Annotated in this window: 111 protein-coding genes, 1 tRNA gene, 2 other RNA genes and 2 riboswitches (1 of these 116 only partly in view); of the genes, 62 read left to right on the top strand and 52 right to left on the bottom strand. The window is 65.2% G+C overall.

Going from position 1 to position 111,874, the window contains the following annotated elements; translation table 11 throughout:
* Positions 1-78 precede the first annotated feature (78 nt).
* The 4 genes from CFK21_RS14770 to CFK21_RS14755 are packed head-to-tail and all read right to left on the bottom strand — an operon-like array spanning position 79 to position 2,551.
* Positions 79-372, bottom strand: a complete 294-nt coding sequence (locus CFK21_RS14770) for a DUF167 family protein (protein WP_096367370.1) — start codon at positions 370-372, stop codon at positions 79-81.
* A 1-nt stretch (position 373) separates the two neighbouring features.
* Positions 374-946: a YggT family protein gene (locus CFK21_RS14765; protein ID WP_096367369.1), complete on the bottom strand. Its 573-nt coding sequence runs from the start codon at positions 944-946 to the stop codon at positions 374-376.
* The gene (gene proC / locus CFK21_RS14760; protein ID WP_096367368.1) at positions 943-1,773 is read right to left on the bottom strand and encodes a pyrroline-5-carboxylate reductase; all 831 of its coding nucleotides are present in this window, start codon (positions 1,771-1,773) and stop codon (positions 943-945) included. The genes CFK21_RS14765 and proC overlap by 4 nt, the downstream gene beginning before the upstream one ends.
* Positions 1,774-1,831: 58 nt before the next feature.
* A complete protein-coding gene (locus CFK21_RS14755; RefSeq protein ID WP_369801216.1) occupies positions 1,832-2,551 on the bottom strand; it encodes a YggS family pyridoxal phosphate-dependent enzyme in 720 nt (239 codons plus the stop codon).
* Between the two features lie 157 nt (positions 2,552-2,708).
* On the opposite strand from CFK21_RS14755, the gene CFK21_RS14750 reads away from it, so the two are divergent.
* Together CFK21_RS14750 and CFK21_RS14745 are read left to right on the top strand one after the other, a co-directional pair.
* Positions 2,709-3,746 (top strand): type IV pilus twitching motility protein PilT, encoded by a 1,038-nt coding sequence (locus CFK21_RS14750; protein WP_096367367.1) that lies wholly within the window; start codon positions 2,709-2,711, stop codon positions 3,744-3,746.
* Positions 3,747-3,938: 192 nt separating this feature from the next.
* A complete protein-coding gene (locus CFK21_RS14745) occupies positions 3,939-5,108 on the top strand; it encodes a PilT/PilU family type 4a pilus ATPase (RefSeq protein ID WP_096367366.1) in 1,170 nt (389 codons plus the stop codon).
* Between the two features lie 15 nt (positions 5,109-5,123).
* Here the strand turns inward: CFK21_RS14745 and CFK21_RS14740 are convergent, their stop codons facing one another.
* From CFK21_RS14740 to gshA, 13 genes are all read right to left on the bottom strand, one after another.
* Positions 5,124-5,405 (bottom strand): SelT/SelW/SelH family protein, encoded by a 282-nt coding sequence (locus CFK21_RS14740; protein WP_096367365.1) that lies wholly within the window; start codon positions 5,403-5,405, stop codon positions 5,124-5,126.
* A gap of 65 nt (positions 5,406-5,470) precedes the next feature.
* Positions 5,471-6,349 carry a dihydroorotate dehydrogenase electron transfer subunit gene (locus CFK21_RS14735; RefSeq protein WP_096367364.1) on the bottom strand — a complete coding sequence of 293 codons (879 nt, stop codon included), beginning with the start codon at positions 6,347-6,349 and terminating at the stop codon, positions 5,471-5,473.
* A 239-nt stretch (positions 6,350-6,588) separates the two neighbouring features.
* Entirely contained in the window at positions 6,589-7,890 is a 1,302-nt protein-coding gene (locus CFK21_RS14730) for a dihydroorotase (RefSeq protein ID WP_096367363.1), read from the bottom strand.
* The gene (locus tag CFK21_RS14725; protein WP_096367362.1) at positions 7,890-8,876 is read right to left on the bottom strand and encodes an aspartate carbamoyltransferase catalytic subunit; all 987 of its coding nucleotides are present in this window, start codon (positions 8,874-8,876) and stop codon (positions 7,890-7,892) included. Before CFK21_RS14725 ends, CFK21_RS14730 begins: the two co-directional genes overlap by 1 nt.
* Positions 8,873-9,376 (bottom strand): bifunctional pyr operon transcriptional regulator/uracil phosphoribosyltransferase PyrR, encoded by a 504-nt coding sequence (gene pyrR, locus CFK21_RS14720; RefSeq protein ID WP_096367361.1) that lies wholly within the window; start codon positions 9,374-9,376, stop codon positions 8,873-8,875. Before pyrR ends, CFK21_RS14725 begins: the two co-directional genes overlap by 4 nt.
* Complete coding sequence (ruvX, locus tag CFK21_RS14715; RefSeq protein WP_096367360.1) at positions 9,376-9,789, bottom strand: Holliday junction resolvase RuvX; 414 nt, start codon at positions 9,787-9,789, stop codon at positions 9,376-9,378. Before ruvX ends, pyrR begins: the two co-directional genes overlap by 1 nt.
* Complete coding sequence (locus tag CFK21_RS14710) at positions 9,782-10,345, bottom strand: YqgE/AlgH family protein (RefSeq protein ID WP_096367359.1); 564 nt, start codon at positions 10,343-10,345, stop codon at positions 9,782-9,784. Before CFK21_RS14710 ends, ruvX begins: the two co-directional genes overlap by 8 nt.
* A gap of 155 nt (positions 10,346-10,500) precedes the next feature.
* Positions 10,501-11,349 (bottom strand): energy transducer TonB, encoded by an 849-nt coding sequence (locus CFK21_RS14705; protein ID WP_096367358.1) that lies wholly within the window; start codon positions 11,347-11,349, stop codon positions 10,501-10,503.
* A complete protein-coding gene (locus CFK21_RS14700) occupies positions 11,346-11,894 on the bottom strand; it encodes a Gx transporter family protein (protein ID WP_096367357.1) in 549 nt (182 codons plus the stop codon). Before CFK21_RS14700 ends, CFK21_RS14705 begins: the two co-directional genes overlap by 4 nt.
* A 3-nt stretch (positions 11,895-11,897) precedes the next feature.
* Complete coding sequence (locus tag CFK21_RS14695) at positions 11,898-12,263, bottom strand: NusG domain II-containing protein (protein ID WP_096367356.1); 366 nt, start codon at positions 12,261-12,263, stop codon at positions 11,898-11,900.
* Positions 12,263-13,312, bottom strand: coding sequence for an FAD:protein FMN transferase (locus CFK21_RS14690; protein WP_096367355.1), 1,050 nt, complete (start codon positions 13,310-13,312; stop codon positions 12,263-12,265). Before CFK21_RS14690 ends, CFK21_RS14695 begins: the two co-directional genes overlap by 1 nt.
* Positions 13,302-14,252: a glutathione synthase gene (gene gshB, locus CFK21_RS14685; RefSeq protein WP_096367354.1), complete on the bottom strand. Its 951-nt coding sequence runs from the start codon at positions 14,250-14,252 to the stop codon at positions 13,302-13,304. Before gshB ends, CFK21_RS14690 begins: the two co-directional genes overlap by 11 nt.
* Positions 14,249-15,577 carry a glutamate--cysteine ligase gene (gene gshA, locus CFK21_RS14680; RefSeq protein WP_096367353.1) on the bottom strand — a complete coding sequence of 443 codons (1,329 nt, stop codon included), beginning with the start codon at positions 15,575-15,577 and terminating at the stop codon, positions 14,249-14,251. Before gshA ends, gshB begins: the two co-directional genes overlap by 4 nt.
* Positions 15,578-15,891: 314 nt before the next feature.
* On the opposite strand from gshA, the gene CFK21_RS14675 reads away from it, so the two are divergent.
* The 9 genes from CFK21_RS14675 to CFK21_RS14635 all read left to right on the top strand — a co-directional run bounded on the left by CFK21_RS14675 (position 15,892) and on the right by CFK21_RS14635 (position 29,383).
* Complete coding sequence (locus CFK21_RS14675) at positions 15,892-16,248, top strand: response regulator (protein ID WP_096367643.1); 357 nt, start codon at positions 15,892-15,894, stop codon at positions 16,246-16,248.
* A gap of 164 nt (positions 16,249-16,412) precedes the next feature.
* The gene (pilH, locus tag CFK21_RS14670; RefSeq protein ID WP_096367352.1) at positions 16,413-16,778 is read left to right on the top strand and encodes a twitching motility response regulator PilH; all 366 of its coding nucleotides are present in this window, start codon (positions 16,413-16,415) and stop codon (positions 16,776-16,778) included.
* A 26-nt stretch (positions 16,779-16,804) separates the two neighbouring features.
* Complete coding sequence (locus CFK21_RS14665; protein ID WP_096367351.1) at positions 16,805-17,353, top strand: chemotaxis protein CheW; 549 nt, start codon at positions 16,805-16,807, stop codon at positions 17,351-17,353.
* Positions 17,354-17,442: 89 nt separating this feature from the next.
* Positions 17,443-19,464: a methyl-accepting chemotaxis protein gene (locus tag CFK21_RS14660; protein WP_096367350.1), complete on the top strand. Its 2,022-nt coding sequence runs from the start codon at positions 17,443-17,445 to the stop codon at positions 19,462-19,464.
* A gap of 42 nt (positions 19,465-19,506) precedes the next feature.
* Positions 19,507-20,388: a CheR family methyltransferase gene (locus CFK21_RS14655; protein ID WP_096367642.1), complete on the top strand. Its 882-nt coding sequence runs from the start codon at positions 19,507-19,509 to the stop codon at positions 20,386-20,388.
* The gene (locus tag CFK21_RS14650; RefSeq protein WP_096367349.1) at positions 20,389-26,016 is read left to right on the top strand and encodes a hybrid sensor histidine kinase/response regulator; all 5,628 of its coding nucleotides are present in this window, start codon (positions 20,389-20,391) and stop codon (positions 26,014-26,016) included.
* Positions 26,009-27,046, top strand: coding sequence for a chemotaxis protein CheB (locus CFK21_RS14645; protein WP_096367348.1), 1,038 nt, complete (start codon positions 26,009-26,011; stop codon positions 27,044-27,046). The genes CFK21_RS14650 and CFK21_RS14645 overlap by 8 nt, the downstream gene beginning before the upstream one ends.
* Before the next feature lie 17 nt (positions 27,047-27,063).
* Positions 27,064-27,537: a chemotaxis protein CheW gene (locus CFK21_RS14640; protein WP_096367347.1), complete on the top strand. Its 474-nt coding sequence runs from the start codon at positions 27,064-27,066 to the stop codon at positions 27,535-27,537.
* Positions 27,538-27,931: 394 nt separating this feature from the next.
* Positions 27,932-29,383 carry an SLC13 family permease gene (locus CFK21_RS14635; RefSeq protein ID WP_096367346.1) on the top strand — a complete coding sequence of 484 codons (1,452 nt, stop codon included), beginning with the start codon at positions 27,932-27,934 and terminating at the stop codon, positions 29,381-29,383.
* A 41-nt stretch (positions 29,384-29,424) separates the two neighbouring features.
* Here the strand turns inward: CFK21_RS14635 and CFK21_RS14630 are convergent, their stop codons facing one another.
* Positions 29,425-29,802 (bottom strand): hypothetical protein, encoded by a 378-nt coding sequence (locus CFK21_RS14630; protein WP_096367345.1) that lies wholly within the window; start codon positions 29,800-29,802, stop codon positions 29,425-29,427.
* A 238-nt stretch (positions 29,803-30,040) separates the two neighbouring features.
* Between CFK21_RS14630 and CFK21_RS14625 the strand changes: the two genes are divergently transcribed.
* The 3 genes from CFK21_RS14625 to CFK21_RS14615 all read left to right on the top strand — a co-directional run bounded on the left by CFK21_RS14625 (position 30,041) and on the right by CFK21_RS14615 (position 33,554).
* The gene (locus CFK21_RS14625; RefSeq protein WP_096367344.1) at positions 30,041-31,504 is read left to right on the top strand and encodes a sensor histidine kinase; all 1,464 of its coding nucleotides are present in this window, start codon (positions 30,041-30,043) and stop codon (positions 31,502-31,504) included.
* On the top strand, positions 31,501-32,904 hold the full coding sequence (locus CFK21_RS14620; protein WP_096367343.1) for a sigma-54-dependent transcriptional regulator: 1,404 nt from the start codon (positions 31,501-31,503) through the stop codon (positions 32,902-32,904). Before CFK21_RS14625 ends, CFK21_RS14620 begins: the two co-directional genes overlap by 4 nt.
* Positions 32,905-33,137: 233 nt before the next feature.
* The gene (locus CFK21_RS14615) at positions 33,138-33,554 is read left to right on the top strand and encodes a DUF4168 domain-containing protein (protein WP_096367342.1); all 417 of its coding nucleotides are present in this window, start codon (positions 33,138-33,140) and stop codon (positions 33,552-33,554) included.
* 112 nt (positions 33,555-33,666) lie between these two features.
* On the opposite strand, the gene CFK21_RS14610 is transcribed toward CFK21_RS14615, so the two are convergent.
* The 4 genes from CFK21_RS14610 to metK all read right to left on the bottom strand — a co-directional run bounded on the left by CFK21_RS14610 (position 33,667) and on the right by metK (position 38,376).
* Positions 33,667-34,398, bottom strand: coding sequence for a 16S rRNA (uracil(1498)-N(3))-methyltransferase (locus tag CFK21_RS14610; RefSeq protein WP_096367341.1), 732 nt, complete (start codon positions 34,396-34,398; stop codon positions 33,667-33,669).
* Positions 34,399-34,545: 147 nt separating this feature from the next.
* A complete protein-coding gene (gene metF / locus CFK21_RS14605) occupies positions 34,546-35,403 on the bottom strand; it encodes a methylenetetrahydrofolate reductase [NAD(P)H] (RefSeq protein WP_096367340.1) in 858 nt (285 codons plus the stop codon).
* Positions 35,404-35,503: 100 nt separating this feature from the next.
* Positions 35,504-36,916 (bottom strand): adenosylhomocysteinase, encoded by a 1,413-nt coding sequence (ahcY, locus tag CFK21_RS14600; RefSeq protein WP_096367641.1) that lies wholly within the window; start codon positions 36,914-36,916, stop codon positions 35,504-35,506.
* Between the two features lie 15 nt (positions 36,917-36,931).
* Positions 36,932-37,061, bottom strand: a riboswitch (S-adenosyl-L-homocysteine riboswitch).
* A gap of 145 nt (positions 37,062-37,206) precedes the next feature.
* Positions 37,207-38,376: a methionine adenosyltransferase gene (gene metK / locus CFK21_RS14595; RefSeq protein WP_096367339.1), complete on the bottom strand. Its 1,170-nt coding sequence runs from the start codon at positions 38,374-38,376 to the stop codon at positions 37,207-37,209.
* 151 nt (positions 38,377-38,527) lie between these two features.
* Here metK and CFK21_RS14590 point away from each other — a divergent pair, with 151 nt between their 5' ends.
* The 8 genes from CFK21_RS14590 (at position 38,528) to CFK21_RS14555 (ending at position 47,762) form a co-directional block, all read left to right on the top strand.
* A complete protein-coding gene (locus CFK21_RS14590; protein ID WP_096367338.1) occupies positions 38,528-39,091 on the top strand; it encodes a thioredoxin family protein in 564 nt (187 codons plus the stop codon).
* A 281-nt stretch (positions 39,092-39,372) separates the two neighbouring features.
* Positions 39,373-39,807 (top strand): hypothetical protein, encoded by a 435-nt coding sequence (locus CFK21_RS14585; RefSeq protein ID WP_096367337.1) that lies wholly within the window; start codon positions 39,373-39,375, stop codon positions 39,805-39,807.
* 331 nt (positions 39,808-40,138) lie between these two features.
* Complete coding sequence (tkt, locus tag CFK21_RS14580) at positions 40,139-42,127, top strand: transketolase (RefSeq protein WP_096367336.1); 1,989 nt, start codon at positions 40,139-40,141, stop codon at positions 42,125-42,127.
* Positions 42,128-42,282: 155 nt separating this feature from the next.
* Positions 42,283-43,284 carry a type I glyceraldehyde-3-phosphate dehydrogenase gene (gene gap, locus CFK21_RS14575; RefSeq protein ID WP_096367335.1) on the top strand — a complete coding sequence of 334 codons (1,002 nt, stop codon included), beginning with the start codon at positions 42,283-42,285 and terminating at the stop codon, positions 43,282-43,284.
* 263 nt (positions 43,285-43,547) lie between these two features.
* Complete coding sequence (locus CFK21_RS14570; RefSeq protein ID WP_096367334.1) at positions 43,548-44,732, top strand: phosphoglycerate kinase; 1,185 nt, start codon at positions 43,548-43,550, stop codon at positions 44,730-44,732.
* A 98-nt stretch (positions 44,733-44,830) separates the two neighbouring features.
* Entirely contained in the window at positions 44,831-46,276 is a 1,446-nt protein-coding gene (gene pyk, locus CFK21_RS14565) for a pyruvate kinase (protein WP_096367333.1), read from the top strand.
* 151 nt (positions 46,277-46,427) lie between these two features.
* Positions 46,428-47,492, top strand: a complete 1,065-nt coding sequence (fba, locus tag CFK21_RS14560) for a class II fructose-bisphosphate aldolase (protein ID WP_096367332.1) — start codon at positions 46,428-46,430, stop codon at positions 47,490-47,492.
* Positions 47,493-47,564: 72 nt separating this feature from the next.
* A complete protein-coding gene (locus tag CFK21_RS14555; protein ID WP_197702966.1) occupies positions 47,565-47,762 on the top strand; it encodes a hypothetical protein in 198 nt (65 codons plus the stop codon).
* A 75-nt stretch (positions 47,763-47,837) separates the two neighbouring features.
* Here the strand turns inward: CFK21_RS14555 and CFK21_RS14550 are convergent, their stop codons facing one another.
* Positions 47,838-48,176 (bottom strand): hypothetical protein, encoded by a 339-nt coding sequence (locus tag CFK21_RS14550; RefSeq protein WP_096367331.1) that lies wholly within the window; start codon positions 48,174-48,176, stop codon positions 47,838-47,840.
* 29 nt (positions 48,177-48,205) lie between these two features.
* Here CFK21_RS14550 and CFK21_RS14545 point away from each other — a divergent pair, with 29 nt between their 5' ends.
* A complete protein-coding gene (locus CFK21_RS14545; RefSeq protein WP_096367330.1) occupies positions 48,206-49,390 on the top strand; it encodes a cation:proton antiporter in 1,185 nt (394 codons plus the stop codon).
* A gap of 114 nt (positions 49,391-49,504) precedes the next feature.
* The gene (locus CFK21_RS14540; RefSeq protein ID WP_096367639.1) at positions 49,505-49,798 is read left to right on the top strand and encodes a GIY-YIG nuclease family protein; all 294 of its coding nucleotides are present in this window, start codon (positions 49,505-49,507) and stop codon (positions 49,796-49,798) included.
* Positions 49,799-49,924: 126 nt separating this feature from the next.
* Here the strand turns inward: CFK21_RS14540 and CFK21_RS14535 are convergent, their stop codons facing one another.
* From CFK21_RS14535 to modA, 4 genes are read right to left on the bottom strand one after another with little or no spacing between them, the layout of a single operon-like run.
* Positions 49,925-50,911, bottom strand: coding sequence for a serine/threonine protein kinase (locus tag CFK21_RS14535; protein WP_096367329.1), 987 nt, complete (start codon positions 50,909-50,911; stop codon positions 49,925-49,927).
* Between the two features lie 6 nt (positions 50,912-50,917).
* Positions 50,918-51,997 carry a molybdenum ABC transporter ATP-binding protein gene (gene modC / locus CFK21_RS14530; protein WP_096367328.1) on the bottom strand — a complete coding sequence of 360 codons (1,080 nt, stop codon included), beginning with the start codon at positions 51,995-51,997 and terminating at the stop codon, positions 50,918-50,920.
* Complete coding sequence (gene modB, locus CFK21_RS14525) at positions 51,994-52,674, bottom strand: molybdate ABC transporter permease subunit (RefSeq protein WP_096367327.1); 681 nt, start codon at positions 52,672-52,674, stop codon at positions 51,994-51,996. The genes modC and modB overlap by 4 nt, the downstream gene beginning before the upstream one ends.
* A gap of 6 nt (positions 52,675-52,680) precedes the next feature.
* Positions 52,681-53,436 carry a molybdate ABC transporter substrate-binding protein gene (modA, locus tag CFK21_RS14520; RefSeq protein ID WP_096367326.1) on the bottom strand — a complete coding sequence of 252 codons (756 nt, stop codon included), beginning with the start codon at positions 53,434-53,436 and terminating at the stop codon, positions 52,681-52,683.
* A 157-nt stretch (positions 53,437-53,593) separates the two neighbouring features.
* Here modA and CFK21_RS14515 point away from each other — a divergent pair, with 157 nt between their 5' ends.
* The gene (locus CFK21_RS14515; protein WP_369801214.1) at positions 53,594-53,842 is read left to right on the top strand and encodes a hypothetical protein; all 249 of its coding nucleotides are present in this window, start codon (positions 53,594-53,596) and stop codon (positions 53,840-53,842) included.
* 36 nt (positions 53,843-53,878) lie between these two features.
* On the opposite strand, the gene CFK21_RS14510 is transcribed toward CFK21_RS14515, so the two are convergent.
* On the bottom strand, positions 53,879-55,720 hold the full coding sequence (locus CFK21_RS14510) for a SulP family inorganic anion transporter (RefSeq protein WP_096367325.1): 1,842 nt from the start codon (positions 55,718-55,720) through the stop codon (positions 53,879-53,881).
* Positions 55,721-55,994: 274 nt separating this feature from the next.
* Here CFK21_RS14510 and CFK21_RS14505 point away from each other — a divergent pair, with 274 nt between their 5' ends.
* Positions 55,995-56,342 (top strand): hypothetical protein, encoded by a 348-nt coding sequence (locus CFK21_RS14505; protein WP_096367324.1) that lies wholly within the window; start codon positions 55,995-55,997, stop codon positions 56,340-56,342.
* A 6-nt stretch (positions 56,343-56,348) separates the two neighbouring features.
* Here the strand turns inward: CFK21_RS14505 and CFK21_RS14500 are convergent, their stop codons facing one another.
* From CFK21_RS14500 to CFK21_RS14465, 8 genes are all read right to left on the bottom strand, one after another.
* The gene (locus tag CFK21_RS14500) at positions 56,349-57,410 is read right to left on the bottom strand and encodes an HD-GYP domain-containing protein (RefSeq protein WP_096367323.1); all 1,062 of its coding nucleotides are present in this window, start codon (positions 57,408-57,410) and stop codon (positions 56,349-56,351) included.
* A gap of 157 nt (positions 57,411-57,567) precedes the next feature.
* The gene (locus tag CFK21_RS14495) at positions 57,568-58,158 is read right to left on the bottom strand and encodes an MlaC/ttg2D family ABC transporter substrate-binding protein (RefSeq protein WP_096367322.1); all 591 of its coding nucleotides are present in this window, start codon (positions 58,156-58,158) and stop codon (positions 57,568-57,570) included.
* A gap of 54 nt (positions 58,159-58,212) precedes the next feature.
* Positions 58,213-58,899 (bottom strand): hypothetical protein, encoded by a 687-nt coding sequence (locus tag CFK21_RS14490; RefSeq protein ID WP_096367321.1) that lies wholly within the window; start codon positions 58,897-58,899, stop codon positions 58,213-58,215.
* Positions 58,900-59,020: 121 nt separating this feature from the next.
* The gene (locus CFK21_RS14485) at positions 59,021-59,473 is read right to left on the bottom strand and encodes a ligand-binding protein SH3 (RefSeq protein WP_096367320.1); all 453 of its coding nucleotides are present in this window, start codon (positions 59,471-59,473) and stop codon (positions 59,021-59,023) included.
* 267 nt (positions 59,474-59,740) lie between these two features.
* Entirely contained in the window at positions 59,741-60,241 is a 501-nt protein-coding gene (locus CFK21_RS14480) for an Hsp20/alpha crystallin family protein (protein WP_096367319.1), read from the bottom strand.
* A gap of 31 nt (positions 60,242-60,272) precedes the next feature.
* Positions 60,273-60,596 (bottom strand): chaperone modulator CbpM, encoded by a 324-nt coding sequence (locus tag CFK21_RS14475; RefSeq protein WP_096367318.1) that lies wholly within the window; start codon positions 60,594-60,596, stop codon positions 60,273-60,275.
* The gene (locus CFK21_RS14470; protein ID WP_096367317.1) at positions 60,586-61,554 is read right to left on the bottom strand and encodes a DnaJ C-terminal domain-containing protein; all 969 of its coding nucleotides are present in this window, start codon (positions 61,552-61,554) and stop codon (positions 60,586-60,588) included. The genes CFK21_RS14475 and CFK21_RS14470 overlap by 11 nt, the downstream gene beginning before the upstream one ends.
* A 90-nt stretch (positions 61,555-61,644) precedes the next feature.
* Positions 61,645-62,091 carry an Hsp20/alpha crystallin family protein gene (locus CFK21_RS14465; RefSeq protein ID WP_096367316.1) on the bottom strand — a complete coding sequence of 149 codons (447 nt, stop codon included), beginning with the start codon at positions 62,089-62,091 and terminating at the stop codon, positions 61,645-61,647.
* Positions 62,092-62,642: 551 nt separating this feature from the next.
* Here CFK21_RS14465 and CFK21_RS14460 point away from each other — a divergent pair.
* The 4 genes from CFK21_RS14460 to CFK21_RS14445 all read left to right on the top strand — a co-directional run bounded on the left by CFK21_RS14460 (position 62,643) and on the right by CFK21_RS14445 (position 66,594).
* Entirely contained in the window at positions 62,643-64,796 is a 2,154-nt protein-coding gene (locus tag CFK21_RS14460; RefSeq protein ID WP_096367315.1) for an adenosylcobalamin-dependent ribonucleoside-diphosphate reductase, read from the top strand.
* Between the two features lie 116 nt (positions 64,797-64,912).
* The gene (locus CFK21_RS14455; protein ID WP_096367314.1) at positions 64,913-65,605 is read left to right on the top strand and encodes a TSCPD domain-containing protein; all 693 of its coding nucleotides are present in this window, start codon (positions 64,913-64,915) and stop codon (positions 65,603-65,605) included.
* Between the two features lie 60 nt (positions 65,606-65,665).
* On the top strand, positions 65,666-65,890 hold the full coding sequence (locus tag CFK21_RS14450) for a hypothetical protein (RefSeq protein ID WP_096367313.1): 225 nt from the start codon (positions 65,666-65,668) through the stop codon (positions 65,888-65,890).
* Positions 65,891-65,976: 86 nt separating this feature from the next.
* On the top strand, positions 65,977-66,594 hold the full coding sequence (locus tag CFK21_RS14445) for an alpha/beta hydrolase (RefSeq protein WP_157745714.1): 618 nt from the start codon (positions 65,977-65,979) through the stop codon (positions 66,592-66,594).
* Positions 66,595-66,611: 17 nt separating this feature from the next.
* Here the strand turns inward: CFK21_RS14445 and CFK21_RS14440 are convergent, their stop codons facing one another.
* Positions 66,612-66,791 (bottom strand): hypothetical protein, encoded by a 180-nt coding sequence (locus tag CFK21_RS14440; protein WP_096367311.1) that lies wholly within the window; start codon positions 66,789-66,791, stop codon positions 66,612-66,614.
* Positions 66,792-67,040: 249 nt separating this feature from the next.
* Between CFK21_RS14440 and CFK21_RS14435 the strand changes: the two genes are divergently transcribed.
* From CFK21_RS14435 to CFK21_RS14425, 3 genes are read left to right on the top strand one after another with little or no spacing between them, the layout of a single operon-like run.
* Positions 67,041-68,777 carry an AAA family ATPase gene (locus CFK21_RS14435; RefSeq protein WP_096367310.1) on the top strand — a complete coding sequence of 579 codons (1,737 nt, stop codon included), beginning with the start codon at positions 67,041-67,043 and terminating at the stop codon, positions 68,775-68,777.
* A 5-nt stretch (positions 68,778-68,782) separates the two neighbouring features.
* Positions 68,783-69,490 carry a general secretion pathway protein GspB gene (locus CFK21_RS14430; RefSeq protein ID WP_096367309.1) on the top strand — a complete coding sequence of 236 codons (708 nt, stop codon included), beginning with the start codon at positions 68,783-68,785 and terminating at the stop codon, positions 69,488-69,490.
* Between the two features lie 49 nt (positions 69,491-69,539).
* Positions 69,540-70,016, top strand: a complete 477-nt coding sequence (locus CFK21_RS14425; RefSeq protein WP_096367308.1) for a TerB family tellurite resistance protein — start codon at positions 69,540-69,542, stop codon at positions 70,014-70,016.
* Between the two features lie 122 nt (positions 70,017-70,138).
* Here CFK21_RS14425 and CFK21_RS14420 read toward each other — a convergent pair whose 3' ends face one another.
* A complete protein-coding gene (locus CFK21_RS14420; RefSeq protein ID WP_096367307.1) occupies positions 70,139-70,492 on the bottom strand; it encodes an HU family DNA-binding protein in 354 nt (117 codons plus the stop codon).
* Positions 70,493-70,903: 411 nt separating this feature from the next.
* Here CFK21_RS14420 and CFK21_RS14415 point away from each other — a divergent pair, with 411 nt between their 5' ends.
* The 3 genes from CFK21_RS14415 to CFK21_RS14405 all read left to right on the top strand — a co-directional run bounded on the left by CFK21_RS14415 (position 70,904) and on the right by CFK21_RS14405 (position 76,333).
* Positions 70,904-74,995, top strand: a complete 4,092-nt coding sequence (locus tag CFK21_RS14415) for a cyclic nucleotide-binding domain-containing protein (RefSeq protein WP_096367306.1) — start codon at positions 70,904-70,906, stop codon at positions 74,993-74,995.
* A 123-nt stretch (positions 74,996-75,118) separates the two neighbouring features.
* Positions 75,119-75,994: a PfkB family carbohydrate kinase gene (locus CFK21_RS14410; RefSeq protein ID WP_096367305.1), complete on the top strand. Its 876-nt coding sequence runs from the start codon at positions 75,119-75,121 to the stop codon at positions 75,992-75,994.
* A gap of 108 nt (positions 75,995-76,102) precedes the next feature.
* On the top strand, positions 76,103-76,333 hold the full coding sequence (locus CFK21_RS14405) for a Rieske (2Fe-2S) protein (RefSeq protein ID WP_197702965.1): 231 nt from the start codon (positions 76,103-76,105) through the stop codon (positions 76,331-76,333).
* Between the two features lie 117 nt (positions 76,334-76,450).
* Here the strand turns inward: CFK21_RS14405 and CFK21_RS14400 are convergent, their stop codons facing one another.
* From CFK21_RS14400 to CFK21_RS14390, 3 genes are all read right to left on the bottom strand, one after another.
* Positions 76,451-76,633 carry a hypothetical protein gene (locus CFK21_RS14400; protein WP_096367304.1) on the bottom strand — a complete coding sequence of 61 codons (183 nt, stop codon included), beginning with the start codon at positions 76,631-76,633 and terminating at the stop codon, positions 76,451-76,453.
* 223 nt (positions 76,634-76,856) lie between these two features.
* Positions 76,857-77,543: a deoxyribonuclease V gene (nfi, locus tag CFK21_RS14395; protein ID WP_096367303.1), complete on the bottom strand. Its 687-nt coding sequence runs from the start codon at positions 77,541-77,543 to the stop codon at positions 76,857-76,859.
* A complete protein-coding gene (locus CFK21_RS14390) occupies positions 77,540-77,830 on the bottom strand; it encodes a DUF6763 family protein (protein WP_096367302.1) in 291 nt (96 codons plus the stop codon). Before CFK21_RS14390 ends, nfi begins: the two co-directional genes overlap by 4 nt.
* A gap of 330 nt (positions 77,831-78,160) precedes the next feature.
* Between CFK21_RS14390 and djlA the strand changes: the two genes are divergently transcribed.
* On the top strand, positions 78,161-78,979 hold the full coding sequence (gene djlA, locus CFK21_RS14385; protein ID WP_096367301.1) for a co-chaperone DjlA: 819 nt from the start codon (positions 78,161-78,163) through the stop codon (positions 78,977-78,979).
* Between the two features lie 143 nt (positions 78,980-79,122).
* Here djlA and CFK21_RS14380 read toward each other — a convergent pair whose 3' ends face one another.
* On the bottom strand, positions 79,123-79,587 hold the full coding sequence (locus CFK21_RS14380; protein WP_369801212.1) for a CopD family protein: 465 nt from the start codon (positions 79,585-79,587) through the stop codon (positions 79,123-79,125).
* 10 nt (positions 79,588-79,597) lie between these two features.
* Complete coding sequence (locus CFK21_RS14375) at positions 79,598-80,401, bottom strand: alpha/beta fold hydrolase (protein WP_096367299.1); 804 nt, start codon at positions 80,399-80,401, stop codon at positions 79,598-79,600.
* 141 nt (positions 80,402-80,542) lie between these two features.
* Here CFK21_RS14375 and rpe point away from each other — a divergent pair, with 141 nt between their 5' ends.
* From rpe to trpC, 7 genes are all read left to right on the top strand, one after another.
* Positions 80,543-81,229, top strand: a complete 687-nt coding sequence (gene rpe, locus CFK21_RS14370) for a ribulose-phosphate 3-epimerase (protein ID WP_096367298.1) — start codon at positions 80,543-80,545, stop codon at positions 81,227-81,229.
* Positions 81,230-81,413: 184 nt separating this feature from the next.
* On the top strand, positions 81,414-82,091 hold the full coding sequence (locus CFK21_RS14365) for a phosphoglycolate phosphatase (protein WP_096367297.1): 678 nt from the start codon (positions 81,414-81,416) through the stop codon (positions 82,089-82,091).
* A gap of 123 nt (positions 82,092-82,214) precedes the next feature.
* Positions 82,215-83,699, top strand: coding sequence for an anthranilate synthase component I (trpE, locus tag CFK21_RS14360; protein ID WP_096367296.1), 1,485 nt, complete (start codon positions 82,215-82,217; stop codon positions 83,697-83,699).
* A gap of 51 nt (positions 83,700-83,750) precedes the next feature.
* A complete protein-coding gene (locus CFK21_RS14355) occupies positions 83,751-84,128 on the top strand; it encodes a GxxExxY protein (RefSeq protein ID WP_096367295.1) in 378 nt (125 codons plus the stop codon).
* A 36-nt stretch (positions 84,129-84,164) separates the two neighbouring features.
* Positions 84,165-84,746: an anthranilate synthase component II gene (locus CFK21_RS14350; protein WP_096367294.1), complete on the top strand. Its 582-nt coding sequence runs from the start codon at positions 84,165-84,167 to the stop codon at positions 84,744-84,746.
* 162 nt (positions 84,747-84,908) lie between these two features.
* Positions 84,909-85,940, top strand: a complete 1,032-nt coding sequence (gene trpD, locus CFK21_RS14345; protein WP_096367293.1) for an anthranilate phosphoribosyltransferase — start codon at positions 84,909-84,911, stop codon at positions 85,938-85,940.
* Positions 85,937-86,737, top strand: coding sequence for an indole-3-glycerol phosphate synthase TrpC (gene trpC, locus CFK21_RS14340; protein WP_096367292.1), 801 nt, complete (start codon positions 85,937-85,939; stop codon positions 86,735-86,737). Before trpD ends, trpC begins: the two co-directional genes overlap by 4 nt.
* 365 nt (positions 86,738-87,102) lie before the next feature.
* On the opposite strand, the gene crp is transcribed toward trpC, so the two are convergent.
* Positions 87,103-87,741 carry a cAMP-activated global transcriptional regulator CRP gene (gene crp / locus CFK21_RS14335; RefSeq protein ID WP_197702964.1) on the bottom strand — a complete coding sequence of 213 codons (639 nt, stop codon included), beginning with the start codon at positions 87,739-87,741 and terminating at the stop codon, positions 87,103-87,105.
* 398 nt (positions 87,742-88,139) lie between these two features.
* Between crp and CFK21_RS14330 the strand changes: the two genes are divergently transcribed.
* From CFK21_RS14330 to speD, 3 genes are all read left to right on the top strand, one after another.
* Positions 88,140-88,580, top strand: a complete 441-nt coding sequence (locus CFK21_RS14330) for an OsmC family protein (RefSeq protein WP_096367290.1) — start codon at positions 88,140-88,142, stop codon at positions 88,578-88,580.
* 157 nt (positions 88,581-88,737) lie between these two features.
* A complete protein-coding gene (locus tag CFK21_RS14325; RefSeq protein WP_096367289.1) occupies positions 88,738-89,142 on the top strand; it encodes a VOC family protein in 405 nt (134 codons plus the stop codon).
* A gap of 64 nt (positions 89,143-89,206) precedes the next feature.
* Entirely contained in the window at positions 89,207-90,004 is a 798-nt protein-coding gene (speD, locus tag CFK21_RS14320; RefSeq protein ID WP_096367288.1) for an adenosylmethionine decarboxylase, read from the top strand.
* A gap of 158 nt (positions 90,005-90,162) precedes the next feature.
* Here speD and coq7 read toward each other — a convergent pair whose 3' ends face one another.
* A complete protein-coding gene (gene coq7 / locus CFK21_RS14315; protein ID WP_096367287.1) occupies positions 90,163-90,810 on the bottom strand; it encodes a 2-polyprenyl-3-methyl-6-methoxy-1,4-benzoquinone monooxygenase in 648 nt (215 codons plus the stop codon).
* Between the two features lie 138 nt (positions 90,811-90,948).
* Between coq7 and CFK21_RS14310 the strand changes: the two genes are divergently transcribed.
* The 8 genes from CFK21_RS14310 to CFK21_RS14275 all read left to right on the top strand — a co-directional run bounded on the left by CFK21_RS14310 (position 90,949) and on the right by CFK21_RS14275 (position 99,494).
* A complete protein-coding gene (locus CFK21_RS14310; protein ID WP_096367286.1) occupies positions 90,949-91,257 on the top strand; it encodes a (2Fe-2S) ferredoxin domain-containing protein in 309 nt (102 codons plus the stop codon).
* A gap of 528 nt (positions 91,258-91,785) precedes the next feature.
* A complete protein-coding gene (gene rplM / locus CFK21_RS14305) occupies positions 91,786-92,214 on the top strand; it encodes a 50S ribosomal protein L13 (protein ID WP_096367285.1) in 429 nt (142 codons plus the stop codon).
* A gap of 14 nt (positions 92,215-92,228) precedes the next feature.
* Positions 92,229-92,621, top strand: coding sequence for a 30S ribosomal protein S9 (gene rpsI / locus CFK21_RS14300; RefSeq protein WP_096367284.1), 393 nt, complete (start codon positions 92,229-92,231; stop codon positions 92,619-92,621).
* Positions 92,622-92,659: 38 nt separating this feature from the next.
* Positions 92,660-92,733, top strand: a tRNA-Gln gene (locus CFK21_RS14295).
* A gap of 32 nt (positions 92,734-92,765) precedes the next feature.
* Positions 92,766-92,907, top strand: a non-coding RNA gene (locus CFK21_RS14290) — RtT sRNA.
* A 387-nt stretch (positions 92,908-93,294) separates the two neighbouring features.
* Complete coding sequence (locus tag CFK21_RS14285) at positions 93,295-93,933, top strand: OmpW/AlkL family protein (RefSeq protein ID WP_096367283.1); 639 nt, start codon at positions 93,295-93,297, stop codon at positions 93,931-93,933.
* 342 nt (positions 93,934-94,275) lie between these two features.
* On the top strand, positions 94,276-95,298 hold the full coding sequence (locus tag CFK21_RS14280; protein WP_157745713.1) for a porin: 1,023 nt from the start codon (positions 94,276-94,278) through the stop codon (positions 95,296-95,298).
* A 344-nt stretch (positions 95,299-95,642) separates the two neighbouring features.
* Positions 95,643-99,494 carry a DUF3683 domain-containing protein gene (locus CFK21_RS14275; protein ID WP_096367281.1) on the top strand — a complete coding sequence of 1,284 codons (3,852 nt, stop codon included), beginning with the start codon at positions 95,643-95,645 and terminating at the stop codon, positions 99,492-99,494.
* Between the two features lie 249 nt (positions 99,495-99,743).
* On the opposite strand, the gene rpiA is transcribed toward CFK21_RS14275, so the two are convergent.
* Complete coding sequence (gene rpiA / locus CFK21_RS14270) at positions 99,744-100,406, bottom strand: ribose-5-phosphate isomerase RpiA (protein ID WP_096367280.1); 663 nt, start codon at positions 100,404-100,406, stop codon at positions 99,744-99,746.
* Between the two features lie 363 nt (positions 100,407-100,769).
* On the opposite strand from rpiA, the gene ilvA reads away from it, so the two are divergent.
* The gene (gene ilvA / locus CFK21_RS14265) at positions 100,770-102,284 is read left to right on the top strand and encodes a threonine ammonia-lyase, biosynthetic (RefSeq protein ID WP_096367279.1); all 1,515 of its coding nucleotides are present in this window, start codon (positions 100,770-100,772) and stop codon (positions 102,282-102,284) included.
* A 185-nt stretch (positions 102,285-102,469) separates the two neighbouring features.
* Here the strand turns inward: ilvA and CFK21_RS14260 are convergent, their stop codons facing one another.
* The 6 genes from CFK21_RS14260 to CFK21_RS14235 all read right to left on the bottom strand — a co-directional run bounded on the left by CFK21_RS14260 (position 102,470) and on the right by CFK21_RS14235 (position 105,170).
* Positions 102,470-102,694 (bottom strand): hypothetical protein, encoded by a 225-nt coding sequence (locus tag CFK21_RS14260; RefSeq protein ID WP_096367278.1) that lies wholly within the window; start codon positions 102,692-102,694, stop codon positions 102,470-102,472.
* Positions 102,695-102,852: 158 nt separating this feature from the next.
* Positions 102,853-103,311: an EVE domain-containing protein gene (locus CFK21_RS14255; RefSeq protein ID WP_096367277.1), complete on the bottom strand. Its 459-nt coding sequence runs from the start codon at positions 103,309-103,311 to the stop codon at positions 102,853-102,855.
* A gap of 132 nt (positions 103,312-103,443) precedes the next feature.
* Complete coding sequence (locus CFK21_RS14250; RefSeq protein WP_096367276.1) at positions 103,444-104,064, bottom strand: 5-formyltetrahydrofolate cyclo-ligase; 621 nt, start codon at positions 104,062-104,064, stop codon at positions 103,444-103,446.
* A 192-nt stretch (positions 104,065-104,256) separates the two neighbouring features.
* Positions 104,257-104,442: non-coding RNA, 6S RNA (gene ssrS / locus CFK21_RS14245), on the bottom strand.
* Positions 104,443-104,643: 201 nt separating this feature from the next.
* Positions 104,644-104,964, bottom strand: coding sequence for a cell division protein ZapA (locus CFK21_RS14240; protein ID WP_096367275.1), 321 nt, complete (start codon positions 104,962-104,964; stop codon positions 104,644-104,646).
* Positions 104,961-105,170 (bottom strand): TIGR02449 family protein, encoded by a 210-nt coding sequence (locus CFK21_RS14235; protein WP_096367274.1) that lies wholly within the window; start codon positions 105,168-105,170, stop codon positions 104,961-104,963. Before CFK21_RS14235 ends, CFK21_RS14240 begins: the two co-directional genes overlap by 4 nt.
* A 156-nt stretch (positions 105,171-105,326) precedes the next feature.
* Here CFK21_RS14235 and CFK21_RS14230 point away from each other — a divergent pair, with 156 nt between their 5' ends.
* The 6 genes from CFK21_RS14230 to gcvT all read left to right on the top strand — a co-directional run.
* Positions 105,327-105,890 (top strand): UPF0149 family protein, encoded by a 564-nt coding sequence (locus CFK21_RS14230; RefSeq protein ID WP_096367273.1) that lies wholly within the window; start codon positions 105,327-105,329, stop codon positions 105,888-105,890.
* 143 nt (positions 105,891-106,033) lie between these two features.
* Complete coding sequence (gene pepP, locus CFK21_RS14225) at positions 106,034-107,341, top strand: Xaa-Pro aminopeptidase (protein WP_096367272.1); 1,308 nt, start codon at positions 106,034-106,036, stop codon at positions 107,339-107,341.
* Positions 107,334-108,566, top strand: coding sequence for a 2-octaprenyl-6-methoxyphenyl hydroxylase (gene ubiH / locus CFK21_RS14220; protein ID WP_096367271.1), 1,233 nt, complete (start codon positions 107,334-107,336; stop codon positions 108,564-108,566). The genes pepP and ubiH overlap by 8 nt, the downstream gene beginning before the upstream one ends.
* Positions 108,567-108,667: 101 nt before the next feature.
* Positions 108,668-109,891 (top strand): UbiH/UbiF/VisC/COQ6 family ubiquinone biosynthesis hydroxylase, encoded by a 1,224-nt coding sequence (locus tag CFK21_RS14215; protein ID WP_096367270.1) that lies wholly within the window; start codon positions 108,668-108,670, stop codon positions 109,889-109,891.
* Between the two features lie 159 nt (positions 109,892-110,050).
* On the top strand, positions 110,051-111,157 hold the full coding sequence (locus CFK21_RS14210; protein ID WP_096367269.1) for a hypothetical protein: 1,107 nt from the start codon (positions 110,051-110,053) through the stop codon (positions 111,155-111,157).
* 61 nt (positions 111,158-111,218) lie between these two features.
* Positions 111,219-111,316: riboswitch (glycine riboswitch) on the top strand.
* A 186-nt stretch (positions 111,317-111,502) separates the two neighbouring features.
* On the top strand, positions 111,503-111,874 hold the 5' portion of the coding sequence (gene gcvT, locus CFK21_RS14205; protein WP_096367268.1) for a glycine cleavage system aminomethyltransferase GcvT. The gene runs 723 nt beyond the window's last position; only the first 372 of its 1,095 coding nucleotides appear in the window; its start codon is at positions 111,503-111,505; its stop codon lies beyond the right edge, outside the window.

Here is a 111,874-nt window from a genome sequence, read left to right as displayed (position 1 = left end):
CCCGGCAGTCCGGCCAGGATGTGAACCCCGTCACGGGTCTGAGGCGAATGGCGGTACAGCGCAGGTCGGCTGCTGGAATCAGGGGCGGGTGACCTCCGGCGGCAATCGCGCCGGGCGGGGGATGCGCAGGCGCTTGTCCCGGCCGGTTTCGCCCCGCAACAGTTGGATATCGCGCGGGGCGACGCCGAACAGATCGGCCAGGAACCTGATCAGGCCGCGGTTGGCCTTGCCTTCGATCGGTGCAGCCTTGATCCGTACCTTGAGCCGCCCGCCATGCTCTCCGGCCAGTTCCTCCCGGCGGGCACCGGGCTGGACGTGCAGGTCGAGGATCAGATCCTCGCCGTCCCAGCGGTACCAGGCGGGGGTACTCACCTCAGGCAAACAGGAGGGCGGTGAGCAGCCCCAGCACCAGGCGCCGGGCAACCTCCAGGATGAGAATGGCGAACAGCGGGCTGAGATCGATCCCCGAAATGGGCGGGATCAGACCGCGCAGCGGCCGCAACACCGGTTCGGTGAGGGAATGCAGGATCGCGAGCGCCGGATTGTAGCCGCCCGGGTTGACCCAGCTGAGGATGGCCTGGATCAGGATGGCGAAGATGAATACTGAAAAACCCAGTGAAATCAACTCAATCAGGCTGTGCGCCAGCAGCGGGTAGGGGTGTACCGGCCGGCCGGAGACCAGCATCACCAGCGCCACGCCCAGCATCTGCACGACGAGCATCACCACCACGGTGGCGGTGTCGAGGCGCCCGAGGGGCGGCAGGAGGCGCCGCAGCGGAATCACCGGCGGGTTGGTCACCTTGACGATGAACTGGCTTAAGGGGTTGTAGAAATCCGCCCGCAGCCAGCCCAGCAGCAGGCGCAGCATCAGTACCAGCACGTACAGGCCCACCAGCACCTGGATGACGAAGCCCAGGGTGTCGCCCAGCAGATTGCCGCCGTTCATGCGTCCGCTCCCAGTTGTTCGGCCAGTTCCCGCGAGCGCGCCTGCGCGGCCTGCATGGCCCGCGCGACGAGTGCGCGGAAGCCGCCGTCCTCCAGGGCCGCCAGGGCCCGTTCGGTGGTGCCGCCGGGGGAGGTGACGCGCTCACGCAGCCGCCCCGGCGGGTCCTCGGATTCCAGCGCCATCCTGGCCGCGCCGAAGGCGGTCTGCAGTGCCAGCAGCCGGGCGGTGTCGGCCGGCAGCCCCAGGTCCGTTCCGGCCTGCTGCATGGCCTCGATCATAAGAAAGAAGTAGGCGGGACCGCTGCCGGACAGGGCGGTGACCGCATCCATCTGGGTCTCATCCTCGACCCACAGGGTCAGGCCCACGGCGCGCAGAATGGACTCGGCCAGGTTGCGCTGGGCGTCGTTGACCGCGGCGGTGGCATACAGCGCAGTGGCCCCGCTCTGCACCAGGGCCGGGGTGTTGGGCATGCAGCGCACCAGCGGGCGGTTGCCGCCCAGCCAGCGGTCCAGGTCGGAGGCGCGGATGCCTGCGGCCACGGAGATCAGCAGGGGATTGGCCGCATCCAGCTGCGGCGCCAGTTCCCGGGCCAGTGCAGCCAGCCCCTGGGGTTTGACCGCCAGGATCAGCACATGGGCACCGGCCAGCGCTTCGGCGTTATCGGCGAAGACCTGAACGCCGAAGCGTTGGGCGACCGCCTCGCGCTGCCCGGCATCCGGGTCGCTGGCGCGGATGCGGTCGGCGGGAAAGCCGTCGGCCAGCAGCCCGCCGATCAGGCTGCGAGCCATGTTGCCGGCGCCGATGAAGCAGAGCTGGGATTCGTTCATGTCAGGGCCTGTTGCTCGGATTGTTGATGCCGATTGTCGCCGTTCAGTGCCGGTGTCATCAAGGCGGCACGCCATCAGGGGGTGGACGCTGGCCGAACAGGGCCGTTCCGACCCGCACCAGGGTGCTGCCCTCGGCGATGGCCGCCTCCAGGTCGTTGCTCATGCCCATGGACAGGGTGTCCAGCGCATGGCCGGCCGCGGTCAGGTCCTCGAAGAGTTCCCGCAGCCGGGCGAAGCCCCGGCGCTGTTCGCCGAACTGGATGGTCGGCGCCGGTATGGCCATCAGGCCGCGCAGGCGCAGCCGCGGCAGTTCACTCACGGCGGCGGCCAGTTCCGCTGCGGCGGCGGGCTCCACACCGGACTTGCTGGTCTCACCGCTGATGTTGACCTGCAGGCAGATGTTGAGCGGCGGCAGATCGGCCGGGCGCTGCTCGGCCAGGCGCTGGGCGATCTTCAGCCGGTCCAGGCTCTGCACCCAGGCAAAGCGTTCGGCGACGCGCCGGGTCTTGTTCGACTGCATGGGCCCGATGAAGTGCCACTCCAGATGCAGTCCGGCGAGGGCATCGAGCTTGTCGACCGCCTCCTTGAGGTAGGACTCGCCGAAGGCGAGTTGGCCGCAGCCGGCCAGGGTCTGGATGTCACCGGCGGGGAAGTGCTTGGAGACGGCCAGCAGCCGCACACAGTCACGCGCACGTCCATACTGGTCGCACCACTCGCCGATACGGTCGAGCAGTTCCTGCCGGCGCTGACACAGTTGCTGGTCGTGTGGGAGCGTCACATCGAGCCTTGCGGGCTGACCCGTTCGGTAAACCGGGGACTACTATACCCCGGGTGGGGGGGCGGGTGCCATGCGCGCGGCCGGATTCCCCTGTATCAAGGCTTGGGGTAAAGTGACGCTATAACAGGGACCGGAAATAATCGTTCAGGGGAAACGAATGGATATCGCAGAACTGCTCGCCTTCGGGGTCAAGAACAACGCCTCCGACCTGCATCTCTCCGCCGGGCTGCCGCCCATGATCCGCGTCGACGGCGACATCCGCCGCATCAATGTGCCGGCGTTGGAGCACAAGGAAGTCCACGCGCTGGTCTACGACATCATGAACGACAAGCAGCGCAAGGACTTCGAGGAATTCCTCGAGACCGACTTCTCGTTCGAGATCCCGAACCTGGCGCGCTTCCGTGTCAACGCCTTCAACCACAATCGCGGCGCCGGCGCGGTGTTCCGTACCATCCCCTCCAAGATACTGAGCCTGGAGGACCTCGGCTGCCCGCCGGTGTTCAAGGATATCGCCGATCAGCCGCGCGGCATCGTGCTGGTCACCGGCCCGACCGGTTCCGGCAAGTCCACCACCCTGGCGGCGATGATGAACCACGTCAACGAGACCCGCTACGAACACATCCTCACCATCGAGGACCCGATCGAGTTCGTACACGAATCCAAGAAATGCCTGGTCAACCAGCGCGAGGTGCACCGCGACACCCTGGGCTTCGCCGAGGCGCTGCGTTCCGCCCTGCGCGAGGATCCGGACATCGTGCTGGTGGGCGAGATGCGCGACCTGGAGACCATCCGCCTGGCGCTGACCGCGGCCGAGACCGGCCACCTGGTGTTCGGCACCCTGCATACCAGTTCCGCGGCCAAGACCATCGACCGCATCATCGACGTCTTCCCCGCGGCGGAGAAATCCATGGTCCGGTCCATGCTCTCCGAGTCGCTGCGCGCGGTCATTTCCCAGACGCTGCTCAAGAAGACCGGCGGCGGGCGTGTCGCCGCGCACGAGATCATGATCGGCACCCCGGCCATCCGCAACCTGATCCGCGAGGACAAGGTGGCCCAGATGTACTCGGCCATCCAGACCGGTCAGGCTGCCGGCATGCAGACCCTGGATCAGAACCTGCAGGAGATCGTGCAGAAAGGACTCGTCAGCCGGCAGGATGCCCGCGCCAAGGCGGCCAACAAGGAGTTGTTCCGTTAGGCGCTGTTGGAATGTTTTCTGGCGGTATATAAACAGCTCCCTCTCCCTCCCGCTTGCGGGGGGAGAGGGTCAGGGTGAGGGGGGGTCAGGCGTTTGCCCCCCCCCTCGCCTCTGCCCCTTTTATGCCCCCTGGGTGCTGCCTCAAGGGAGAGGGGATGATGGAACCGCTGGTGCAACGCAAAGGGAAACGACATGGCACAGGACCTCAAGACACTGCTCATGCTGGTGGTCAGGAAGAAGGCCTCCGATCTGTTCATCACCGCCGGTGTGCCGCCCAGCATCAAGGTCGACGGCAAGATCGTGGCTGCGGCCAGGGAGCCGCTGGCCCCGGCCGAGGCCCGGGACATGGTCATGGCGACGGTGCCCGAGCATCTGCGCGATGAGTTCAACCGTACCCATGAATGCAACTTCGCCCTGAGCGAGACCGGCCTCGGACGCTTCCGTGTCAGCGCCTTCTACCAGCGCAACCACGTCGGCATGGTGCTGCGTCGGATCGAGACCCGGATCCCCGACTTCGAGGGGCTGAACCTGCCGCCCGTGCTCGAGAAGCTGGCCATGACCAAGCGCGGCCTGGTGCTGTTCGTGGGCGCGACCGGCACCGGCAAGTCCACCTCGCTGGCCGCCATGCTCGGCTATCGCAACCATCACGGCAACGGCCACATCGTCACCCTGGAAGACCCCATCGAGTTCATCCACCAGCATGACGGCTGCATCGTCACCCAGCGGGAGGTCGGGCTGGACACCGATTCCTACGAGATCGGCCTGCGCAACACCCTGCGTCAGGCCCCGGATGTGATCCTGATCGGCGAGATCCGCAGCCGCGAGACCATGGACTACGCCATCGCCTTCGCCGAGACCGGCCACCTGTGTCTGTCCACGCTGCACGCCAACAACGCCAACCAGGCACTGGACCGCATCATCAACTTCTTCCCCGAGGACCGCCGCGACCAGCTGCTGATGGACCTGTCGCTCAACCTCAAGGCCATGATCGCCCAGCAGCTGATTCCCACCGTTGACGGCAAGGGCCGTCGTGCCGCCGTCGAGGTGCTGATCAACAGTCCACTGGCCTCGGAATACATCCGCAATGGCGAGATCCATCGTCTGAAGGACCTGATGAAGCGCTCCCGCGAGCAGGGCATGCAGACCTTTGATCAGGCCCTGTTCGAACTCTACAAGGCCGGCGACATCAGCTATGACAACGCCCTGCACTACGCCGACTCGCCCAACGAGGTGCGGTTGATGATCAAGCTGGACGAAGAGGATGTGGACAAGCTCGGCGATGCCATCGCCGACCTGGAGATCGACAACTCGGATCAGTACGCCCTGTCCGGCCACAAGCGCGGGGAGAAGAAGCGGACTTGATGTTGGCGGGTGCCTTTAATCCTTTTTCTTGTCGGAATGCCCCAGCCCCTTGTCCGGCGCGACCTCGTCGCGCACCCGCTGCTTCAACTCCGTGATCTCCGGAAAGCGGCCGGCTTCCTTGCGTGACCATACCTGCTTGCCGTTGACGCTGACCTCGAATACGCCGCCCGTGCCCGGACGCAGCGTGAGTTCGGTGATCTCGTCCGCGAACGTCGTCAGCAGTTCCTGTGCCATCCAGGCCGAGCGCAGCAGCCACCGGCATTGATTGCAGTAATGGATTTCGATGTGATTGTCCATGGGAGTCACCATTACGCTCTTTGCTGTTCCCTGCGTCCTGGCGTCTTTGCGTTGAGCTGTTCAGCTCAGGGAAACACCGCCCGCGCATCGAACACCGGCCCGTCCACGCACACGCGTTTCATCGCCGGGCCCTGCTCGGTTGCCACCTGCACGGTGCAGCCGGCGCAGCCGCCGACGGCGCAGGCCATGAATTCCTCCAGCGAGACCTGGCAGGGCAGATCGTACTCGCGTGCCAGTCCGGCGACGGCCTCCAGCATGGCGTGGGGGCCGCAGGCGAAGATCTCCACCTCATGCAGATGCTGCGTATTGAGTGCGGCCAGCCAGTCACGGGCGAGATCCGTGATATAGCCCTGGAAGCAGCCGGGGAAGTCCTGCTGACTGCACAGGCGGCTGGGCACGCCCCAGTCCTCCAGCAGCGGCATGGCGGCGATCACCCCGTCGGGAATGCCGGGCACCAGGATCTGCGACGGCCGGCGGGTGAAGGGGAAGGGGACTTCGGATCCCATCAGCACCAGCGGCTTGTACGCCGGTTGCCGGCGCAGGGCGTCGGCCAGAAACACCATGGGCGGGATGCCGACGCCGCCGCCCAGCAGCAGGGTGCGCGGGCGTTCAGGGCGCGGCCGGAACGGCTGGCCGATGGGACCCAGCACACTCAGCGATTCACCCACCTGGCGGCGGCTGAGCAGTCGGGTGCCCGCGCCGACCACCTTGTACAGGAACTCCACCCAGCCGGCCTCCGGATCGGTGCGCATGATCGACAGCGGCCGGCGCATGGGCAGCAGCGGGTCGCAGGTCAGATGGGCGAAGCTGCCCGGTTCGGCGCGGCGGGCGCACTCGGGGCTGCGGACGCGCAGGATGTACTGCTCGCCCGGATGCGCCTCGTGGTCCAGGATCTCGGCGTCTTCCAGCTGGATGGTGCCGCGGTGGGGTTTGGCAGTGGTCATGGGGTCAATTATGAACCACAGGGAACACGAAGAACACTTGGAAAACGGTTATCCACCGCTTTCGGAAGCCGATGATCCGTCATTGCGATGCCCAGACCCGAAGGGTGGGGTGCCCATGATGAAACCCGGAGGGCTTCTATGGGTGCGAAGGGGTGGGCGTAGCGAATAATCCCTACAGGTTGGTGCTGCATTACGAGATTGCCGCGCTGCGCTCGCAATGACGCGTAAAAAAGTGGTCGCTAGCGCTCGAACACCCGCCGTCCGCCCAGCAGGGTGTGCATGACCCGCCCCTTCACTTCCCAGCCCATGAAGGGCGTGTTGTGGCCCTGGCTGAGCAGGCTGGCGGGCGCGATGCGCCAGGTTGCCTCGGGGTCGAACAGGGTGATGTCGGCCGCCGCCCCCGGGTTCAGGGTGCCGGTGCCCTGTTCGAACAGCCCCAGGATACGGGCCGGGCCGGCAGTCAGGCGCTCGATGACCTCGGGCAGGGTCAGCAGCTTGTCCTCGACCAGCCGCAGTGCCAGCGGCAGCAGGGTGTCGAGGCCGGAGATGCCGGGCTCGGTGGCCGGGAAGGGGTTGAGCTTGGCATCGGCCTCGTGCGGCTGGTGGTCGCTGCACAGGGCCGACAGGGTGCCGCGGGCCAGGCCGGCGCGCAGGCCCTCACGGTCGCGCTGGGTGCGCAGCGGCGGGTAGACATGGAACTGGCTGTCGAAGTCGGCGATGTCCAGCTCGGTGAAATACAGATACGGGATGGCCGCGTCGGCCGTGACCGGCACGCCGTCGTACTGGGCACGGGCGATCATCTGCACCGAGCGGCTGTGGGTCAGGCGACAGAAGTGCGCCCGCACCCCGGTGTGTTCGATCAGGGCCAGGTCCCGGGCCACGGCGGCGGTCTCGGCCGCGGCCGGGATGCCGGGCAGACCCAGGCGGGTGGCGACGGCGCCCTCATGGGCGACGCCGCCGTTGGCCAGCCAGTACTCCTCCGGATGGATGAATACGGTCAGGTCGAAGGTGGCGGCGTATTCGAACGCCCGCCGCACCACGGCGGTATGCAGGATCGGCGACTGGGCGTTGCTCACACCGCGGCAGCCGGCCTCCTTGAGGGCGGCCATCTCGGTCAGATGCTCGCCGGCCAGCCCCTGGGTCAGCGCCCCCAGGGTGACGACGCGGGCATGGCCGGCGCGTTCGGCGCGCTGGCGGATGAGTTCCACCACGGCCGGGGTGTCGATGATGGGGTCGGTGGTCGGCGGACAGCACAGGGTGGTGATGCCGCCGGCGGCCGCCGCGCGGGTCTCCGAGGCGATAGTGGCCTTGTTCTCGTGGCCCGGCTCACGCAGGTGCGCGGCCAGTTCCACCAGACCGGGGCAGACGACCAGGCCGCGGGCGTCGATCTCCAGTTCCGGCTTGAAGTCGTCGGGTACGGCTTCGCCCACGCCGGTGATGCGCCCGGCGGCGACGGCGACGTCGACCTCGGCGTCGAGGTGGTTGGCCGGGTCGATGACGCGGCCGCCGCGGATCAGTATGCGGGGTTTCCTGGCCGCCATCAGTGCCTGTCCCCGGCCTCGGCTTCGCCGTGGGCGCGCATGGTCATGGACATGACCGCCATGCGCACGGCAATGCCGTGGGTGACCTGCTCCAGGATCACCGAACGCGGGCCGTCGGCGACCTGGGAGTCCATCTCCACCCCGCGGTTGATCGGCCCCGGATGCATCACGGTGACGTCCGGATCGGCCACCGCCAGGCGCTGCTCGGTCAGACCGAACAGCCGGAAGTATTCGTGTTCGCTCGGCAGCATCGCGCCCTGCATGCGTTCGCGCTGCAGCCGCAGCATGATGATCACATCCACGTCGCGGATGCCGGCTTCCAGGTCGTGATAGACCTGTACCCCGAGGGCTTCGGCATCCACCGGGATCAGCGTCTTGGGTGCGACGATGCGCACCTCGCCGGTGTTGAGCGTGTTCAGCGCATGGATCTGCGAGCGGGCCACGCGCGAGTGCATGACATCGCCGACGATGGCCACCCGCAGCCGGCCGAAATCCGGACCCTTCACCCGACGGATGGTGAACATGTCCAGCATCGCCTGGGTGGGGTGGGCGTGACGGCCGTCACCGGCGTTGAGCACGCTGATGTGCGGGGCCACATGGCGGGCGAAGAAGTGGGCCGCGCCGCTGTCGGCGTGGCGCACCACGAACATGTCCACGTGCATGGCCTCCAGGTTGCGCAGGGTGTCGAGCAGGGTCTCGCCCTTCACCGCGCTGGAGGCGTCGATGTTGATGTTGAGCACGTCCGCCGACAGGCGCTTGGCCGCCAGTTCGAAGGTGGTGCGGGTGCGGGTGCTGGCCTCGAAGAACAGGTTGACGATGGTCTTGCCGCGCAGCAGCGGTACCTTCTTCACCTGCTGGGCGGTCACGCCGGCGAAGGATTCGGCGGTGTCCAGTATCTCGGTGAGAATGGAATGCGAAAGCCCCTCGATGGTGAGGAAGTGGCGCAGCCGGCCCTGATCGTCGACTTGCAGGTTGGTGCCGCTCATGCCGCCTCGTGAATCTCCAGTATCAGGGGCTCGGGCCCGGTGAGCTTGACGTGTTCGCCCAGGTTGAGCTTGAGCCGGGTGCCGACCACGTCGGCCTCGATCGGCAGCTCGCGCCCGCCGCGCTCGACCAGCACCGCCAGGATCACCGAGGCCGGGCGGCCATAGTCGAAGATCTCGTTCATGGCCGCGCGGATGGTGCGCCCCGTGTGCAGCACATCATCGACCAGGATGATGTGGCGGTCGTCGACCTGGAACGGGATGTCCGACGGCTTGACCTGGGGGTGCAGGCCGATGCGGGTGAAATCGTCGCGGTAGAAGGTGATGTCCAGGCTGCCCAGCGGCTGTTCCAGCCCCAGCGCACGATGCAGCTCGCTTGCCACCCAGACCCCGCCGGTATGGATGCCGACCATGGCCGGATCCTCCACGCCGCGGCGCTGGAGCAGGGCGCTGAGATCCCCGGCCATCTGGGCCAGCAGGGGTTCGACAGGGGTCTGGGTCATCAGTGTTCCTTATGTTCGTCCAGCCAGTCCTGCAGGATGATGCGTGCCGACTGGGCATCGATGTCTGCGTCATTGCCGGTCTCGAGCCGACGCGCCGCCTGCGAGCTCAGGCGCTCGTCCATCAGGTGCACCGGCAGCCCGAAGCGCCCGTGCAGCCGGCGGGCGAAACGCTCGGCCGCGGCCGTGGTCGCGCTGGTATCGCCGGTGAGATACAGCGGCCGGCCCACCACCAGGGCCTGGGGCCGCCACTCGTCCAGCAGGGCGGCGACCCGGCCCCAGTCCGGCTGACCGTCGCGGGCGGGGAGCGATTGTAACGCACGCGCCGTCCCTGTCACCGTCTGGCCGACGGCGACACCGATTTTTTTCCTGCCGTGATCGAAGCCGAGCAGGGTGGCCGCTGCGGCCTCAGGCATGCCCGGCGTCGCCCGAGAGCAGCTTGACGTCCACCCCGATCAGGGCCGCCGCCGCCTCCCAGCGTTTCTCCACCGGGGTATCGAAGATCACCCGCGGGTCGGCCGGGCCGCTGAGCCAGGCGTTTTCCGCCATCTCGTGCTCGAGCTGGCCGGCGCCCCAGCCGGCGTAGCCCAGGGCGACCAGCGCCCGGCTCGGCCCCCGGCCTTCGGCCATGGCGGCCAGGATGTCCTGGGAGGCGGTCACGCCGGTGTCCTCGGTCACCTGCATGGTCGCCTCCCACTGGCCCAGCGGCTGGTGCAGGATGAAGCCGCGCTCGGGCTGGACCGGCCCGCCCTGGTAGACCGGCAGGTCGGCGATGAAGGGGTCGCTGGCTTCCAGCTGCATGTGCTCGAACACGTCGTCCAGGCGCATGTCCAGCGGCCGGTTGATCACCAGGCCCATGGCGCCGTCGGCGTCGTGCTCGCAGATATAGGTGACGGTATGGAAAAAGTTCGGGTCCGCCAGGCCGGGCATGGCGATGAGGAAGTGGTTGGCCAGGTAGGGGGATTCCGCCATGGGCCCTAGTATCGGCGAGCCCGCCGGGCGGTGCAAGGGATCGCGCGGCAGGAACGCAGAGGACGCAGAGGACGCAGAGGCGCAGAGGCATAAGACCATAAAAATCTCTGCGTCTCCGAGCCTTTGCGTCCTCTGCGTTATCGCCGCCGCGGCTGCTACCTCCCCTGCGTCTGCAGGCCGCTGCTGAGGAATTCCCAGGTGCGGGTGATGTAGAGCAGATCGGTGTCCTTTCTGATGTCGTCCGGCAGCGGCGGGAAGGGCGCGGCCAGTTCCACGATGCGGATGGCGGCGTCATCGAGCACCTGATGGCCGGAGGACTTGAGCAGAGTGATGCCGTGGATGCTGCCGTCGGGCTTGAGTGCGACCTGCAGCAGCAGCTTGCCCGACACGCCCTGGCGCCGGGCGGCGTCGGGGTAGTTGAGGTTGCCCACCCGCTCGACCTTGCGCACCCAGTCGCTCATGTAGCTGGCGTACTTGTACTCGCGGGTGCTGGCCGAGACGAAGGTCTTGCGCGGGCGCTCCGAATAGGCCTGCAGCGACTGCCTGATCTGCTGGTCCAGGTTGGCCAGTTCCATGCTGTGCTCGATCAGTTCGCTGGCGCTGGGCCGGGGCGCCTCGGGCCTGGGCTCGGCCTCGCTGGGGGCGACCCGGGTCGGGGATTCGGCCTGGGTCATGACCTGCGGCTGCTCGGGGGCCGGCTCCGGCGGCGGGGCGCTGGCCTGCTGCGCCGGCTGCGGCGGCGTGGGTTCGACCCGCTCATCCACGTTGCCGGTGCCGGTCTGGCTGTGTTCGGCCAGGTAGTCGGCCTCTTCGGGCGTTTCGGTGTTCTGACGCGGCAGCAGGGCGATATCCAGCGGCGGCGGGGCCTCGCGGACGGCGTCGGGCTCGAAGGTGAAGGACACGCCCAGCAGCAGCAGGGCGTGCAGCGCGCCGGCCAGCAGCAGGGCGACGATCAGTGGATCGCCCTGGTACTGCGGCCGGTTGCCGAGGATGTTCTGGCTCATGTCCTTGATGCGGTTTCCTGCTGGGGCGCGTGAGCCCGGTCCATACCCTGTAGTGCCAGGCTGGCGATTATACCGTTGAGGATGCCGAAGATCAGGGCGGCTGTCAGCAGGGGCGGATACAGGTGCCACAGGCCCGGGTGCGGAATGAACAGGGCATAGGCCAGGGCGAACTGGCCGCTGATGTGTCCGAGGGAGGCGAGCAGGCTCAGGCCGAGCGGGCCCAGCCAGCGCCGCGCCAGACCCCGGCCCAGACCGAGCGCGAGCAGACTGGCCAGCGCCCCGGCCAGGCTGAGCATGAAGGTGGGGGTGAGGAAGGTCCCCAGCAGCAGGCTGCCGACCAGCACCCGCAGCAGGCTGACCCAGACCGCCGCGCCCCAGCCGAAGACCAGCAGCGCCAGCAGAGTGACCAGGTTGGCCAGCCCCGGCTTGAGCCCCGGTACCGGACTGGGGATGGCCGCCTCGAGGACATGGATGGCGATGGCCAGCGCGGCCAGCCAGGCGATGCGATGATCCTCGGGGCGGGTGATGACGGTCTCGACGGGCATGGGTCAGAGATTGATCGCGTCATAGCGCCGGTCGCGGCCCTGCAGGTGCAGGCTGATCCGGTTGGGCAGGCAGGCGGCGACCATGCCGCCCTGATCGATCCAGCCGGTATGCACGCAGCGTTTGCTCTCGCAGGGCGAGTCCAGGAAGCGGGCGCGGCCGGGGGCCAGCGCGATCCGGCTGGTCCCGATACTGCCCTCGACCTCCAGGGTCCGCGCCTCGATCAGCGGCAGGCTGGCCTGGTGGCGGCCGTCGACCCAGATCTCCAGGCTGGCGGCCTGTTCGGTCTGCCAGAAATGGATATAGCTCCAGCCGACCAGGCCGACGGCCAGCACCAGCACCAGCAGATCGGCGGGGCGGACTGCGCGCATCAGGGCAACTCCTGCAGCACAACGACCGGCTCGACCTCGGTTTCGAAACGGATGCGTTCGGCCATGGCCGGTGTCATTTCCACCGTCCCATCCGCACGCACCCGCAACACCCGCTCGATGCCCATGTCCGCGGCGGTTCGTGGCCAGGCATCGCCGGCCACGAACAGGGCGGTGGCGGCGGCATCGGCCGTGGCGGCCTCGCTGTGGATGACCGTGAGCGATGCGGTGTCGCGCGCCGGGTAGCCGCTGCGTGGATCGATAATATGATGATAGCGCTTGCCCTCGAACTCGAAATAGCGCTCATAGTCCCCCGAGGTAAAGATGCTCTCGTCGTTCCGGGTCGCGATCGAGGCCAGCACGCCCGGCGCGCGCGGGTGGCGAATGCCGATGCGCCAGGGCCGATCGCGCGCGCCGATGGCGCGCAGGTCGCCGCCGGCGTTGACGATGGCGTTGTCGATGCCGGCCGCGCGCAAGGCGGCGATGGCACGGTCGACGGCCACTCCCTTGGCGAAGGCGCCGAGATCGAGTTGCAGGCGCGGGTTGTCGCTGTGGGCCTGGCCGTTTTCCAGTGCCAGATCGGTCATGCGCGGGCGCCCGGCGAGCCAGGCCGCGATGGTGTCGTTGTCCGGAACGCTGTCGGGCAGATCGTTGCTGTGAAAGCCCCACAGGGCCATAAGACCGCCAATGGCGGGTTCGAACAGGCCGTTGCTGCTGCGGTTCAGCGCGCGGGCCTGCTTGAGCACCGCCATCAGTTCGGCGGGAACCGGGGCGTGTTCCCCCCGCTGCAGGGCGGTGTTGAGCGCGGTCAGCCGGCTGTCCTCCCAGGCGTGCCAGTCGTGGTGCAGGCGATGAAAGTCGCGCTCGATCGCCGCCAGCACCGGATCGGCCTGTTCAGCTTCCGCGCCGTAAAGGGTGATGTCGATGATGGTGCCCAGGGCGATGAAGCGGCGCTCGAGCAGGGGCGATTCGGCCGGCTGGCAGCCGGTCAGCAGCAGCGTGGCCAGCAGCAGGCCCAGGACGGCAATCCGTTTGTGCAGTTCAGCGGTCATGGAGTTTACCTTGCAGACAGTCCATCAGTTCGCCAGCGATATCCAGACCGTATTCCCGGTCCAGCTCGCGGATGCAGGTCGGGCTGGTGACATTGACCTCGGTGAGGTAGTCGCCGATCACGTCCAGGCCGACGAAATACAGGCCCTTCTCGCGCAGCGCCGGCGCGACCTGGGCGCAGATCCAGCGGTCGCGCTCGGTCAGTTCCACCCCGACCCCGCGTCCGCCCACGGCCAGGTTGCCGCGGGTCTCGCCCGCGGGCGGGATACGGGCCAGGGCATAGGGTACCGGCTCGCCGTCGATGAGCAGGATGCGCTTGTCGCCGTCGCGGATTTCGGGGATGAAGCGCTGCGCCATGACCGACGTGCGGCCCAGATCGGTGAGGGATTCGAGGATGACGCTGGTGTTGGGGTCGTCCAGGCGCACCCGGAAGATGGAGCTGCCGCCCATCGAGTACAGGGGTTTGAGGATGGCGTCCTGCTGCTCGACGATGAACTCGCGCAGCCGGACCGGGTCGCGGCTGACCAGCGTCGGCACGCAGCACTGTGGGAACCAGGCGGTGTAGAGCTTTTCATTGACATCGCGCAGGCTGGCCGGGCGGTTGGCCACCAGCACGCCGGCCGCCTCGGCGCGTTCCAGGATATAGGTGGTGGCGAAGTACTCCAGATCGACCGGCGGGTCCTTGCGCATCAGCAGGATGTCGAGTTCCTCCAGCGGCCGGGTCTGCGGCGGCGCCAGGTCGAACCAGTCGTCGGGGTCGTCCCGGACCTCGAGCCCGCGCATCCGGGCCCAGGGGCGGCCGTCGCGCAGGAACAGGTCGGCCTGTTCGAAATAGAGGACCTCCCAGTGCCGCGCCCGGGCGGCGAGCAGCATGGTGAAGGTGCTGTCCTTTTTGATGTTGATGGAGCCGATGGGATCCATCAGCACGCCCAGGCGGGTCATGCCTGGGCCTCGGCCGCGCCCTCGGCCAGTTCCTCGCGGTGGTCGGCCAGCTCGCGGGCGGCGGCCAGCAGGGCCAGCCGGGCGATCACGCCGTAGGCATAGAAGCGGTTGGGTTCGGCGTCCGGGGCCTGGTTGGTGTCAGGATTGATGCAGGACTCGACGAAGGCCAGCGGCTCGAACTGCATCCCCGGCGCATTGAGGTTCTCGTGTACCCCGCGGCCCTTGTGCACCCGGTAGAAACCGCCGACCACGAAGTGATCGATCATGTAGACCACCGGTTCGGCCACGGCCTCCTCCGCGCCCCAGGTCTCGAAGGTGTAGACCCCTTCCTGGAGCAGGAACTTGCTCACGCTCGCGCCGCCTTTCATCGATCCCATCTTGTTGCGCTGCTTGCGGTTGAGACTGCGCAGTTCATCGACGCTGGTGACCGACATGATGGCCATGCCGTAGGTGCCGGCATCGGCCTTGATCACCACGAAGGGCTCGCGGTCGATGTCGTATTCGTCGTATTTCCTCTGGATATCCTCCAGCAGCCTGCCGGCGTTGATGAGCAGGCATTCCTCGCCCTCGCGCTTCTGGAAGTTCAGCTCGCCGCAGTTGCGGAACATGGGATTGATCAGCCAGGGGTCGATGTCGAGCATCCTGGCGAATTCGGTGGCCACCTCGTGGTAGTGGGTGAAATGGCCGGATTTCAGGCGTACGGTCCAGCCCAGGTCCGGCGGCGGGATCACCATCTGCTCCAGGTCGCGCAGCTTCTCCGGGTGGCCGCCGATCAGGTCGTTGTTCAGCAGCACCATGCAGGGGTCGAAGCCCTCCAGGTACACCCGGTTGCCGCGGCGCTGGATCGGCTCCAGGGTCAGCTGGCCGCCGGAGGGCAGGTCCAGGGTCAGCGGCGCGTCCAGATCCTCGCGGGTGGAGCCGATGCGCACCTGGTAGCCGGCCTTGAGGATGATGTCGCGCAGGGTGGCCACGCTTTCCAGGTAGAAGAGGTTGCGGGTGTGCTCCTCCGGCACCAGCAGGATGTTGCTGGCGGTCTCGCAGATGTGCTCCATCTTGGTCTGAAAAGCCTGGATGCATAGCGGCAGGAAGGCGGGGTTGAGGTTGTTGAACCCGGCCGGGAACAGGTTGGTGTCCACCGGGGCCAGCTTGAAGCCGGCGTTGCGCAGATCCACCGAGGCGTACAGGGGTGCGGGGGTCTCGCGCCACTGGGCCCGCAGCCACGCCTCGATGCGCGACTGCTGCTCCAGCAGATGGCTCTCGATCTGCTGCAGGGGGCCGGTCAGGGCCGTGGTCAGGTGCGGCACGTGGGGATGGTCTGAGGTCATAAAGTTTGCTGCCGGGTGGACGCTACAGGAGACAGGTAACGGCGTAATAGTAATGGAATTCAGCGTTCCGACGCCAATACCGGCGTCGGAGGGATGACCCGATATGCCGTTGGACTGCACTGTCCGGTGCGGGTTCAGTCCCCCGCTGCAGGGGTGGGGCGAACACGCAACTAATGGAAAGTCGTAGATTTTTGTGCTAACTGTATGGGGCGCGGCCGGTTCGCGCCCATAACACTACAAGGAACCAGTCAGTGGGGGGATACGCTGTGGAGAGTGCAGCCCAACAGATCGATACGCTCGAAGGCCTGCGGGTGATGGTGATTGACGACAGCAAGACCATCCGCCGCACCGCCGAGACCCTTCTCAAGAAAGCCGGTTGCGAGGTCATCACGGCCACCGACGGCTTCGAGGCCCTTTCCAAGATCGCCGATCACAAGCCCGATATCATTTTCGTCGACATCATGATGCCGCGCCTTGACGGCTATCAGACCTGTGCCCTGATCAAGCACAACCAGGCCTTCAAGGGCACGCCCGTGATCATGCTTTCCAGCAAGGACGGCCTGTTCGACCGGGCACGGGGCCGGATCGTGGGATCGGAGCAGTATGTCACCAAGCCCTTTTCCAAGGAGGAACTGCTGGGTGCGATCCGGGACCACGTCGTCCGCGATTGATCCTGCCTCTCCCGCGGTCTGCCGGGGGAGCGCCGTTCCCCAACCATCCGCCACGGGTCGCCGAGGGTCTGACCTAAACCTTCCGTGTCCGCGGGCGATAACAGGTACCAGGACGTGCCGGAAATAAAACAGCGCGCCAACCAGTTGATGAAAGGAGACGTTACATGGCTCGTATTCTGATTGTGGATGATTCTCCCACGGAAATGCATGTGCTCAAGAGCATGGTGGAGAAGAATGGCCACGAGACCCTGACCGCCGGTTCCGGCGAGGAAGGCATCGAGGTCGCCAAGGCGGAGAAGCCCGATCTGGTGCTGATGGATGTGGTGATGCCCGGACTGAACGGTTTCCAGGCCACCCGTCAGCTGACCAAGGGCGCGGAGACGGCGGATATCCCGGTGATCATCTGCACTACCAAGGATCAGGAAACCGACCGCGTCTGGGGCATGCGCCAGGGCGCGAAGGACTACATCACCAAGCCGGTGACCGAGGCCGATCTGGTCAGCAAGATCAATACCGTGCTCGGCGCCTGACAGGGACGTACGGACAGGGAGGTGTCATGAGCCAGACCCCTGATAACAAGGACCCGGTCCACATTCTCTTCGATCTGGAACGGCGGCTGCGCCGCGCGGCCCGGCCGCTGCCCAGTGAAGTCGAACTGCGCGAGGATTGGGTCGGCATCGGTTTCCGCCTCGGCGGACATCGTTTCGTCTCGCCGCTGGGCGAGGTGACCGAGATACTCACCCCCACCGATTATTCCAAGGTGCCTGGCGCCAAGAACTGGGTGCAGGGCATCGCCAATGTGCGCGGCAATCTGCTGCCGATCATGGATCTGCAGGGATTTCTGCACGGCCACAGAGCCGCCGCCACCCGCCGCAGCCGCGTGCTGGTGATCAACCATGCCGGCGTACACTCCGGGCTGGTGGTCGACGAGGTGCTGGGGCTGAAGCATTTCATGCCGGAAGACCAGACTCCCGAGCCGCCGACCGACGATGCCGCCATCCAACCCTACCTGGACGGCGGTTTCCGTATCGGCGATGAACACTGGGGCGTATTCAGCATGCGGCGGCTGGCGGAAACTCCGCAGTTCCTGCAGGCGGCACTGTGAACAAAGGGATTTAACAACAACGCGGCTTTGCGCAACCAAAGACCAACCATCAACCAGGATACTGGTTTATCGAGGGCAGGAGAGGAACCATGAGTACTCAAACTTCAACGGACCGGCAGGGGCAGGGAAAGATGGTACGCAATCTTATCCTGCTGTTGCTCGCCTCGGTGCTGGCCATGGCGGCGATCTTCGTCTACACCGCCCGTCAGGCGGCATTCGACAAGGAACGTATCGGTTATACCAGTGAACAGCAGGTGCTGTCGCAGCAGATCGCCAAGTACGCCCTGGAGGCGGCTTCGGGCGGCGAGGAGGCCTTCGATCAGGTGGTGATGAACCGGGATCGCTTCGATCAGACCCTGAAGGTGCTGCGCAACGGCAACGTCAATTCCGGGCTGCCGCCGACCGCTGAGGAATCCGTCGCCCACGAGGAACTGGTGGCGGTGGAGCGCAAGTGGAACGAGTTCCGCGGCACCGTCAATACGGTGCTCGAGGGCGAGGAACTGGTGCTGGCGGTCAAGGAGACGGCGGCGGTGATCAACGAGTTCATGCCGCAGCTGCTGGCCCACTACGAGGACGTGGTGCGGGTGCTGGTCGATCGCAACGCCGGCCAGGAGGCCGTGCGCGTGGCCAGCCGCCAGCTGATGCTGTCCCAGCGCATCGTCAACAATCTGAACAAGGTGCTGGCCGGTGAGGATGCCGAGGCCGCCACCGAACAGTTCGCCCAGGATACCGAGGAATTCGGCATGGTGCTGGAAGACCAGATCCGCGGCGGCGAGAACGCTCCGCAGATCCAGGACCCCGAGGCCCAGGCCAAGCTGCGTGAGATCGCCATGCTGTTCAGCTCGGTCAGCGACTATGTCGGCGAGATGCTGGACAACGCCGACGCCCTGATGGGGGTGCAGGCCGCGGCCAGCGCCGCTTCGGATCAGTCCGATCAGCTGTTCGCCGCCTCCGCCAATCTGCAGTCGGCCTACTCGCTGGCACCGACCCAGCGACCGATCAAGGTGCATCATGCCTACATGTTCGGCGGTCTGGCCCTGATCTTCCTGATCTGGCTGGGCTGGTCGCTCAAGCGTGACGCCGACCGCCGCAGTCAGGCTGCCGAGGAGACCAACAAGAAGAACCAGGAGGCCATCCTGCGGCTGCTCGACGAAATGGGCAACCTGGCCGACGGCGATCTGAGCAGCTACGCCACGGTGACCGAGGACTTCACCGGCGCCATCGCCGACTCCATCAACTTCACCATCGACGCCCTGCGCGAGGTGGTCACCACCATCAACAGTGCATCGGGTCAGGTGACCTCGGCGGCCGAGCAGACCAAGACCACCGCCATGAACCTGTCCGAGGCCAGTGAGCACCAGGCCCAGGAGATCACCTCGGCGGTAACCGCCATCAACGAGATGGCCGTGTCCATCGACGAGGTGTCCAGGAACGCCAAGGAATCGTCCGAGGTGTCGCAGAAATCGGTGGAGATCGCCAACAAGGGCGGCAAGGCCGTGCGCCGTACCATCGAGGGTATGGACCAGATCCGCGAGCACATCCAGGAGACCTCCAAGCGCATCAAGCGCCTGGGCGAGTCCTCCCAGGAGATCGGCGACATCGTGGAACTGATCAACGACATCGCCGAACAGACCAACATCCTCGCGCTCAATGCCGCCATCCAGGCCGCCATGGCCGGCGAGGCCGGCCGTGGTTTCGCGGTGGTGGCCGACGAGGTGCAGCGTCTGGCCGAGCGTTCCTCCAACGCCACCAAGCAGATCGAGGCGCTGGTGAAGACCATCCAGACCGACACCAACGAGGCCGTGATCTCCATGGAGCAGAGCACCTCGGGTGTGGTCACGGGTGCCCACCTGGCCGAGGACGCCGGCGACGCACTGGAGGAGATCGTCAGCGTGTCCGAGAGCCTGGCCGGTCTGATCGAGAACATATCGAACTCCGCGGCCCAGCAGTCCAAGGCGGCCAGCAACATCACCGAGACGATGAACGTCATCCAGGAGATCACCACCCAGACCAACACCGGCACCAACGAGACGGCGGCCTCCATCGGCAACCTGACCGAACTGGCGTCGGATCTGCAGCGGTCGGTGTCCGGCTTCAAGCTGCCGGAATAAGTCCGGCCCGATGCCGACGGATGGGGGACGATGACGGTGCAGATGCCGAGCCAGAAACTGCCGCTCCAGGCGCGGCGCGGGTGGCTGCCGGATCTCAGCGATGCCGAGTTCGGCCGGTGGCGTGAGCTGCTGGAGGCGCGGGCCGGCATCCGCCTGAGTCCGCAGCGCAAGCCGCTGTTCCTGTCCGGGCTGCGCGCCCGGATGCGCGAGGTCGGCTGCGAGGACTACCAGGCCTACTACGAACAGCTGAGCCAACGCGACAGCGTGCCGGAGTGGGCCATCCTCATCGACCGGCTGACGGTGCACGAGACGCGGTTTTTCCGCGATCCCGATGCGCTGCGCCTGATCGAGACACGGCTGCTGCCCGGGTTCGTGCAGGACGCCAGCCGCAGCCTGCAGGCCTGGAGCCTGGGCTGTGCCAGCGGCGAGGAGGCCTATTCCCTGGCTATGCTGCTGGATCAGGCGCTGCCCGCCGGCTCCGCGCCCCGCTTCGGCATCACCGCCACCGACATCAGCCGTCCGGCGCTGGCCGCGGCCCGGCAGGGCGAGTATGCCCGGCGTCGCCTGGACGGCATCCCGCAGACCTACCGTCAGCATTACTGTGAGACCGTCTCGGAACAGCGGTTCCGCATTACACCGCGGCTGCGCCGACGGATCTGCTTCTCGCCGCTCGGCATCGCCGACCTGGAGCGCTTCCCGCTGGACGGTTTCGATCTTGTCTATTGCCAGAACGTGCTGATCTATTTCGACCGCAGCGAGCGTCACGGCATCCTCGACCGCCTGGCCGACCGGCTGGCACCGGGCGGCATGCTGGTGCTCGCGCCGGGGGATGTACTGCACTGGTCGCATCCGCAGCTGGAACGGGTCCGCTGCGAAGGCACGCTGGCTTATCAACGCCGGGTTGACCCGGAGGTAAGGGATTAAATGAGTGGAGCCATGGATTTCAGTACGCTCAAGTGGGTGAAATCGGAACTGGACGAAACCCTCAGGCAGGCCCGGCAGGCGCTGGAGGCCTTCGTCGAGGACCCGGAGGACGACTCCCAGCTGCGCTTCTGTTCGGCCCACCTGCATCAGGTCTCCGGCACCCTGCAGATGGTCGAGCTCTACGGCGCCAGCATGCTGGCCGAGGAAATGGAGCAGCTGCTGCTGGCCCTGCAGAAAGGCAACATCGCGCAGAAGGACGAGGCCCTGGAGCTGCTGATGCGCGGCATCCTGCAGCTGCCCGATTATCTCGACCGGTTGATTGCCGGCTACCAGGACATCCCGCTGGTGCTGCTGCCCCTGCTCAACGACCTGCGGGCCGTGCAGGGCGAGAGCCTGGTGTCCGAGAATGCCCTGTTCTCCCCCGACATCGATGCCGTGCTGCCGCAATCGGCCCTGGCCGAGACCGAGGACGCGGCCCTGGACGAACTGGCCCGCGGCCAGCGGCATGCCTACCAGGTTGCCCTGCTGGGCTGGTTCCGCGGCCGTGACGTGGCCGCCAGCCTGGAGCAGATGGAAACCGTGCTGGCCCGCCTGCAGGCGGCCAGCACCGGCCCGCAGGCCCGCCGCCTGTGGTGGATCGCCCGCGGCCTGGTCCAGTCGCTGCGCGCGGACCGGCTCGAGACCAGCATGGCGACCAAGCTGCTGCTGGGTCAGGTCGACCGCCAGATCAAGCGGGTGATCGACGGCGGCGAGGCCGTGCTGCAGCAGGAACCGCCGGTGGAACTGCTGAAGAACCTGCTGTTCTACGTTGCCCGCGCCGAGGAGGCCGCCGGCATGGCAGCCGAGATCCAGGCGACCTACCGCCTGGCAGACCTGCTGCCGGACGAGGAGCAGATGGAGCAGGCGCGCCAGAGCCTGAGCGGTCATAACATGGAGTTGATGGCCACGGTCACCGCCGCCATCAAGGAGGACCTGGCCCGGATCAAGGACGCACTGGATGTCTGTCTGCGCAGCAGCGAGCGTGATCCGGCCGCCCTGGTCCCGGCCGCCGAAACCCTCGACCGGGTCGGCGACACCCTGGGTATGCTCGGCATGGGCGCGCTGCGCAAGCAGATCGTCGAGCAGGCCGGCATGATGCATGCCATGGTCGACGGTAGTCGCGAGATCGAAGACGACCTGCTGATGCAGGCGGCCAGCGCCGTGCTCTACGTGGAGTCATCGCTCGACGGGCTGCTCCACGGTGATGTGCGTCAGGCGGATTTCGCCGACGAGTCCCGGCAGATCGAAGCCATGGTGCCGGAGAGCGAGTTCAATCAGGTGCGCGGGGTGGTGGCCGAGGAGGCCATTCGAGATGTCGCGCGGGCCAAGGACAGCATCCTGCAGTACATCGAGACCCCGGACAATTTCGCCCTGCTCGAACCCGTGCCGGCGCTGTTCAACCAGATCAAGGGCAGCCTGCTGCTGCTCAATGAAAGCCATGCGGCCGGGCTGCTGGCGCAGGTGGCGGATTTCGTGGATGAGCAGATGCTGGCGCAGCAGCGCCGGCTGTCCGAGACCGAACTGGATCAGCTGGCCGATGCCATCTCCAGCATCGAGTATTTCCTCGAAAACCTGCAGGAACGCAAGGTCTTCAGCGCTTCCATCCTGGACGTGGCCCGCGACAGCCTGAGGCAGCTGACCGGTGCCGGGCCGGCTGCAGACAGCCCGGTCCCGGCCGCCGATGTTGGCTCCGAACCCGAGTCGATGGCCGCCCCCGGCTTCTCCGGGGATGACGCCACGCTTCAGAGCGAAGACGAAGATGTAATCGAGATCGCCGCGCCGGAAGCGACAGCGCAGGACGAGTTGCCGGCTGCGACTGCGGACGATTTCGAGGTGATCGAACTGGAATCCTCGGAAACCAGCGAGGTCGAGGCCTTCGATGCCGACCTGATGGATAGCGATGCACTCGAGACCATCGAAATCGAGCTGCCCGCCGAGACGCCCGAAGCCGAGCCCGTCACGCTCGCTGGCGATGACGCGCAGACCGCTGTCGAGCCGCCGGCGGAAGCAGTACCCGCGCCGCAGGCGCAGGAACTGCCCTATCCCGTGCTCGAAGGCGGTGAGATCGACGACGAGATCCTCGAGATCTTCATCGAGGAGGCGACCGAGGAGGTCGCCGCCATCGGCGAGCGGCTGCCGCGCTGGCTGGACAACCCCGAGGAGCAGGAGGCCCTGACCGAGATCCGCCGCTCCTTCCATACCCTCAAGGGCAGCGGCCGGCTGGTCGGCGCCATGCTGATCGGCGAGTTCGCCTGGGCCTTCGAGAACATGCTCAACCGTCTGATCGACGGCACCATCGAACGCAGCGACGCGATGTGCCGGCTGCTCGCCGCCGCCGGCCGGACCCTGCCCGAACTGGTGGCCCAGATCCAGGGCGAGGGCGGCCCGAGTCTCGACATCAATGCCATGATGCAGGCCGCCGAGGCCCTGTCCCGGGGCGAAACACCGGCGCCCGAGGACTTTGAGGCGCCGGCGGCATCGGCGGCGCCTGCCGTCGAGGCGGCAGAGTCGGAGCCGGCCGTGGAGCCGGGTGTCGCCATCGAGTCCGAATCCGGGATCGAAGTGACGCTCGAGGCCGAACCGACGGCGCCCGCCATCGACCCGGTGCTGTTCGAGATCTTCGACAACGAGGCCCGGGATCATCTCGCCAGCATTCGCGCCTTCCTCGAGTCGGCCGCGGCGAACGGCGACAGCAGTGTCACCGACGAGTTGATCCGTGCCGTGCACACCCTGCATGGCAGTGCCCACATGGCCGGTGCGACCCGCGTCGCCGCCATCGCCGCCGAGATGGAGCGCTATACCAAGGCGCTGATGCAGGCGGGGATGCAGATTCCCGAACCCGGCCGCGCGTCCCTGGCCCATGCGGTGGATAGGGTCGAGAGCCTGATTCCGCTGCTGCAGCAGACCGGGGCCGCACTGCCCGAGACGGACGAACTGATCGCGAGCCTGCGTGCCCTGCCGCGCGAGGCGGAGCAGCTGCAGGCGCAGGGTGTGCCGGTGGCCACTCCGGGCAGCAGCCATCCCTGGACGCCCGAGGAGGAAGCCGCCGTCCCGGCCGCGGAGACGGAGGCGGATACGGTCATCGAAATCGAGGCCGGCGCGCCCGAGCCCGAAGTGGAACTCGAACCCGCACCCGCACCCGCGCCCGAAGCCGCCGAGGCCGAACCCGAAGTGGAAATCGCCGGCGAATCCGAGACCGAGACCGAAGCAGACCAGGAACTGATCGATATCTTCCTCGAGGAGGGTGACGAGATCCTGGACAACGCCGAGCAGGTGCTGCAGCAGTGGATCCGTCAGCCCGAGGATGCCGAACTGATGGCCGCCATGCAGCGCGATCTGCACACCCTCAAGGGCGGTGCCCGGATGGCGAACCTCGCGCCCATCGGTGACCTGACCCATCATCTGGAATCCCTGATGATCGCCGCCGGCGATGGCCAGGTCGCGCCCTCGCAGGATCTGTTCGATCTGATGCAGCTGTCACAGGATCGGCTGGTGCAGATGCTGGAAGCGGTCAAGGCCGGCAACCCGGTGCCCGCCGGCGAGGACCTGATCGACCGCATCGAGCGTATCCGCAAGGGTGAGGCCGGGGCCGGGATCGAGACGACGGCATCGCCCGAGCCGGCATCCGCACCGGCGGACGTTCCGGCGCCCGCCGCCGAGGCCGAGGGCGTGGAGGTCGTGCCGATCCCGCCGGTCGAGGAACTGCCCCGGGCTCAGCCCGAGCGCCAGGAGCGCACCCAGCAGGAACTGGTGCGCATCCGTGCCGACCTGCTCGACGACATGGTCAACCATGCCGGTGAGATCAGCATCTACCGCTCGCGCCTGGAGCAGCAGGTCGGCGCCTTCCGGTTCAACCTGTTTGAGTTGAGCCAGACGGTCGACCGCATGCGCGAGCAGCTGCGCAAGATGGAGATCGAGACCGAGGCCCAGGTGCTGTCGCGCTACGAGCGCGAGTATGCCGAGAGTGAGGAGTACGACGCGGACTTCGATCCGCTGGAGATGGACCGATACTCCACCCTGCAGACCCTGTCGCGTTCGATGATGGAATCGATCAGCGACATGGTCAGCCTGCAGAGCCTGCTGGACAACATCACCCGCGAATCCGAGACCCTGCTGCTGCAGCAGTCGCGCGTGAACACCGATCTGTCCGAGGGGCTGATGCGCACCCGCATGGTGCCCTTCTCCGGCCTGGCCCCGCGTCTGCGGCGTATCGTGCGCCAGGTATGCCAGGAGGTGGGCAAGCGCGCCGAGCTGGAGATCGAGGGGGCCGAGAGCGAGATGGACCGCACCGTCATCGACCGCATCGTCGCCCCGCTCGAGCACATGCTGCGCAACGCCATTGCCCACGGCATCGAGGCGCCGGAGCAGCGGCGCGAGCAGGGCAAGCCCGAGGCCGGCAGCATCCGCCTGACGCTGCGCCGCGAAGGCTCCGAGGTGGTCATCCGCCTGTCCGATGACGGCGCCGGCATGAACATCGAGGCCATCCGCGCCAAGGCGCTGGAGCGCGGCTTCATCACACCCGATACCGATTTCACCGACAACGAGATCATGCAGTTCGTGCTGGAGACCGGCTTTTCCACTGCCAGCGAGGTCACTCAGGTGGCCGGGCGCGGCGTGGGGATGGACGTGGTCAACAGCGAGGTCAAGCAGCTGGGCGGCTCGCTGCACATCGATTCGGCCGCCGGTCAGGGCACCAGTTTCACTGTCCGGCTGCCCTTCACCCTGGCCATGAGCCAGGCGCTGCTGGTGCAGGTGCATGAGGAAACCTACGCCATTCCGCTGACCGGCATCGAAGGCATCGTGCGCATGCCGCAGGAGCAGCTGGAAGCGCATTACGCCGATCCGGAGAAGAAGTTCAGCTATGCCGGCTACGACTATGATGTGCGCTACCTGGGCAGCATGCTGGGGACCGGCGAGCCGACGCTCGGCGTCGCCGGCCAGCCCAGGCGCCTGCCGGTGCTGCTGGTGCGCACGGGCGATCACCACATGGCGTTGCAGGTCGACGCCCTGCTGGGCAGCCGCGAAACGGTGGTCAAGTCGGTCGGCCCCCAGATCAGCACGGTGCGCGGCATTTCCGGTGCCACCATTCTCGGCGACGGCCGGGTGGTGTTGATCCTGGATCTGGGCGGGCTGCTGCGCGCCGGCGAGATCACCACCCATCTGGGCGGCGAGACAGCGGCACCGGCGCCGGCGGCAGAGGTCGATCGCGCCCTGCATGTGATGGTGGTCGATGACTCCATCACCGTGCGCAAGGTCACCACCCGCCTGCTGGAGCGCAACGAGATGGAGGTGAGCACGGCCAAGGACGGGGTCGATGCCGTCGCCAGGCTGCAGGAACACATCCCGGACGTCATGCTGCTGGATATCGAGATGCCGCGCATGGACGGTTTCGAACTGGCCACCCACATCCGCAACGAGCCGCGGCTGCAGCACATCCCGATCATCATGATCACCTCGCGCACCGGCGAGAAGCACCGCCAGCGCGCCATGGACATCGGGGTCGACTTCTACCTGGGCAAGCCCTATCAGGAGCAGCAGCTGCTCGATACCATCCGCCAGGTGATACAGGACCGGCAGGCGCATGCCTGACCAGGGGGAGACCGAACTGCGGGTCGGGCTGATCACCGGGCAGGAGAGGCAGGAGCGCTACCTGCGCGAACTGCTCGAGGCCAACGGCCTCAACGTGGTGACGGGCTTTCAGACCGGCGCGATCGATATCGAAGCGGTCCGCGCCAGTCCGGCCGATGCCCTGGTCATCCTGATCAACGGCGAGGCCGAACAGGCCATTGACGAACTCGAACTGCTGATCGAGGAAGTCGAGGTGCCGTTGCTGTTTCATGAGGGGGCGGTGCCGCGCGACCCGGGCTGGGGCGGCAAGCTGCGCGCCAAGCTGGAACGACTGGTGCGGCGCGAACCGCGTCAGGTGTCTGCCGAACCCGTGCTCAAACCGGTTGCCGGTGATGCCGGGACCACGGCCGATGCCACGCCGGCACCCCTGCAGATCGTCGCCTCGCAGGAACAGCGGCGTCCCCGGGCCGTTGCGGTCTGGGTGCTGGGCGCCTCGCTGGGCGGCCCCCAGGCGGTGCGGTCCTTCCTCGCCGCCCTGGACGGCAAACCGCCGTCGGTGGGACTGGTGCTGGCGCAGCACATCGGCGATGCCTTCGTGCCGCTGCTGGCTGAGCAGCTGCAGCGCATGACCGGCATCCCGGTGGCCGTGGCTCGCGAAGGCAGCCCGATCCTGACCGGCCAGGTCACGCTGGTACCGGTCGACCGGCGCTTCACCCTGACCGATCAGGGTCTGATCGCCCTGACCGGGGAGGTCATTCCCGGCACTTACCGCCCCTGCATCGATGACGTCATGGAACAGGTGGTGGGGTATTACAAGCACAGTACCTGCGCCGTCGTCTTCAGCGGTATGGGCGATGACGGCAGCCGCGGCGCGGGTGCCATCGTCCGTGCCGGCGGTACAGTTTTCGCCCAGTCCGCCGACACTTGTGTCATAAGCAGCATGCCGGATGCCGTGCGCCGCAGCACCACGGTGGGCGAATCCGCTGCGCCCGAGGCGCTGACGCGGCGCATGCTGGACTGGATCGCCGATCGCAGGCAGTCCGACAACTAGGCCCTGGAGGTCACGCCATGGACGTCGTACAGGACAAGGTTCGCAGTCTTCTGGTCCCGTTGCGGGACCGTACCCTGCTGGTCCCCAATATCGCCATCGCCGAACTGATCCCCTGGCAGGACCTGGCGCCGGTCGATAGCGCCCCCGACTGGCTGATGGGGATTCTGAACTGGCGCGGGTACGAACTGCCGGTGATCTCCTTCGAGGCCGTGCGCGGCGATGCCCGGCCCGCGACCGATGACCAGACGCATATCGCAGTGATGAATTCGGTCAGGGGCGAGCAGGGTGTGCCCTTCTATGCGCTGGTCACCGCCGGCATCCCCCACCTGGCGCGCCTGGGCGAGGGCGAGTTGCAGCATACCGGCGCCTTCGACGGTGTTGCGGCCAGCGGCGAACTGGCGCGGGTGCAGTTCGACAACCAGCGCGCCATCATCCCCGACCTGGATGCGCTGGAGGCGCTGGCGGCGGACTACGTCCGCCAGGTCGCCTGATCCGGCCGTCTACGCGGCAAAAAGGGGTCGGTGACAAAAGAGAGTAATTCGTATCATTATTTGTCACCGACCCCTTTTCTCGGACCCCTTTTCTCGCTTTTCTCGCCGACCCCTTTTCTCGGCCTTTTCTCCCTTTTCTCCGTCATTGCGAGGAACGAAGTGACGTGGCAATCTCCTGCTGCAGGATCAACCGGTTGGAGATTGCCACGCTCCTCCCTTAGAATCCCTTCGGGCTTCATTATGGGTACCCCATCCTTCGGGTCCGGGCACCGCAATGACGCTCAAGTAAGTGCCATTCGTCGCCCTGTTTTCCGTCTTTTCCTTTTGCTGCATTGCTGACCGGCTGACATCCGCGTAGATTGCCCCGGATCGTGATCGGGCTCCGGATTTCTCTATGACGCCTTCTCCACAACCCTGGCGCCAGCGCCTGGGCCTGTTTCTGGGGCCGGGGCTGTTCCTGTTCATGGCATTGATGGAAACGCCGGCCGGGATCTCTGCAGTTGCCTGGCAGGTGGCCGCGCTCACTGCCCTGATGGCGGTCTGGTGGGTGACAGAGGCCGTGCCCATCCCGGTGACGGCGTTGCTGCCGGTGGCGCTGTTGCCCCTGCTGGGCATGATGGATATCGCCGATGCCGCCGCGCCCTATGCCAATCCGCTGATCTTCCTGTTCCTGGGCGGGTTCATGATCGCGGCCGCCCTGCAGCGCTGGAACCTGCACCGGCGCATCGCCCTGCACATCCTGGGGCTGACCGGCCATGGCCTGGACCGGCTGGTGGCCGGTTTCATGACCGCCACCGCGGCACTCAGCATGTGGGTGAGCAATACCGCCACGGCGGCGCTGATGCTGCCGATCGGGGTTTCGGTGCTGGTGTTGCTGGAGGAGCAGGAGGTGGCCCCGGAGCACGGCCGCAACTTCGCCCGCGCCCTGCTGCTGGGCATCGCTTTCGGCGCCAACATCGGCGGCATGGCCACCCTCATCGGCACTCCGCCCAACGCCCTGCTGGCCGGTTATCTGGCCGAACAGTACGGGGTGCAGGTCGGCTTCGTGCAGTGGATGGCGGTGGGGCTGCCCGCCGCCCTGATCCTGCTGCTGGCCTGCTGGTGGGTGCTGTGTCGCCGGGTCTTTCCCCTGCCGTCGCGGCGTATCGAGGGGATCGAGGATCTGATCGCCCGCCAGCAAGCCGCGCTGGGTGGGATGACCGTGCCCGAACGCCGGGTGGCGCTGGTATTCGCCGCCGTCGCCCTGGCCTGGCTCGGCCGGCCCCTGCTGGAGACGGCACTGCCGGGTGCCGGGTTGAGCGACCCGGGGATCGCCGTACTGGGAGCGCTGCTGTTGTTCCTGATTCCCGCCGGCGGCGGGTTCAGGGGCGGGCTGCTGCAGTGGGAGGCGACCGCCCAACTGCCCTGGGGCGTGCTGGTACTGGTCGGCGGCGGGCTCAGTCTGGGCACGGCGATCAGCAGCAGCGGCCTGTCCGGCGCGGTGGTGGTCGGTCTGGGCGATCTGGGGGGCTGGCCGGTATGGGCGGTGATCGGTCTGGTGGCCCTGGTGGCCATGCTGCTCAGTCATGTCACCAGCAACACTGCCACCGCTGCCACCCTGCTACCTCTGGCCGCGGCACTGGCGTTGAGCCTCGGCCAATCCCCCCTGCTGCTGACCGTCCCCGTGGCGCTGGCGGCCTCCTGCGCCTTCATGCTCCCGGTGGCCACGCCGCCCAATGCCATCGTGTTCGGCAGTGGGCGGCTCGAGGTGCCCGACATGGTGCGGGCCGGCTGGCAGCTGAGCCTGCTGGCGCTGGCGGTGGTGACCCTGGTGGTGCTGACGCTGGTGGAAGCTGTGCTGAGTTGAGCGTTTGCAGGGAGCGCCGCAAGGGAGGCTTGAGATGCAACTCAGGGCAGGGCCTGGCCGCCGATTCTCAGGCGGGTGCCGGTATAGCGTTCGGCCTGCTCCTCGTCGAGCATGGCCAGTTTGCTGATGACCACGGCCGGGCCGGGATCGATGACGGAGCGGGTCTGGGAATCGTGCAGGCTTTCGCCTTCGGCATCCAGGAATTGCAGGGTCAGGGTGGCGTAATGGGATTGGTCGCAGCGGTTTCTGACCCTGGCCTGCCACTCGATTTCCACGATGCCGTAACCCTCGTCCGGTTCGCCCACGCTGTATTCGATCAGCTCGATGCAGTCCTCGGTCGGTGTCTCCCCGGCCAGGCTGAGGCCCGGGACGGCAGCGCTGGCAATCATGCCCAGCACCAGCAGCAGATCGGCTTTCATAATCACTCCATCCTTTCGTCTGGCCCGTTGATTGCAGCTTCCATGCCACGGGCTGTCCGGCGGACGCCGGTCTTGTCCCGGGCTGGGTGTGATATTCAGTTCATATTGAGAATAGACGAGAATTCAATAAATTGAATTCAATACCCGGGGTCATGCCGGGGTTGTCGAGAGGCCGCCGGGCTACGCCATGAGCGCCCATGTGCCAGAATGGCGCATGCATGAATCAATGGAGAACAGAATGGGACTCCAACACTACAACCTGCGCGCTGCCTTGCTGGTTTTCGTCCTGTTGCCCGTGCTGGCCCTGGCGGGATTGGCCGGCTGGTATACGCTGCAGCTGCTGGAGAGGCAGGGCGAGAAACGCATGCGGGACGAAATCGACCTGATCGCCCGCGCCATCCGTCAGCCCCTGGGCTATGCCATTGAACAGGGGCGCGAGGGCAGCCTGGCCCAGGCCCTGGACTCGGCCAGCCGCATCGGACGGGTCTACGGGGTCTATGTCTATGATTCCGACGGCAACCGCATCGGCACCAGTGGCCCGACGGCGCCCGCGGCCGGCAGTCGCCGCGCTGCGGAACTGGTGTCCGAGGGAGACCGCCGGGACGAATTTCAGCGAGTGGAGGGGGGCGAGGACGTCTATTCCTATTTTCTGCCCCTGGCCGACAGCGGGGGGCGCATCAGCGGTCTGCTCCAGGTCACGCGGCGGACCAGCGAGTTCCGGGACTATATCGCCCGTCTGCGCACCCAGGGGCTGGCGGCGTTGGTGCTGACCTCTCTGCTGCTGACCGTTGTCATCTATATCGGTCATCACAAGGCGGTGGGCTCGCATGTTCGCGCCATGCTGACGGCGATGCGCCAGGTCAGTCGCGGGCAGCGTGACCGGCGTCTGCCCATGCACGGCCCGCGCGAATTGAATCAGCTGGCGGTGGGCATCAATCGGATGCTGGAGAGCCTGACCACCCAGCGCGAGGTATTGGATGAACACCGGCGCGAGCAGGCCAGGCTGGAGGATCGACTGCACCAGTCCGAGCGCATGGCGGCCATCGGCCGTCTGGCTGCAGGGGTGGCGCACGAACTGGGCGCACCGCTCAACGTGGTCGACGGAAAGGCCCAACGCGCTCTGCGCCAGCCGGGGCTGGATCCCCATCTGGTCCGGGGATTGGAGGATATTCGCGCTGAGGTCAGACGGATGAATTTCATTGTCCGCCAGTTGATGGATTTCGGCCGCAATAATCCGCTGCAATGCCAGCCGGAGCGCGCCGACCGGCTGATACGCACGGTCCAGGCCCAGTGCGGCGACGCGGCGGCAGGTCGCGATGTCGTCCTGGAGATGGTTGGGCAGCCGCCGGCGCCGGTGTTGCCACTGGACCGGCTGCGGATGGAGCAGGCGCTGTCGAATCTGTTGCGCAATGCCCTGCAGGCGGCGACCGCACGGGTGCGTCTGGGATGGTTTGTCGAAGGCGATCAGGCGGGTTTCAGCATCGAGGACGACGGCCCGGGCATTCCGGCATCGGAGCGGGAGAAGATCTTCGAACCTTTTTACACCACCAAGGGGGTGGCCGAGGGGACCGGCCTGGGACTGGCCGTTGCCGCGGCTGCGGTCAAGGACCACGGTGGCCGGATCGAGGTCGATCCGGGTTCCATGGGTGGGGCGCGGTTCCGGATCCTGTTGCCCCTGGCCGATGCCGAGGTGCAGTCATGAGTTCAGCGCAGACAACAGCCGCCGCCCCGCAACGGGCCTTGGTGGTGGAGGACGATGCCGCCCTGCGCACGCTGCTGGTGGAGGAACTGGAGGATGCCGGTTATGCCGCCGAGGCGGTACCGGATGCCGAACAGGCCTGGCAGCGCCTGCAGGCCCGGGAACAGGACCTGGTGATCAGCGACCTGCGCCTGCCCGGCGCCGATGCCATGACTCTGCTGGGCCAGGTGCGGCAGTTGCCGGCCGCGCCCGGCTTCATCATCATCACCGCCTTCGGCACTGTCCCCCAGGCGGTGGAGGCGCTCAGAGAGGGGGCGGATGATTTCCTGACCAAGCCGGTGGACCTGGAGCACCTGCTGATGAGCGTGCGCCGGGTGAGCGAGACCCGGCGTCTGCGGCTGGAGTTGGCACGGTATCGGGCGCTGCTCGGCGAGGCGGACTTTCACGGCATGGTCGGCCGCAGTGCGCCCATGCAGCGCCTCTATGGCCAGATCCGTCAGATCGCCCGTGCCGCGGGTCCGGTGCTGATCGAGGGCGAGAGTGGCACCGGAAAGGAACTGGTCGCCCGCGCCCTGCATCGGGAGAGCGAACGCGCGGATGGCCCCTTTGTTGCCATCAACTGCGCCGCCATTCCCGCCGAATTGCTGGAGAGCGAACTGTTCGGGCATGCCGCCGGTGCCTTCTCCGGAGCGCAGAAGGCCCGGCGTGGCCTGTTCCTGGAGGCCAGTGGCGGCAGCCTGCTGCTGGACGAGATCGGCGAGATGCCGCTGGCGATGCAGGCCAAGCTGCTGCGGGTGCTGCAGGAGCAGACGCTGCGGCCGGTTGGCAGCGACCGCGAGGAAGGGGTCGATGTGCGCATCCTGGCCGCGACCAACAGCGATCTGGCCAGTGAGGTGAATGAGGGCGGCTTCCGTGAGGACCTCTACTACCGGCTCAACACCTTTGCCCTGCAGGTCCCGCCGCTGCGGGAACGGGGTGAGGACCTGGAACTGCTCACGGCGCGTTTCATCGATCAGTTCAGCGCCCGCCAGGATCATTCAGTGCAGGGCATCACTCAGGCCGCGCTGCGCCGGCTCCAGGCCTACAGCTACCCCGGGAATGTGCGCGAACTGGCCAATGTCATCGAATGGGCGGTGACCTTCTGCCATGAGAGCCAGATCGATCTGGTGCATCTGCCGGAGCGGCTGTCCGGGGCGGTGACGCTGGAGTCCGCGCCGGCAGCCGACGCGCCCCCGCCCTGGCGGGGAGAGGATGAACCCCTGCCTACACTGGCCCAGGTTGAACGGCGCTACATCGACCATGTGCTCGAACAAGTCGATGGCAACAAGCGCCAGGCTGCCCAGATTCTGGGCATCGGGCGCCGTACCCTGTACCGCCGCCTGGGCGAGAGTGACACCGACTGATCCGGGCGTCCGGCACATGTGCCGCTTTGCCACAGCCCTGATGCGATAAAGCGGCTGCCCGCAGTTCACGGGCGCGCAGCCCGAATGGCCCTTCACGCGTTCTGTCCTGTCTGCAACTTCTTGATGTTTGTTTTGTATTCCTGTTGTCCACCGGAGGGATCAGCGCTGCAGAAAGCAACTGGCATGGTGGTTGCTCCTGTCCCGTGTGCCATTCAATGAACACGGAGTAGACCATGATCAAATCTGTACTCGCACCCGTTGCAATCGCCCTCTGCGGACTGGGGCTGTCCTTCAGCGCGCAGGCTCAGGAATATGGCCAGGGTCAGGGGGGCGGCTACCCGCAACAGGGACAGCCGCCCGCTGCCCAGCAGCCCGGAGGTGCCACTGCGCCCCAGGTGGATCTCAGCGATCAAGAGATCAGCCAGTTCAAGGCGGCGTTCGACGAGATCAGCACCATCCGTCAGGCCTATGCCGGCGAACTGCAGAATGCCGAGGATCCGAACAAGGCGCGCGAACTGCAGCAGCGGGCGCAGTCCGAGATGGTGGAGGCCGTCGAGGATTCCGGGCTGTCCGTGCAGGACTATAACCGCATTGCCGGTGCCATCCAGCAGGACCCCGAACTGCGCAGCCAGGTACTGGGTACCAACTGAACCTGACGGTTCTGCCTCCTCCTTCATGATTGCCCCGCTTGGCGGGGCTTTTTTTGTTTTGGAGCGAGGAGTGAGGCAGGTCGGGTTAGCGTAGTCTAACCTGACCTGCGCGCTAGCGCAGATCCCCGTACAGGCACTGCAGGGCAGCCAGGGCGGCCAGCCCGGCGGTCTCGGTACGCAGGATGCGCGGGCCCAGGCGTACCCCCTGAAAGCCGGCGGCGCGGGCCTGGTCCCGCTCGGCCGGGGCCAGTCCGCCCTCGGGGCCGATGAGCAGGCTGAGGGCTGGCGTCTGCGCCAGGTCGTGCGGGCCGCGCTCAGCGGTCGGGTCCAGCAGCAGCCCGAGCCGGTCCGGGGCATGCGCGGCCAGCGCCGTATCCAGCGTCTGCATGCCGGCCAGTTCCGGCAGGCGGTTGCGGCCGCACTGCTCGCAGGCGTGGATGATGATGCCCCGCCAGTGCTGCATGCGCTTGTCCAGGCGCTCGCCGCTGAGCTTGACCTGGCTGCGTTCGGTGGCCAGCGGCACGATGCGGTTCACCCCCAGTTCCACCGCCTTCTGCAGGATCAGGTCCATCTTCTCGCCGCGCGCCACGCCCTGCAGCAGTTCGATGTCCAGCGGGGATTCGCGTTCCTGTGCGATATGTTCGCCGACCCTGACCTGAGCGCCTTCCCGGCGGGTGTCCTCGAGCGTGGCATGGTATTCGCCGCCATCGCCGTTGAACAGGATCAGGGCAGCGCCCGGTTTCAGTCGCAATACCTTCACGGCGTGACGCTGGGCGCGTTCGTCGAGCTGGGTGGTGGTGCCGCTGGCGAGCGGCTGGGGCAGGTAGATGCGGGGCGTGGGCATTACGCCAGCGCACGGGGTTGGGGGCAGTGACGGGAAACGCAGAGGACGCGGAGACGCCGAGACGCAGAGAATTCAATCCTGTTCATCTTTGCGCCTCTGCGTCTCTGCGGCCTTTGCGTTAATGTCGCCGAGGTATGGAAGGATCCGTCAGTCCCTGACCGGCAGACCCAGGTTCTTCCAGATGGCGATGGTCGGTGCCGAACGATTCATCACATAGAAATGGATGCCGGGCACACCGGCGTCCAGCAGGCGCTGGCACAGCGCGGAGACGACCTCTTCGCCGAATTTGCCCAGCGACTCCATATCGTCGCCGTAGGCGATCAGGCGCTGGCGGATCCAGCGCGGGATCTCGGCGCCGCAGGCGTCGGAGAAGCGGGCCAGCTGCTTGTAGTTGGTGATGGGCATGATGCCCGGCACGATCGGCAGGTCGATCCCCATCCTCTCGCAATCATCGACGAAACGGAAATAGGCGTCGGCATTGAAGAAGTACTGGGTGATCGCGGTATTGGCGCCCGCGTCGACCTTGCGCTTGAAGTTTTCCAGATCCTCGAAGGCGGTCGGTGCCTGGGGATGGAACTCCGGATAGGCCGCAACCTCCAGCTTGAAGGTATCGCCGGTCTCGGCGCGGATGAACTCCACCAGTTCATTGGCATAGCGGAATTCGCCGGTGTCGCGCATGCCGGAGGGCATGTCGCCCCTGAGGGTGACGATACGGCGCACGCCCGCGTCCTTGTAGCGCTGCAGCAGTTCACGGATGTTGTCCCGGGTCGAGCCGATGCAGGACAGGTGCGGCGCGGCGTCGCCACCGGACTTGATGATCTCGGCGACGGTCTCGTAGGTGCCTTCCTGGGTGCTGCCGCCGGCACCGAAGGTCACGGAATAGAAATTGGGATTGAGCTTGTCCAGCCGCGAACGGGCCAGGCGCAGTTTCTTGGCGCCTTCCTCCGTTTTGGGCGGGAAGAACTCAAAGCTGTAGGATTTCTCGTACTTTTGCTGAGTTTTCATAGGTAGGCTTCTGATCTGTTGGCAGGTGGTTGAAGACAGTAGGCGATGGCGGGGCGACGGCGTCTGCCGTCGCCCCTCGCCGGTGTTTCAAACTGCCTGATCAGTAGCGGTAGTGCTCGGGCTTGTACGGACCCTCGACCGGCACGCCGATGTAGTCGGCCTGTTCCTTGCTCAGCTTGGTCAGCTTCGCACCGATCTTCTCCAGGTGCAGGCGGGCGACTTCTTCATCCAGGTGCTTGGGCAGGATGTAGACATCGTTGTCGTACTGGTCACCCTTGGTGAACAGCTCGATCTGTGCCAGCACCTGGTTGGTGAAGGAGTTGGACATCACGAAGCTCGGGTGGCCGGTGCCGCAGCCCAGATTCACCAGGCGGCCTTCGGCCAGCATGGTCACGCGGTGACCGTCGGGGAAGACGATCTGGTCGACCTGCGGCTTGATGTTGATCCACTCGTGCTTGCGGGTCTGCTCGATCTGGATCTCGTTGTCGAAGTGACCGATGTTGCAGACGATGGCCTGATCCTTCATGGCGGCCATGTGGTCATAGGTGATGATGTCCTTGTTGCCGGTGGTGGTCACGAAGATGTCGCCCAGCGGTGCGGCCTCTTCCATGGTCACCACGCGGTAGCCTTCCATCGCGGCCTGCAGGGCGCAGATCGGATCGATCTCGGTCACCCACACGGTCGCACCCAGGCCACGCAGCGACTGAGCCGAGCCCTTGCCGACGTCGCCGTAGCCGCAGACCACGCCGATCTTGCCGGCGATCATGGTGTCGGTGGCGCGCTTGATGCCGTCGACCAGAGACTCACGGCAGCCGTACAGGTTGTCGAATTTGGACTTGGTCACCGAGTCGTTGACGTTGATGGCGGGGAAGGCCAGTTCGCCCTTCTTGGCCATGTCATACAGACGGTGCACGCCGGTGGTGGTCTCCTCGGTCACGCCCTGGATGTTCTTCTTGATGTTGGAGTACCAGTTCGGGGACTCCTTGAGCTTGGCCTTGATGGCGTTGAACAGGGCCACTTCCTCTTCGCTGCTCGGGTTGTCCAGCACGGAGAGGTCGGACTCGGCCTTGGTGCCCAGCATGATCAGCATGGTGGCGTCGCCGCCGTCGTCCAGGATCATGTTCGGGGTCTCGTCGCCGAACTCCATCAGCTTGTGGGTGAAGTCCCAGTACTCTTCCAGACTCTCGCCCTTGTAGGCGTAGACCGGCACGCCGCTGGCGGCGATGGCGGCGGCGGCGTGATCCTGGGTGGAGAAGATGTTGCAGGACACCCAGCGCACTTCGGCGCCGAGCGCGACCAGCGTCTCGATCAGCACGGCGGTCTGGATGGTCATGTGCAGGCTGCCGGCGATGCGCGCGCCCTTGAGCGGCTGCTCGTCACGGTATTTCTCGCGCGTGGCGATCAGACCGGGCATTTCGGTCTCGGCGATATCGATTTCCTTGCGACCCCAATCGGCGAGATTGATGTCGGCAACCTTGAAGTCAGTGAAGTTCTTGTCCATCACGGCGTTCATGTAGTTGGTCTCCCAAGTTACCGAGCGCAGTTGTTCATCCTGAACCCGCTTTCTCCGAGCCTGGCAGGAGGCGGCGGAGTTTATGGGTCGGGGCGGGCCCTGATCCCATAAACTCCGCGCTCCTGTTGCAACGCTCCTCGAAGCGCGGTTGACTGTTCTCTAACAGTCGTTACATAAAAAACCTGTTAAGGAATTTCTGATCATTCCTTTTCCCGTCATTCCCGCGAAGGCGGGAATCCATGGTTTTCAGAAACCTGGATGCCCGTCTGCACGGGCATGACGGATTGAATTCAATGCAGGCCGGCGCCGTCGCGCAGCAGTTCGGCCTTGTCGGTGCGTTCCCACGGCAGGTCGATGTCGTCCCGACCCAGGTGACCGTAGGCAGCGGTCTGCTGATAGATCGGCTGCAGCAGATCCAGCATGGTGATGATGCCCCAGGGGCGCAGGTCGAAGTGCTCGCGCACCAGGGCGGTGATTCTGTTTTCCTCGATGTGGTGGGTGCCGAAGGTCTCCACCGTGATCGAGGTCGGCTCGGCCACGCCGATGGCGTAGGACACCTGCAGTTCGCAGCGGTCGGCCAGCCCCGCGGCGACGATGTTCTTGGCCACGTAGCGGCAGGCGTAGGCCGCGCTCCGGTCCACCTTGGACGGATCCTTGCCGGAGAAGGCGCCGCCGCCGTGGCGGGACATGCCGCCGTAGGTGTCGACGATGATCTTGCGTCCGGTCAGGCCGCAGTCGCCCATCGGTCCGCCGATCACGAAGGTGCCGGTCGGATTGATGTGGATCCGGTTCGGGTCGCACCCCGTCAGCCAGCCTTCCGGGATCACCGGTTTGATGATCATTTCGTAGACGGCTTCCTTGAGTTGCGGCAGCGAAATCTCCGGCGAGTGCTGGGTGGAGAGCACGATGGCCTCCACCCCCACGGGCTTGAGATCCTTGTAGCGGAAGGTGACCTGACTCTTGGCGTCGGGGCGCAGCCAGGGCAGTTCGCCATTCTTGCGCAGTTCGGCCTGGCGCCGCACCAGCCGGTGGGCATAGGTGATCGGCGCCGGCATCAGCACTTCGGTTTCGTTGCTGGCGTAGCCGAACATCAGGCCCTGATCGCCCGCGCCCTGCTGCTCGCGCGTCGCCCGGTCCACGCCCTGGCGGATGTCGGGTGACTGCTCGCCGAGGGCGTTGAGTACGGCGCAGGTATGGCCGTCGAAGCCGATGTCGGAGCTGGTGTAGCCGATGCCGTTGACGGTGTTGCGTACCAGTTCCTCGTACTTGAGACTGGCGCTGGTGGTGATCTCGCCGGCCAGGACCACCATGCCGGTCTTGACCAGGGTCTCGCAGGCCACGCGGGCGTGCGGGTCCTGGGCGATGATGGCGTCCAGGACGGCATCCGAGATCTGGTCGCACATCTTGTCCGGATGCCCCTCCGAGACGGACTCGGAGGTGAACAGGAAGTCGTTTGACATGTATTTTGCGTTGCAGCCTCAAAGAGCCCGCTATAGTAACAAATATTTGTGCAAATATATAGCCGGGTCCTTACGTCACCGGTCACGGACGTTATAATGTCCATCAGGTGCGAATTGACTGAAACCCTAATGAAAGCGAGGAATTAGCGATATGGTGTCGTTGGAAACCCCCGTATGCGACTTCGGCCGGCCGGCGGTCGATTTCTCCCTGCCCGGCGTGGACGGCAGGACCTGGACCCTGCAGGACTGCCGCGGCGAGAAGGGGCTGCTGGTGATGTTCATCTGCAACCACTGCCCCTATGTGAAGGCCGTGCGCGATCGCATCGTGCGCGACGCCCGGGAACTGAAGGAGAAATACGGCATCAACAGCGTGGCCATCATGTCCAATGACCCGAGCGACTATCCCGAGGACAGCTTTGACAACATGAAGCAGGTGGCCGAGGAGTTCGATTTCCCCTTCCCCTACCTGCTGGACGAGACCCAGGAGGTGGCCAAGGCCTATGGCGCGGTCTGCACCCCGGATTTCTTCGGCTACAACGCCGACCTGGAACTGCAGTACCGGGGCCGGCTGGATGAAAGCCGCAAGGAGGCCGCCGCGCCCGATGTGAAGCGCGACCTGTTCGAGGCCATGGTCCAGGTGGCCGAGACCGGGCAGGGCCCGGCCGAGCAGATCCCCAGCATGGGCTGCTCCATCAAATGGAAGGAAGAGGCCTGAGGGTCAGGACTCCCCCGTCATTGCGAGGCGCGAAGCGCCGTGGCAATCCCGGCCGGCGGCTATGCCGTTACGAGATTGCCACGCTTCTCCCACAGAATCCCTGCGGGCTTCATTGTGGGTACCCCACCCTTCGGGTCTGGGCATCGCAATGACGGGGTGTCTTTTACTAATTGTTTTTAAGGTTAAATTTTCCATCTCTGCGCCCCTGCGCCTCTGCGTTGAAGGGTTTTTTGCAAAACGTGCTTGCCACTCGTGCCCGAATGGCGCCCATAATAAGGTATATGAACGGGTTCGAGACCTTCTTTCGGGATGAGCCGATCGAGGCCCGGGAGCTGACTCTCCCGGCCCGTACCTACAATCTGGCCCACGTTGCCCTCCAGCGCTCGGGCCGGGACTGCGTCTTCGTACCCATCCGCAGCATGCAGTTCATGGCGGTGATCGACGCCGAGGAGATCATCTTCGTCGACATCGAGGCCAAGCACCTGGTCGAGGTGGCCTGGAGCCACTTCCGTCCCCAGGCCCGCGCCGCCCTGGATCAGCCCGTGCCCTACCGGCTGGAGATCTACCTGGACAAGGGCCGGGAGAGCGCCAGGCGGCTCCAGGGCGAATTCGCCAAGGCGCTGGAAGAAATGGAAAAACGCCATCTGAGCCGGCAGCAGTCCGAGCACGCCGGCGAAGTCCTTCCCCTGCCGGGCAGACCGCCTTCCCGTTCCTGAGCCGGCACCGGGCTAATGCCCGTATAAAATCGGCCTCCGCCCCCCGCTATTGCGACACCGCACCAACTAGGGGAAAATACGCCGCTCTCCCGGGCCCGGGTGATGCCACTTCCAGCGCGCCCCCGAGGTTGTTGAGGCCGTAGACGGCCCGGTCCCCGCGCGGACCGGATGCGTGACAGTCCATGCGCCCTGCGAGCCGGTACGGCTGTCGAGGGTGCATTTTCGTTTTACCGGGAAGAAAAATTTACCAGGAATTACGGCGGCGACGCCCGGCAGGGGCGGTGCTGCGACTTCACAAGATTTCTTAATAAAGCGTTTACAGGAGAGAGCTATGCCTTCTCGCAGAGAGCTTGCCAATGCCGTTCGTGCACTGAGCATGGACGCCGTCCAGAAGGCCAAGTCCGGCCATCCCGGCGCCCCCATGGGCATGGCGGACATCGCCGAGGTGCTGTGGAACGACTTCATGAAGCACAATCCGGCGAACCCGGGCTGGTATGACCGCGACCGCTTCGTCCTGTCCAACGGCCACGGCTCCATGCTGATCTACTCCCTGCTGCACCTGACCGGCTATGAGCTGCCGATGGAAGAGCTGAAGAACTTCCGGCAGCTGCACTCCAAGACCCCGGGCCATCCCGAGTACGGCTACACCCCCGGCGTCGAGACCACCACCGGCCCGCTGGGTCAGGGCATCAGCAACGCCGTGGGCATGGCCCTGGCCGAGCGCACCCTGGCCGCGCAGTTCAACCGCGACGGCCATCACATCGTCGACCACTACACCTACGTGTTCATGGGCGACGGCTGCATGATGGAAGGCATCTCCCACGAATCCTGCGCCCTCGCCGGCACCCTGGGCCTGGGCAAGCTGATCGCCTTCTGGGATGACAACGGCATCTCCATCGACGGCCACGTCGACACCTGGTTCACCGACGACACCCCCAAGCGCTTCGAGGCCTATGGCTGGCACGTGGTGCGCGGCGTGGACGGCCACGACCCGGAAGCCGTGGCCAAGGCCATCCACGAGGCCAAGTCGGTCAACGACAAGCCCACCCTGATCTGCACCAAGACCGTGATCGGCTATGGCGCGCCCAACCTGTGCGGCAGCCACGACTGCCACGGCGCCCCGCTGGGCGAGGACGAGATCAAGGCCACCCGCGAGAACCTGGACTGGAAGCACGATGCCTTCGTGATCCCGGACGAGATCTATGCCGGCTGGGACGCCAAGGACAAGGGTTCGAAGGCCGAGGCCGAGTGGAACGAGAAGTTCGCCGCCTACAAGGCCGCCTTCCCCGATATGGCCGCCGAGTTCGAGCGCCGCATGAAGGGTGAGCTGCCGGCGAACTGGAACGAGACCGCCGAGGCCTTCATCAAGAGCTGCGACGAGGCCGGCGCCTCCGACCCGACCCGCAAGGCCTCGGGCAACGCCATCAAGGCCTTCGCCAAGGTGCTGCCCGAGTTCGTCGGCGGCTCGGCTGACCTGACGCCGTCCAACAACACCTCCTGGCCGGAGTGCAGGCAGATCACCAACACAGTGGCCGACGGCAATTACATCTCCTACGGTGTGCGCGAGTTCGGCATGTCCGCCATCATGAACGGCATGGCGCTGCACGGCGGCGTGAAGCCCTTCGGCGGCACCTTCCTGATGTTCTCCGAATATGCCCGCAACGCCCTGCGCATGGCCGCCCTGATGAAGGTGCCGACCCTGTTCGTCTACACCCACGACTCCATCGGTCTGGGCGAGGACGGTCCCACGCACCAGCCGGTCGAGCAGATCTCCACCCTGCGCCTGATGCCCAACATGTCGCTGTGGCGTCCCTGTGACACGGTCGAGACCGCCGTGGCCTGGAAGGCCGGCATCGAGCGCAACGACGGCCCGACCTCGCTGATCTTCTCGCGCCAGAACCTGGCCCACATGTCGCGCAGCGCCGACCAGATCGCCAACATCGCCAAGGGTGGCTACGTGCTGCGCGACTGCGACGGCGAGCCGGAGGCCATCATCATCGCCACCGGCTCCGAGGTCGAGATCGCCATGCAGGCCGCCGACAGCCTGAGCGGTCGGAAGATCCGCGTGGTGTCCATGCCCTCGACCGACGTCTTCGACGCCCAGGATGCCGCCTACAAGGAATCCGTGCTGCCGAAGAGTTGCACCAAGCGGGTGGCGGTCGAAGCCGGTGTCACCGATTACTGGCGCAAGTACGTGGGCCTGGACGGCGCCGTGATCGGCCTGGACCGCTTCGGCGAGTCCGCGCCTGCCGGACAGCTGTTCAAGGAGTTCGGCTTCACCGCGGAGAACGTCGCCAAGACGGTGGAAGGCATTCTGTAAGGACTTCTACCCAACAACCGTCATTGCGAGCGAAGCGTGGCAATCTCGTAATGCGGCAGGAGCGGTAAGAGATTGCTTCGTCACTTCGTTCCTCGCAATGACGGCCAAGACAAAGATTTCGTGACTAAGTAGATACTCAGAAATGGAGACAGACAATGGCAATTAAGATCGGTATCAATGGTTTCGGCCGCATCGGCCGCATGGTCTTCCGCGCCGTGGCGAAGGATTTCCCGGAGATCGAGATCGTCGGCATCAACGACCTGCTGGAGCCGGACTACCTGGCCTACATGCTGAAGTACGACTCCGTGCACGGCCGTTTCGACGGTGACATCTCCGTCGAGGGCAACAACCTGGTCGTCAACGGCAAGAAGATCCGCCTGACCGCCGAGCGTGACCCGGCCGCCCTGAAGTGGGGCGATGTCGGCGCCGAGATCGTGGTCGAGTCCACCGGTCTGTTCCTGACCGAAGAGACCGCGCAGAAGCACATCGACGCCGGCGCCAAGAAGGTCGTGATGTCCGCCCCGTCCAAGGACGCCACTCCGATGTTCGTCTACGGCGTCAACCAGGACGCCTACAAGGGCGAGACCATCGTCTCCGCCGCTTCCTGCACCACCAACTGCCTGGCCCCGGTGGCCAAGGTGCTGCATGACAAGTACGGCATCAAGCGCGGCCTGATGACCACCGTCCACGCCGCCACCGCCACCCAGAAGACGGTCGACGGTCCTTCCCAGAAGGACTGGCGCGGCGGCCGCGGCATCCTGGAGAACATCATCCCGTCCTCCACCGGTGCCGCCAAGGCCGTGGGCAAGGTCCTGCCTGATCTCAACGGCAAGCTGACCGGTATGGCCTTCCGCGTCCCGACTTCCGATGTCTCCGTGGTCGACCTGACCGTCGAGCTGGACAAGGAAGCCAAGTACGACGACATCTGCGCCGCCATGAAGGCCGCCTCCGAGGGCGAGCTGAAGGGCGTGATGGGCTACACCGAGGAGAAGGTGGTGTCCACCGACTTCCGCGGCAACAGCGCCCCGTCGACCTTCGATGCCGAGGCCGGCATCGCCCTGGACGGTACCTTCGTCAAGGTCGTGTCCTGGTACGACAACGAGTACGGCTACACCTGCAACATGATGCGCTTCGTGGAGCACGTCGCGAAGAACTGATGCCGCAGGTATCAGGGGCCAGGGGCAAGGGATCAGCGACAAGCTGTCCCCGGCCCCTGTAACCTGAGCCTTCTGCGGTTTCAGGATGAACGATGGTTGATTTATGCCGTCATCCCGGCGAAGGCCGGGATCCAGAAGCCGCAGTCGGTTTTCAAACCGCTGGATTCCGGCCTTCGCCGGAATGACGTGGTGGCTGGAAAACGATTCGTCATGCCCGTGGGCATCGCAAATCGCTTTCAACAAATTAAACACAGGAGTTGTGCATGACTTCCTTTACCAAGCTCACTGACCTCGACCTGTCCGGCAAGCGGGTGCTGATCCGCGCCGATCTGAACGTCCCGGTGAAAAACGGCAAGGTGACCTCCGATGCCCGCATCACCGCCTCCATGCCGACCATCGAGCACTGCATGAAGGCCGGGGCCAAGGTCATGGTGATGTCGCATCGCGGCCGTCCCGAGGAGGGCGTGGCCGACGAGGAGAACTCCATGCAGCCCATCGCCGAGGACATGGCGGCCAAGCTGGGCAAAGACGTGCGCCTGGTCAGGGATTACCTGGACAAGGCCCCCGAGGTCGCCGGCGGCGAAGTGGTCCTGCTGGAGAACGTGCGCTTCAACAAGGGCGAGAAGAAGGACGACGAGACCCTGGCCAAGAAGTACGCCAGCCTGTGCGACGTCTACGTGATGGATGCCTTCGGCACCGCGCACCGCGCCCAGGCCTCGACCCATGGTGCCGGCAAGTTCGCCCCGGCCGCCTGCGCCGGTCTGCTGCTGGCCGAGGAACTGGAGGCCCTGCAGAAGGCCCTGGCCAATCCCAACCGGCCCATGGTCGCCATCGTCGGCGGCTCCAAGGTCTCCACCAAGCTGACCGTGCTCGAATCCCTGTCCACCAAGGTGGACCAGCTCATCGTCGGCGGCGGCATCGCCAACACCTTCATCAAGGCCGCCGGCCACAATGTCGGCAAGTCCCTCTACGAGCAGGACCTGGTGGCCGAGGCCAAGCGTCTGATGGAGGCGGCTGCCGCCAAGGGCGGCGAGATCCCGGTGCCGGTGGACGTGGTGGTCGGCAAGGAGTTTTCCGAGAATGCCGAGGCCGTCACCAAGAAGGTGGACGAGGTCGCCGACGACGACATGATCTTCGACGTCGGTCCCGAGACGGCCGGCCGCTACGCCGAAATGCTCAAGAATGCCGGCACCATCGTCTGGAACGGCCCGGTCGGTGTGTTCGAATTCGACCAGTTCGGCGCGGGCACGAAGGCGCTGGGTCTGGCCATCGCCGAGTCCAACGGTTTCTCCATCGCCGGCGGCGGCGACACCATCGCCGCCATCCAGAAGTACGACATCTACGACAAGGTGTCCTACATCTCCACCGCCGGCGGTGCCTTCCTGGAGTTCCTGGAAGGCAAGACCCTGCCGGCCGTGGCCATGCTGGAGGAGCGCGCGAAGGGGTGATTTTCAGTGAGGTGTGAGGGGGTGAGGAGTAAAACCGGTCACGGTCGTCTCACGCCTCACGCCTCACTCCTTACTCCTTACTTCCAACAGGAAAACACATGCTGCGACGCACCAAGATAATCGCCACGCTCGGTCCGGCGACCGACGACCCCAAGGCCCTCGATGAACTGATCCAGGCGGGCGTGGACGTGGTCCGCCTGAATTTCTCCCACGGCTCCCACGAGGAACATCGCAACCGCTGTGAGACGGTGCGCAATCGCGCCCGCGCCCACGGCCGTCAGGTCGGCGTGCTGGTGGATCTGCAGGGGCCGAAGATCCGCATCGAGCGCTTCCAGGAAGGCAGCGTGGTGCTGGAGGAGGGCGAGCGCTTCATCCTCGATTCCAACCTGGCGCCGGATGCCGGCGACAAAGACCGCGTGGGGCTGACCTACAAGCAGCTGCCCGATGACGTCAACCGGGGCGACACCCTGCTGCTGGATGACGGCCAGGTGGTACTCTGGGTCGAGGACGTGCGCGAGACCGAGGTCGAGTGTCGGGTGGTGCTCGGTGGTCCGCTGTCCAACAACAAGGGCATCAATCGCCAGGGCGGCGGCCTGTCGGCCAAGGCCCTGACCGACAAGGATCGCATCGATATCCGCGTTGCGGCCGACATGCAGGCCGACTATGTCGCCATTTCCTTCCCGCGTTCGGCCGAGGACGTCAACGAGGCGCGCGAGCTGCTGCGCCAGGCCGGAGGTCACGGCGGCCTGGTCGCCAAGATCGAGCGCGCCGAGGCGATCCACAACCTGGAGGAGATCATCGAGGCCTCCGACGCCGTGATGATCGCCCGCGGCGATCTGGGCGTGGAGATCGGCGACGCCGAGCTGCCGGCGGTGCAGAAACGCATTATTTCCGCGGCCCGCAACATGGACCGGGTGGTGATCACCGCCACCCAGATGATGCAGTCCATGGTCGAGAGCCAGATCCCGACCCGGGCCGAGGTCTTCGACGTGGCCAACGCCGTCATCGACGGCACCGACGCGGTGATGCTCTCGGCCGAGACCGCCACCGGCCGCTACCCGGCCAAGGCCGTTTCCGCCATGGACCGCATCTGCAAGGGTGCGGAGCGCCAGCGCAGCGCGCTGTGGCAGGAGCGGCGCCAGAAGGTGCGTTTCAACCGCATCGACGAGGCCATCGCCAAGGCCGCCATGTATACCGCCAACCACCTGGGTGTGAAGGCAATCGCGGCCCTGACCGAGTCCGGCGCCACGCCGCTGTGGATGTCGCGCATCAGTTCCGGGATCCCGATCTACGCCTTGACCCGCCATGTGGAGACGCGTAGAAAGGTAACCCTTTACCGCGGCGTCTATCCGGTCAGCTTCGATGTCACCACCACCGATCACGCCGAGGTCAACCGCGAGGCCATCGACGAACTGATGCGCCGCGGCGCGGTACGCGACGGCGACCTGGTGATCATCACCAAGGGCGATCTGGCCGGGGTGCTGGGCGGCACCAACGCCATGAAAATACTGCGGGTCGGTGAACACGAGACCCGGGAGCAGTAAACCCGGCGAGTCCGGCCGGAAACCGAATAACCGGACTTTTTATACAGCTGAAGCGTCGTCCGTGTCCTGATTACAATGACAGGTTCCCGGGATCCGGGCGTCGACGAAAGATTTCGAAAACCTTTAAAACCCAAATCCCAAGGAGAACGTCATGGCCTTGATATCCCTGCGTCAATTGCTCGATTACGCCGCCGAAAACGATTTCGGCATGCCTGCCTTCAACGTCAACAACATGGAGCAGGTCCACGCCATCATGCAGGCGGCCGATGAATGCAACAGCCCCGTTATCATGCAGGGTTCGGCCGGTGCGCGCTCCTACGCGGGCGAGCCCTTCCTGCGTCACCTGATCACCGCCGCGCTGGAGATGTACCCGCACATCCCGGTGGTGATGCATCAGGATCACGGCTCGGCACCGTCCGTCTGCCTGCGCTCCATCCAGTCCGGCTTCAGCTCCGTGATGATGGACGGCTCGCTGATGGAGGACATGAAGACCCCCTCCACCTACGAATACAACGTCGACGTGACTCGTCGCGTGGTCGAGATGGCCCACGCCGGCGGCGTGTCCGTCGAGGGTGAGCTGGGCTGCCTGGGCTCGCTGGAAACCGGCATGGCCGGCGAGGAAGACGGCTCCGGCGCCGAGGGTGTGCTGGATCACTCCCAGCTGCTGACCGATCCCGAAGAGGCCGCGCAGTTCGTCAAGGAGACCGGGGTGGATGCACTCGCCATCGCCATCGGCACCTCCCACGGCGCCTACAAGTTCACCCGTCCCCCGACCGGTGACATCCTGGCCATCGAGCGCATCAAGGAGATCCATGCCCGCATTCCCAACACCCACCTGGTGATGCACGGCTCCTCCTCGGTGCCGCAGGACTGGCTGAAGATCATCGACGAGTTCGGCGGCGACATGGGCGAGACCTATGGCGTGCCGGTCGAGGAGATCCAGGAAGGTATCAAGCACGGCGTGCGCAAGGTCAACATCGACACCGATCTGCGCATGGCCTCCACCGGTGCCATCCGCAAGCATCTGGCCGAGAACCCGAAGAACTTCGATCCGCGCAAGTTCCTCAAGGCCTCCACCGCGGCCATGAAGGACATCTGCAAGGCCCGTTACGAGGCCTTCGGCTGCGCCGGCCACGCCGACAAGATCAAGCCCATGAGCCTCGAGGCCATGTTCAAGCGCTACGAGTCCGGCGAACTGGATCCCAAGGTCAACTGATCGAGGTTGTTCCCGGGACACGGAAGGGCGGCTGCGGCCGCCCTTTTTTGTGTCTGCTGCACACAGGTTGCCATGATCGATACCGACCGGCTTCCATACTGGGTGAACTGGCTGGCCCAGGACCGCGACGGGACCTGGTGGGGCTTCGAGGCCGAACCCCATCAATACCACTGCGGCTGGTACGAGAACGAGGTCGGCCGCAGCCTGCGCATCGCCAGCGCCGAACCCAACCCCGACTGGGCAGCCAGCCTTCGTTCCCGCGATTCGTAGGATGGGTGGAGGCGCCCTGCGCCGCAACCCATCACTGGCTCGCGTGTTGATGGGTTGCGCTGCGCTTCACCCATCCTACGTCTGGTTCCAGCTGGTAAATGCCGACAGCCAGAAATCGATATCGGGGTAGGCCTCACCGCGTGCCTTCTGCTGCACGGCCAGGTCGATCAGCAGGCTGCGCAGTTCCCGCACATGCATCTCCCACAGGGTCGCGTCCATCCCGGGATTGTCGTCCATGGCCGCATTGGCCACCGAGCCGGCCCCGCCCCACATGCGCTTCGAGTTGAGCTGCTGCCAGCCTGCATCGGGGTCGGCCTCGAACAGCGCAATCACCTCCCGCAGCCAGTCGGCGTGATGCTGCGGATGGGCATCGAGTTGTTCGGCAATGCGCTCGAGGAGTATGGTGTCCGTCATTCCGTCAGTGTAACGCGAAGGAAGACAGGATGCAGATCAGCACCTTCCTGATCACGCTGGGCGGCCTGCTGCTGGCCGGACTCGCGGTCGAGGCCATCGGCCGCCATACCCCGCTGCCGCGCGTGACCCTGCTGCTGGCCTTCGGTTTTGCCATCGGACCGTCGGGCTGGGACATGCTGCCCGATATCCATGGCCGCTGGTTCCCGCTGGTGGCCGACATGGCGCTGCTGATGATCGGTTTCCTGTTGGGCGAACAGCTGGTGCGCCTGCTCAGCGGCAGACTGGGCCGGGTGATCCTGACCGTCTCCGTTTTCGATGTGATACTTACCGCCCTGGTGGTGCTGGGTGGGCTCTGGCTGCTGGGTGTGCCGCTGGTCACGGCCCTGCTGCTTGCCGGTATCGCTGCCGCCACCGCGCCGGCGGCAACCACGGATGTGATCGAGGAATCCGGTGCGAAAGGGCCGTTCACCTCGGTGCTGGTCGGTGTGGTCGCCATCGACGACGCCTGGGGCATGATCCTGTTCAGCCTGCTGTTGGCCGCCGCCCTGGTACTGGGCGGCAATGGCAGCGGCCTGGACGGACTGTGGCTGGGCCTGTACGACGTCGGCGGCGCACTGCTGCTCGGTCTGTGCCTGGGTGTACCCATGGCCTATCTCACCGGACGCATCCGCCCCGGACAGCCGACCCTGGCCGAGGCGCTGGGCTTCGTGTTCCTGTGCGGCGGCCTGGCGGAGTGGTTGCAGGTCTCCTTCCTGCTGGCCGCGATGGTCATGGGCGCAGTGGTCTACCGCCTGGCCAGCCATCATCTGCGTCCGTTCCACGAAATCGAGCACATCGACTGGCCGTTCAAGATCCTGTTCTTCATCCTCGCCGGCGCCTCGCTGCATCTGGAGTCATTACTCGATGCCAGCTACATTGCCGGCGCCTACATTCTTCTGCGCATCCTGGGCAAGCTGGCCGGCGCGGCCACCGGGGGCTATATCGGCAAGGCGGACCGCAGCGTGCGTCGCTGGCTGGGCCCGGCCCTGCTGCCCCAGGCCGGTGTGGCGATGGGCATGGCCCTGGTGGCCTCCCAGCGCTTCCCGGAACTGTCGGAAAGCATCCTCGCCATCGCCATCGGCGCGACCGTCTTTTTCGAGTTGCTCGGGCCCGTGATCACGCGTTATGCGCTCGGACAGGTGGGGGAAGGCAGAAAACGTGGGACGGGTGGTTGATGTCAGCTGGCGGGCACACAGCGGACGTTAAAAGTTCCACGTCATTGCGAGGAGCGCAGCGACGTGGCAATCTCCCAAAGATACAGCCGAACCATCATCGTCAAGGATGACGAAATGGAAAAAAAGCCCGCTGTGTATATCCTGTGCAACCGGCCGAATGGCACTTTGTATATTGGTGTCACAAGCAATCTTCCAAAACGCATCTGGGAGCATAGAAGCAAGACAGTCAAGGGATTTACTGCAAAATACAATGTAACGCGACTGATCTGGTTTGAGCTTTTTGAAACAATGGACCTGGCCATTGAAAGAGAGAAGCAGCTGAAGGGCAGGCCGAGAAAAGCGAAGGTTGCGTTGATAGAGGATGGAAACCCGGTATGGCGGGATCTTTTCGAGGAAATTTGTGGCTGAAGGAGATTGCCACGTCGCTTCGCTCCTCGCAATGACGGGTAATCAGAGACCGCTTCTGGTCGTTAGCTGACTTCCCCTTGCTCTATCCTGAGATTTCCCCGCCCCGAGTAGCAATGACGAGCTGGATCAAATGGTCAGCGGCGGCTCGTTCATGGCCGCGGCCTGCTCACGCAGTCCCAGGATGTGCTCCTCCCAGTAGCGGTCGGTGTTGAACCAGGGGAAGGCCTGGTGGAAGGCGGGGTCGTCCCAGCGCCGGGCCAGCCAGGCGGCGTAATGGATCATGCGCAGGGTGCGCAGGGGCTCGATGAGCGCCAGTTCGCGGCGGTTGAATTCCCGGAACAGTTCATAGCCCTCGATCAGTTCACTCAAAGCGAGAGCCATCTCACTGCGCTCGCCGGAGAGCAGCATCCAGATGTCCTGCACGGCGGGGCCGGTGCGGCAGTCGTCCAGGTCGACGAAGTGCGGGCCGGCTTCGGTCCAGAGGATGTTGCCGGGGTGGAAGTCGCCATGCAGACGCAGGGTCTCGATTCTGCCGGCGGCTGCATAGGCCGCCTCGATCTGCTGGAGCAGGTCCTCGACCAGGCTGCGGTAGGCGACATCCAGGTGCGGGGGGATGAAGCCGCCTTCGAGGATGTACTGGTACGATTCAACCCCGAAGCTCTGTACATCCAGCCGTGGACGGTGCGCAAAGGGCCGGGTCTGGCCGACATTGTGCACCCGCGCCAGATAGCGGCCCAGCCATTCCAGGTTTTCGGGGTCGTCCAGGTCGGGCCAGCGGCCGCCACGGCGCGGGTACAGGGCATAGCGGAAACCCGCGAAGCTGAACAGGGTCTCGCCCTTGTCATCGGCCAGTGGTGCGACCACCGGTATCTCGGCTTCCACCAGTTCCTGGCAGAAGGCGTGTTCCTCGCGGATGGCGGCATCCGACCAGCGACGGGGGCGGTAGAACTTGGCCACCAGAAAACCGGCGTCCTCCAGTCCGATCTGATAGACCCGGTTCTCGTAGCTGTTCAGCGCCAGCAGGTGGCCGCTGGTGCGAAAGCCCTGCGCATCGACGGCGTCGAGTACGGTGGCCGGGCCCAGTTCGGCGTAGGCATGTTGCAGTTCATCCATGCGGCATCATACCAGCAGGGCGACGCTCTTGATCTGGGCGTAGACCGGCGTGCCGGGTTCCAGCCCGAGGGCGGCGACCGATTTGTGGGTGATATGGGCGAGCAGCGGGGTGCCGCCCAGATCCAGGCACACCAGTGCCTGGGCCGGGTTGAGCGGGCGGATCTCGCTGACCCGGGCGGGCAGGATGTTGAGGATGCTGCTGTCGGCGGCCGGGCTCAGCGTCAGGCTGACATCACGGGCCAGGATGCGAACGCGCCGGCGCTCGCCCACCGCCAGTTCGGTGCCGGTGGCCAGGCTCAGTTCCCCGCCGGCAAAGCGCAGCCGGGTGAGGTGCCAGTCGGCGTCATGGCCGTCGACCGTCGCCTCCAGCACGGTTTCGGCCTGCTCGCCCCGGGCCAGCGGCAGATCGGTGCGGGTCAGCATGGCGCTCAGGTCGCCTGCCGCCCGGATCCGCCCGGCCTCCATCAGCAGCAGCCGGTCGGCGATGCGCGCCACTTCATCGCCGTCATGGCTGACATAGAGCACGGGCAGGGCCAGTTCCCGATGCAGGCGCTCCAGGTAGGGCAGGATGGCGCGCTTGGCCCCGGCATCCAGCGCGGCCAGGGGTTCGTCCAGCAGCAGCACCCGCGGCCGGGTCAGCAGGGCGCGGCCGATGGCCACCCGCTGGCGCTGGCCGCCGGACAGCTGGCCCGGGCGGCGGTCAAGCAGTCCGGTCAGTCCGAGCAACTCGATCACGGTAGCGAAAGCCGGCCCGGCGGCGGTGCCGTTCGTGCGTCCGGCGCGCTTCCAGCCGTAACGCAGGTTGGCGCGCACGCTCAGATGCGGAAACAGCTGGCCTTCCTGGATGACATAGCCGATGGGACGCTGATGGGGTGGCCGGAAGGTCCGATCGTTCTGCCAGCAGTCCTGTCCCATCCGCACTTCGCCGTCGTCGCAGCGCTCCAGCCCGGCGATCAGCCGCAGCAGGGTGGACTTGCCGCAGCCTGAGGGGCCGAACAGGGCGGTGATCCCGGTGGCCGGCACCTCGCCCGCGGCCTGCAGCCGGAACTCCCCGCGCCGATGATCGAACCGGAACCACAGGCTCATGGCCGGCCCAGTCCGAAGCGGCGGTTGAAGCGGTAGACCAGCAGCAGCATGCCAAAGGAGAACACCAGCAGAGTACCGGCCAGCCAGTGGGCCTGGCCATAGTCGAGCGCCTCGACATGATCGTAGATGCTGATCGACAGCACCTGAGTCTCGCCGGGGATGTTGCCGCCGATCATCAGTACCACCCCGAACTCGCCCACGGTATGGGCGAAGCCCAGCACCACGGCGGTCAGCACGCCGGGCCGGGCCAGCGGCAGCACCAGGCTGAAGAAGCGGTCCAGCGGGGCGGCGCGCAGGGTGGCGGCGGCGTCCAGCAGTCCGGCCGGAATCGCGCTGAAACTGGCCTGCAGCGGCTGGACCACGAAGGGCAGGGAATAGATCACCGAGCCGATGACCAGGCCGGGGAAGGAGAACACCAGTGTCGGCCCGCCCAGCATATCCAGCAGGGTGCCGACCGGCCCGTGGGGACCGAGCGCCACCAGCAGGTAGAAGCCCAGCACGGTGGGCGGGAGTACCAGCGGCAGGGCGACCAGGGCCTCGATCGCCACCTTCCAGCGCCGCTGCGTGCGCGCCAGCCACCAGGCCAGGGGCGTACCCAGCAATAGCAGGATCAGCGTGGTCACCGTAGCCAGCTTCAGCGTGACCCACAGGCTGACAATGTCGGCGGGGCTGAACATCGGGGCTCAGTCGGCAGGCGTGCTGTAGCCGTAGCCGTGGATCAGGGTGCGGGCCTGCTCACTGCGCATGAAACGCATGAAGTCGCGGATCGCCGCTGACTCGCTCAGGCGGACGGCCTGTTGCTCGATCGGGTCGTAGAGCGAGGCCGGTACCACCCAGTGGCTGCCGGAGATTGCGTTTCCGGCATTGCGGGGCAATTGGGACAGGGCAACGAAGCCCAGTTCGGCGTGGCCGGAACTGACGAAGTGGAAGGTCTGGCCGATGTTCTCGCCGCGCACCAGCCGCGACTGCACGTGCCCCCACAGCCCCATCCCCGCCAGTGCCTGGCGCGCAGCCAGGCCATAGGGGGCGAGGCGGGGATTGGCGATGGCCAGATGCGCATAATCATCCCGGCCCAGGGCCTTGCCTGCGGCGACGATCCGCTCCGGTTCCGGACTCCACAGCACCAGCCGGCCGACGGCATAGGTGAAGCGGCTGCCGCTGACGGCCAGGCCCTCGGACTCAAGCCGCTGCGGCCGCTCGCGATCGGCGGCGAAAAAGGCATCGAAGGGCGCGCCATGACGGATCTGGGCGTAGAGCTTGCCGGTCGAGCCGATGCTGAGCCTGACCCGGTGCGGGTGTTCCGCCTCATAGGCTTCGACCAGCGCCTGCATGGGCCGGGCGAAGTTGGACGCCACGGCCAGGGTCAGAGTGTCGGCCGTGGCCGGGAGCGGCAGGACGAGCCAGAGAGGAATGAGCAGATAGCGAAACCAGACGGGCATGAGGGTTCCTTTGTCTGAATCACCGTCATCCCGGCCTGCACCGGGATGACGGTAGGTGGGGCCTTGAGTGGATGCCATTCGGATCTGTTACGTATTTGCCGTCGCCCCGACGGCGCGCTAAGGTTGAGTCCCGGTCCCTTGATGAGTATGAGCCGTCATGAGCCTGCGCGGTTACGTCCCCCCCGATCCGCAGACCTCGGTGTCCGAGGTCCGCTATGCCGTCATCCAGACCCCGCGCCGGAATCGCAAGCGCTTTCCTGCCGGCTGCGTGCATCTGGTCGAGGACGGCGAGACGGCGGTGGCGCAGGCCGATCCTGCGCGCAACCTGCATCCGGCCCAGGTCATCGGGCCATCCAAATCATCGGAAGGTCAGTATATCTTCTATCTGGTCGAGTGGCTCACCTGAGCCGGTCGCCTTACGCTATACCCGCCCGTGTCCCGTTCAGGTGCCGCTGTCGAACAGCGGCTGCTGGGCGTCGACACGGCGGCGTTGATCCGACGGCGTCGGTTCACGGCTGGCGCATTCATTGAAGATGCGGGCCGTACACCTGCGGCAGATGTCCGGATCGAGCCGGTCGAACACGGTGCGGATCGCCTCGCCCTTACCCTCGAAGATATTCTCGGCGCCGATGGCATCCAGATAGGGGCCGCGCTCCAGCGGCTCGCACACCCCGGGCTTGATCCGGATCAGATACAGCCCGCCGCCCATCCTGCGTCGCGCCTCCGCCTCCTGGGCCAGCAGTTCGGCCCCGGCCACGTCGATGAAGTTGATGCCGGTGGCGACGATCATCAGGTGCTTCTGTTCGGGATGGCGGTCGCGGATCTCGCGCAGCCGTTCCTGGACATGATTCACCGCGCCGAAGAACAGCGACCCGTCGATGCGCAGGATCTTCACCTGCGGACATTCGGGCAGGCCGGGATCGGTGTTGAACTTGCGCTTGGGCAGACGCGGGTCCGGCACCCGGGGCACGATGCGCGGCCGCGAGGTCCGGCCCAGGTAGATCACCAGCGACAGGATCACGCCCAGGAAGATGGCGAACTCCAACTCCAGGAACAGGGTGGCCAGGAAGGTCACGATCAGGATGCTGCTGTCGGAGCGGCTGGCGCCCAGAATCGTGCGGATGTGGTGGAAGTCGATCAGTCCCCAGGCCACCAGCAGCAGGATGCCGGCCATGGCCGCATTGGGCAGGTAGGCGGCGTAGGGGGCGACCAGCAGGACCACGGCCATCAGCAGCACACCGGCCGAGATGGCCGCCAGCGGGGTCCTGGCGCCGGACTGGTAATTCAGCCCGCTGCGGTTGAAGGAGCCGGTGGCGACGTAGGCCGAGAAGAAGCTGCCGGCGATGTTGGACAGGCCCTGGCCGACGAATTCCTGGTTGCCGTTGACCAGCTGGCCGGAACGGGCCGCGATGGACCGGGCGATGGAGACCGCCTCGGTCAACGCGAACAGGGTCACCGCCAGCGCCGTGGGGGCCAGTTCCTTGATGGTGGCCAGGTCGAAGGCCGGGGCCGACAGCGGCGGCAGCGAGCGCGGCAGGGCGCCGACGGTGACGATGCCGGTGACCTCGGGTCCGAAACTGCGGTTGAACAGGACCGAGACCAGGCTGCCGATCAGCATGGCCACGATCATGTAAGGGGCGCGCGGCAGGTAACGCTTGACCAGGATGCCGCTGATCAAGGTGACTGCGCCGACCGTGGTGATCCACAGATTGATGTCATCGAAGTTCCGGTACAGTCCGATCAGGGTGTCATGGAAGTGGCCGCCGCGCGGCAGTTCGATGCCGAAGAAGTGCTTGAGCTGGCTGCTTGCGATCAGCAGGGCTGCGCCGGCGGTAAAGCCGATGATCACCGAGTGGGAGATGAAATTGACCAGGGTGCCCAATCGGGCGAGTCCCATGATCAGCTGGATGGCGCCGACCATGCAGGTCAGGGTCAGGGCCAGCTGCACGTATTCCGCGCTGGCCGGTTCGGCGAAGGCGGACAGGCCGGAGAAGACCACGATGGAGGCGGCGGTGGTCGGTCCCGAGACCAGGTGCCAGGAGGAGCCGAACAGGGCGGCGATGATGGCCGGCACCATGCCGGCGTAGAGGCCGTATTCCGGCGGCATGCCGGCGATGGTGGCGAAGGCCACGCCCTGGGGCAGGACCACGATGGCGCCGGTCAGGCCGGCCATGAGGTCGGCGCGGATGGTGCGTGGGGTGAGCTGCGGCAGCCAGGTCAGGAAGGGCAGCCATTGCAGCAGCCAGTCCGGTGCCGGGCGGGAGGGTCTGGAAACGTCTGACATGAGCGGGGGTAGCGCCTTGAATCAATGAGTTAGGGGAGCCGGGCGCGGGTCCCGCCCTGGCAGTCTGGCCCGGCATTATACCCGAAATCGACGCTTGCTGTCGTGGAGGGGGAAGGTGGCCGGCCTAACAGAGGTTTGTAAAGTCGAGCGGCGAGCGGCCGCTATGCAGGGACCGACCGCGGCCGCCGGGGCCGGTCGGTTGACGTCAGTCAATGCGTCATCCGGCTGTAACAACGACAATATATAAAACGAACAAGACTCACAGGATGGAACCATGGATCATCGATATTCCCGCCGCTTTGCCACCCGGGCGGTGGCCGTCATCTGCCATCATGCCATGCCGGTCGCCATCGGGGTGGTCGTGAACTGCAACCGCACCGGGGTGTATATCCAGACCAGCTACCAGCCCGGTGATCATGAGCACTGCATCGATTTCGAACTGACCCTGAACCGGGATGGCCGGACCTGGCGCCAGGCCCTGCGTGGGTTGATCGTGCACCGGGATGCGAACGGGATGGGGCTGATGGTGGAGGCGGAGGAGTTCAGTGACGTCCTGGAACTGCTGCGCCCGCAGTTGCCGGAACAGGCAGTGGCCGACCGGGTTGCCCTCCCGTTCCCGTGACGGGTGTCAGGGGCCGACCGTCAGGCCCTGCTGCAGGGCCTCGGCTTCCCGCCAGGTCCGCTCCAGGCGCAAACCTTCCGGCCACTGGCCCGTACTCAGCACCCGGACGGCGCAGTGTTCGCCCTCGGCCGGCACCAGCTGCGGGGCCTCGCTGACCTTGAGCCGTTTGATCCAGGGCCGGTCCACCCGGTCTCCCCGTGCCACGACCAGTGCCAACTCGCGATTGCGTAGTTCGATCAGACTGCCGGGCGGATAGATGCCCAGCGTCTTGACCAGCAGGCGTGCCAGCGCATCGTCCACCACCCGCCCGGCACCCATGAACAGGTTGCGCATGGCCTCGTGCGCCGGTCGCCCGTGGCGGTATCCGCGCGGCGAGACCGCGGCGCAATAAATATCGGCGGCACCGATCAGCCGGGCGCCGAATGGCAGCGCTGCGCCGCGCAGCGAGAACGGGTAGCCGGAACCGTCGAAGCGTTCATGATGCAGGGCGACGGCCTCCAGCCAGTCGGGATCCGTCACCCCCAGGGCCTTGAGGATGCCGACCGAGGTGAGTGGGTGGCGGCGGATGAGCAACCGGTCCAGCGAGGCCGGCGGGCCGTGCAGGTGAAACAGTTCGGCCTGCAATGCGCACATGGAGATGTTCTGGGTCAGTGCAGCGCACAGCAGCGGGTGGCGTTCGTCGGTTCCCAGTCCGGCGGCCTGAGCCCCGAGGCAGACCACCACCGCACAATGAATGGCATGCAGCAGCGGATAGCCCTCGCCGTTGCGGATGAACAGGTAGGCAAGGGCCGTGTCTGCGTTGAGTTTGACGGCGTCTTCCACGGCATCGGCCAGCATTTCCACGCGGTCGTCTATGTGCTGACCGGCGTGGGCGCTCAGCAGGGTGGCGCGCAGGTTGGCATGGACGGCGTCGAGTTGCTCGAGTACCGGGCCGCCGGGGTCCTGGAAGCGGAAACTTGTGGACATGGCGCCGGCCGCGCTCAGCTGCGGACACCAGAGGGACGACAGATCGGGCGCGATGCGTCCGATCAGGCCGTGAAGCCGGGGCCGTGAATGTCCTTGATCCATAGGTTATGCCTGCGATGCGGTGAGGCTGGCGGCAGGGTGGTCAGGAGTGCCGCAGATTGAGATCGGCGGCTGACGATGGAAACTTTAATCGGCGGCCCGACGCCTGTTAGCGGCCGGCTGCAGGCGGCCGCGGCCCGCACCCACGGGGCGCGGGTCCCTAGGCCCGCCGCTCGGCGAGCTGGCGGATCAGGGCGTCCAGGCCCTGCTGGCGGATGGTCTGCTGGAAACTGCTGCGGTAATTGATGATCAGGCTGATGCCGTCGATCATGATGTCATACACCTGCCATTTCTCCCCGTTCAGGCGCAGGCGGTAATCCACCGGGATGGGCGGGCCATCGGGCCGTACGATCCGGGTGTTGACCAGGGCGCGGTCGTCATCCTCCATGCGTTCCCTGAGGTATTCGACCTCCTCCCCGGAATACTCGCTCAGGGAGGTGGCGTAGGTGCGGACCAGCAGGCTGCGGAACTCGCGGGTGAAATCCCGGCGCTGCGCTTCACTGGCCTCGCGCCAGTAGCGGGCCAGTGTAAGCCGGGAAAAGGCCTCGAAGTCGACGTGCGGCAGAATGACCCGCTCGATCAGACCATTGAGCTGTTCCGGGCTCAGTTCGCCGTTCTGGCGCAGTTCGGCGAACACCTGCTCCGAGGTTTCACGCACCACCTTCATCGGCGATTCCCCGGCCTTTGCGCTTGCCAGCAGCAGCCACAGTACGGGCAGCAGAATCAGTTGCAGCGTCAGTGTTGTTTTCATATTGCGGAGGATCCCTGGATATCGATCTTGCGGGTGTGACCGGCCGGTCCGTTGTTAGTTCCGTCGCGTCCGGGGATGGGCCTGGCGGCGGAACAGGCGTGGATTATGGCGGATGAAGGCCAGTATCCAGCGCTGCAGGAAGGAACGCCGCCGTGCAGTTTTCAGGTAAATATAGCCCAGTACGGCGATGGTCAATGCACCGACGGCGTCGACGATCAGGTCCCACATGGTGTCGGTCAGCCCGGAGGCGTCGCCGAACATGGGCTTCTGCATGTTCAGGCCGAACAGGCTGTCCATGCTGAATTCGAAAATCTCCCACAGGGTGCCCATGCCGAGCGCGAACAGAAAGGCGAAGAAGGCGACAAAGCCGGCCTTCATGTGCAGCCCGACTTCCTCGATTTCGTTCAGCACATGCACCAGCAGGAAGCCGACGATGCCGAGCAGAAAGCCCGATGCCGTATGCAGCACGATGTCCCACCACCAGAAGCGGGTATAGAAACCGCGCACCTCGCCCAGGAACAGCGAGGCGAACACGAAGGCGATGGCGAGCAGTTCGAATTCGGACGGGATGACGACCCGGAAGCGTTGCGCCAGCAGCAGCGGGGTGAAGGTGATCAGCAGGATGCCGATGGTGACGGCCGCGGTGAGCCACTGCTGCTCCCACAGGGCGCCGGCGACGCCGACGATGAGGATGGCTTTCAGCACCAGGCTGGTGCGGCGGTGGCTGAGAAAGAGCTTCATGGGTCCAGCCTAGTCATGCGCCAGCGCCGGGGTCAAATCATGGCGTGGCGGCGGCATCACAAAAAAAGGGGGCGCATGGTGCGCCCCCAGGGGGGTGGAGGAGAGCAGGAGTGCCGGAGGATCAGGCAGCCTGGTATTTCTCCTTGGCCTCGCGCGCGGCACGGGCCTCATCCTCGCTGTAGGCCTTGCCGGACCACATCATTTCGTAGGCGATCTCTTCGTTGCCGTTCTCGCACAGTTCCAGGACTTCCTGGAACAGCGGCTGGAAGCTCTCGGAACGGTGCGATGCCTCGTGCTCCTCGAAGGAGTTCCAGAAGGTGACGATCAGGGCCTCCTTCCCGGCCAGCGGGCTTTCCACGGCCTGGCCGATGGACGAGCCCTCATTGGAGACCTGGCCGCTGTTCACGCAGACGAAGCCGCCGACGAAACCGGTGTCGGAGTGGTAGGTCTTCACGTTCTCGCACAGCATCGCCACGCGTTCCTGCAGATCGTCCAGGCTGTACTCGGGTTTCAGGATGACGCGGTTGACCGTGATGACACCGTCATGCGCAAAGTTCGGAATAAAACCACTCATGGTTCACCTCCTGGGTTAGAGATTCAGTACATTACGATTCCCTAATCTAGTTAACCTGACTGTTTAAGTCAAGTATTAGGGCAGTAATCAATCAGATTTATAAACCGGGATGAGGAAAGGAAATTGCCGTCTATATAGTCGTTTTTATTGGGTAATTCGATATTAAATCGGATATTTTTATAGTTGGCATTAAAAATTATCTATTAAATAATCATTATTCCGACAATATAAATGCCGGCCGCGGCGGAAAGCGGTCGTCATCCCGGGTCAGTGCTGGACCTCGATCCGGCGCTGACGCGCGCGCGGGGACTTGGGCAGGGTGACAGTGAGGATGCCGTCGCGATAGCGGGCACGGGCGCCGCTGTCATCGACCTCGGCAGGCAGGGGCAGGGCGCGTTCGAAGCGGCCGTAGGCGCACTCCATGATGTGGTAGCGGCCCTGGGTCTGTTCGCGCTGGACACGCTTCTCGCCGCGCACGACCAGGTGATTGTCGATCACGCTGATGTCGAGGTGCTCCTTGTCCAGGCCGGGGACCTCCAGACGCACGCTGATGTTGTCGTCGTCTTCCTGCAGTTCGGCGGCCAGCAGGCCCCAGCGCGAGGCCTGCTGCTCGATCTGGTCCTCGCGGGTCTGCAGTTCGCCGCGTCTGGCGCCGGGCTGGAACCGGGTCAGGGCGTGGCCGGCACGCTGCTGCAGCTGCTGCCAGCCTTCGCTGAGGCTGTCCCAGAAACGCCCCAGCCCCTGCTTGAGTTGCTGCAATGTGCTCATGATGTCCTCCTTGCTTCAGGGCCAGGCAACACTACCAATCGAGTTGACGCTCCAGCAGGGCGATGCGCTGGTTGGCCTGGCGCAGCTGTTCCAGCAGCTCGATGACCAGGGCGCTGCCGGCCAGGTTCACATCCAGATCCTGCTCCAGCCGCAGGGCCAGCAGGGCGCGGTGCAGCGATACGTCCGGGAAGCGCCATTGCGCCGGGCTGCGTCCGCGCGGCACGAGCAGCCCTTCCTCGACCATGCGGATCACATGATCGGCATGCAGCTGGCAGGCCTGGCATAACTCGGCCAGCCCGAGTTCTCCGGTCTCGTCCAGCAGTACGCCGGTGATGGCGTCTGTTTCATGCGGCACCCTGGTAGTCCTCCAGCTGCTGTCGTGGATTGAAAGGGACCTCCCGGGCCAGGGCCTGATACAGTTCGCGGGCCCGGCCGGAGTCCAGCGGCGGATTGACGATGCGCAGCACAACGTACTGATCGCCGGCCGGATTGCCGGGCAGGCCCTTGCCCTTCAGGCGCAGCTTCCTGCCGCTCTGCGAGCCCGCCGGCAGGCTCAGGTTGACCCGCCCGGCCAGGGTGGGGACTTCGACCCGGGTGCCAAGGGCCGCTTCCCAGGGTGTGACCGGCAGGGTCAGGTAGAGATCGCGGCCCTCGATCTGGTACAGCGGGTGGTGCTCGAACTCGATTTCCAGATACAGGTCGCCGGCCGGACCGCCGCCCATGCCACCCGCGCCCTGTCCGGCCAGGCGGATCTGCTGACCGGCGGTGATGCCGCGGGGGATGCGCACATCCAGCGAGCGCGGTTTGACCGTGGCCCGGCCCCGGGCATCGATCACCGGGGTCTGCAGCTGAATGCGGCGGCTGGCCCCGTGGAAGGCATCCTCCAGGCTGATCAGAATCTTCGCGTGATGATCCTCGCCGCGCAGCCCGCCGTGGCTGCGGGCATAGCGGGTGTGGCGGCCGAAGGGGCCGCCGGCCCCGAACAGGCTTTCGAAGAAATCGCTGAACTGGCGCGCGTCGGCGTCGGTGAAGCCGCCGCCGGAGAACTCGAAGCCGGCGTCCCAGTCCGGCGGCGGCCGGAAGTCCTGGCCTGCCTGCCAGTTCTGCCCTAACTTATCGTAGGCCGCGCGCTTCTCCGGGTCCTTCAGGACTTCGTAGGCCTCGTTGATCTCCTTGAACCGGGTCTCGGCATCGGGCTCGGAGCTGACATCAGGATGGTACTTGCGCGCCAGCTTGCGGTAGGTGCGCTTGATCTCATCCTGGTCGGCATCGCGTTCCAGTCCCAGGATCCTGTAGTAGTCCTTGAACTCCATCGTGGCTTCTAACCGTGATCAAGCTGCGACGGCCGGGCTGGTTGATGGCGCCCGGACGCGCAGGCGTCCGGGTAGGCGTTTCGGCCTGCTTCAGCCCTCGACCTGAATGCGCCGGGGCTGCTGTTTTTCATGTTTCGGGATCACGACTTCCAGCACCCCGTCCCTGGCCTTGGCGCTGATGGCCTCGGCATCGGCGGTATCGGGCAGGCTGAAGCGGCGGAAGAAACTGCCGCGCACGCGCTCGATGCGCTTGTAGCCCTCGCGTTCCTCTTCGGTTTCCTGCTTGCGCTCGCCCTTGATGGTGAGGATGCCGTTTTCCATGTGCACCTCGATGTCCTTGGGATCGACGCCCGGGATGTCGGCATGGATCACGAAGCGATTGTCCTCCTCGCGGATATCCACGGCGGGCACCCAGTCGGCGGTGGCGACCTGGGATTCGTCCTCGCCGCTCTTGCGCAGCCTGCTGTCGAAGAGTTGATTCATTTCCCGATGCAGTTGATCGAGCATGTTCCAGGGTTCGTAACGTACCAGTGCCATGATGTTTCTCCTTGCAGCTGTCCGGTGGGTGTTGCCTGACAGCTATATAGGAACCGGCTGCATCGGCTTCAAGGGCCCGGGCCGGGTGGCGGGCGATAACATGATCTGGCTCAAGCGCAAGGATGGCGGGCGAGTTGCATGGGGGTGGCGCTGGACTATGTTCGGCAATGGGGCAGGCGGTCGTGAAGGAGGCGGACAGCTAATATTAGAAACACAATATATTGTGTTTTTCCGGGCCGGTGAACCGATCTGTGGATAACCTGTGCGCAGCCGTCGTTTTGAGGTGGAAAACCTGTTAACTTCTTGTATAAATAGCAAAATAGTGATTTTGGCCAGAGCTATTGACAGGTCCGGCAGGGGCGCTTACTCTTCTTTCCCAGACACAAGATATTGTATCTCACAACAACAGGTATCGACGGCCGGCGACAGCGACTTGAGCACCGGGGCAGACGCCCCCCGGCAGGCCGGACGATTATCCGTAACAACCCGCACCCCGGGCGAGGCTGCCAGCCAGGCGCCGGCGCCCGCCGTCAGGGAACCCAGGAGGCTCGATGAAGACAGCACACCTCAAGGCCGTGTCGAAGAACGCCGTGGATATGCCGCTGCAGGAAGCATCCCAGGATATCTGGGATAAGAAGTACCGTCTCAAGACCAAGAACGGTACGCCGGTCGATGCCGACATCGACGGGACCCATCAGCGCGTGGCCCGGGCACTGGCCGAGGTGGAGGCGACGCCGGAGAAGCGCGAGTTCTGGTACGAGAACTTCCTCTGGGCCCTGCGCCGCGGGGCGATTCCGGCCGGCCGCATCATCTCCAATGCCGGCGCCTGGGAGCACAAGCCGGCCACTTCCACTATTAACTGCACGGTGTCGGGCTCCATCCGCGACTCCATGGACAACATCCTGGAGAAGGTTCACGAGGCCGGCCTGACGCTGAAGGCCGGCTGCGGCATCGGCTACGAGTTTTCCACCCTGCGGCCCAAGGGCGCCTATGTGGCCGGGGCCGGGGCCTACACCTCCGGGCCGCTGTCGTTCATGGATATCTACGACAAGATGTGCTTCACCGTCTCCAGCGCCGGCGGCCGCCGCGGGGCGCAGATGGCCACCTTCGACGTCGGCCATCCGGACGTGCTGGACTTCATCCGCGCCAAGCGCGAACACGGCCGCCTGCGTCAGTTCAACCTCAGCCTGCTGATCACCGAGGACTTCATGGAAGCGGTCAAGCAGGACGCCGACTGGCGGCCGGCCTTCCCGCTGACCCAGGACGAGGTCGAGGCCGGTGGTATCGATCTCGGCGATCCGGAACAGGTGGTCTGGCGTCACTGGCCGGTGAAGAACGGTTACATCACCAACGATGCCGGCAAGGTGGCCTGTCGGGTCTACAAGGCGCTGAAGGCGCGGCGGTTGTGGGACATGATCATGGCCTCGACCTATGACTTCGCCGAGCCGGGCTTCATCCTGATCGACAAGGTCAACCAGATGAACAACAACTGGTTCTGCGAGGATATCCGCGCGACCAACCCCTGCGGCGAGCAGCCGCTGCCGCCCTACGGCTCCTGCCTGCTGGGCTCGGTCAACCTGACCAAATTCGTGGTCGATCCCTTCACCGAGCATGCCCGCTTCGACTGGGACGAGTTCAGCAAGGTGGTCGGGGTGTTCACCCGCATGCTGGACAACGTGGTCGAGATCAACGGTCTGCCGCTGGAGGGCCAGCGCGACGAGATCCTGCGCAAACGCCGCCACGGCATGGGCTTCCTCGGCCTGGGTTCCACCCTGACCATGCTGCGCATGAAATACGGTGCGCCGGACTCGCTCGAGTTCACCGAGCGGGTGGCGCGCGAACTGGCCCTGGAGGGTTGGCGCCAGGCGCTGGAACTGGCGAAGGAGAAGGGTCCGGCCCCGATCATGGACGAAGAATTCGCCGTCACCGAGGCGATGCTCGACATCCGCCCCGATCTCAAGCGCGACGGCTTCAAGGTCGGCGATCGCCTGCCCGGCCGGGTGTTCCATGCCAGATACAGCCAGTACATGCAGCAGATCGCCGAGTACGAGCCGGCGCTGGTACAGGAACTGGCCGAGGTGGGCGCGCGCTTCACCCACCACTCCTCGATCGCGCCGACCGGGACCATCTCCCTGTCGCTGGCCAACAACGCCAGCAACGGCATCGAGCCGTCCTTCGCCCATCACTACTATCGCAACGTGATCCGCGAGGGGCGCAAGACCAAGGAGAAGGTGTCGGTGTTCTCCTACGAGTTGCTGGCCTACCGCGAACTGGTCAACGAGCGGGCGATGCCCTACTCCGAGGATCCGGAGGAGCAGCTGCCGGACTACTTCATCACCGCCGAGGACATCACGCCCAAGGAACACGTGGATATCCAGGCCGCGGCGCAGAAGTGGGTGGATTCCAGCATTTCCAAGACCGCCAATGTCCCGACCGACTATCCCTACGAGGACTTCAAGGACATCTACATGTATGCCTACGAGAAGGGGCTGAAGGGTTGCACCACCTTCCGCTTCAACCCCGAGGCCTTCCAGGGCGTGCTGGTCAAGGAGAAGGACCTGGAGAGTACCACCTATGTCTTTACCCTGGACGACGGCAGCAAGGTCGAACTCAAGGGCAACGAGGAGGTTGAATACGACGGCGAAGTGCATACCGCCGCCAACCTCTACGATGCCCTCAAGGAAGGCTATTACGGGAAGTTCTGACGAATAGATACTGGAGAACAGCTGCAGGATACAAGAGGCAGGATACAAGTCGGATTGTCTGGTTCTTGCTTGTGTCCTGCATCTTGCCTCTTGCAACTCACCGCAGGTGTAAAAAAATGACTGTCAAGATCGACAAGAAGATCGTGGACTACGGTGTGGCGAAGGAGAACGCGCCCGACGCGGCCGCTGTCGCGGAGGAAAAGGAGGAGGACAAGGTCGTCCACCTCACCGAGAAGCTCGAACGCCCGGAGATGCTGCTGGGCTCGACCTACAAGATCAAGACGCCGCTGTCCGAGCATGCGCTGTATGTCACCATCAACGACATCATCCTCAACCCAGGCACCGAGCACGAACTGCGCCGGCCGTTCGAGATCTTCATCAACTCGAAGAACATGGACCACTTCCAGTGGATCGTCGGCATGACCCGGATCATCTCCGCCGTGTTCCGCAAGGGCGGGGATGTGACCTTCCTGGTCGAGGAGCTGCGCTCGGTGTTCGATCCGCGCGGCGGCTATTTCAAGAAAGGCGGCAAGTACATGCCCTCGCTGGTCGCCGAGATCGGGGATGCCATCGAGTGCCACCTGCGCATGATCGGCATGCTCAAGGACGAGGGTCTGGACGCGCATCAGCAGGCGCTGGTCGAGGAGAAACGGGCCCAGTACGAGGCCGCGGTGAAGTCCGCCGAGACCCGGGACCCGGACGATTTCCCCGAGGGCGCCCAGCTGTGCGGCAAGTGCCACACCAAGGCGATGATCCAGATGGATGGCTGCATGACCTGCCTCAATTGCGGCGAGTCGAAATGCGGCTAGAGTACTAGACTGTAAACAGGGTCCCAGCACGGGCTCGGTTCGATCTGCAGGTGAACTGCCATGTTGCTTCAGCACAAACCCATACCGGGTTACTGGTATACCAATATCGTCGGCCAGCTGGTTCAGGTCCGGGCCATCGTCTATTCCGGTGCCCGGCTCAGTTCCATTGCCCTGGAATACGCCAACGGCAAGCGTGATTTCGTTGATCTCGACGGCTGGTACTACCTGGACCTGTCCATCCACTCGCCGCGGCTGGAACGGCGGGAACGGGTCAGGGACCTGTAAGGCCCTGACCGTGTCGTTCCCGGCCCCCGCGGCCGCGGGGGCATTGCGTCCGTTGCTGTCCGATATCCGTCACGGTCCCATTGCCGATGCCCGTCACTGAAAACCGGGAAACCCTCGCCGGCCCGGCGGGGGAGTTGCAGGCGCTGACCGCCCGGCCGGAGACGGTCGCCGGCGTGGCCGTCATCTGCCATCCGCACCCCCTCTATGGCGGCACCCTGCGCAACAAGGTGGTGCACTATCTCGCCCGCACCCTGAACGAGTTGAACATCGCCACGGTCCGCTTCAATTTTCGCGGCGTGGAGCAGAGCACGGGCAGCTATGACGAGGGGCGCGGCGAGCAGGATGACTGCCGGGCGGCGATCGCCTGGGCCCGGGCCTGGCAGCCGGACCGGCCCCTGTGGCTGGCCGGCTTTTCCTTCGGCGCCTATGTGGCGCTGGCAGTGGCGCGGGAGGCCGGGGCGGCGCAGCTGATCACGGTCGCGCCGCCGGTGTCGGTGTTCTCATTCGAGGAGGTCGAACTGCCGGACGCGCCCTGGCTGCTGATCCAGGGGCTGGAGGACGAGGTGGTGTCGGCGCAGCAGGTGCTGGAGTGGGCCCGCAACTGCCGGCCGCAGCCGGAGATCGTGGCCCTGGAGGGGGTCTCGCACTTCTTTCACGGCCGCCTCAATCTGTTGCGGCAGACGCTGCTCGAGCGGCTCGGCTGAATATCCGCGCGGCCGGCTCAGAAACCGACCGGACGCTGCTGCGCGAAGCGGAATACCGCCGAGGCCGAGGGAAAGGTCTGGAGCAGCATGTGGTTGTCGATGGTGGCGACCCAGTAGGCGGGCAGCGCGCCGCCCTTGAATACGGGCTTGGCCGTCACCTCAGTGCCATTGATACGCTTGTTGACCGGCATGTTCATGTGTCGACCCTCCTGACGCGAATGCGTGGCGGAGCCGCGCAGACAGGATAGTCAAACCCCAGCAACACCCGTGCCTGATTTTTTATCTGTATGAATAACAAATAAGATTTGTGCGTGACATCCAGGAGGCGGGACGCCGGCCAACGCGGGTGTAAAAATGCCTGACGTGATTCCGGCCGGGAACGGCAGGGACATGGCAGGACAATCCACCTTTGTTATGCTGGGGCCGCGCCTACAGGTCGAGAGCCGATGTATCTCAAATTCTACGGACTGGACAGCAAGCCCTTCTCCATCGCCCCGGACCCGCGCTTCCTCTATCTGAGCGAGCGTCACCGGGAGGCGCTGGCGCATCTGCTGTTCGGGTTGGGTGAGGGCGGCGGCTTTGTCCAGCTCACCGGCGAGGTGGGCACCGGCAAGACCACCCTGAGCCGGGCGGTGCTGGAGCAGGTGCCGCCGCATGTCGACGTGGCGATGATCCTCAACCCCCGGATCAACGAACACGAGCTGCTCGCCACCCTCTGCGATGAACTCGGGGTGGCCTATCCCGCCGCCAGTACCAGCATCAAGCTGTTGACCGATGCGCTGACCCGCCACCTGCTGCGTACCCATGCCGAGGGGCGCAAGACAGTGCTGCTGATCGACGAGGCGCAGAATCTCAGCCGCGAGGTGCTGGAGCAGGTACGGTTGCTGACCAACCTGGAGACCGCCGACGAGAAACTGCTGCAGATCATCCTTATCGGTCAGCCGGAACTGAAGGTCCTGCTGGCGCGCGAGGACCTGCGTCAGCTGGCCCAGCGCATCACCGCCCGCTATCACCTGGAGCCGCTGACCCGGGACGAAACGCGTGCCTATATCCAGCATCGGCTGCGGGTGTGCGGCGGGCCCATTGACCTGTTCACGCCCGGGGCGATGGACGAGGTCCAGCGCCTGTCCGGTGGCGTGCCGCGGCTGATCAACATCCTCTGCGACCGGGCCCTGCTGGGGGGGTATGTCGAGGAGCGGCGCAGCATCGACCGCCGTATCCTGCGCCGGGCCGCGCACGAGGTGCTCCCCGGGCGCCATGAGGCAGCTTCGACTCGCCAGCCGCGGCTGGCGACGGCCGCGATTGCCGTACTGGTACTGCTGGCGGTCGGCCTGCTGGCCGGTATCGCCTGGCCGTCGCTGTCATCACCGGCGCGTACCCTGATGGCCTGGCTGGCGCCTTCGCAACCCGCGGTCCAGGCTGCCGCCGGGAATGTCGAGACGGATTCCGGCGCGCCTGAAACCCCGGCGTCCGCGCGGCCCGGACTGGAGGCCGCGCAAGAGCGGGCCGCGGCGGTGTCCGCTGCCGTCGCGGATACCGGCGCAGTGGATGCCGCCGCCCGCCTCGAGCGCCACCTGAATGAGGCGGACGCACCGGCCGCCACGGCCTGGAACCACCTGTTCGGCCGCTGGGGCCTGGAGGCCGCCCTGACGCCGGGGCGGTCGGCCTGTGAGCAGGCCCGCGACCTGGGACTGCGATGCCTGCACCGGACCGGCAACTGGAACCAGCTGCGCCAGCTGGATCGGCCGGCCGTGCTGCAGCTGCTCGCCGGCGACGGCCGGCGGGTGCCGGCGGCGCTGGACGGGCTGGATGACGCCAGCGCCCGGCTGCGGCTGGACGGACAGCTGCTGACGTTGCCGCTGGCCACGCTGGACCGCTACTGGATGGGGGAATATGTCCTGCTGTGGCGCTCGCCCATCGACCGTGAACTGCTGCGCCAGGGCGATGTCAGCGAGGAAGTGGCCTGGGCGCGGCGGGTACTGGAGGAGCAGGATCTGCTCGCGCCGGTCGCAAACGCGCTGCGCCCGCGCTTCGATGCCGGGTTGCAGCGGGCGGTGGAACGGTTCCAGGCCGGGCAGGGATTGCAGCAGGATGGGGTGATCGGCGCCCTGACCCTGATTCAGCTCAACAATGCCGACCGTGACAACCGGGCGCCGCGTCTGCGCAGTGCGCCGCGGGGGTGAGCCGCATGTCCTATATCCTCGAAGCGCTGAAGAAATCGGAACAGGAACGCCAACTCGGCGCGGTGCCCCGGCCCGAGGCCGGCATTGCCATGGGGCGACGCCCGGCCCGGCCCTGGTGGCCCTGGCTGTTGTCGGGCGTGTTGCTGGTCAATGCCGCCATCCTGCTCTGGCTGGTGCTTCGCCCGCAGACGCCGGTGCCCCTGTCACAGCAGGAGACAACCGGGAGCCGGGCGGCAGCGTCCGCGTCCGCCGCCGCCGCGCAACCGGACGAGGCCGCCGAACCGGCCGCCGCCCGTTCCCGGATGCCGCTGCCGACGGCGGCTGCAGCCGTGTCGGCGCTCCCGCCACAGCCCCCGCCCCCGGCAGTCGAATCCGTTGCCCCGGCCCCGGTTGCCCCGGCCCAGCCGTCCAGGGGCAGTGTACGCTGGATGGCGCCACCGGAACCGGAAGCGCCGGCGCAGCCCGCCGAGGCGGTGCCGCCGCAGGCGCCGCGCTGGGATGAGCTGAGCGCGGCCGAGAAAAACGGCCTCATCCGGCCGCGGCTGGACGTGCACGTCTACGCCGAGTCGCCGGCGCAGCGCTTCGTGCTGATCGACCTCAAGCGTTACCGCGAGGGCGAACAGCTGGCCGGGGGCGGTCGGCTCGAGGCCATCACCCCAGAGGGCGTGATCATCGAGGCGCGCGGCACCCGCTACCGGGTCGACCGGCCCTGAGGGGAAAACGCGCGTCGTTCCAGTCACCAGTCGAGGGGAACCCCTGCCGATGCTTGATCGTATCCAGTCCTTTTTCAACGATATCATCCAGGCCGAGGTCGAGGCTGCCGCGCCGGATACCCACGCCCACGGCATCCGGCTGGCGACAGCAGCCCTGCTGATCGAAATGGCGCGGGCCGACTTCGATGCCTCGGATCAGGAACGCCTGCTGGCCGGCGATCTGATCGCCGGCCGCTTCGGCCTCACCCAGTCGGAACTGGATGAACTGATGAGTCTGGCGGAACTGGAGGTGCGCGAGGCGGCCTCCCTGTACGAATTCACCCGCCTGATCGACAAGCGGCTGTCATACGAGGAAAAGCAGGAAATCGTCGGGATGCTGTGGGAGATGGCCTATGCCGACGGGGTGCTGGACAAGTACGAGGAGCACCTGGTGCGCAAGCTGACTGATTTACTGCATATTCCGCATCAGCAGATGATGCGGCTCAAGCATGCAGTCAGGGAAAGGCTGGGCATCGAAGAATTCTAGCGCTGCGTGGTGAGCAGCGGGGCGCCGGGCATGCGGCCTGGGTCCGGCGCGGCGGTATTACAGGGTGGGGGACCACGGCCGGGGGCTCCCCGGCTATGGTCCCGTCAGCCCTGACCCCGGGGTCAGACCATGTCTTTCAGGTTCTTCAGCGGGGTGACCTTCACGACATTACGGGCCGGCTTGGCCTTGAATACCATTTCTTCGCCGGTGAAGGGATTGATGCCCTTGCGTGCCTTGGTGGCGGGCTTGCGCACGACCTTGATCTTCATCAGGCCGGGGACGTTGTAGAAGCCGGGGCCGTTGCGCTTGAGGTCACGCTTGATCAGCATCGAGAGGGCGTCGAATACGGCACCGACGTCTTTCTTGGTCAGGCCGGTCTTGTCGGCAATGTAGGAGAGGGTTTCGGATTTGGTGGTGGCTTTGGGCGCTGCCTTGGCGGCAGTTTTCTTCTTCGCGGTCTTCTTCTTTGCGGCCATTAATTTAAGCTCCTATGTTTATCATCATCGAGTGCGTATTGAATATGCATGGATGTGGTGACGCCCGTTAAGATAGCACAATTGAACTGCAGGGGAAGGGGTTTGAAGCTTTTACTGCAGTATTTTCCGCATCACAGCCTTTGTTCCCGCAACGGCTGCACCTCGCGGTCGCGACGGCGTGAAACATATTCCGGCGTGAATGCGCCAGTTTGATTGTAAGAAATCACGGCGGCCCATGGTCCGTTGTCATCCCGCCGCCCGGGTCTTTCACGCTGCCAACCGGGCCACAGATTCATCCCGTCGCCGTACTCAAGATCGAGTCCCTGCACGCCGATAGCCAGAGTGGAATGTCGCCTCCCGGCAGGAGGCGGGCGCGGCTTGGTGTGTCACAGACAGGACGGTTCAGACTGCATGGGAGCAGCAAAAAAAATCATAGATAAAAAGACCTTACAGACCCTCGTGCCCTTCAATGCGATGTCGCCCATGCACTTCAACGAGGTGGCGCAGAAGACGGTTGTCGAAGAGGTCGGTGCGGGTCGTTATCTGTTCAAGGAAAAGGATCGCGACAACCGCGCTGTCTATGTCCTGGAAGGCGAGGTCAACCTGCTGGCCGGCGGCGAGGTCGTGGGCTCGGTTGTCGGCGGCACCGACGCCGGCCTGCATCCGCTGGCCAACCAGCAGCCGCGCCAGGTCGCGGCGCGGGCGGCCTCCAAGGTCACGATTGCCTATATCGATTCCAGCCTGCTGGACATCTTCCTGACCTGGGATCAGTCCTCCGGATACGAGGTGGCCGAACTCGATGACGAGGACGGCGAGGACTGGATGACGAAACTGCTCCAGTCGCAGGCCTTCCTGAAGCTGCCGCCCTCGAATATCCAGCGTCTGCTGATGCGCATGGAAACCGTGCCGGTCAAGGCCGGAGAGGCCATCATCGAGCAGGGACAGGAAGGTGATTTTTTCTACATCATCAAATCCGGCCGCTGCGAGGTCACGCGCAAGCCATCGGCCAACGCCAAGCCGGTGAAGCTGGCCGAACTGGCCGACGGCGATGCCTTCGGCGAGGACGCGCTCGTCTCCAATGCCAAGCGCAATGCCAGCATCACCATGCTTACCGACGGCATGCTGATGCGCTTGTCCAAGCAGGACTTCACCGAACTGCTCGAAGAGCCGCTGGTCAACAAGGTCGATTACGCCGCGGCGGCCCGTCTGGCAGAGGGGGGTGATGCCGAATGGCTGGACGTGCGCCTGCCCGGTGAATATGCCAATTCCCATGTCCCCGACGCCCGCAACATACCGCTGTCGGCCCTGCGTCTGGAGCTCGATCAACTCGATCACCAGAAGAAATACATCGTGTGCTGCGACACCGGCAGCCGCAGCGCCAGCGCCGGATTCCTGCTGAGCCAGCGCGGTTTCGACGTCTACGTGCTCAATGACGGCCTGGTCACTGTGCCGGCCGGCGTCATGACCGGGACCGCAGTGACGGCCGCCGCCGTGCAGGAGCCGCCGCCGGCTTCGGAACCGCCGTCACAAGGGGCGACAACGGCCGCTGCCGGAGTGGTCGAGCTCGAGCCGCTCGACGAGTCCGAACCGGTGCCGGCGCCCGCGGACGAGGCGCAGGCATCCAATACCTATGAGCGCGAACTGGCCCGCTTCAAGCAGTTCCGCGAGGATGCCCTGAAGAAGATTCAGCAGGCCCGCGAAGAGGCGCAGAGCGCAGCCGAGGCCCGTGATCAGGCCGAGGCCCGCGTCGCCGCCCTGCGCGAGGAACTGCAGGCCGTCCAGGCGCGCCTGGACAGCCAGGGCGAAGCCGCGAGTCAGGCCGCGGACCAGGACGAGCGTATCGGCAGCCTCAAGGCCGAACTCGATGAACTGAGCGAGCACAGCGGTGAACTGCGCAAGTCGCTGGAAGCGGCGCAGGCGGAGAACCGCGAACTGCAGACCCAGCTCAAGGAGACGCAGCAGAACCTGGCCGCCGAACAGGACGCCGCCGAGCAGCAGTTGAACGATTTCTCCCGCCGGCTGGAAGAGTACGAGGCCGCGGCGGGACAGGCCGAACAGGACCGCCAGGCGCACGCTGCCCTGGAGACGGAACTGGAACAGGCCCGGGCCCGGATCGGCGAACTGCAGCAGGACGGCGACAGCCAGCTGCAGGCGCTGCGTGAGCAGGAACAGGCGCTGCAGTCGCAGCTGAGCGAGGCGGCCGCGCGGGCCGAGAACGCCGAGCAGGAACGCGATCAACTCAAGGCGCAGCAGGCGGAGCAGGCCAGTGCGGAGCAGGAACGCGTCGTTGCGCTGGAGGCCGAACTGGAACAGGCCCGGGCCCGAATCGGCGAACTGCAGCAGGACGGCGACAGCCAGCTGCAGGCGCTGCGTGAGCAGGAACAGGCGCTGCAGTCACAGCTGAGCGAGGCGGCTGCACGCGCCGAGAGCGCCGAGCAGGAACGCGATCAGCTCAAGGCGCAGCAGCAGCAACAGCAGTCGGAGCTCGAGGCCGCGAAGTCCCGGGGCCAGGACCTGGAACAGGCGCACGGCGCCGTCCAGGCAGAAGTCGAAAGACTGCAGCAGGAACTGGAGCAGACGCGCAGCGAACTGGCCGCCCGGGAACAGTCAGGGGATGAACAGCAGCAACAGCTGCAGCAGGCCAATCGCGACCTGCAGGCCCGCCTGGATGAACTCATGCCGCGGGCGGAGACGGCCGAGGCGGAACGCGACCGGCTGCAGCAGGCGCAGACCGAGACCGCCGCCCGGATCGAGGCGCTGGAATCGCAGTTGCAGGCGCGGGACGCGGCCGAGCAGGAGTTGCAGCAGCAACTCGAGGCGGCCCGCGGTGAACTGACCGCCGCCCAGGCGGTGCGCCAGGATCTGGAGCGCCAGCTGCAGTCGATGGAGCAGGACGGCGATGCCCAGCTCACCGAACTGCGCCAGCAGTACCGGGCCCTGCAGGAACAGCAGCAGGCTGGCGAGAAGCGGGCCGCCGAGGCCGGGCGGGCGCGGGAAGAACTGCAGACGCAGTTAACCACCCTGGAGCGTGAGCGTGATGCCGCCCTGGCCACGCAGGAGGCGCAGCTGCAGACCCTGCAGACCGAACTCGACGCGGCGCGCAAGGCCCGGGAGGAGCTGCAGACAGAACTCGAACGCCGGCAAGAGCAGAACGGGGAGCTGGAAACCCGCCTGGAGGCGCGCGAACGCGAGGCGCAGGAGGCCGCCGGGACGCTCGAGACCGAACGCGGGCGCGCAGACGCCCTGGCCGGGGAGCGTGACGAACTGCAGGCGCAGCTGACGGCGGTGCGCGATTCCCAGTCTGCCGAGGCCGCCCGGCAGAGCGAACAGCTGGAAGCACTGCAGGCCTCGCTCCAGGCCCTGCAGACGGAGCGCGACGAATTACAGGCCGCATTGACGACAGAGCGCGATGGCCGCGGCGAGTTGGAGGCACAGCGTGTTGCCCTGCAGGAACAGCTGGCCGCGCGCGACACGGAGCAGGCGCGTCAGGAGGAGGCCCACCAGGCCCTGGCCCAGCGGCTGCAGGAACTGGAAACCGAACTCGAGCAGCAGCGCGGCACCCTGGCCGAGCGCGAGCAGCGCAACGAGTCGCTGCAGGCTGAACTGGACGCCGCCCGGCAACAGCACGACAGCGCGCTGGCCGAGACCGAATCCCGCCATGAGGCCCTGCAGCGGGAACTGGCCGGGCTGCAGTCGCAGCTGGACGCGGCCGCGTCTGAGCAGGCGCGCCGCGACGGCGAGGCCGAAGCCGCGCAGACGGAACTGACGTCCCGGCTCGAATCGCTGCAGACGGAACTGGAATCTCGCAGCAGCGAACTGGAACAGCGGCGGCAGGACCGGGCCGGCCTGGAAACCGAGCGCGACAACCTGCAGGCGGAGCTGGAGGCGGCGCGGGCCGAAGTCGAAGGGCGGGTTGCCAGCCTGGAGACAGAACTGGAACAGCTGCGGCAGGAGCGGACCGGCCTGGAAGGCGAACGCGACAGCCTGCGGGATGAACTGAATACGGCACGCACCGAAGCCGGGGAACAGATCGCCGCCCTGCAGGCCGAACTCGAGCAGCTGCGTGAAGTCACCACTCAGGATCTGCAGGCCATGCAGCAGACCACTGCCTCGCTGCAGTCCGAACTGGAGCAGGCACGCAGGGCCGCTGCCGGACGGGCCGCGCCGGGCGAGGAGGTGGAGCGGCTGCAGCTGCTGCTGGACGAGGCCCGGGAGCAGGCCGGCCAGTACCAGGCCGAACTGGACCGGCTGCGGGCCGCCCAGGCCGGCGCGGCGGCGGATCAGGGTGAACTCGCGCGGCTGCAGACCGAGTTGGCCACGCTGCGTTCGCAGGCCGAGACCGACCGGCAGGCGGCCGGGGAGGAGATCGAGCGGCTGCGCGACCAGCTCATCGTGCTCGAGGCGGCGCAGGAAAGCGCAAACACCGACGAAGACGCGGAGCCGCGCCGCGGCGGCCTGGTGGCCGGGCTGTTCGGCGGGCGCCGGCGCCGCGAGGAGTCGTAGGCCGGGACGCGCGCAGCGAGTCATCCAGGAGCCGCGCGGTACCGGGGTCCCGGCAGTCGCCGGGATGACGGTCAGGGATATCGCGACCGCAATTCACGCCATTATTGGGTAAACTGCGCGCCCATGGCCCGCATCCTTGCCGTCGGCATCGCCACCCTCGACATCATCAACCGAGTGGACAGTTATCCGCCCGAGGACAGTGAAGTGCGGGCGCTGTCCCAGCGCCGGGTGCGCGGCGGCAACGCCACCAACAGCCTGGTGGTGCTGAGTCAGCTCGGTCATGCCTGCGCCTGGGCGGGGGTGCTGGTCGATGAACCCGACGCCGCGCCTGTCCGCGCGGATCTTGACCGTTACGGTATCGATTATTCCGCCTGCCGCCGGCTTGCCACCGGCAAGATGCCGACTTCCTATATCCTGCACAGCCAGGCGACCGGCAGCCGCAGCATCGTGCACTATCGTGATCTGCCCGAGTACGACCTGGAAAGCTTCCGCCGCATCGACCTGACCCCGCTGGACTGGGTGCATTTCGAGGGCCGCAATGTGGAGCAGACCGAGGCCATGCTGGCGTACCTGCGCACCCAGCGTCCGGACCTGCCGGTGTCCCTGGAGATCGAGAAGCCGCGGCCCGGCATCGAGCGGCTGTTTCCCCACGCCGGTCTGCTGCTGTTCTCGCGCGACTATGCCCGGGCGCAGGGCCACGGCGCTGCCCCCGCGCTGCTGCAGGCGGTGGCCGCGCAGAGCCCGGGGTCCGACCGCGTCTGCGCCTGGGGCGAGGCCGGGGCCTGGGCACTGGACCGGGGCGGGCGACTGCATCACAGTCCTGCCGTCGCGCCGCCGCAGCTGGTCGACACCCTGGGGGCGGGGGATACCTTCAATGCCGCCCTGATCGACGCCCGCCTGCAGGGCATGGACTGGCCGGCCGGTCTGGTCCGGGCCTGTCGCATCGCCGGCGCCAAATGCGGCCGCGAGGGCCTGCATGGAGTCACTGCCGATGCCTGACGCCCGCCTGTGCCGCTTCGACGAACTGGCCGATCCCGGCAGCCGCGGATTCGAGGTCGAACTGAACGGCGTGCCCGAGTCCATCCTGGTGGTACGCCGGGGGGATCGGTGTACGGCTACATCAATCGCTGCCCGCATGCCGGCAGCCCGCTGGACTGGATGCCGGATCAGTTTCTCAGTCTGGACCAACGCCACATCCAGTGCGCGACCCATGCTGCCCTGTTCACCCTTGATGGGGGGGAATGCGTGGCCGGACCCTGCGTGGGCGACCGGCTCACGCCGGTGGCGCTGGAACTGGTCGATGGCTGGATCTGTCTCGGCCGGCAAGCGCAGAGCTAGATGTCATTCCGGCTGGCAGCGCAACCAGGGCGCAACTCCGGCCGGGTTCAGGGAACAGGCGAAAAAAAACCCGCCGCGAGGGCGGGTCGAAGGAGGATTCAATGCAATCCGTATCGCTCAGTCGGGGAAGCGGGTGAGTGTACGGCGTACCAGTTCCGGATCGGGACCCTGAACAGCAGGCTGAAGATGTTCCTGCAGTTGCAGTGCCGGTGCCGGCGGAATGGGGGACTGCGCTGCGGCCGTCGGGGCGGGCGCGGTGAATTCCAACTCTGTTCCTTCCTGCATGTCCAGTATCAGCATGATGCACCTCCTGGTACGGCCGGCTCTGCCCTTCATGAAACTTAGCGGCCTGACAACATCAAGGTTGAGGCGGGGGCGGGCGGTTTCAAGGGTCTCGTGCCCATGAGATTGAATGTGGGGGATATTTTGTTGAGGAGTGAGGAGTAGGATGGGTGGAGACGCTTGCGCCGTAACCCATCGTCTCCGCCTGTGTAATGATGGGTTGCGCTGCGCTCCACCCATCCTACCCGATCTGAGGTGTTTCTTTCTCCGATGCCAGCCGGTGTGCCGCGCGCGTGGTCTCGGGCAGGCGGTAGCGCGGGGCGCAGGCCAGGACATAGTCGATCGCCGTGGCCAGGCTGACGCAGTGGCCGATGGAGACGAACAGGGGGCGGGTACGGGAGCGGGTTCGCAGTACAGCGCCGATCACCTCATCGCCGTCATGCAGCGGGCTCCAGTCGCCGCGCTCCGGGCCCGGCTCCTGGTAGTTCCCGATCAGGCGCGACTTGGCCACGCCGATGGTCGGAATGCCGCTCAACACCCCCAGGTGACAGGCCAGGCCGAAGCGACGCGGATGGGCCAGCCCCTGGCCATCGCACAGGATCAGATCGGGTGCATGGCGCAGCCCGGTCAGCGCCTCCAGCAGCGCCGGCACCTCGCGAAAGGACAGCAGTCCCGGGATGTAGGGGAAACGGGTGGGACGCTTGAGCAGCAGACGCTCGCGCAGGGTGAGGGCGGGGAAATCGAGTACGGCGACCGCTGCCCGGGTGGTCCGCCCGCCGGCTTCGAAGCCGATGTCGACGCCGGCCACCCGGTGGACCGGGCCCAGGCGATCCTCACGGATGACCTCGCGCGCCAGTTCGGTCTGGATACCGCGCGCCAGTGCCGGGCTGACGACCCAGGGATGTGCCGCGGTGACAGGGAGGTTCAATCCAGGGTGTCGAGCGGGTTGGTCCAGTCGTCGTGGCGGGAGAACTCCAGATCCACCCCATAGTCCTCACGCTCGATGTCCAGCGAACCGGACCAGTCCTCCGGCGGCTCGCCCGGAACGATAGGCAGTTCCCGCCAGGCGTCCATGTCCAGTTCCTCGACGGTGCCGTCGAAGTACTGGATCTCCACGGTCTGGTCGTCGGGGTCGACGGCCACGATTTCGAACTGCTCTCCCGTTTCGCTGGTCTGATACCAGTCACCGATGCGGGGGTCGAACTCGGTTGCCATGGTCGCTTACCTCTTGCAGGCGCCTGGGTTAGTATGCAGTCGTTTTCGCTGCGGGGCTGGTTGAGGGACCCCTGATTCATCCGTCGGGTCCGCGCACGCGGACATCCATGATCCGTGCAGGATGTGGATTCCCGTTTATGCGGGAAAGACGCAAGGAGCAACGATCAGACTTCCCTTAACATAGGACCTGCCGGCGGTACGCGCAAGCGCTAACCTGGAGATCATGACAGTGAAGGCCCTAGTACTTGATTCGTCTGAATTTGCCCTGCCGGCACGGCGTGCCGGCGGCGGCTCTCCCGATGCGAACGGCGCGCGGCGGGAGCGGGCACAGTGAGCTGGTGGGGCAAGCTCATCGGCGGCGCCTTCGGCTTCATGCTGGGCGGTCCGCTGGGGGCCTTGCTGGGCGGGGCGCTGGGACACCAGTTCGACAAGGGGCTGCGCGGCATGGAGCCGCTCGGCGGCGGGGGGCCGCGGCCGGGCGATCAGGCCCGGGTGCAGACGGCCTTCTTCACCGCCAGCTTCGCCGTGATGGGTCACATCGCCAAGGCCGACGGCCGGGTCTCGCGCGACGAGATCTCGCTGGCCGAGGCGGTGATGGACCGCATGCGGCTCTCGCCCGAGATGCGCAGGACCGCCATCCGCCTGTTCCACGAGGGCAAGGACTCCGGATTCGATCTGGATGCGGTGCTGGATCAGTTCCGCCGCGAAGCCCACCGCCGCCGTCACCTGTTGCAGATGTTCCTGGAGATCCAGCTGCATGCCGCCTATGCCGATGGCAGCATCGATACAGCCGAGCGGCGCATTCTGGATCGGATCCGGGAGCGGCTGGGTTTTTCCCGCCATGAGTTCGAGCACCTGGAGAACCTGGTCAAGGCCGCGCGCTTCTTCACCGGGGAGGGGGCGCGTCCCGGCGCCGGTGCGCCGCCCTCGCGCGATCGGCTGGCGGAGGCCTACAAGGTGCTGGATATTGCCGAGAGTGCCTCGGATGCCGAGGTCAAGAAGGCCTACCGGCGGCTGATGAATCAGCATCATCCCGACAAGCTGGTGGCCAAGGGGCTGCCCGAGGAGATGATCGAACTGGCCACCGAGAAGTCGCAGGAGATCCGTGCGGCCTACGATACCGTGATGGAGTCGCGTGGCAAGAAATAGAGTGGATTCACCACCAGGGACACAAAGCAACAATAGTAGGTCGGGTTAGCGCAGCGTAACCCGAAATGCCGCGGCGTGCGTCGGGTTACGCCTTACAGGCTAACCCGACCTACAAGGCTTTGTGGCCGTTGTGGTGCAATCATTCACATATACCGCCCCGCCGCCACAATCACCACCAGCACCAGCCCCAGCGTGAGATTGATGCCGATCAGCTTGCGGATGATCGCCAGCTGCTGGCCCCCGGCCGGCCAGTCGCCTGCCGCCACGGCGCGCTTGAGCCGTTTGTAGGGGGCGAAGAAGACATGCATGAACAGCAGGATCATCAGCCAGCCGATGCCCTGCATCAGGTGGATGTGCATGCCCGCCCGGCCCATGCCGCCGAACACGTCGAACAGCATCCAGTAGCCGGTGACAGGCAGCAGGATCACCGCCAGCCACACCCAGGGAAAGAACTTCGCAAAGGTCTGCGACCACAGCGGCAGCCGCAGCGGCGGCTCCAGCAGGCTGGCGGCCACCGGCCGCAGCGCCATCCAGGCGAAGAACATGCCGCCGATCCACACCACCGCGGCGAGCAGGTGCAGGCTGATCAGTACGGGCATCAGAGTCATGGATTACTCCTTATTCCTGTTCGAGATTGTCGGAGGTGGATTCGAGCCAGCCGCGCACCCGGCGCACCAGGACCGCTTCCAGGCCGGTGAAGAAATGGTTGGCGCCGGTGACCTCGACCTGGCGATAGGCGTCGTTGCCGGCCCGGCGGGCGGCGCGGGCGCGGGCCTCGCGGCCGGCCAGCACGCTGTCCAGGTCACGACTGCCGAACAGGTCCAGTACCGGCAGGGTGATCTGTTCCAGATGGGCGGCGCTGTTCAGGTGCGGATCCTCGCTGCTGCCGCCCATGCCGATCAGGACCAGCCCGTCCGCCTCCGGGCCAGTGTCACCGGCCAGGGCGGCGGCGGCCATGATGGCCCCCAGGCTGTGGGCGACAATGAAGACCGGGCCGTTGCTGCGGCCTTGCAGCCAGTCCAGGGCGCTGCGCAGCCGCGGCGCGGCCTCCGGCACCAGCGGGGCATAGTCGGCCGGAGCGGCGTCATTGGGCAGGACCGGCATCTGCACCGACAGGGTGGCCCAGCCATGCTCCGGCAGCTGCACCCGCAGGGGCTGGATCACTTCCTGCCAGTCGGGATGGGCGCCCATGCCATGGACCAGGATCACCGCGCCCTTCGGCGCGCCGGTCAGGTCCGGGGTGTGGATGGCCAGGAACCGGGCGTCGTCCGGGCCCAGCCATACCGCCTCGCCGTCGATCAGCATGTCCACGATCTGGTCGGCCCAGCGCTGCTCCTTGGCGCGGTCGCCGGCGGCGAAGCCGGCCGGGGCCGCCAGCAGCAGGCTGCAGGCCAGAAAAAACAAGCCCTTGAAATGTTTCATCCCGCGCTCCGACAGTCTTCGGGGGCTATACCCGGTTGATTTGCGTGGCAAAGGCTGAAAATCCGCCGATATTGAGGTACAGTGCGCAACTTTATTCGCTAGCGCGAGTTGCCTGCAACCAGAATCAGGGGATCGAACACCATGGCAGATTACATGATCGCACCGTCCATCCTGTCGGCGGACTTCGCCCGGCTGGGCGAGGAAGTGGACAATGTGCTCAAGTCCGGTACCGACATCGTGCACTTCGATGTCATGGACAATCACTATGTGCCCAACCTGACCATCGGCCCGCTGGTCTGCGAGGCCCTGCGCAAGCACGGCGTGACCGCGCCCATCGACGTGCATCTGATGGTCAAGCCGGTCGATCGCATCGTGCCTGACTTCGCCGCTGCCGGTGCCACCTACATCACCTTCCACCCGGAGGCCTCCGATCACGTCGACCGCACCCTGCAGCTGATCAAGGCCGAGGGCTGCAAGGCCGGCCTGGTGTTCAACCCGGCCACGCCGCTGGATTACCTCAAATACGTCATCGACAAGGTCGACATGGTCCTGCTGATGTCGGTCAACCCCGGCTTCGGTGGTCAGAGCTTCATCCCCAGTGCGATGGACAAGCTGCGCGAGGCGCGCAAGCTGATCGACGCCTCCGGCCGCGACATCCGGCTGGAGATCGACGGCGGAGTGAAGGTGGACAACATCCGCGAGATCGCCGCCGCCGGCGCCGACACCTTCGTTTCCGGCTCGGGCATCTTCGGCAAGGGCCAGGATTCCGACCCGAACCGCTACGACAGCATCGTCAAGCAGATGCGCGACGAACTGGCCAAGGCCTGAGGGTTATCTGGCCTGGGTTGAAGGAACGCAGAGGACGCGGAGACGCAAAGGCGCAGAGATAGAAATATTCAAAATCAGAGAGTCTGCATTGTTGAAAGAGTGTTTGTTTGCGTATCGATGACTTTGCGTCTCTGCGCCTCTGCGACCTCTGCGTTAATGCCGCAACACTAAACCAAGCAAATCAATGATCAATAAACCCGACATGATCCTCATCGACGTGGACGGCACCCTGGTGGACAGCGTCCCGGACCTGGCCTGGTGCGTCGACGCGATGATGCAACAGCTCGACATGCCGGCCCACGGCGAGGCGAAGGTGCGCAACTGGGTCGGCAACGGGGTGGAGCGGCTGGTGCGCCGTGCCCTGATCGGCCAACTCGAGGGCGAGCCGGATGCGGCCCTGTTCGAGCGCGCCTATCCGATCTTTCTGGAACTGTATGCCGAGAACACCTCCAAACGCAGCGTGCTGTATCCGGGGGTGCGCGAAGGCCTGGATTATCTCAAGGCCGCCGGCTACAAGCTGGGCTGCGTGACCAACAAGGCGGCCCGTTTCACCGAGCCGCTGCTGCGCGATCTGGGCGTGGCGGACTATTTTGCGATCATCGTCAGCGGTGATACGCTGCCGCAGAGCAAGCCCGATCCGGCGCCGCTGCTGCACGCCGCCGAATTCTTCGGTGTCCAGCCGACGCATTCAATGATGGTGGGCGATTCGGTCAGTGACGTGAAGGCGTCGCGCGCCGCCGGCTTTCAGATCGTGTGCATGAGCTACGGCTACAACCACGGCAACGATATCCGCGATGCCCGTCCGGACGCGGTGATCGATGCCCTGACCGAGATCCGCGGCCTGCTGGAGCAGGCGGCCTAGATTTACGACGATAACAATACCGCAACCCATGCAGACGGATTCGACATATCAGCCCCGGCGATGGCGTAAGTAATACGTCAGTCGTACCGCTGTATCCGTTGAATTCGTCTCTTGAGGTGTCTGATGGACATTGCCCGCTTCCGCGAGCTGGCCCGCGAGGGCTATAACCGCATCCCGCTGGCCCGGGAAATCCTGGCCGATTTCGATACGCCGCTAAGTGCTTACCTGAAACTGGCCGACGGGCCCTATTCCTATCTGTTCGAGTCCGTGCAGGGCGGCGAGAAATGGGGCCGCTACTCCATCATCGGGCTGCCCTGTTCCAGGGTGATCCGCATCAGTGGCCACGAGATCACCACCTGGCAGGACGGGGAGGCGGTCGCCACCGAGACTGTGGAGGACCCGCTGGCCTGGATCGCCGATTACCAGCAGCAGTTCCAGGTCCCGGAGATAGAGGGCCTGCCGCGCTTCACCGGCGGCCTGGTCGGGTATTTCGGCTACGACACCATCCGCTATATCGAGCCGCGCCTGGCCGCATGCCCCAATCCCGATACCCTGCAGGTGCCGGACATCCTGCTGATGGTGTCCGAGGAAGTGGCGGTGTTCGACAATCTGCGCGGCAAGCTGTTCCTGATCACCCATGTCGAGCCCGACGGCGAGGCGGCCTATGCCCGCGGTCAGGCGCGCCTGGATGCCCTGGTGCAGCAGCTGGACCGGCCGCTCAAGCACCAGGTCAATGCCACCCCGGTCGCGGTCGAGGAGACCGATTTCGTCTCCGGCTTCACCCAGGCCGGGTTCGAGGAGGCGGTGCAGCGGACCAAACAGTACATCGTCGACGGCGACGTGATGCAGGTGGTGCTGTCCCAGCGCCTGTCCATTCCGTTCAAGGCCCGGCCGCTGGACCTGTACCGGGCGCTGCGCACCCTCAACCCCTCGCCCTATATGTTCTATCTGGACCTGGGGGATTTCCACGTGGTGGGCTCCTCGCCGGAGATCCTCACCCGGCTGGAGGACGGCGAGGTCACGGTGCGCCCCATCGCCGGCACCCGCCCGCGCGGCGCCGACGAGGCCGAGGACCGGCGGCTGGAAGCCGATCTGCTGGCCGACCCCAAGGAACTGGCCGAGCACCTGATGCTGATCGATCTGGGCCGCAACGACGTGGGCCGCATCGCGAAGACAGGCAGCGTGCAGCTGACCGAGAAGATGGTGATCGAGCGCTACTCGCATGTGATGCACATCGTCTCCAATGTCACCGGAGAACTGCGCGAGGGCATGAGCGCCATGGATGTGCTGCGCGCCACCTTCCCGGCCGGCACCGTGAGCGGCGCGCCCAAGATCCGCGCCATGGAGATCATCGACGAGTTGGAACCGGTCAAGCGCGGCGTCTATGCCGGCGCGGTCGGTTATCTGGCCTGGAACGGCAACATGGACACCGCCATCGCCATCCGCACCGCCGTGATCAAGGATGCCGCCCTGCACATCCAGGCCGGCGCCGGCATCGTGCACGACTCCATCCCCCGCAACGAATGGGACGAGACCATGAACAAGGGCCGCGCCATCTTCCGCGCCGTGGCCATGGCGGAGGCGGGTTTGGATGGGAGCCATAAATAGCGGGAATTAACGCAGAGGACGCGGAGACGCAGAGGCGCAAAGGAATGCGTAATGCTGGAAAATCAGGTTGCAGGAGCTGCGATCGGCGCAGCCATTGAGGTGCATCGGGCATTGGGATCCGGGTTACTCGAGTCGGCGTATAGTGAATGTCTGGCACACGAGCTGCGATTGCAGGGGATCGGGTTCGAGACCGAAGTGCCGATTGCGATCAATTACAAGGGGCTGGTGCTGGACCGGGCCTGTCGCGCCGATTTTCTGGTCGAGAACTGCCTGGTGCTCGAGTTGAAATCAATCGAAAAAGTCGAAGAGGTACATAAAGCGCAATTGCTGACATACTTGAGGCTGATGAACAGGAAGCTTGGTCTGTTGCTCAACTTCCGGGTTCCTGTCATCAAACAGGGCGTCTACAGAGTTGTGAATTCCTTATAAACTCTGCGTCCTCTGCGTTACTACCGGAAACGTCAAATGCTGGTAATGATCGACAACTACGACTCCTTCACCTACAACCTGGTCCAGTACCTGGGCGAGTTGGGGGAGGACGTGCGGGTGTTCCGCAACGACCGGATCACGGTGGCGGAGATCGAGGCCATGCGCCCGGATCACCTGGTGATCTCGCCCGGCCCCTGTACGCCGACCGAGGCCGGGATATCGGTGGAGGCGATCCGGCATTTCGCCGGCAGACTGCCGATTCTGGGCGTATGCCTGGGGCATCAGAGCATCGGCCAGGCCTTCGGCGGGCGTATTGTCCACGCCGGCGCCATCATGCACGGCAAGACCTCGCAGGTGTATCACAAGGATGTCGGTGTCTTCCATGACCTGCCCAGCCCGCTGGAGGCGACCCGTTATCACTCGCTGGTGATCGAAAAGGAAAGCCTGCCCGACTGTCTGGAGGTGACGGCCTGGACCCTGGACGCGGCCGGCGAGCTGGACGAGATCATGGGCGTGCGTCACCGGGAGCTGCCGATCGAGGGGGTGCAGTTCCACCCCGAGTCGATCCTGACCCAGCACGGCCATGCCATGCTGCGCAATTTCCTGAAAAACACCTGATATGAAGATGGCCACGGAAAGCACGGACAAGCGCACACTCAGGCTTTGTCATTGCCCGGGTGCGCAGCACCCAGGCAATGACAATTAAGAAATCGTCCGTGCTTTCCGTGTCTTCCGTGGCGCTCTTGAGGTTTTCTTGATAATAATCATGGAGATGAACTGATGGACATGCAGGCCGCCATCCGCGCCGTGACCGAACGGCGCAACCTGGACCGCGACCAGATGACCGCGGTCATGCGCCTGATTATGACCGGCCAGGCCACGCCGGCCCAGATCGGCGGCTTCCTGGTCGGCCTGCGCATGAAGGGCGAGACGGTCGACGAGATCGTCGCCGCGGCCCGGGTGATGCGCGAACTGGCGACCCGGGTCGAAGTCAACGGGCCGCACCTGCTGGATACCTGCGGCACCGGCGGCGACGGTGCCGGTACCTTCAACATCTCCACCGCCACCGCCTTCGTCGCCGCGGCGGCCGGGGCCCGGGTGGCCAAGCACGGCAACCGCTCGGTCTCCAGCAGGTCCGGCAGCGCCGATGTGCTGGAGGCGGCCGGCATCAATCTGGATCTGACCCCGGTCCAGGTGGCGGAGTGCGTGGAGCAGGTCGGGGTCGGCTTTCTGTTCGCGCCCCTGTATCACGGCGCCATGAAGCACGCCGTCGGCCCGCGCCGGGAGATGGGTGTGCGTACCCTGTTCAATGTGCTGGGGCCGCTGACCAATCCGGCCGGCGCCCCGCACCAGGTGCTGGGCGTGTATGACCGCGCCTGGCTGCGGCCGCTGGCCGAGGTACTGAAGGAGTTGGGCAGTGTCCATGTGCTGGTGGTGCATGCCGAGGACGGCATGGACGAGATCAGCATCGGCTCGCCGACCTGGATCGCGGAACTCAGGCATGGCGTGATCGAGGAATATGCCATCGAACCGGAGCAGTTCGGTCTGAGCCGCGGCGACGTGACTGCGCTGGGCGTGGCCGATGCCGACCAGAGCCTGAGCGTCATCCGCGGCGTGTTCGCGGGTGAGCCCGGCCCGGCCCGGGACATCGTCCTGCTCAACGCCGGCGCGGCCATCTATGCCGCCGATCTGGTGGATTCCCTGGAGGCCGGGGTCAAGCGGGCTGCCGAGGTGATCGATGCCGGCCATGCCGGCGAGCGCCTCACCGCGCTGGCCGAGTTCAGCCGCAGCCTGAAGGCTACATCGGCATGAGTGCGGAAGTCCCGGACATCCTGCGCCGGATCCTGGACCGCAAGGCGGAGGAGGTGGCCGAGCGCCGGCAGCGGCTGCCGCTGGCCGAACTCGAGGCTGGCCTGGCCGAGGCCTCGCCGGTGCGGGGTTTCGCCGCCGCCCTGGACAGCCGCATCACCCGGAATCAGGCCGCGGTGATCGCCGAGATCAAGAAGGCCTCGCCCAGCAAGGGGGTGCTGCGCGCCGACTTCGACCCCGCCGCCATCGCCGCCAGCTATGCCCGCGGCGGTGCCGCCTGCCTGTCGGTGCTCACCGACGTGGATTTCTTCCAGGGGGCGGATGCCTATCTGCAGCAGGCGCGCGCGGCCTGTCCGCTGCCGGTGCTGCGCAAGGACTTCATGCTCGATCCCTACCAGGTGGTCGAGGCGCGCGCGATCGGCGCCGACTGCATCCTGCTCATCGTCGCCGCGCTGGAGGATGCGCGCATGCAGGAACTGGCCGGTCTGGCCCAGGACCTGGGCATGAACGTACTGGTGGAGGTCCACGACGCCGCCGAACTGGAACGCGCCCTGCGCCTGCCCTGCCGGCTGATCGGCATCAACAACCGCGACCTGCGCAGCTTCGATGTGAGTCTGGACACCACCCTGGACCTGCTGGCCGAGATCCCCGGCGACCGGCTCGTGGTCACCGAGAGCGGCATCCATACCCCGGCCGACGTCGCCCTGATGCGCGAGCACGGCGTGCATGCCTTCCTGGTCGGCGAGGCCTTCATGCGCGCGGAGGAGCCGGGGGCGAAGCTGGCGGAGTTGTTCTTTTGAGCCAGGTGCTGTGTAACGCAGAGGGCGCAGAGGAAAATCCAGGAGAAAGCCGACTATCCCCCCTTCCCGTCATTCCCGCGAAGGCGGGAATCCAGTACCCGCCGCGGTATCTGGATCCCGGCCTTCGCCGGGATGACGGGGAATACGTACTGGCTGACGCGGGGTTCTCTTGTGTTGGGCTTGTCCGGCTCAGCTTCGTAGGTCGGATTAGCCCGAAGGGCGTAATCCGACGTTGTACCCGGACACTGTCGGGTTACGCTGCGCTAACCCGACCTACGAGACTCGCGATGACGAAATATCCTTATATTTCCTTTGCGTCTCCGCGCCTCTGCGCCCTCTGCGTTTACAGCGCCAAAGTTGGATAGTCAGCGCGTCCCGAACACCACGATGGTCTTGCCCCGGGCCGTGATCAGGCCCTGTTCCTCCAGGCTCTTGAGTACCCGACCGACCATTTCGCGCGAGCAGCCGACGATGCGGCCGATCTCCTGGCGGGTGACGCGGATCTGCATGCCGTCAGGATGGGTCATGGCGTCCGGTTCCTTGCACAGGTCCAGCAGGGTGCGGGCCACGCGGCCGGTGACATCGAGGAAGGCCAGATCGGTGACCTTGCGGCTGGTGGTGCGCAGGCGTGCCGCCATCTGGGTGGCGAGCGCGAACAGGATCTCGGCATCCTCCTGGGCGATCTGGCGGAACTTGGCGTAGCTGATCTCGGCCAGTTCGCACTCGGTGCGGGTGCGCACCCAGGCGCTGCGGGTGACGTTCTCGCCGAACAGGCCCATCTCGCCGAAGAAGTCCCCCTTGTTGAGGTAGGCGAGGATGATCTCGTGGCCGTTCTCGTCCTCGTTGAGCACGGTCACCGACCCGTCCACAATGTAGTAGAGCACGTCGGGGGCATCACCGGCGTAGATGATGACGCTCTTGGACGGGTAGCGCCGCCGGTGGCAATGCTCCAGGAACTTGTCGATGGACGCATTTCCGGTGGATTTGATTGGCTTGGTTTCCATGGTCATGCCGGCTTATCGGGCTTGCGCCCTATCTCCTTGAGCGGACTCAGACTATACATAGTGCCCTGGCATGCGTCTATTATCACCTTCAGAGCCCCGCATACGGGTCAAGGCAAGGCGCAGTCCGCAGGAAATGGCGCGCCCTTTTCAAGGGCTGCAACGCCGCATTGGCGTGTATGCGGGGCTCCCTCCGGGCAAGGCGAGAAGCGGCCGGCTGCGTTGTTGCGCTCGCTTGAATTAGCGATGGCTAGTCCTGCGCTCGCGCGCCTAGCAGCCGGCCGCTTCTCGCCTTGCTGAAGGTAATAATAGACGCATGCCAGGGCACTTGGGCAGGTCCTGTGGGCTGTCGATCTGTGATAGGCTTCACGAAATTTTCCTGTACAACGCCCGGAGGCACTATGAAGGCGCGGGTCAAGTGGGTGGAGGCGGCGACCTTCATCGGCGAATCGGGCAGCGGCCATGCCGTGGTCATGGACGGGCCGCCGGACAACGGCGGCCGCGATCTGGGCGTGCGGCCGATGGAGATGCTGCTGCTGGGCATGGGCGGCTGTACCGCCTTCGACGTGGTGCATATCCTGCGCCGGGCGCGTCAGCCCATCGAGGACTGCGTGGTCGAGCTGCAGGCCGACCGGGCCGCCGAGCCGCCCAAGGTGTTCACCCATATTCATGTCCATTTCATCGTCTCCGGCCGGGGGCTGGCCGAGCGCCAGGTGGCCCGTGCCGTGAGCCTGTCGGCGGACAAGTACTGCTCGGCCTCGATCATGCTGGGCAAGGCCGCTACCATTACCCATGATTATGAAATCATTGAGCTCGGGGAGTCGGAGTCGCCAGGAGACTAAGTGCCGTAGGTCGGGTTAGCGTAGCGTAACCCGACAACTCGCGGTCTGTTGGGTTACGGCGCTGCGCGCCTAACCCAACCTACATCCTGGTTTTGGTTCTTTCCTTCGCAGCGACGCGCACCCGAGTAGTTCAATTCACCCTGATCCGAGGAACACCATGACTCAACGCCCCCCCGCAACCCTGGGCCTGCGCCACGTGGCCCTGTATGCCAATGACCTGGACGCCAGCCTGCACTTCTACCGCGACCTGCTGGGCATGGAACTGGAGTGGCAGCCGGATGCCGACAACGTCTACCTCAGCAGCGCCGGTCAGGACAATCTGGCCCTGCACCGCGAGGCGGGCAAGGGCGGCGGCGAGACCCGGCTGGACCATATCGGCTTCATTCTGCGCCGGGCCCAGGACGTCGACGCCTGGCACGACTTCCTGGTGGCGAACGGGGTTGTCATCAAGGCCGCGCCCCGCACCCACCGCGACGGGGCCCGCAGCTTCTACTGCGCCGACCCCGAGGGGAATATCGTCCAGATGATCTACCATCCCCCCATCGCCGGGAATGTGACATAATCCGCCGCTTTCAGCGACACCCAACGGCACTGGCAAGGAGAGTGTGATCATGGTGAGAGGTTCGATGCGAAAACTGCGCCTGCACGGCTTCAACAATCTCACCAAGACCCTCAGTTTCAATATCTACGATATCTGCTATGCCAAGACTGCCCGGCATCGCAAGGAATACATCGAGTACATCGACGAGGCCTACAACGCCGAGCGCCTGACCCAGATCCTGACCGAGGTGTCCAACATCATCGGTGCCAATATCCTCAACATCGCCCATCAGGACTACGATCCTCAGGGGGCGAGCGTGACCATGCTGATCTCCGAGGAGCCGGTGCTGTCCGAGGAGGATCTGGCCAACGTCGAGCGGCCGGGTCCGCTGCCCGATGCCGTCGTGGCGCACCTGGACAAGAGCCACATCACGGTGCATACCTATCCGGAAAGCCATCCCGACGGCGGCATCAGCACCTTCCGCGCCGACATCGACGTCTCCACCTGCGGACGCATCTCGCCGCTGCGGGCGCTGAACTTTCTCATTCACAGCTTCGAGTCGGATATTCTGACCATCGACTACCGGGTGCGCGGCTTCACCCGCGATGTGAAGGGCAAGAAGCATTTCATCGATCACAAGATCAACTCCATCCAGAACTTCATGTCGCGGGATACCCGCAACCGCTACCAGATGATCGACGTCAACGTCTATCAGGAGCACAGCTTCCACACCAAGATGATTCTCAAGGAGTTCGACCTGGACAACTACCTGTTCGGGACCGGCGTGGAGGAGCTGAGCGGCAAGGAGGAGAAGGAGATCCGCAAGCGCCTGCAGAAGGAGATGATGGAGATCTTCTACGGGCGCAACATCACCAAGCTGTAGGTGTCCCGGGCCCGGGTGGCGTCAACGCAGCGAGGTAGGATGGGTGGAGCGAAGCGCAACCCATCGTGGTCCGACGGCCAGGTGATGGGTTATGGCGCTGCGCGCCTTCACCCATCCTACATAAGGCATTCCGGCCTCCAGCCGAAGGGTGGGCTTGCTCAGACCCAGTAGGTCGTCCCCGTCATGACCTTCGATGACAGCTTCATTGCCAGGCGGATCGGGCCGGGCAGGGGGGCGCCGCCGGCGGCCATGGCGGTGTGGCCGTGCTGGGCCTCGTCGACCCGCATCTGTTCCAGCACGGCGCGGCTCCTGCGGTCATTGGGAGAGAGCCGCTGCAGGTGGCCGTCCAGGTGGGCGATGACCTGCTTCTCGGTCTCGCCCACAAAGCCCAGGCTCCACTTGTCGCCCACCGCGCCGGCCGCCGCCCCGATGGCGAAGGCCCCGGAGTAGAAGAAGGGGTTGAGGTAGCTGGTGTGACCGCCGAGTTGCTCGATGCGCTGCTCGCACCAGACCAGGTGGTCGTTCTCCTCGCGCGCGGCCCGTTCCATGTTCTCCCGCACCGCCTCGAGTTTCGCGGTCAGCGCCTGGCCCTGGTACAGCGCCTGGGCGCAGACCTCGCCGGTATGGTTGATGCGCATCAGCCGGGCCGACTCCAGCCGGTCGGCCTCGGACAATTCGCCCTCCGGCTCGGCCGCGGACGGATCCGGCCGCCCGGTGGTGTCGGGACGGCCGAACAGGGTCCGCAGTGCCTGATCGAAGTTGGCAATCAGATGATCGAAGGGACTGTAACTGCGCTCGCTGGCCATGTCTGCGATAATAGCACAGCAGATTTAGGTCGGATTAGCCCGCAGGGCGTAATCCGACACCCGGAAATGTTGGGTTACGCTACGCTGACCCGACCTGCGATCGTCCCTTGTGTCCGGCTGCCTGGAATCCGCATCCCGATGAGCTACTACAAACATCACGTATTCTTCTGCACCAACCTGCGCGAGGACGGCACGGCCTGCTGTCAGAAATTCGATGCCCAGGCCATGCGCGACTATGCCAAGCAGCGCACCAAGGAACTCGGCATCGCCGGCCCGGGGCAGTGCCGCATCAACACCGCCGGCTGCCTGGACCGCTGCGCCGAGGGCCCGGTGATCGTCGTCTACCCCGACGAGACCTGGTACACCTATGTGGATCAGGAGGACATCGACGAGATCATCGAGGAGCACCTGGTCAACGGCCGCCCGGTCGAACGCCTCAAGATCTGAAACCTTTTCCAGTGCTTCCTGTCCTACCCCGTAGGATGGGTGCAGGCGCGCAGCGCCGTAACCCATCAATCGCCTGGCGGAAAACGATGGGTTGCGCTGCGCTCCACCCATCCTACCGGCCAGTCCTGCCGCTCCGCGGCGCCGGGCGGAAAAAATTCCGCAGCAGGGGTTGACAAGCGAATCGGCATATTAGAAACTACTCACATACTGAGTTGCCGGATCCCCCTCATTAGCCGGCGATTCAGTACTCCTCCATCCTCCTTTGGTGGTTATACTTCGGCGTGGCGCCCCTCCCTCTTGGCCACGCCTTTTTTTTTGCCTGAAATTTCTGTGAGATAGCCACGGACTACACGGAAAGCACGGACTTGTTCGCGTTTTCCGCCGGGGCGCTTCGCGCCCGGCCCGAAATTCAGGTGTTTTTCCGTGCTTTCCGTGCTTTCCGTGGCCATTTGGAAGGCTTGTATCCAGGGGCGGTTTTCTGTAGTATTCCGCGTCTTTCCAACGCTGGTCTGTGGAGCAGGACTTACGATGAAGACTTATACTGCCAAGCCGGAAACGGTGAAGCGTGATTGGTATGTGGTTGATGCAGCAGGTAAAACCCTGGGGCGTCTGGCCACCGAGGTCGCCCGTCGCCTGCGCGGCAAGCACAAGCCGGAGTACACCCCGCACGTGGATACCGGCGACTACATCATCGTGGTCAATGCCGACAAGGTCGCCGTGACCGGCAACAAGGAAACGGACAAGATGTACTATCACCACACCGGGTACATCGGCCACATGAAGTCCATCAGTCTGGACAAGCTGCGCGCCAAGGCGCCGCAGGAGATCATCGAGACCGCGGTCAAGGGCATGCTGCCCAAGAACCCGCTGGGCCGGGCCATGTGCCGCAAGCTCAAGGTCTACGCCGGCCCCGAGCACAACCACGCTGCCCAGCAGCCCAAAACACTGGAACTCTGAGACAGGAACGCGCCATGCCGCAGGAACAACACTACGCCACCGGTCGCCGCAAGACCTCCACCGCCCGCGTCTATCTGCGCCCGGGCAGCGGCAACATCGTCGTCAACAAGCGCCCGCTGGATGAATACTTCGGCCGCGAGACCGCCCGCATGGTGGTCCGCCAGCCCCTGGACACCACCAACACCGGCGAGCAGTTCGACATCTATGTCAATGTCGAGGGCGGCGGCATGAGCGGCCAGGCCGGCGCCATCCGTCACGGCATCACCCGTGCGCTGATCAAGTACAACGAGGACAACCGCAGCCCGCTGCGCCGCGCCGGCTTCGTCACCCGCGACGCCCGCGAGGTCGAGCGCAAGAAGGTTGGTCTGCGCAAGGCCCGTCGCGCCACCCAGTTCAGCAAGCGCTGATCGCGATCGGCTGCGGGCGTTTGTCCGCAACCTGTTCTTGGGGGATCGTCTAGCGGCAGGACTGCGGACTCTGACTCCGCCAACCTAGGTTCGAATCCTAGTCCCCCAGCCAACAAAAATGCCCCGCCCCTGTGGCGGGGCTTTTTTGTTGGCTTGCGGTCGAGGGGTGAGAACCTAGCCAGGTTCGACACCCGAGCAGAGCGAGGGTGAACGTCCGGAGCGCAGCGCAGGACGGCCCCGAAGGGGTGAGGCGCCTTGGCGCCGAATAATCCTAGTCCCCCAGCCAATAAGAAGCTCCGCCCCTCTGGCGGGGCTTTTTTGTTGGGGCCGATGGCCACGAATCCCACGAAATCCACTAAAGCCAATGACTGTTGCGCAGGCGTCAGGAGTAGGTCGGGTTAGCGAAGCATAACCCGACACTGCATCGGCAGGATGTGTCAGTGAACGCCTGGCCTGACCTGACGTTTGCTCCGTTCCTTCCGTACACACCCGGGCGTATCCGCCGCGTTCAAAATTGCCCCAGATCAAGAAAACCCCGCGCGCCCTCATTCCCCTGAAGCAACTGTTGATGTGCGTCATGGTTGCACAGCAGTGCTGTGCATAGTCTGCCGCCCATGCCCTGATGCACAGGCGCATAACATGTATTTTAAATATAGTTTAAAGGGGATGACTAATGTCCAGGACGATCAAGACAACGGCACTGACCGCGGCGCTGGCCATGGCGCTGGGTGCGGGTACGGCAAATGCGCTGGAGCAGGGCGATATCCTGGTCCGCGGCGGCCTCGGCTACATCGAACCGACCGGTGAAAGCGATCCGACCGGTCTGGGGCTGAATGTCGAGGCGGACTCGGGCGCCAGTTTCGCCTTCACGCTGACCTACATGATGACCGACCATTTCGGTATCGAACTGCTGGGTGCAGCCCCGTTCGAGCATGACGTCAATGTCGCTGAGAACGGCATCAAGGTCGGTTCGACCAAGCATCTGCCGCCGACGTTGACTGCGCAGTACTATTTCCAGCCCAGCGCTAAGATCCGGCCCTATGTCGGCATCGGCGTCAACTACACCACCTTCTTCGACGAGGATCTGGAATCAGGCGTGCTGCCCAACAGCAACCTGGATCTGGACGATTCCTTCGGTCTGGCGCTGCAGGCGGGCGTGGATATCGACCTCAACGATCGCTGGTTCGTGAACGGCTCGGTCTGGTATATGAATATCGACACCGACGCCAGCATCAGCGGTGCCACGAATTCCAACTTCGAGGTCGCCATCGACCCGATGGTGTTGTTTGCAGGCATCGGCTACCGTTTCTGATCTGCTGGATTAAGAAGACCGCAGAAGCCCTGGAAAGAACGCAGAAAACAGCTGTTTTCTGCGTGCTGAACCGGGCGACTGCGGCTTTTTTGCGCCCTAGGTATTAGAAATATTCTATACCCATATAAAAAATAAAAATAATTAAAACTCAATATTTTGTATCCCCTGCCGTTATTGACCCGACAACACACAGTATCTGGTGTTGTACTTTTGCGACAGAAAAACAACATTGTGGTTTTTTTGGGATAGACTGTTGCACAAGTGCGAAAACTGGAGTAGCTTTACTTCGCGATTCAATTCAATCCTTTCGTACCATCTGTAATGGATAAGGGGAAACACCAAATGGACAAGAAGCTTCTTTCTACCGCGATCGCCGGCGCCCTGGCCGCTTCCATGAGCGTGGCCGCCAACGCTGACGTCACCCTGTTCGGTCACCTGGACACCAGCCTGGACTACACCGATATTTCCGGCGGTACCGATGACATCAACATGAACTGCACCACCTGCTCCGTCGGCGTCAAGGGCTCCGAGGATCTGGGCAACGGTCTGAAGGCTATCTTCAAGCTGGACTTCCAGTTCGACATGACTGAGCGCAACCCCTCGGGTGGTGCCGGCAACAGCGCCAACAACGCCATCACCGATCGTGACCAGTGGCTGGGTCTGGACGGCGGCTTCGGCAAGATCCGCTTCGGCACCATCAGCACCGGCTACAAGAGCACCGGCGCCATGATCGACCCGCTGTACCGCACCAGCCTGCAGGCGCGTGACCACGGTCTGCAGTCCAGCGGCCACACCGGCGTGGGCGAGAACGGCCGCGGCCGTATGGAAAACCACGTTCGTTGGGACAGCCCGAGCATGGGCGGCTTCCAAGCCATCGTCGACTACAGCTTCGACTCCAACGATGTCGATGCCGACGACGGCGACGACACCTACGCCCTGACCGGCCTGTACAACAACGGCCCGATCCTGGCCTATGCCTCCTACATCACCAACGACCATGGCAACGAAGACAGTGCCTGGAAGGTGGGCGGTTCCTACGCCATGGGCAGCTTCAAGGTCTTCGGTCAGTACGAAGGCGACGACGGTCTGCTGTCCAACCCGGAAGTCAAGCCGAACAACATCGACGGCGCCGACGTCTGGCACCTGGGCGGCACCTTCACCATGGGCAACAACATGCTGTACGCTGCTTACGGTCAGGGCGACGACGACAGCACCGCTGTCGACACCGGCTATGACAGCTGGACCCTGGCTGCCACCCACAGCATGAGCAAGCGCACCATGGTCTATGTTGGCTACAACAACATCGACGCCGATGCCGGTGGTGAGCAGGACAAGTTCTCGCTGGGTGTGAAGCACAAGTTCTAATAACGGCGCAAGCCGGTATGCAAGAGCTTGACGGGGCCTTCGGGCCCCGTTTTTTTTGTGCCTTGAATTCGTAAAACCCTGCATCCCCAGGCCGAAGTTCTGTAGGTCGGGTTAGCCCGAAGGGCGTAACCCGACATCGGAGCCGGATGCCGCCGCCGATGATGTCGGGTTACGCTGCGCTAACCCGACCTACTATGCTGAAATACATGGAGTATTCCGTGCCTTCCGTGTATTCCGTGGCGCATTCAAGGGTTTTAACCACCCCACCTGAAACCCGCCCCGCCTCTTTGCTACAATAAGCGTCCTCTAATCTACGCAATACTCGAGATTTCCCCGGATTACCCATGACCAGTACACCCGCTCGCATCCGCGAGATCCCCTACAACTACACCTCCTTCTCCGACCGCGAAATCGTCATCCGCTTTCTCGGCGTGGAGATGTGGGAGGTGCTGAACGAGTTGCGGGGCGAGCGCCAGACCGGCCGCTCGGCGCGCATGCTGTTCGAGGTGCTGGGCGACATGTGGGTGATCTATCGCAACCCCTATATCCAGGACGATCTGCTGGATAACCGCCGGCGCTGGGGCTCGCTGACCCATGCCCTGCATCACCGCCTGGACCAGATCGAGGCGCGCGCCGACGGCAACGACAAGGCTCTGCGCCTGGCCGGCGCGGCGCGTGAGGCGGTGCGCCGGTTCGAGGCCTGGTTCCCTCGGACCCGCGAGTTGCGCAAGCGCATCCGCCGCCGGCTGGGGCGCATCACCCGCAAGGACAACATCGATTTCGGTGGTCTGGCCCGCGTCTCGCACGCCACCGACGCCACCGACTGGCGTGTGGAGATGCCGTTCGTGGTGGTCAACCCGGACACCGAGGAGGAGGTCGGCCCCATCATCCAGGCCTGCCTGGAGCTGGGCCTGGCCATCATCCCGCGCGGCGGCGGCACCGGCTACACCGGCAGCGCCGTGCCGCTGGTGGACGAGTCCGTCGTGATCAATCTGGAGAAGCTCGAAGCGCTCGGCCCGGTCGAGCAGATGGAACTGGAGGGCGTGGACGGCAAGGTCGCCACCATCCGTACCGGCGCCGGCGTGGTCACCCGCCGCGTGGCCGAGGCGGCCGAGGCGGCCGGCTTCGTGTTCGCGGTCGACCCCACCTCGCAGGACGCCTCCACCATCGGCGGCAATGTCGCCATGAACGCCGGCGGCAAGAAGGCGGTCATGTGGGGCACCACGCTGGACAACCTGGTGTCCTGGCGCATGGTCACGCCGGATGCCAACTGGATGGAGGTCGAGCGGCTCAACCACAACCTGGGCAAGATCCACGATCAGGAGACGGTGAGCTTCCGCATCCGCCGTTTCGGCCCGGACGGCAGAACCGAGATCGCCGAGCCCGAACTGCTGGAGATGCCGGGCCGCAGTCTGCGCAAGGAAGGCCTCGGCAAGGACGTAACCGACAAGTTCCTCGGCGGCCTGCCCGGGGTGCAGAAGGAAGGCTGCGACGGCATCATCACCTCGGCGCGCTTCGTGCTGCACCGGATGCCGGCGCACACCCGCACCCTGTGCCTGGAGTTCTTCGGCAGCGACCTGCATAAGGCGGTGCCCGCCATCGTCGAGACCAAGGACTATCTGGATGCCCATGCGGAGGTGACCCTGTCCGGTCTGGAGCACCTGGACGAGCGCTATGTGAAGGCGGTCAACTACAGCACCAAGGCGCCGCGCCGCGAGCTGCCCAAGATGGTGCTGCTGGTGGATGTCTCCGGCGATGACGAGGACCGGGTGGCCGAGGCCGCCTCGCAGGTGGTGCGCATGGCCAATGCCCGCGGCGCCGAAGGCTTCATCGCCACCAGCCCGGAGGCGCGGCGCCGCTTCTGGCTCGACCGCAGCCGCACCGCCGCCATCGCCGCCCACACCAATGCCTTCAAGATCAACGAGGATGTGGTCATCCCGCTGGAGCGCCTGGCCGAGTACCAGGAGGGCATCGAGCGCATCAACATCGAGTACTCCACACGCAACAAGCTGCGCATGATCGACGCGGTGCTGGAATACCTCGCCGGCGAGCTGGAGGAACTGCGCAACGATCCCGATTTCGAGGACAGCGAGGAGAACCGCCAGATCGAGGCCGACAAGAAGGCCGCCGCCCGCGAGCACCTGCAGACGGTGCGCAGCCGCTGGCTGGCCATCCTGGATCACATGGATGACTCCGCCCAGGAGCAGGATGCGCTGCTGGACGAGCCCGCCCGCGCCGCGCGCCAGTCCACGGATGCGCTGCTGAACCTGCTGCTGCGCCGCGACCTGCGCATCTCCTACCGCAACGAGGTGGCCGCGCCGCTGCGCGAGATCTTCGCCGGCCGCGAATGGGATGCGCTCATGCGCCGGCTGGACGCGATTCACAGCGACATCCGTTCCAGCCGTCTGTTCGTCGCCACCCACATGCATGCCGGCGACGGCAATGTGCACACCAATATCCCGGTCAACTCCAACGACTACCAGATGCTGCGCGAGGCCGACCAGATCGTCGACCGGGTGATGCAGCTGGCGCGCGCCCTCAATGGCGTGATCTCGGGCGAACACGGCATCGGCCTGACCAAGATCCAGTACCTGGAGCCGGAGGCCATCGAGGCCTTCGCGAGCTACAAACAGAAGGTCGACCCCGAGGGCCGCTTCAACACCGGCAAGCTGCTGGCCGGCTCGGGCCTGGCCAACGCCTACACCCCCTCGTTGCGTCTGGTGCAGCAGGAGGCGCTGCTACTGGAGGAAAGCGAGCTGGGCACGCTCAACGATTCCATCAGCAACTGCCTGCGCTGCGGCAAGTGCAAGCCGGTGTGCACCACCCATGTGCCGCGCGCCAACCTGCTGTACTCGCCGCGCAACAAGATCCTGGGTACCGGGCTGATCATCGAGGCCTTCCTGTACGAGGAGCAGACCCGGCGCGGCCTGTCGGTGCAGCACTTCGACGAGATGAACGACGTCGCCGACCACTGCACCATCTGCCACAGGTGCCTCAATCCCTGCCCGGTGGACATCGACTTCGGCGATGTCAGCATCACCATGCGCAGCATCCTGCGTGACCGTGGCCAGAAGCGTTTCAGCCCGGCCACCTTCGCGGCCATGACCTATCTCAACGTCACCGACCCGCGCACCATCAAGCTGATCCGCAAGCTGATGATCGAATGGGGCTACAGGGGGCAGCGCTGGGCCTACCAGCTGGCGAAGCGCCTGCCGCTGATGCAGAAGAAGGCGCCGCCGGCGGCGACCTCCAAGCCGATGACGGTGACCGAGCAGGTGATCAACTTCATCCGCAAGCCGATGCCCGACGATATCCCGCACGAGACCATGCGCGCCCAGCTCGGGCTGGAGGACGACAAGCTGGTGCCCATCCTGCGCGACCCGGGCAAGGTCGACGACGATTCCGATGCGGTGTTCTATTTCCCCGGCTGCGGCTCGGAGCGCCTGTTCAGCCAGATCGGCATGGCCACGCTCGCCATGCTGTATGAGGTCGGCGCCCAGACGGTGCTGCCGCCCGGCTACCTGTGCTGCGGCTACCCGCAGAAGGCCGGCGGCCAGACCGAGAAGGGACGGAAGATCACCACCGACAACCGGGTGCTGTTCCACCGTGTGGCCAACACCCTGAACTATATGGACATCAAGACGGTGGTGGTCTCCTGCGGTACCTGCATGGATCAGCTGATGGAGTATCAGTTCGACCGGATCTTCCCCGGCTGCCGGCTGCTGGATATCCATGAGTACCTGATGGAGAAGGGCATCTCGACGGAAGGCGTGGAGGGCGTGCAGTACCTGTACCACGACCCCTGCCACACCCCGATGAAGAAGCACCAGCCCACCCAGGTGGCGGAGAAGCTACTGGGTCAGTCGGTGCAGCTTTCCGATCGCTGCTGCGGGGAGGCCGGCACCTTCGCCGTGTCGCGTCCGGATATCGCCACCCAGGTGCGCTTCCGCAAGCAGGAGGAGATCGAGAAGGGCATCGAGCAGCTCACCGGCGAGAAACAGGTGCGCAACGGCAACGTCAAGATGCTCACCTCCTGCCCCGCCTGTCAGCAGGGCCTGTCGCGCTACGCCGACGACACCGGCATCGAGACGGACTACATCGTCATGGAACTGGCCAACCGCATGCTGGGCGACGGCTGGCAGAAGCGTTTCATCGACCGGGTGAAGGAAGGCGGGGTGGAGCGGGTGCTGCTGTAGTTCAAGAGCGCCACGGACTACACGGAAAGCACGGAAATTATTATTGGAGAGAGAGCCGAAGCGGCTTCGTCTGGCCTTAAGTCCGTCATCCCCGCGCAGGCGGGGATCCACATACCGCCGTGGTCACTGGATCCCCGCCTGCGCGGGGATGACGGCGGATCTTAACACCAGCCCGAGACGTTGCATTGGCTCTGTCCGTGCTTTCCGTGTTTTCCGTGGCGCTCTTGACCTTGACCTTGATCTTGATCTTCACTTGCCGCCGAGCGTCTGCACCCCTTCCGCCGTACCCAGCAGCAGCACGTCCGCCGGGCGCAGGGCGAAGATGCCGACCGTGACTACCCCGGCGAGGTTGTTGATCTGCGCCTCCAGCTTGGTCGGTTCCATGATCTGCAGGCCGTGCACGTCCAGGATGACGTTGCCGTTGTCGGTGGTGAAGCCGGCGCGCAACTCCGGGCGGCCGCCCAGCTTGGTCAATTCGCGGGCGATATAGCTGCGGGCCATGGGGATGACCTCGACCGGCAGCGGGAAGTTGCCGAGCACGTCGACCAGCTTGGAGCCGTCGGCGATACAGACGAACTTCTTCGCCACCGCGGCGACGATCTTCTCCCGGGTGAGTGCGCCGCCGCCGCCCTTGATCAGGTGCAGGTGTTTGGTGGCCTCGTCGGCGCCGTCGATATAGACCGACACCTCGTCCACGTCGTTCAACTCGTAGACCGGGATACCGTGGCCCTTGAGGCGCTCGGCGCTGGCCACGGAACTGGCCACTGTCCCCTCGATTTTACCCTTGATCTTCGCCAGTTCGTCGATGAACAGGTTGGCGGTCGAGCCGGTGCCGATGCCGATGACCGTGCCGGGCACCACGTATTCGATGGCGGCCTCGGCGACCTTTTGTTTGAGTTCGTCCTGGTTCATGTCCCGCTCCTGATATGGCAATCCCCCAATCTTAACCCGCCATGGGATTGAAAAAAAAGTCAAAATCAAGAGCGCCACGGAATACACGGAAAGCACGGAAGAAGTGACTGATGCATAAGCTTCCCTGAATGATCAACCCGTTCCTCGTCATCCCGGCATACGCCGGGATGACGGAAGAGTCGTAGGTCGGCTTAGCCCGCGGGGCGTAATTTGACGTTCTCCGTGGACCCTGTCGGGTTATGCTGCGGCTGACCCGGTCTGCCAGATTTCTTCGCGTCCGTGCTTTCCGTGTCTTCCGTGGCTATCCCTGTCTTTTATCCACTCCCGTGGCGCACTTGTCGCCTGATCTGCTATCGTAGCGCCATGCCGGAACGCACCCTCAAGCTCATTCTCAACGCCCGCGTCTACGACGTGGCGCGCGAGACGCCGCTCGACCCGGCGCCGCGGCTGTCCCGGCGGCTGGGCAACCGGGTCTGGATGAAACGCGAAGACCTGCAGCCGGTGTTTTCCTTCAAGCTGCGCGGGGCCTACAACCGCATTGCCCATCTCGACGATGACGCCTGCGCCAAGGGCGTGATCGCGGCCTCGGCCGGCAACCATGCCCAGGGCGTGGCGCTGGGGGCGCAGTACCGCGGCATCAAGGCCCTGATCGTAATGCCGCGCACCACGCCCCAGATCAAGGTGGATGCGGTGCGCAGCTTCGGCGCGAGGATCGTGCTGCACGGCGACAGCTATGACGAGGCCTACGCCCACGCCATGGAACTGGTGGAGAAGCAGGGACTGACCTTCGTTCACCCCTTCGATGATCCGCTGGTCATCGCCGGCCAGGGTACGGTGGGCATGGAGATTCTGCGCCAGTTCTCGGGCGATCCGGACGCGGTGTTCGTTCCGGTGGGCGGCGGCGGGCTCATTGCCGGCATTGCCGCCTACATCAAGACCCTGCGTCCGCACATCCGCATCGTCGGGGTGGAACCGGAAGATGCCCCCAGCCTGTACACGGCCATGCAGCGCCAGCGCCGGGTCACGCTCAAGCAGGTCGGCATTTTCGCTGACGGCGCGGCTGTGCGTACTGTCGGCAAGGAGCCCTTCCGCATCGCCCGCAAGCTGGTCGACGAGGTCATCCTGGTCAGCACCGACGAGATCTGCGCGGCCATCAAGGACATCTATGACGACACCCGCTCCATTGTCGAGCCCGCCGGGGCCCTGTCGGTGGCGGGGATGAAGCGTTATGTGGAGACCCATGGCACCACAGATCAGGACCTGGTCACCATCAGCAGCGGGGCCAACATCAATTTCGACCGCCTGCGCCACGTGGCCGAGCGGGCCGAACTGGGCGAGCGTCGCGAGGCGCTGCTGGCCGTGACCATCCCCGAACGCCCGGGCAGCTTCCGCGCCTTCTGCAAGGCCATCGGCCAGCGCAGTATCACCGAGTTCAACTATCGTTATTCGGATGCCGCTGAAGCGCACGTGTTCGCCGGGGTGGAGATGACCGGCGGGGAGGAGGAGCGCCGGGAGTTGGTCGAACGGCTGCAGGCCGAGGGCTATCCGGTGCTGGACATGACCGACAACGAGATGGCCAAGCTGCACATCCGTCACCTGGTCGGCGGTCATGCCGGCGGGCTGGAGGACGAGATCCTGTACCGCTTCGAGTTCCCCGAGCGCCCCGGCGCCCTGCTGAAATTCCTCACCGCCATCGGTCAGCACTGGAATATCAGTCTGTTTCACTACCGCAACCACGGCGCGGCCTACGGCCGGGTGCTGGCCGGCATCCAGGTGCCGGTGAAGGACCGCAAGCGCTTCCGCGAGTACCTGGACAAGGTCGGCTATCCCTACTGGGAGGAGGACGGCAACCCGGCCTATGAGTTGTTCCTGGGGTGAAATTCAAGAGCAAAGAGCGCCACGGAATACACGGAAAGCACGGACACAAATACCGTATAGCCACGAAACCCACGAAATCCACTAAAAATGTAATATCGCATCGCCATGGCGCTACGCGCCTGGCGATGCATAAATAAGATATTTCGTGGATTTGGTGGATTTCGTGGCGTATTCGCTCTGACGGATCAGCAGGACGTCACATCCGCATGCAGGCCCATCCGGTTGAGCTGGTTGATGATGGGCATCGGCATACCGCGCTGCGGTTCGTATTCCACCAGCAGGTCATGCGGCAGCCGGCTGTTGACCTCGACGTCGGTGACGAAGGACAGGCCGCCGATCGTCTCATGCAGTTCCTGCAGCTGTTCCGGAGTCAGTTCCTCATCGATATGGATATAGATGGTATGCATCATAACGGCCTCCTGCGCCTTCAAGGCGCGATCGCCGGCATCGACCGGGATGCCTTTACCTTCCTATAGTAGAGGCCGTGGAGCGGGTCAAGCGATGGTCTCGCCAGCGATCATATGGTTTTTGTCCGTGCTTTCCGTGCAGTCCGTGGCGCTTTTGCTTTTTATTCCAGCCCGAGGATGAAATCCCACTGCCGCTTCGTCACCGGCATGATGGACAACCGGTTGCCCTTACGCACCAGGGGCATGTCCTCCAGTTCCTTGTATTGCTTCAGTTCCGACAGCGGTATGTTGCGCTTGAGCTTGCGCACGTACTGCACGTCCACCATGAACCAGCGGGGATTGTCCGGATCGCTCTTGGGGTCGTGGTATTTGGCCTCGGGATCGAAGGCGGTGTGGTCGGGATAGCCCTCTTTCACGACCTTCATGATGCCGACGATGCCGGGCTCGTCACAGTTGGAGTGATAGAAAAAGACCTGATCGCCCTTTTTCATTTCGTCCCGCATCATGTTGCGCGCCTGATAGTTGCGCACGCCGTCCCAGTGCTCGGTCTTCTTCGGCGCCTGTTTCAGGTGGTCGATGCCGAAGACGTCGGGTTCCGATTTCATCAGCCAGTAGTTCATCTTTATCTCCTGTTTGGGCTGAGGCCTGTATTTGCTCCCGGCGGCTTTAACGCAGAGGCCGCAAAGGCGCAGAGACGCAAAGATATTTATTATTCGATTACTCTGCGCCTCCGCGTCTCTGCGTACTCTGCGTTATTCCCGCCCGCGTTTGGAAGTAGTATTAAAATCGAACAGGGATATCCTGGCCTCCGTTACCACCCCGGCCAGCGGCACGTCCCAGGGCTGGTGGTCGAGTTGCGGCTGGCGCTGGAACTCGTAGGCCAGCCCCAGCAATCTGGGCCGGCGGTAACTGCGGTGGCGGGCGAGGTAGGCGAAGCTGCGGTCGTAGAAGCCGCCGCCCATGCCCAGGCGGTTGCCCTGGTTGTCGAAGGCGACCAGCGGGGCCAGCACCAGATCGAGCCGATGGGGCGAGACGCGGGTGTGGGCCGCGCGCGCCGGCTCCAGGATACCGAAGCGGTTGGGGACCAGTTTGTCCTCGGGCCTGTAGGGCGCGAACCAGAGCCGGTTCTCGCCGCAGGGCAGCAGTACCGGCAGGTAGAGGATCTTGCCCATGGTCCAGGCGCGCTGCATCAACGGGGTGGCGTCGACTTCGCCGTCCACCGCCAGATAGGCGGCAATGTGGCGGCTGGCATAGAACAGCTTGTGCCGGTGCAGGCGGCGGTCCACGGCCTCGGCGAGTTGCTGCCGCTGGCGGGGGCTGAGGGCGCGTCGGGCCTGGCGCATGCGGCGGCGCAGCGATCTGCGGTCGGTCATGTTTTTATGTCAAAGATCAAGAGCGCCATGGAAAACACGGAAAGCACGGACGTGAAAGATCTATGGTAGGTCGGGTTAGCAAAGCGTAATCCGACATGTGCCGCGGAAAGTGTCGGGTTACGCCCTGCGGGCTAACCCGACCTACGAATACATTGTTCACGTCCGTGTTTTCCGTGGCTATAAATAAAGGCGGCACCCTCCGCCCGTACCGTTGCGGCCGTTGACCTTGAACCGTAAGTTCAAGTTGGGAACTTCGCAGCGTACCTTCAGGCTTACCGCGCATGGCGGTCGTGCGCACCGGCCGCTGAAGCCTGTTCCCGAGGTCAAAGATTGTCGGCTCAAGAATTACCTGACCGCTGACCTGTAGCGCAGGGGGTGCCGTGGGGACAGTATAACGCATCCGGGGGCGGGGCTCTCAAGGGGTGATCAAGAGCGCCACGGAATACACGGAAGGCACGGAAATTTCTGTGTTTCATTGCCGGGTCGCTATGCGCCCGGCAAAGAATGAAATGTTTTCGCTTTGGTTTTTGTCCGTGTTTTTCCGTGTATTCCGTGGCGCTTTCTATTATTTCGGAAAAATCACAATTCCAGCTGATTGCCCTTGTTCAGGGCCAGCTCGATCTTTTCCTGCAGGCTGCGGATGCGGGTGCTGATGTTCTGATAGTAGTCCTGCTTGCGGTTCTGCTTCTCGAGCAGTTCATGTGCCAGGTTCAGCGCGGCCATGACGGCGATGCGGTCGGTGCCGATGATCTTGCTGTTGTCGCGGATCTCGCGCATCCTGGCGCTGAGGTATTCAGCCGAGGCGATGAGACCGTCGCGTTCCTCCTCGGGGCAGGAAATGCGGTAGTCCTTGTCCAGGATCTTGACGGTGATCGGCTTGGCATCCGTCCCCTGGCTCACGTGCTCTGCTCCATGGCCTTGAGGCGGCTGATCATGGCCTCGACCCGGCTGCGGGCCATTTCGTTGCGCTCGACCAGCTGGGACCGTTCCGAGGTCAGGCTGTGCTGCTGGGCGCGCAGGGAACGGTTCTCCTCCTTGAGCCGCTCGACCGTGCGGATCAGTTCGTCAATGCGGAATTCCAGGCGCTTAAGTTCCTGTTCCGCCATTTGTTGTACGCTGTCCTTTTCCATGGCGTTCACTATAGATCGGTGGCTTGACAGGGTCAATTGTCCGTGTGTCAGCGGCCTGCATGGCGTTGCTCAGGATTGGGGCCGCAGATATGTCATAATGGCGGCGAATTCTGCCGAATCTTGATTCCCGCCATGACGACGACGACCGACAGCTATCAACGCCTGGAAGCCAGCCTGGCCCGGGCCCGCTCCGAGCTTGACGCCGCCGAGGCCCAGGGCCTGTTCTGCGGCCTGCTGTGCGCGTCCGGACGGGTCAATGAAACACAATGGCTGAGCGAGATCTTCGAGGAGGGCGTCGATACCGACAGCGCCGCGGTCGAGGCCTGCCGCAAGGAGCTCAACAGCCTGGCGGAGTCTCTGAGTACGGCGCTGTACTCGGGCGACATGGAACTGGAACTGATGCTGCCGGATGACGAGGCCCCGCTGGGCGACCGTACCGAGGCGCTGGGCAGCTGGTGCCACGGTTTCCTGTTCGGCCTGGGACTGGGCGGCGTCCGCCAGGATGAGATCCGTTCGCCCGAGGTGCGTGAGCTGTTGCAGGACATGGGTGAGATCGCCCGCCTGAACCTGGACGGGGAAGAGGGCAGCGAGGAGGACGAGGCCGCGCTGACCGAGATCGTGGAGTACCTGCGGGTCGGGGTGCTCTACATCGCCGAGATGCTGCAGCCCCTCCAGGCGCCGCCGCGGCTGCAGTAGGGCCCGTCATTGCGAGGAGCACAGCGACGTGGCAATCTCCAGCTGATTCATTCTTCATTATGGGATTGCCGCGCTGCGTTTATGCCCTTCCGGACATTCGTCCATGACGGGAAAGTTGCGCGCAACCTGCCAGGGAACACGCCATGACCCCGAAGGAATTCGCCCGCCGCCGCCGCCAGCTGATGCGCATGATGGGGCCGGACTCGGTGGCCATACTGCCCACCGCGCCCGAATGCATCCGCAACCGGGACGTGGAGTTTCCGTTCCGGCCCGACAGCGACTTCTATTACCTCACCGGGTTTCACGAACCCGAAGCGGTCATGGTGCTGGCGCCGGGGCGCGATCATGGCGAATTCATCCTGTTCTGTCGCGAGCGCGATCCGGTCAGGGAGACCTGGACCGGACGCCGCGCCGGCCCCGAGGGCGCCTGCAACGATTACGGCGCCGACGATGCCTTCCCCATCGGCGACATCGATGACATCCTGCCCGGCCTGATGGAGGGCCGCGAGCGGGTGTTCTACACCATGGGGCTGCGTGCTGATTTCGATCAGCGCATGCTGGGCTGGCTCAACCGCATCCGCGCCGCCAGCCGCGGCGGTGAGCGCACCCCGGACGAGCTCATCGCCCTGGAGCACCTGGTGCATGACATGCGCCTGTACAAGAGTGCCTCCGAGTTGCGCGCCATGCGCAAAGCGGCCAGGATCGCGGCCGCCGCCCATGTGCGTGCCATGCAGGCCACCCGCCCCGGGCTGATGGAATACGCCGTCGAGGCCGAGTTCGCCCACGCCTTTCGCCGCGAGGGCTGCGAGCACGCCTATTCGCCCATCGTCGGCGGCGGCGCCAACGGCTGCATCCTGCACTACACCGAGAACAATGCCCGGCTCAACGAGGGTGAACTGCTGCTGATCGACGCCGGTGCCGAGCATGATTACTACGCCTCCGACATCACCCGCACCTTCCCGGTGGGCGGCCGTTTCAGCAAGCCCCAGCGCGCGCTCTACGAACTGGTGCTGGACGCCCAGTATGCGGCCATCGAGGAGGTGCGGCCCGGCAACCACTGGAACGATCCCCACGACGCGGCGGTGAAGGTGCTGACGAAAGGGCTGGTGCAGCTCGGCCTGCTCAAGGGCAATGTACGCAAGCTGGTGAAGGACGAGGCCTACAAGCGCTTCTACATGCACCGCACCGGTCACTGGCTGGGCATGGATGTGCACGATGTCGGCGACTACAAGGTCGGCGGCGAATGGCGGGTGCTGGAGAAGGGCATGGTGATGACCGTGGAGCCTGGGCTGTACATTCCCGCCGGCATGAAGGGCGTGGCGAAGAAGTGGTGGGACATCGGCATCCGCATCGAGGACGACGTGGCGGTCACGAAGGACGGCTACGAAATCCTCAGCACCGGCGCCCCCAAGGCGGTGGACGAGATCGAGGCCATTGTCGGCAGTGACTGAGCATTACGACATCCTGATCGTCGGCGGCGGACTGGTCGGGGCCAGCCTGGCCTGCGCTCTGGCGGGTGCCGGACTGCAGCCGCCGCTGCGCATCGGGATGATTGAGGCCGCCCCTTTCGGCAGCCGCAGTCAGGCCAGTTTCGATGACCGCGCCATCGCCCTGGCCGCCGGCTCGCGTCGGATCTTCGAAGGCATGGGATTGTGGGCCGACATCGCCCCGGCCGCCACGCCCATCGAGCGTATTCATGTCTCCGACCGCGGCCGTTTCGGCTTCACCCGTCTGGATCGGCGTGAAGAGGGCGTCCCGGCGCTGGGCTATGTGGCCCTCAGTCGTGAACTGGGGCAGGTGCTGGCTGCGCGCGTGCAGCAGTTCGACTCGCTTGAACTGATCACGCCGGCCGAAGTCAGTGCCATCGACAATGCGGGCACAATGGTGCGCGTACGCCTGCGTCATGAGGATGCCGCGGCCGAGGTCACGGCCGACCTGGTGGTGGCCGCCGATGGTGCCCGCTCGCGGGTGCGGGAGTCGCTGGGTATCGCCGCCACCGAATGGGATTACCGCCAGACCGCGGTCATTACCAATATCCGTACCGCCCGGCCCCATCAGCAGGTGGCCTACGAGCGCTTCACCGACCAGGGCCCGATTGCGCTGCTGCCCATGTCGGAGGGGCGCTGCTCGGTGGTCTGGACCCTGCCGTCGGCGCAGGTCGATGAGATCATGGCGCTCGACGATGCCGGCTTCCTGGCCCGGCTGCAGGCGCGTTTCGGCTATCGGGTGGGGCACTTCGAGCGGGTCGGCCGGCGCGACGCCTATCCGCTGCGTCTGGTGCGGGCGCAGGAATCGATTCGCCCGCGCCTGGCGCTGATCGGCAATGCCGCCCACACCCTGCATCCCATCGCCGGCCAGGGTTTCAATCTGGGTCTGCGCGATGTGGCCGCGCTGGCCGAGGTGATCTGTGATGCCCGCCGGGCGGGACGGGACATCGGCGCGGCGGCAGTGCTGCAACGCTACGCCGACTGGCGCCGGGCCGATCACCGCCGGGTGATCGCCTTCACCGACGGTCTGACCCGGCTGTTCACCCAGCCACTGGCGCCGGTGGCGCTGCTGCGCGATGCCGGCATGCTGGCCATGGATCTGTGTCCGCCGGCCAAGCGGCTGTTCGGTCGCCTGACCATGGGCCGCAGCGGCCGGCTGCCGCGGCTGGCGCGGGGGGTGCAACTGTGAGCCGGGTGATGGGCTGCGCTGCGCTTCACCCATCCCACACAGACCTTGCAGGATGGGTGAAGGCGCTATGCGCCGAAACCCATCAGGTTGGCGGATAAATCATGCCCGGTTCCGTAAATACTCATGACGTGATCATATCGGGCGGCGGCGTGGTCGGCGCCAGCCTGGCCTGCACCCTGGCCGACGCCGGGCTGCGGATTGCATTGATCGATACCCGCGAGCCGGTGACCGACTGGCCGGCCGACAGCATCGACCAGCGGGTCTATGCCGTCACCTGCGCCTCCCAGACCCTGTTCGAACGGCTGGGGGTGTGGGAGGGCATTCGTCAGCGCGGCGTGAGCCCCTATCAGGCAATGGAGGTCTGGGATGCCGCCGGCCCCGGTCGCATCCACTTCGACGCTGCGGAACTGGGTGAGCCCTGGCTGGGCCATATTGTCGAGCAGCGTGTCATCCAGGCCGCCCTGCTTGACGGCCAGCGGGCGCGGCCGGGGTTGGAACGTATCTGCCCGGGCGTGCTGGCCGATTTCCAGCTTGACCCTGCCGGGGTGTCGGTGCGGCTGGAAGATGGCCGCGAACTCACCGCCGCCCTGCTGGTCGGTGCCGACGGCGCCGGTTCCCGGGTGCGGGAGTTGGCCGGTATCGGGATCGAGACGCATGATTATGAGCAGACCGCCGTGGTCGCGGTGGTGGCCACCGATCGCCCGCATGCCGGGACCGCCTGGCAGCGCTTCCTGCCGACCGGGCCGCTGGCCTTCCTGCCGTTGCGCGACGGGCGCTGCTCCATCGTCTGGTCCACCACGCCGGAAGAGGCCGAGCGTCTGCTCGCCCTGCCGGAGGATGAATTCTGCATCGAGTTGGGGCAGGCCTTTGACTACGAACTGGGCGCGATCACGCGCGTGAACGCACGGGGCGGCTTCCCGCTGCGCCGTCTGCATGCCGTGGATTATGTGCAGCAGCGTCTGGCCCTGGTCGGCGATGCCGCCCATGTCATTCATCCGCTGGCCGGGCAGGGCGTGAACCTGGGACTGCTGGATGTGGCCGCGCTGGCCGAGGTGGTGGCGGACACTGCAGCGGCCGGCCGCGATATCGGTGCCCATGCCAACCTGCGCCGCTACGAGCGCTGGCGCCGCGGCGAGAATGCCCTGATGCAGTCGGCCATGGACGGCTTCAAGTGGCTGTTCGCCAGCCCGCTCACCCCGGTGCGCCTGCTGCGCAACCTGGGCCTGGGCACGGTGGATCGCCTGACCCCGGTCAAGTCCCTGCTGGCCCGGCATGCCATGGGTCGAGCCGGCGATCTGCCGCGGCTGGTGCGGCCGGACAGCTGATCGTAGGATGGGTGAAGCGCAGCGCAACCCATCATCCCGGTTGCGATGGGTTGCGCTTTGCTCCACCCATCCTACACATGATGTGTGACCGGTGATCGTGTGCGCATCGTCTACACTTGCCGCATGCGATTGCTCTGGTCCCTGCTGTTGACTGTCCTGATGGCGACATCGGTCGGCGCCGAGCCGCGCCCGCACCCCCGCCTGCAGCAGCTGGGCCCGAACCAGGCGCTGGACCTGGGCCGCTATGAATGCCCCAACGGCGAGGATCGCGACACCAGCAACTGCGCCACCATTACCGACTACAGCGGCCTGGTCTATCACCCGGCCCGACATCAGCTGCTGCTGTTCGGCGGCGGCCATGCCGCCACCTACCGCGACGACGTCGAGGTCCTCGATCTGGCCAGCCTGGAATGGCGCTCGGCCTATGCGCCGACCCCCTGCGAGGAGCGCCGGCTGGACAATGTGGATGTCGAGGCCGGGCGCTGGATCAGCAGCAACCACCCCATCGCCCGCCACAGTTACGACCTGCTGGCCATCGCCGGCGAGGCGGCCGAACTGTTCCTGTTCGCCAAGGTCCAGGGGCGGGGGCGCGGCTGCCACCGGCTCCCGGAGGGGCAGCCCTACGTCATCGCCGAGGGTCGGGTGGCGGCCTACGACCCGGACCGCCGCCGCTGGCGCTATACCCAGGTCCCGTCCCTGGGCTATCCCTTCGCCGCCGAGGCCGACCCGGTCAGCGGCCGGGTGCTGTTGGTGGACCGGCGCAGCCTGCGCAGCTTCGACCCGGCCAGCGGCCGCATGACCACGCACCTGGAATTCAGCCATCCCGACATGCACTGGGCCCGCAGTCTGGTCTATTTCCCGCCGCTGGATCGCTTCTACTATATGGTTCAGGGCGGGCGCGCGAAGGGCAGGCAGGTGCTCGAGGGCGTCTACGAGATCACTCTGAATCGTACCGACTGGTCGGAAAGCCGGATACGCCGGCTGGCGCTCGAATCCCCCGGCGAGACTGCTCACGCCTGGGCCTACGATCCGGTGCATGAACTGATCGGCGGCGGGGTGCGGCAGGGGCATTTCTTTGCCTTCGATCCACGCCGCGGCGAGTGGCATGTTGCTGAAATAGAAACGGATTCAGGGGTCCCTGTGGGCACGGTGAGCGACTACGCCCTGGCCTTCGATCCGGTCAGCGGGGTCTATCTGTGGCGCAGCGACCGGCGCTCGGGACGCCGTACCTGGGCCTATCGCTGGGGAAATACCCTGACTGATTGAGGTTTTAAGGGGGCGGACTTGGATTCTCGCAGGCAGCCGGGTATAGTCAATCCATCAACTGATTACCGCTGCGGGAGAGAGCCCCACCTGATCCACCACGGGGCCGCCGAAGGCGCAACTCGCCCGGAAACGCTCAGGCAGAAGGACCGTCGCGGTACGTTGACTCTGGAGAGCGGTCTGCCCCGACTATCGGACTGGCAGGCCCACCGAAGGGGCGGGGCGTCCGGCAGGCGCCTACACTCTCAGGTTGGAAAGCCCGGCTTTCCGTGGACAGAGGGGCGACGGTTTCCATTAACCCGTCGCGCCTGCATTATCGCCGCGGCCAAGCAGTCGAGAGTCAACACCATGGGCAGACATACCCCGTTGTACGACCTGCACGTCCGCCAGGGCGGCAAGCTGGTCGATTTCGCCGGCTGGGACATGCCGATCAACTACGGCTCCCAGGTCGATGAACACCACCAGGTCCGCAGGGACGTCGGCATGTTCGACGTCTCGCACATGACGGTGGTGGACCTGCACGGCGACAATACCCGCGCCTTCCTGCGCAAGCTGCTCGCCAACAATATCGATCGTCTCCAGGCGCCCGGCAAGGCGCTGTACAGCTGCATGCTCAACGAGCAGGGCGGCGTCATCGACGACCTCATCACCTATTATGTCCGTGAGGACTGTTTCCGCATGGTGGTCAACGCCGCCACGCGGGACAAGGATCTGGACTGG

Origin of the sequence: Thiohalobacter thiocyanaticus (assembly GCF_002356355.1) — a bacterium.
In the GTDB taxonomy this organism is placed as follows: Bacteria; Pseudomonadota; Gammaproteobacteria; order Thiohalobacterales; family Thiohalobacteraceae; genus Thiohalobacter; species Thiohalobacter thiocyanaticus_A.
The sequence above is the reverse complement of the archived record's forward strand: the minus strand, read 5'-3'. Positions and strand labels throughout refer to the sequence as shown.

Bases quoted from the DNA above. Each gene is read 5' to 3' on its own strand.
- CFK21_RS14450 (WP_096367313.1), top strand. From the start codon at position 65,666: ATGTTGCTTCAGCACAAACCCATACCGGGTTACTGGTATACCAATATC.
- trpC (WP_096367292.1), top strand. From the start codon at position 85,937: ATGAGTGCGGAAGTCCCGGACATCCTGCGCCGGATCCTGGACCGCAAG.
- CFK21_RS14415 (WP_096367306.1), top strand. From the start codon at position 70,904: ATGGGAGCAGCAAAAAAAATCATAGATAAAAAGACCTTACAGACCCTC.
- modA (WP_096367326.1), bottom strand. From the start codon at position 53,436: ATGCCCGTCTGGTTTCGCTATCTGCTCATTCCTCTCTGGCTCGTCCTG.
- CFK21_RS14440 (WP_096367311.1), bottom strand. From the start codon at position 66,791: ATGAACATGCCGGTCAACAAGCGTATCAATGGCACTGAGGTGACGGCC.
- CFK21_RS14535 (WP_096367329.1), bottom strand. From the start codon at position 50,911: ATGGATGAACTGCAACATGCCTACGCCGAACTGGGCCCGGCCACCGTA.
- CFK21_RS14555 (WP_197702966.1), top strand. From the start codon at position 47,565: ATGATCGATACCGACCGGCTTCCATACTGGGTGAACTGGCTGGCCCAG.
- CFK21_RS14380 (WP_369801212.1), bottom strand. From the start codon at position 79,587: ATGACTCTGATGCCCGTACTGATCAGCCTGCACCTGCTCGCCGCGGTG.
- CFK21_RS14465 (WP_096367316.1), bottom strand. From the start codon at position 62,091: ATGGCACTGGTACGTTACGAACCCTGGAACATGCTCGATCAACTGCAT.
- trpD (WP_096367293.1), top strand. From the start codon at position 84,909: ATGGACATGCAGGCCGCCATCCGCGCCGTGACCGAACGGCGCAACCTG.
- CFK21_RS14645 (WP_096367348.1), top strand. From the start codon at position 26,009: ATGCCTGACCAGGGGGAGACCGAACTGCGGGTCGGGCTGATCACCGGG.
- CFK21_RS14400 (WP_096367304.1), bottom strand. From the start codon at position 76,633: ATGCTGATACTGGACATGCAGGAAGGAACAGAGTTGGAATTCACCGCG.
- CFK21_RS14510 (WP_096367325.1), bottom strand. From the start codon at position 55,720: ATGTCAGACGTTTCCAGACCCTCCCGCCCGGCACCGGACTGGCTGCTG.
- CFK21_RS14480 (WP_096367319.1), bottom strand. From the start codon at position 60,241: ATGAGCACATTGCAGCAACTCAAGCAGGGGCTGGGGCGTTTCTGGGAC.
- CFK21_RS14750 (WP_096367367.1), top strand. From the start codon at position 2,709: ATGGATATCGCAGAACTGCTCGCCTTCGGGGTCAAGAACAACGCCTCC.
- CFK21_RS14490 (WP_096367321.1), bottom strand. From the start codon at position 58,899: ATGAAGCTCTTTCTCAGCCACCGCCGCACCAGCCTGGTGCTGAAAGCC.
- CFK21_RS14640 (WP_096367347.1), top strand. From the start codon at position 27,064: ATGGACGTCGTACAGGACAAGGTTCGCAGTCTTCTGGTCCCGTTGCGG.
- CFK21_RS14210 (WP_096367269.1), top strand. From the start codon at position 110,051: ATGGCGACATCGGTCGGCGCCGAGCCGCGCCCGCACCCCCGCCTGCAG.
- CFK21_RS14355 (WP_096367295.1), top strand. From the start codon at position 83,751: ATGCTGGAAAATCAGGTTGCAGGAGCTGCGATCGGCGCAGCCATTGAG.
- CFK21_RS14665 (WP_096367351.1), top strand. From the start codon at position 16,805: ATGAGCCAGACCCCTGATAACAAGGACCCGGTCCACATTCTCTTCGAT.
- CFK21_RS14215 (WP_096367270.1), top strand. From the start codon at position 108,668: ATGCCCGGTTCCGTAAATACTCATGACGTGATCATATCGGGCGGCGGC.
- tkt (WP_096367336.1), top strand. From the start codon at position 40,139: ATGCCTTCTCGCAGAGAGCTTGCCAATGCCGTTCGTGCACTGAGCATG.
- CFK21_RS14690 (WP_096367355.1), bottom strand. From the start codon at position 13,312: ATGACCGCTGAACTGCACAAACGGATTGCCGTCCTGGGCCTGCTGCTG.
- gshB (WP_096367354.1), bottom strand. From the start codon at position 14,252: ATGACCCGCCTGGGCGTGCTGATGGATCCCATCGGCTCCATCAACATC.
- CFK21_RS14515 (WP_369801214.1), top strand. From the start codon at position 53,594: ATGAGCCTGCGCGGTTACGTCCCCCCCGATCCGCAGACCTCGGTGTCC.
- gap (WP_096367335.1), top strand. From the start codon at position 42,283: ATGGCAATTAAGATCGGTATCAATGGTTTCGGCCGCATCGGCCGCATG.
- CFK21_RS14540 (WP_096367639.1), top strand. From the start codon at position 49,505: ATGGAAAAAAAGCCCGCTGTGTATATCCTGTGCAACCGGCCGAATGGC.
- CFK21_RS14435 (WP_096367310.1), top strand. From the start codon at position 67,041: ATGTATCTCAAATTCTACGGACTGGACAGCAAGCCCTTCTCCATCGCC.
- CFK21_RS14430 (WP_096367309.1), top strand. From the start codon at position 68,783: ATGTCCTATATCCTCGAAGCGCTGAAGAAATCGGAACAGGAACGCCAA.
- ruvX (WP_096367360.1), bottom strand. From the start codon at position 9,789: ATGCCTGAGGCCGCAGCGGCCACCCTGCTCGGCTTCGATCACGGCAGG.
- CFK21_RS14330 (WP_096367290.1), top strand. From the start codon at position 88,140: ATGAAGGCGCGGGTCAAGTGGGTGGAGGCGGCGACCTTCATCGGCGAA.
- CFK21_RS14470 (WP_096367317.1), bottom strand. From the start codon at position 61,554: ATGGAGTTCAAGGACTACTACAGGATCCTGGGACTGGAACGCGATGCC.
- CFK21_RS14625 (WP_096367344.1), top strand. From the start codon at position 30,041: ATGGGACTCCAACACTACAACCTGCGCGCTGCCTTGCTGGTTTTCGTC.
- CFK21_RS14445 (WP_157745714.1), top strand. From the start codon at position 65,977: ATGCCCGTCACTGAAAACCGGGAAACCCTCGCCGGCCCGGCGGGGGAG.
- crp (WP_197702964.1), bottom strand. From the start codon at position 87,741: ATGGAAACCAAGCCAATCAAATCCACCGGAAATGCGTCCATCGACAAG.
- fba (WP_096367332.1), top strand. From the start codon at position 46,428: ATGGCCTTGATATCCCTGCGTCAATTGCTCGATTACGCCGCCGAAAAC.
- CFK21_RS14675 (WP_096367643.1), top strand. From the start codon at position 15,892: ATGGTGATTGACGACAGCAAGACCATCCGCCGCACCGCCGAGACCCTT.
- CFK21_RS14460 (WP_096367315.1), top strand. From the start codon at position 62,643: ATGAAGACAGCACACCTCAAGGCCGTGTCGAAGAACGCCGTGGATATG.
- CFK21_RS14700 (WP_096367357.1), bottom strand. From the start codon at position 11,894: ATGCCCGTCGAGACCGTCATCACCCGCCCCGAGGATCATCGCATCGCC.
- CFK21_RS14710 (WP_096367359.1), bottom strand. From the start codon at position 10,345: ATGGCGGAATCCCCCTACCTGGCCAACCACTTCCTCATCGCCATGCCC.
- CFK21_RS14455 (WP_096367314.1), top strand. From the start codon at position 64,913: ATGACTGTCAAGATCGACAAGAAGATCGTGGACTACGGTGTGGCGAAG.
- speD (WP_096367288.1), top strand. From the start codon at position 89,207: ATGCGAAAACTGCGCCTGCACGGCTTCAACAATCTCACCAAGACCCTC.
- metK (WP_096367339.1), bottom strand. From the start codon at position 38,376: ATGTCAAACGACTTCCTGTTCACCTCCGAGTCCGTCTCGGAGGGGCAT.
- coq7 (WP_096367287.1), bottom strand. From the start codon at position 90,810: ATGGCCAGCGAGCGCAGTTACAGTCCCTTCGATCATCTGATTGCCAAC.
- CFK21_RS14325 (WP_096367289.1), top strand. From the start codon at position 88,738: ATGACTCAACGCCCCCCCGCAACCCTGGGCCTGCGCCACGTGGCCCTG.
- CFK21_RS14410 (WP_096367305.1), top strand. From the start codon at position 75,119: ATGGCCCGCATCCTTGCCGTCGGCATCGCCACCCTCGACATCATCAAC.
- CFK21_RS14695 (WP_096367356.1), bottom strand. From the start codon at position 12,263: ATGCGCGCAGTCCGCCCCGCCGATCTGCTGGTGCTGGTGCTGGCCGTC.
- CFK21_RS14500 (WP_096367323.1), bottom strand. From the start codon at position 57,410: ATGGATCAAGGACATTCACGGCCCCGGCTTCACGGCCTGATCGGACGC.
- rpsI (WP_096367284.1), top strand. From the start codon at position 92,229: ATGCCGCAGGAACAACACTACGCCACCGGTCGCCGCAAGACCTCCACC.
- CFK21_RS14610 (WP_096367341.1), bottom strand. From the start codon at position 34,398: ATGCCCACGCCCCGCATCTACCTGCCCCAGCCGCTCGCCAGCGGCACC.
- CFK21_RS14495 (WP_096367322.1), bottom strand. From the start codon at position 58,158: ATGAAAACAACACTGACGCTGCAACTGATTCTGCTGCCCGTACTGTGG.
- CFK21_RS14545 (WP_096367330.1), top strand. From the start codon at position 48,206: ATGCAGATCAGCACCTTCCTGATCACGCTGGGCGGCCTGCTGCTGGCC.
- CFK21_RS14310 (WP_096367286.1), top strand. From the start codon at position 90,949: ATGAGCTACTACAAACATCACGTATTCTTCTGCACCAACCTGCGCGAG.
- trpE (WP_096367296.1), top strand. From the start codon at position 82,215: ATGGACATTGCCCGCTTCCGCGAGCTGGCCCGCGAGGGCTATAACCGC.
- CFK21_RS14350 (WP_096367294.1), top strand. From the start codon at position 84,165: ATGCTGGTAATGATCGACAACTACGACTCCTTCACCTACAACCTGGTC.
- CFK21_RS14740 (WP_096367365.1), bottom strand. From the start codon at position 5,405: ATGGACAATCACATCGAAATCCATTACTGCAATCAATGCCGGTGGCTG.
- CFK21_RS14635 (WP_096367346.1), top strand. From the start codon at position 27,932: ATGACGCCTTCTCCACAACCCTGGCGCCAGCGCCTGGGCCTGTTTCTG.
- CFK21_RS14250 (WP_096367276.1), bottom strand. From the start codon at position 104,064: ATGACCGACCGCAGATCGCTGCGCCGCCGCATGCGCCAGGCCCGACGC.
- CFK21_RS14660 (WP_096367350.1), top strand. From the start codon at position 17,443: ATGAGTACTCAAACTTCAACGGACCGGCAGGGGCAGGGAAAGATGGTA.
- CFK21_RS14765 (WP_096367369.1), bottom strand. From the start codon at position 946: ATGAACGGCGGCAATCTGCTGGGCGACACCCTGGGCTTCGTCATCCAG.
- CFK21_RS14375 (WP_096367299.1), bottom strand. From the start codon at position 80,401: ATGAAACATTTCAAGGGCTTGTTTTTTCTGGCCTGCAGCCTGCTGCTG.
- CFK21_RS14655 (WP_096367642.1), top strand. From the start codon at position 19,507: ATGCCGAGCCAGAAACTGCCGCTCCAGGCGCGGCGCGGGTGGCTGCCG.
- CFK21_RS14425 (WP_096367308.1), top strand. From the start codon at position 69,540: ATGCTTGATCGTATCCAGTCCTTTTTCAACGATATCATCCAGGCCGAG.
- CFK21_RS14620 (WP_096367343.1), top strand. From the start codon at position 31,501: ATGAGTTCAGCGCAGACAACAGCCGCCGCCCCGCAACGGGCCTTGGTG.
- CFK21_RS14590 (WP_096367338.1), top strand. From the start codon at position 38,528: ATGGTGTCGTTGGAAACCCCCGTATGCGACTTCGGCCGGCCGGCGGTC.
- CFK21_RS14285 (WP_096367283.1), top strand. From the start codon at position 93,295: ATGTCCAGGACGATCAAGACAACGGCACTGACCGCGGCGCTGGCCATG.
- ahcY (WP_096367641.1), bottom strand. From the start codon at position 36,916: ATGAACGCCGTGATGGACAAGAACTTCACTGACTTCAAGGTTGCCGAC.
- CFK21_RS14585 (WP_096367337.1), top strand. From the start codon at position 39,373: ATGAACGGGTTCGAGACCTTCTTTCGGGATGAGCCGATCGAGGCCCGG.
- pepP (WP_096367272.1), top strand. From the start codon at position 106,034: ATGACCCCGAAGGAATTCGCCCGCCGCCGCCGCCAGCTGATGCGCATG.
- CFK21_RS14390 (WP_096367302.1), bottom strand. From the start codon at position 77,830: ATGGCAACCGAGTTCGACCCCCGCATCGGTGACTGGTATCAGACCAGC.
- CFK21_RS14650 (WP_096367349.1), top strand. From the start codon at position 20,389: ATGAGTGGAGCCATGGATTTCAGTACGCTCAAGTGGGTGAAATCGGAA.
- pilH (WP_096367352.1), top strand. From the start codon at position 16,413: ATGGCTCGTATTCTGATTGTGGATGATTCTCCCACGGAAATGCATGTG.
- CFK21_RS14260 (WP_096367278.1), bottom strand. From the start codon at position 102,694: ATGATGCATACCATCTATATCCATATCGATGAGGAACTGACTCCGGAA.
- CFK21_RS14505 (WP_096367324.1), top strand. From the start codon at position 55,995: ATGGATCATCGATATTCCCGCCGCTTTGCCACCCGGGCGGTGGCCGTC.
- CFK21_RS14235 (WP_096367274.1), bottom strand. From the start codon at position 105,170: ATGGCGGAACAGGAACTTAAGCGCCTGGAATTCCGCATTGACGAACTG.
- proC (WP_096367368.1), bottom strand. From the start codon at position 1,773: ATGAACGAATCCCAGCTCTGCTTCATCGGCGCCGGCAACATGGCTCGC.
- CFK21_RS14705 (WP_096367358.1), bottom strand. From the start codon at position 11,349: ATGAGCCAGAACATCCTCGGCAACCGGCCGCAGTACCAGGGCGATCCA.
- CFK21_RS14745 (WP_096367366.1), top strand. From the start codon at position 3,939: ATGGCACAGGACCTCAAGACACTGCTCATGCTGGTGGTCAGGAAGAAG.
- rpiA (WP_096367280.1), bottom strand. From the start codon at position 100,406: ATGAACCAGGACGAACTCAAACAAAAGGTCGCCGAGGCCGCCATCGAA.
- CFK21_RS14365 (WP_096367297.1), top strand. From the start codon at position 81,414: ATGATCAATAAACCCGACATGATCCTCATCGACGTGGACGGCACCCTG.
- gshA (WP_096367353.1), bottom strand. From the start codon at position 15,577: ATGACCTCAGACCATCCCCACGTGCCGCACCTGACCACGGCCCTGACC.
- CFK21_RS14255 (WP_096367277.1), bottom strand. From the start codon at position 103,311: ATGAACTACTGGCTGATGAAATCGGAACCCGACGTCTTCGGCATCGAC.
- rplM (WP_096367285.1), top strand. From the start codon at position 91,786: ATGAAGACTTATACTGCCAAGCCGGAAACGGTGAAGCGTGATTGGTAT.
- CFK21_RS14570 (WP_096367334.1), top strand. From the start codon at position 43,548: ATGACTTCCTTTACCAAGCTCACTGACCTCGACCTGTCCGGCAAGCGG.
- CFK21_RS14275 (WP_096367281.1), top strand. From the start codon at position 95,643: ATGACCAGTACACCCGCTCGCATCCGCGAGATCCCCTACAACTACACC.
- CFK21_RS14735 (WP_096367364.1), bottom strand. From the start codon at position 6,349: ATGACCACTGCCAAACCCCACCGCGGCACCATCCAGCTGGAAGACGCC.
- CFK21_RS14615 (WP_096367342.1), top strand. From the start codon at position 33,138: ATGATCAAATCTGTACTCGCACCCGTTGCAATCGCCCTCTGCGGACTG.
- modB (WP_096367327.1), bottom strand. From the start codon at position 52,674: ATGTTCAGCCCCGCCGACATTGTCAGCCTGTGGGTCACGCTGAAGCTG.
- pyrR (WP_096367361.1), bottom strand. From the start codon at position 9,376: ATGACCCAGACCCCTGTCGAACCCCTGCTGGCCCAGATGGCCGGGGAT.
- CFK21_RS14550 (WP_096367331.1), bottom strand. From the start codon at position 48,176: ATGACGGACACCATACTCCTCGAGCGCATTGCCGAACAACTCGATGCC.
- CFK21_RS14230 (WP_096367273.1), top strand. From the start codon at position 105,327: ATGACGACGACGACCGACAGCTATCAACGCCTGGAAGCCAGCCTGGCC.
- CFK21_RS14725 (WP_096367362.1), bottom strand. From the start codon at position 8,876: ATGAGCGGCACCAACCTGCAAGTCGACGATCAGGGCCGGCTGCGCCAC.
- metF (WP_096367340.1), bottom strand. From the start codon at position 35,403: ATGAAAACTCAGCAAAAGTACGAGAAATCCTACAGCTTTGAGTTCTTC.
- pyk (WP_096367333.1), top strand. From the start codon at position 44,831: ATGCTGCGACGCACCAAGATAATCGCCACGCTCGGTCCGGCGACCGAC.
- CFK21_RS14485 (WP_096367320.1), bottom strand. From the start codon at position 59,473: ATGAGTGGTTTTATTCCGAACTTTGCGCATGACGGTGTCATCACGGTC.
- CFK21_RS14730 (WP_096367363.1), bottom strand. From the start codon at position 7,890: ATGGCGGCCAGGAAACCCCGCATACTGATCCGCGGCGGCCGCGTCATC.
- CFK21_RS14630 (WP_096367345.1), bottom strand. From the start codon at position 29,802: ATGAAAGCCGATCTGCTGCTGGTGCTGGGCATGATTGCCAGCGCTGCC.
- CFK21_RS14280 (WP_157745713.1), top strand. From the start codon at position 94,276: ATGGACAAGAAGCTTCTTTCTACCGCGATCGCCGGCGCCCTGGCCGCT.
- modC (WP_096367328.1), bottom strand. From the start codon at position 51,997: ATGAGCCTGTGGTTCCGGTTCGATCATCGGCGCGGGGAGTTCCGGCTG.
- rpe (WP_096367298.1), top strand. From the start codon at position 80,543: ATGGCAGATTACATGATCGCACCGTCCATCCTGTCGGCGGACTTCGCC.
- ilvA (WP_096367279.1), top strand. From the start codon at position 100,770: ATGCCGGAACGCACCCTCAAGCTCATTCTCAACGCCCGCGTCTACGAC.
- CFK21_RS14420 (WP_096367307.1), bottom strand. From the start codon at position 70,492: ATGGCCGCAAAGAAGAAGACCGCGAAGAAGAAAACTGCCGCCAAGGCA.